The organism is Spirosoma pulveris (genome assembly GCF_054781875.1).
Genome location: NZ_BAAGTO010000010.1, coordinates 114,139 through 197,212 on the forward strand (window position 1 = coordinate 114,139; position 83,074 = coordinate 197,212).

Here is an 83,074-nt window from a genome sequence, read left to right on the forward strand (position 1 = left end):
AGACCAATAACGCCGAGTACACGTTTTCGCGTGGCACCCGACTTTGCGGAAATAACAGCCTCCAAGCCAGAAAAAAGCCTGCTGGAGCCCATTAAGAGAACCGGTGGCCGTAATAACGAAGGTCACCGCACTATGCGCTACATTGGAGGAGGTCATAAGCGGCAATACCGTATTATTGACTTCAAGCGCGATAAAGTCGGCCAGCCTGCCGAAGTTTTGACTGTAGAATACGATCCAAACCGTACAGCACGCATCGCTTTGGTGCAGTATGCTGACGGCGAAAAACGCTACATCATCGCACCACAGGGTATCACCGTAGGCCAGACTATCCGGTCGGGCGAAGGGTCAACTCCCGATGTTGGTAACGCTTTACCCTTGGCGCTGATGCCAATTGGTACCATCGTTCACAACATTGAATTGACACCGGGTAAAGGTGGTGCAATGGCCCGTTCGGCTGGCACATACGCTCAGTTGGTTGGTCGTGAAGACAAATACGCTATCCTGCGTCTGCCTTCCGGCGAAACACGTCGTGTATTGAGCGCCGGTATGGCTACGGTAGGTTCGGTATCGAACCCCGACCACATGAACGTTGTCGTAGGTAAAGCTGGTCGTAATCGCTGGTTAGGTCGTCGTCCCCGCGTTCGTGCGGTAGTTATGAACCCTGTCGATCACCCGATGGGTGGTGGTGAAGGTCGGGCATCGGGTGGTCACCCACGCTCACGCAATGGCCAGTTCGCCAAAGGTCAGAAGACCCGTAATAAGAACAAGGCATCTGAAAGCATGATTATTAGCCGACGCAAAAAGTAACAGATAAACATGGCACGTTCACTCAAAAAAGGCCCTTATATTGATTTCCGTCTGGACAATAAAGTTCAGACCCAGAATGACTCGGGCAAGAAATCGGTCATCAAAACCTGGTCGCGTCGTTCGATGATTTCGCCGGATTTCGTAGGCCACACCTTCGCTGTTCATAACGGCAACAAGTTTATCCCGGTTTATGTAACGGAGAACATGGTAGGCCACAAGCTCGGTGAATTTTCACCAACGCGCAATTTCCGGGGTCACACCGCCAAGAAAGACAAGGGCAAACGATAAACTAGCATAGGGCGTTGGGCATTGGACCAAGGGTATTAAGCCCTTCACCCGCTGCCCCGGACCCAAAGCCATACAAACATGGAAGCAGTAGCAAAACTTAAAGATGTGCCCACGTCGCCCCGTAAGATGCGGTTAATCGCCGACCTCATTCGTGGTCAGCGCGTTAGCCGGGCGTTGGGCCTGTTAAAATATCAGCCACAAGCTGGTGCCGACGTATTGCAGAAAGTGCTTTTGTCGGCCGTTGCCAACTGGCAGCAGAAGAACGAAGATCAGCGCATCGAAGATGCCGATCTTTATGTAAAGACGATTTTTGTTGATGGTGGTCCGATGCTGAAGCGTCTTCGGCCAGCTCCACAAGGCCGTGGTCACCGGATTCGGAAGCGGTCAAACCACATTACACTTGTGGTAGACAGCGCTGCTGATACGGTATTGAGCCAGGCTGAAGTTTCTACCCCTGAAAACGAACAATAAACAGAAATGGGACAAAAAATAAATCCAGTTGGCCTGCGACTTGGTATTGTTCGGGGCTGGGAGTCGAGCTGGTACGGCGGCAAAGAGTTTTCGGAGAAACTTGTTGAAGACGAGAAAATCCGGAAATACGTAGCAGCCCGTATCCCGAAAGGCGCCATTGCGCGGGTCGTTATCGAACGTACCCTGAAGCGCGTAACCTTAACGATCCACACGGCTCGTCCGGGTATCGTTATCGGTAAAGGTGGCGGTGAAGTCGACAAGATCAAAGAAGAGCTGAAAAAGATCACGGGCAAAGATGTCCAGATCAACATCTTCGAAATCAAACGCCCCGAAATTGATGCTAAACTGGTTGGCGAAGCAATTGCCCAGCAGTTACAGGCTCGTATTTCGTTCCGTCGTGCCATGAAGCAAGCTATCCAATCAGCGATTCGGGTAGGTGCTCAGGGCATTAAAGTGAAAGTATCGGGTCGTTTAGGTGGTGCAGAAATTGCCCGCTCGGAGCAATATAAAGAAGGACGTGTGCCCCTGCACACGCTTCGTGCTGACATTGATTATGCTATCTCTGAAGCCCAGACCGTATATGGTAAAATCGGCATCAAAGTGTGGATTTTCAAAGGTGAGGTTTACGGTAAGCGTGATCTGTCTCCGGCAGCAATGATGAGCCAGGCACAAGCCGGTGAGCGCACTGCTTCGGCAAACGATCGTGGCGACCGTCGTGGTCCACGTGGTGACCGTGATGGCAATGACCGGGGTGGTCGTGGCCGGGGCGGAGATCGCGGTGGTGACCGGGGTGGCAACACCCGTGGTGCTGGTGGTGGACAGGGCGGTAATCGCGGTGGCGGCCAAGGCGGCAACCGGGGTGGCGCTGGTGGCCAGGGTGGCAACCGCGGTGGTGGCGGACCAAGACGATAAATTCTGTCGTCAGTTGTCAGTTCACAGTCGTCAGTTCACGAACTACCAGCGATAAGCAACTAACCACTATCGACGCTAACTTTCAGAGCTATGTTACAGCCAAAAAGAACTAAATTCCGTAAACAACATAAAGGCAGGATTCCAGGAATCGCATCGCGCGGTCATGAAATCGCCTTCGGAACGTTCGGTATCAAATCACTGGAACCCGGTCGGATTACCGCTCGCCAGATTGAAGCCGCTCGTATTTCCGTAACGCGGGCAATGAAACGCGAAGGCCAGGTTTGGATTCGCATATTTCCCGATAAACCAATCACCAAGAAACCAGCCGAAGTTCGGATGGGTAAAGGTAAGGGTGCCCCTGAGTATTGGGTAGCCGTAGTGAAGCCCGGCACGATTATGTTCGAAACGACGGGCGTTGATCTGGCAACGGGTATGGAAGCCCTGCGCCTGGCGGCTCAGAAATTGCCAGTTCGGACCAAGTTTGTTGTCCGGCGTGATTATCAGGAGCAAGTCGAAGACTAGTACCCCTAAGCGACGAACAAAATGAAAAAAGAAGATTTGAAAGGGTTGTCGGCCGACGAGATCCGCACTGAGATTGGTGCAGAACAGGACCGACTGTTGAAACTCAAGTTCGCGCATGCGGTATCTCCAATCGAGAACCCAATGCGCATCCGCGAGAGCCGCAAACGGATTGCTCGCCTGAATACTGAACTGACGGTTAAATCGCGGCAAGCCTAATAAGACACGACGATGGAAGAGCAACAAGCACCAGCACCACAGGAGGAAGCAACCCCGGTGGCAGCAGCAACAGAACAGCCTGCCGCAGCCGCTCCAGCAACGGAAACGGCTTCGGAGCGCAACGCTCGGAAAGAGCGTATCGGACGGGTGACCAGCAATAAAATGCAGAAGACCATCACTGTAGCGATTGATCGCAAAGTGAAACACCCGATGTATGGCAAGTTCATGAACAAGACGAAAAAACTGACGGTTCATGACGAGAAAAATGAGTGTGGTATCGGTGACACAGTTCGTGTTATGGAAACCCGCCCACTGAGCAAGAACAAGCGTTGGCGTTTAGTCGAAATCATCGAAAAAGCGAAGTAAGCCATGGTACAGCAAGAATCAAGATTAGGAGTAGCCGATAACAGTGGCGCTAAAGAGGTGCTGGTTATCCGCGTCCTGGGCGGTACGGGTAAGCGGTATGCATCAGTCGGTGACAAGATTGTCGTGACGGTGAAGCAAGCCCTGTCATCCAGCAACATGAAGAAAGGTACGGTTTCGAAAGCCGTAGTTGTTCGGACCAAGAAGGAAGTGCGTCGGAAAGATGGATCGTATATCCGCTTTGAAGACAATGCCGCCGTGTTGCTCAACAACAACGACGAGCCACGTGGCACCCGTATTTTCGGACCTGTAGCCCGTGAATTGCGCGAGAAGCAGTTTATGAAAATTGTATCGTTAGCCCCGGAGGTATTGTAAGCAATGGAGAAGAAAATAACGCTACCGAAACACAAATTCCACATCAAGACGGGCGATACCGTCGTCGTGATTGGTGGTAACTCGAAAGGTCAGCGCGGTGTGGTGAAAGAAGTGATCGTAGAAAAAGATCGTGCTCGGGTTGAGGGCGTCGCTATGATTACCAAACACCTGAAGCCAACGGCTTCTAATCCGCAGGGAAGTCTGGAGAAAACGGAAGGTTCCATCCACATCAGTAATCTGAAACTGGTTGATCCTGCCACCGGCGAACCTACCCGCACGGGTCGTAAGTTGAATGATAAGGGTAAACTGCAGCGGTTCTCGAAGAAGACCGGCAATTTCATCCCCGACGTCCGTAATTAATAAAGGTCTAAGAGAATGGCAACGCCAAGACTTAAAGAAAAATACTTAAGCGAAGTCGTACCTCAGTTGAAGGACAAATTTCAGTACAAGTCGGTCATGCAAGTGCCCCGCCTGAGCAAAATTGTCATCAATAAAGGTATTGGAGCCGCTGTCGCCGATAAAAAATTGGTAGACGTGGGCGTCGAAGAGTTGACGACCATCACAGGCCAGAAAGCCGTTCCGACATTGTCGAAAAAGGCTGTATCGAACTTCAAACTGCGGGAGAAAATGCCCATTGGTGCGAAAGTTACGCTGCGTGGTGTGAAGATGTATGAGTTCATGGACCGGTTAACGACCGTATCGTTACCGCGTGTTCGTGACTTCAAAGGCATTAGCGATAAAGGGTTTGATGGCCGTGGCAACTATACCTTCGGGGTGCAGGAGCAGATTATCTTCCCTGAAATCAGCATTGACAAAGTAGCCCGCATTTCGGGAATGGACATCACATTCGTGACGACTGCCGACACCGATAATGAGAGTTACGAGTTGCTGAAAGCGATGGGTATGCCGTTTGCTAAAAGTGGTAAATAACAACCGATTTAAAGGTTAAGATAATGGCAAAAGAATCAATAAAAGCACGGGAACGGAAACGCGAAGCTATGGTAGCGAAATATGCTGCCAAGCGGGCCGCTTTAAAAGCCGCCGGTGATTACATCGGTCTGGATAAACTGCCTAAGAATTCGTCTCCTGTACGTTTGCACAACCGTTGCAAACTAACAGGTCGTCCTCGGGGCTACATGCGTAAGTTTGGTATTTCACGGGTAACATTCCGGGAAATGGCATCAGCAGGGAAGATTCCGGGTGTAACCAAAGCAAGCTGGTAATTCCAGATTCCATTTCTATTTGTAATTCAGTTTCCGTAATTTTGCGAACTTTCTAAAAAACAGGGGTTTGCAAGTAACGCAACGCAAAGAATGAATACAGACCCAATAGCAGACTTTCTCACCCGCGTTAGAAACGCCATCCGGGCTAAGCACCGGGTTGTGGAGATACCTGCTTCCAACATAAAAAAAGAAATTACCAAGGTTTTGTACGAGAAAGGGTACATCCAGAACTACAAGTTCGACGATAGTACTCCACAGGGCTCTATTAAGATAGCGCTTAAGTACAACCCCACTACGAAGCAGCCTGCTATCGTTGATCTGCAGCGTATCAGTCGCCCAGGTCTCCGCCAGTACCGGGGTGCCGATAATCTGCCGCGTATCCTGAATGGCTTGGGTGTCGCTATCATTTCTACCTCCAAAGGTGTAATGACGGATAAAGAAGCCAAGACGCTGAACGTCGGCGGAGAAGTATTGTGTTACGTATATTAATCCGAACGAACGATGTCACGTATAGGCAAGAAACCCATCGCCCTACCCAGCAACGTAACGTTGTCTGTTGACGACCAGAATGTTGTCACGGTAAAAGGGCCTAAAGGCACCTTAACTCAGTCGGTCGATCCGGATATTTCGGTAGCCATTGAAGAAGGTCAAATTCAAGTGTCACGCCCCACGGAGCAAAAGCGCCATAAAGCCCTGCACGGTCTATACCGTTCACTGGTAAGCAACATGGTAGTGGGCGTGAGCGAAGGTTTTAAACTGAACCTCGAAGTAATCGGGGTTGGTTATAAAGCATCTGTTACGAACAACATTCTCGAATTGCAACTTGGCTATTCACACAACGTGTACCTGGCCGTTCCAACCGAAATTAAAGTAACAGCCGTAACGGAGAAAGGTCAGAATCCAAAAGTATACCTGGAAGGTTCGGACAAGCAACTTCTTGGCGATGTAGCGGCTAAAATCCGTTCGCTCCGTAAAGTTGAACCGTACAAAGGCAAAGGTATCCGCTTTATTGGTGAGCAAGTTCGCCGGAAAGCTGGTAAATCTTCGTCTAAGAAATAATACGTTGGTCTATGGTTTTCGGTTTGAGGTTGGTTTACTCAGCCACGAACCGAAAACACATTACCAAATACATTTTAAACGCCTATTTGGTCGGAATCAAATAACATGGCAACGAATAAACAAGAAAGAAGACAGCGGATCAAGTTTGGTATCCGGGCGAAAGTATCGGGTACTGCAGAACGCCCCCGTCTGTCCGTTTTCCGCTCGAACAAAGCGATCTACGCCCAACTTATCGACGATGCTGCCGGCCGCACACTTGCTGCTGCATCCTCGATTGAATTGAAGAGCGAAGCCGAAGGTAATACCATCGAAACGGCGAAAAAAGTAGGCCAGCGGTTGGCTGAAAAAGCAGTTGCACAGAACATCAGCACGGCTGTGTTCGACCGTAACGGCTACTTATATCACGGTAAAGTAAAAGCATTGGCCGATGCAGCCCGCGAGGGAGGCCTTAAGTTCTAAGCGATGAACATCAATTCAGCAAGACCGACAAAATTTAACGAAGCCGACCTGAAAGAAAAGGTTGTAGCCATCAACCGCGTAGCGAAGGTGGTAAAAGGTGGCCGACGGTTCAGCTTCTCGGCTATTGTCGTGGTTGGCGACGGTAACGGTGTCGTTGGTTACGGATTAGGCAAGGCCAATGAAGTAACGGACGCCATCGCCAAAGGCGTAGAAGACGCGAAAAAGAATCTGGTTCAGATTCCTCTTTTGAAGCGTACCGTTCCTCACGAAATGGAAGGTAAATTCAGCGGTGGCTTTGTCCTGCTGAAACCAGCTGCTCCTGGTACAGGTGTGATTGCTGGTGGTGCTATGCGGGCTGTTCTTGAATCAGCCGGTATCCACGATATCTTGGCCAAATCGAAAGGTTCATCAAACCCACACAACGTGGTAAAAGCAACGCTCGATGCACTGCTGAAAATGCGTTTACCTCACCAGGTAGCGTTTCAGCGTCAGATCAGCCTGGCTAAAGTATTTAACGGTTAATAAACAGGAGCAATAGACATGGCACGAGTACGCATCACGCAGGTCAGAAGCACCATCAAACGACCGCTATCTCAGAAAAATGCTATCAAGTCGTTAGGCTTGGGCAAAATCAACCGCAGCGTTGAATTAGAATACAACGACGCGCTTAAAGGTGCTATCATTAAGGTGCAGCACTTGGTGAAGGTTGAAGAAATTTAAGTATCTTTGCGATTCTTTTGGTTTTCAGGCTGTCCTAGGTTCAATCAGGCGTGCTGAAAGGCCAAAAGAATCATCTTTTTACATCTAAATACGGACGCGGGAGGCAAATTAGAACAGAGGTTAATTCGTTTTACGGATCCTTTTATTCTTAATTAATCTTCTTTAATCCAGCAAATCACATGAATTTAAGCAACCTTAGACCGGCAAAAGGTTCCGTCAGAGAGCGCAAGCGAGTCGGACGCGGGCAGGGATCAGGCATGGGTGGAACATCCACGCGTGGTCACAAAGGAGCGCAGTCGCGCTCAGGATACAGTCGTAAAGTGCACTTCGAGGGTGGCCAGATGCCGCTTCAGCGTCGTGTTCCTAAATTCGGCTTTAAGAATATAAACCGCGTCGAATACAAGCCTCTTAATCTGGACTCTATCCAGGCATTGGTTGAAGAAACCAAAGCAACTGTAGTCGACATGGACTTCCTGCTCCAGCATGGTCTGGTAAGTAAGAAAGACCTTGTGAAAGTATTAAACCGGGGTGAACTGACCGCAGCTGTTGAAGTTCATGCCCATGCGTTCTCCAGCAGCGCAAAAGAAGCGATTGAAAAAGCGGGTGGCAAAGCAATTGTTCCCGTTAAGCAAGCGAAAGAGGAAGCAGCTAATTAAGTTGTGATCACTGTAACGTCCGACCTACTTCTATGAATCGACTCATCACCACGTTTAAAAATATTTTTGCAATTGACGAGTTGCGGGGTCGAATCCTGAACACGTTGTTGTTCATAACGGCGTTCCGTCTTGGCTCGGCTATTGTACTGCCTGGTGTTGATCCGAACAAGCTCAATCTGAATCCGCAGGGATTACTTGGTTTGTTGGATACCTTTTTAGGTGGTGCTTTCAGCAAAGCGTCAATTTTTGCATTGGGAATCATGCCGTATATCTCGGCTTCGATTGCCATTCAATTGTTAACGCTAGCGTTGCCTTACTTCCAGAAGATGCAGAAGGAAGGCGAATCAGGACGTAAGCGATTGAATCAGATCACGCGTGTGCTCACAATTGGTGTAACGGCTGTACAGGCAATTACTTATGTACGTACAACGATCCCAGCCGAAGCACTGTTGATTGACCGTGGCTTGTTTACCATTTCCTCGTTGTTCATCTTAACCGCTGGCACCATATTCTGTATGTGGCTAGGCGAGCGGATCACCGACAAAGGGATTGGTAATGGTATCTCGATGATCATTATGATCGGGATCGTTTCACGGCTGCCAGGCGCTATATACGGTGAAGCATTATCGCGTGGTACTGGCGGTTCCTTAATTTTTGTATTGGAATTAGTTGGTCTGTTCTTCGTTATTATGGGTGCGGTTGTGTTGACGCAAGCGGTTCGACGCATTCCCATTCAATACGCTAAACAGGTAATCGGCAATAAAGTTGTAGGTGGTCAGCGGCAGTATTTACCTCTAAAGTTAAATGCAGCTGGTGTTATGCCTATCATCTTTGCTCAGGCACTGATGTTTATTCCAACGTACGTTGCAGGTCTGTTTGCCGAGAAGAGTGATTTTGCGGCCAGTGTACAAAACGCGTTCCAAAGCTATACAACCTGGCAGTACAACCTGTTGTTCTCTCTGCTGATTATCATCTTTACGTTCTTCTATACAGCTATCTCGGTTAACCCCGTTCAGATTGCGGATGACATGAAGCGTAGTGGCGGATTCATTCCGGGCGTGAAGCCGGGTCTTCAGACGTCGGAGTACATAGGTACTGTATTAGATCGGATTACCTTGCCAGGTGCGGTTATGCTCGCCATTGTGGCCATTCTGCCAGCTATTGCCAATTTGTTAGGCATGACCAGCGGTTTTGCTCAGTTCTTTGGCGGAACATCACTGCTGATTATGGTAGGTGTAGTACTTGACACATTGCAGCAAGTAGAAAGCTATCTATTGATGCGCCGGTACGAAGGTCTGATGAAATCAGGTCGTGTACAGGGACGCGCCAATAGCGAGACAGTAGCCGCTTAACAAAATGAGTAGTTCCGAAAAGAAGGATAAAATGATTTTTCTTCGAAGCGATGAGGAAATCGCTTTGATTAAGATCAGTGCACAGGTGCTTGGCAAAGCCCATGCAGAAGTGGCAAAACTTATCCGACCCGGCATAGCCACAAAGGAACTTGATAAGGTTGCCGAAACGTTTATCAAAGATAATGGAGGATCTCCTTCGTTTTTGGGATATAACAAGTTTCCAGCTTCACTCTGTATTTCGGTCAATGACGTAGTGGTACATGGTTTTCCAAGCCGCTATGAACTAAAGGACGGTGATATCATCTCGATTGACTGCGGTGTAAAACTGAACGGCTATCACAGTGATAGTGCTTACACATATCCTGTGGGCGACGTAAATCCGGCTGTACGCCGATTGCTCACCCGCACTAAGGAATCCCTCTACATCGGTATTGAAAAAGCGATAGATGGAAACCGTGTTGGTGATATTGGGTACGGGATTCAGACATACGCTGAAAAATTCGGGTATTCAGTAGTTCGGGAATTGGTAGGACACGGTGTGGGTGAAAATCTGCACGAAGCTCCGGAAGTACCTAACTACGGTAAACGCGGACAAGGTCCAAAGCTAAAAGAAGGAATGATTTTAGCGATTGAACCAATGATCAACTTTGGTAAAAAAGGAGTTGTTCAGGAACGGGATGGCTGGACCATTCGGACGGTAGACCGCAAACCATCAGCTCACTTTGAACACACAGTAGCTGTACGGAAAGGGAAAGCCGAAATACTGACCACTTTTGAATACATAGAAGCAGTCACCGCGAACACAAGTCTGATGGTCGACACACAAGAAATGATGGCGGCTTAAAGCGAATATGGCAAAGCAGAATTCTATAGAACAGGACGGTGTGATTCTGGAGGCATTATCAAATGCAATGTTCCGGGTCGAATTGGCCAACAAGCATGAAGTAATTGCTCACATCTCCGGCAAAATGCGGATGAATTACATCAAGATTTTGCCCGGAGACCGCGTAAAATTAGAAATGTCGCCTTACGATTTAAGTAAGGCGCGAATTGTGTACCGATACAAGTAAGTGAAGTATGAAGAGGTAAAAGTCTTCAGATTTCACTTTTAACTCCAAACAGATGAAAGTTAAAGCGTCAATCAAGAAGCGCAGCGAAGACTGCATCGTGATCCGTCGGAAAGGAAAGCTGTACGTGATCAACAAAAAGAATCCCCGTTATAAACAAAGACAAGGCTAAGCATGGCACGTATTGCAGGTGTTGATATTCCAGACAAGAAGCGTGGCGAGATTGCGCTCACATACATTTTCGGTATCGGTCGTAGCCGGGCAAAGAAAATTCTGACCGATGCTGGTATCAGCGTCGATAAGAAAGCCAGCGAATGGACGGATGAAGAAGCGAGTGCCGTTCGTAACGCCATCTCGAACGAATACAAGGTTGAAGGTCAGCTGCGCTCCGAAGTGCAGTTGAGCATCAAACGGTTAATGGACATCGGTTGCTACCGGGGTCTGCGGCACCGTAAAGGTCTGCCAGTTCGTGGTCAGCATACCAAAAACAACTCCCGTACCCGGAAAGGTAAGCGGAAGACTGTTGCTAACAAGAAGAAAGTAACGAAATAATAAATCGGTCGCTCATCGTCATACGGACCATTTGTGGCTGGTTGGTTCGCTAATCAACCAGCAAGTAATGACACCGGTGACACATTGACGATTACCTACAAACAATGGCTCAAGCAAAACGCAAAGACAAAGCGAAAAAGCGGGTGGTAATTGTTGAACCCGTTGGTCAGGTACATATCCGGGCTACGTTCAACAACATCATCATTTCGATCACCAACATGAACGGTCAGGTTATTTCCTGGGCGTCGGCCGGTAAAATGGGCTTCCGTGGCTCAAAGAAAAATACGCCGTACGCTGCACAGACTGCCGCTTCTAACTGTGCTGCCGTTGCCCACGATCTGGGTATGCGGAAAGCTGAAGTTTTCGTGAAAGGTCCAGGATCAGGTCGTGAGTCGGCTATCCGTACCATTCAGAACTCAGGGATCGAAGTAACCACGATTCGTGATATTACCCCGCTGCCGCACAATGGGTGCCGGCCGCCAAAACGTCGTCGCGTATAATACGGATGGCATGAATAGGGACAGGTGACATTAAGTTGTGTCTGTCCAATGTTTCACAATTATTCATTCATTGAAGAATGGCACGTTACATTGGGCCAAAAGCCAAAATTTCGCGCAAGTTCGGTGAGCCAATCATGGGCCCGAGCAAAGCGCTTCAGAAAAAGAATTACGGACCGGGTATGCACGGTCGGGGCCGCAAGCGGAAACAATCCGAATATGCGCTCCAGTTGCTGGAAAAGCAGAAGGTAAAATATACATACGGTATCCTGGAGCGTCAGTTCCGTGCCTTGTTCCACCGGGCACAGGTGCGCGAGGGAATCACGGGTGAAAACCTGCTCAAACTATGTGAAGCCCGTCTGGACAACACCGTTTATCGGCTGGGCATCGCATCGTCTCGCCGGGCAGCTCGTCAATTAGTTTCTCACAAACACATCATCGTCGACGGTGAAGTCGTAAACATCCCTTCGTATTCATTGAAGCCAGGTCAGTTGATCGGCGTTCGTGAAAAATCGAAGTCGCTGGAAGCGGTATCGTCAAGCCTGTCGGCCCGGAATACCAAGCGGTACAACTGGGTTGAGTGGGATGGTCAGCAACTGGTTGGTAAATTTATCAGTTACCCTGAGCGCGATCAAATTCCTGAGAACTTCAACGAGCAAGCCATCGTCGAATTGTATTCGAAGTAATTCATTGGGTTGGCAGATGCTTCCGGCATCTGCCGCCTTTATATAGTTTACGGTTAAGGGTGATTGGTTTTCAGTTGAAGGCTAGTCATTAACCCAAGAGAGTATAGATAACCGAAGACCTGAAAACCGTAAACACAATTTCAGTCTTCACGCCAAGGCAGAGAACTGCTGTAAAATACGAAACGTATGTCAATTTTAGCGTTCCAAATGCCCGACAAAGTCGTAGTGGAGAAAGCTGACGACTTTCACGGGGTGTTTGAATTCAAACCCCTTGAAAAAGGATACGGTGTAACAATCGGTAATGCGCTTCGGCGTATTTTGCTGTCATCACTGGAAGGATACGCCATCACAAGCGTGAAATTTCCGGGTGTGTTGCATGAGTTTTCATCAATTGAGGGCGTCGTCGAAGATGTGACGGAGATCATTCTGAACCTGAAAATGGTTCGCTTTAAGAAGATCAACGACATGGTCGACAATAAGATCACCGTCAATATAAAGAAACAATCGGTTCTCAAGGCCGGTGATATATCCAAGTTTTCGCCTTCGTTCGAGGTGCTGAATCCAGAACTGGAAATCTGCCACATCGACGACACGCGTGACCTGGAAATGGAGATTTTCGTGGAAAAAGGTCGTGGATATGTTCCATCCGATGAGCCACGGGTTAATGAGTTGCCTTTCGGTCATATCCCAATCGATGCTATTTATACGCCTATTAAAAACGTAAAATATAGCGTTGAAAATACACGGGTTGAGCAGAAAACTGACTATGAGCGGTTGCTGCTGGACATCGAAACGGATGGATCTATTCACCCGGAAGAAGCGCTGAAAGGTGCTGCTTACATCCTGATTCAGCACTTCATGCTGTTCTCAGATCAGACGATGACGTTTGAAACGGCTAAGCCGGAAGAGGAAAATGTTGTGGACGAAGAAGTACTGCACATGCGGAAGCTTCTGAAAACGTCATTGGCAGATCTCGATCTGTCGGTACGGGCTTACAACTGTCTCAAATCAGCTGACGTTCGGACATTGGGTGATCTTGTTCGGTTAGAAATTTCCGACATGATGAAGTTCCGTAACTTCGGTAAGAAGTCGTTAACGGAGCTTGAGCAGCTTGTTGCTGAGAAAAACCTGACGTTCGGTATGGACGTCGCTAAGTACAGACTAGACGAAGACTAAGATTTGGGCATAGGGCTTGGGGCAAAGGGGCAAATATACTCCTAGCCTATGGCCCAAGCCTTAAGCCAAAAAGATAATGAGACACGGTAAAAAAGATAATCACCTAAGTCGCACACATTCGCACCGCGAAGCGATGTTGCAGAACATGGCGTCGTCGCTCATCCTGCATAAGCGAATCGAAACCACGGTCGCGAAAGCAAAAGAACTCCGCAAATTTGTGGAGCCCATTCTGACACGGGCCAAAGACGATACTTTCCAGAATCGTCGGATTGTGTTCCAGTCATTGAATGACAAGGAGACCATGAAGGAATTGTTCGGAACGGTAGCTGACAAAATCGCCAGCCGTCCCGGCGGATACACTCGCATCATCAAGCTGGGCAACCGCTTAGGTGATAACGCCGATACCTGCTTGATCGAACTAGTTGACTTCAACGAATTGTTGCTGGCCGCTGCTGCTGAGAAAACAGCTGCTACCGCTACGAAAACTCGTCGTAGCCGTCGTGGTTCAGGTGCCAAAGCAACGGATACTGCTGCACCCGTTGCTGCTGCCGAAGTAGTTGAAGCGCCCGTTGCCGAAGCTGAAGTGGTTGAAGAAGCACCAGCCGTAGAGGCATCGGCTGCTGAAGAAACACCAGCACAGGATGAACAAATCACTCCATCTGATTCGTCGGATGAACCCAAAGAAGCGTAAGGTCGTTAGCTTATAAAGCGAAAAATTGAGTGATTCATACACACATCATATAGAAAATGGGTTAGCCGGTAACGGTTAGCCCTTTTTTTTAGCCTATCAAGTCAAACCGAACAATGAAACATACACAGCAACCTGAAGCCCTGTTGGTTTTGCAAGACGGAACCATTTATCGAGGTCTGGCACTCGGTAAGATTGGTACAGCCGGAGGTGAAATATGCTTCAACACCGGCATGACCGGTTACCAGGAGATTTACACCGACCCCTCCTACTACGGTCAGGTGATCATCAACACCACCTCGCACATTGGTAACTACGGGGTTCTGAACAACGCCGAGCAGGAATCCGGGAGTGTGAAAATCCGGGGCATGGTCTGTAATTTCTTCTCGAACATTCATTCGCGCTACACGGCCGATGGTTCATTGCAGGATTATTTCGAACGCGCTAATATCGTTGGTATTCACGGTGTGGATACGCGGCAGCTGGTACGGTATATTCGGTCGAAAGGCGTAATGAACTGCATCATCTCCTCCGAGATTCTCGACCCGGCTGTTCTGCTGGCCGAGCTAAACAAAGTACCGGATATGGATGGTCTGGAGCTATCCTCGGAGGTTTGCACGAAAGAAGCCTATGAACAGGGTAATCCGGAAGCGGACTTACGCGTTGCCGTGCTTGATCTAGGCGTCAAAAGAAGCATTCTCAGCAACTTTAACGAGCGGGGCGTGTTCTGTAAGGTATTCCCGGCCCGGACGTCTCATGCCGAACTGGCGGCTTGGAAACCCAATGGCTATTTCATAGCCAATGGCCCCGGCGATCCGGCGGCTATGCCTTACGCCGTCGAAACCGTAAAGCAGGCGCTGGACACCGATAAGCCGCTGTTCGGCATTTGCCTTGGACACCAGATTCTTTCTCTCGCCAGCGGCATTTCGACGTATAAAATGCACAACGGCCACCGTGGCCTCAACCATCCCGTTAAAAATCTGACGACCGGGCTTTGTGAAATTACTTCCCAAAACCATGGATTCGCTGTGCGGGCTGAAGAAGTGATGGACCACGCAAACGTTGAGCTAACGCATATCAACCTGAACGATAATACCATTGAGGGTATCCGTCGGAAAGATAAGCCAGCGTTTTCGGTGCAGTACCACCCCGAATCGTCGCCGGGTCCTCACGACTCACATTATCTCTTCGACCAGTTCATTGGCATGATGAAGGAGTAAGAGAATCCGTACTATTTTTCCAAAGGAAGAGCCGTCTCGATTTACGTCAAGACGGCTCTTTGCATTGTAATAGTTAACCTATTTATCAACCAGTATACCCTGCACCAATCACAATACATCTACCCCTGGGGCTCATCCAGACTACTTAAAAGAAAAATTTCAAAATTTTTTGTGAGATACTATGAATCCGTGGCACTATCCGTTGAAGCGCTTTCTGACAGACTGGAAGCACTAACCACTTCTTCAACTAAAACTGTTCACCGATTTTATGAAACACTTAACCCTTTTTTCGCAACGGGTAGGGCTATTCTTCCTGACTCTGCTAACCATTAGTGCCTGCGACAGGGCCATTCAGCCACAGGAACCAGTCCAGAAATCAGGTGCCCGCATTCAATTCAATCAGACGATTACTCAAGTCGTTGTCAACTCTCCTAATTTCTCTCTATTAGAAGCCGCGGTGATAAAAGCAGGACTGGCGGATGCGCTGGCGGGTGGAAACCTGACTGTATTTGCACCAACGGATGCGGCTTTTCAGGCGGCCGGATTTGCTAACGCCGACGCCATCAACAATACCGATGTAAACGCATTACGTAACATTCTCCTCTATCACGTTATTGGTACTGAGCGTTTTTTCGAAGATCGTATCTCCGAAAACCTGACGGGCTTCACTACGCTACAGGGCCAGGAAGTATATGCCACCCGTCGGGGAGGTCTTTCTGTCAACGGGATTCCGGTATCACAAGCGGACCTAAATACCAATAACGGAGTTATCCATGTAATTGACAAAGTGCTGCTGCCCCCCGCCGGGAATACCGTTGAGGTGGCCGTTTCCAACCCTAATCTTACTTACCTCGTAGCGGCTCTTCAGCGTGCCAGTCAGGGAGAGATCAATGTTTTACAGATACTTTTGGGTGAACGGTTCACGGTCTTTGCGCCAACCAATGCCGCTTTTATGGCCGCTGGATTTCCAACGATAGAATCGATCAGAGCCGTCGATCCAAACGTGCTGGGCCGCATTCTCCGGTACCACATTGTTCGGAGTCGTTTCTTTTCCTCTCAGTTAAGCGAAGGAAGCTTAACGAGCATTCAGGGCAATGCATTGGCAACAACCAAAACGCCCGCAAGAGCAACGGTGCAGGGACTTGGTAACAGTTCGCCAGCGTCTGTCGTGTTGTCGGATATCGTAACAACAAGCGGGGTGGTTCATGTGATTGATCAGGTTTTACTACCCGATGGCGGCACCGTAACAACCTCCATCACGGATATTGTGGTTGCGAATCCAGCCTTCTCCCTGCTGGAAGCCGCCGTGATAAAAGCCGGACTTGCCAGTGCGCTGGCGGGTGGAAACCTGACTGTATTTGCACCAACGGATGCGGCTTTTCGGGCGGCTGGCTTTGCTAATGTCGACGCTATTAACAATGCCGACGTAAACGTACTGCGCAACATTCTCCTCTACCACGTTGTTGGCAACCGTTTCCCAACCCAAATACTGTCGACTAATGTTACGGGCTACAAAACACTTCAGGGCGATGACGTATTCGTTGCAAAAAGGCAAAATATCTCGGTAAACGGTGTATTCGTTGAGCAGGCTAACGTACAGGCAACCAACGGCGTTATTCATGTCATTAACAAAGTACTTATTCCCCCTACCGGAAATCTGGCCGAAGTAGCAGCAGCGAACCCCAATCTAACGTATCTGGTAGCGGCTCTGCAACGGGCCGGCCTGGTACAAACAGTTGCCTCGGCGGGTGCCCTAACCGTCTTTGCGCCAACCAACAGTGCGTTTCAGGCAGCTGGTTTCCCAACAATCGAGGCCGTTCGGGCAGCCGACCCGGATGCACTCGCCCTTATTCTAACGTATCATGTTGTGGCGGGGCGTGAACTTTCGTCCACTTTACGCAGCGGACAAGTAACGACCTTGCGGGGTCTGGATGTTCTGGTAGCCGCAGGACCTAATCAGGCCATAACGGTCAAAGGGAATAAAAATATGAGTCCCTCAACTGTAGTAGTCGGCGACGTAATAACCCGCAACGGCCTTGTACACGTGATCGATCATGTCTTATTACCTTAAATGGAAGCTCGGTGGGATATATAAGGGGCGGGTTTTACCTGCTCCTTATTTTTTTATAAGGTAACATAGACGGCATTATAAGCCGCGAAAACACCGTACCCGCCCACTATATTGGAAAACAACACCGTCGATGATGCAAATGAATTAGTGGGTGCATTGATCTGCTCCCGCAGCGTTTCGTGATAGCGGTAGTAGTTTAAGTCGGTAGTGAACAGCCCGATTCGTGACAGGCTCGTTCGAACCCGGGCATTCAACGGTACCACGAGTGTGTAGGAGCCGGTAAGCGAACGAACTGCAGGGCCGGGACTCATTTCCCGATCAACAAAAAACGAAGGCTGACTGACCCGCGTTTCCAGCAAAGCACCCTGCTGGCTAACAATTGATTGACGAACCTCACCATACCCCCGATAATAGTTAACACCCCCCGGCGCATTCCAGAAAATAGTTGTTTGATAAAGAATAGACTGACCCGTAGCCGTTGTCGTAATAGATGAATCCCGCTGGACGCGCTGGATAGGAACGGCCATCGGCACAGTAGCCTGAGCCGTTACCCGACGTCCCTCGCCAAGTTGAACGGTAAGTTGGTAGGTTTGGCCCGCTTTTATTGAAAAGGTGTTTCCTGGTTTCAACCGGTAGTACCCCAAGGCGTTGTCGTACGGTAAGAGAACGCTGGTCTGTTCATCAGCAATGGTAACGGTAGCCGTTTCAACCAGCAGCGACGGTTCGGCCGTGATGCTGACGGCCGGGTCTGACAGGGCCACTTTAGCCGCCAGCACGGTATCCTGCGGAGAAATAAAGCAGATAACGTACAACTTTGAATCCCGTTCCGGAGCCAGCAGGCCAATGTCAACCTGATCCGTTGTTTTGAGACAACCGGCCATAGTCAGACACAGTATGAAAGCAACCCAGACCCGCATTGGTTAGAATCGGAATGTATAATTGATGGACGGCAGAAAGGTGAACAGCGAAACCCGCCTGAGCATTGGCTGACTGGCGTTATCGACTTGCAGGTCATAATAGAAAGGATTCCGGCGGCCATAGACATTGACAACCGTTGCTTCCAGTACATGCCTGAACCGACGGGCCGTAAACGTCTTTTGCAGATTGAGATCGAGCCGGTGGAAGGGCTCTGCCCGGAAGCTGTTGTACGACCGGCGAACCTGTACCAGCGGACCTTCGGTGCCAAAAAGCTGATCGGCCGGGGTAGCCGGAGTATCGCCCTTGCCCAATCCCAAATGCCCGTAACTGGGTACGCCCGACACCGGAAGCGACTGCGGATTGCCCGAACTGTATGACCAGGACGCTGATAACTTCAGCGTAGGTGTAAATTCATAGGCTCCTATCCAGGACAACGTATGCCGACGATCGTGAGCGGGATAGAAGGGCTGGCCATTGTTCAGTTCATCGAAGACCCAGCGCGTTAGCGCCCAGGTGTAGCCTACCCAACCCGATAACCGCCCCGTTTTTCGCTGAAGCATGATTTCAACGCCATACGCATCGCCGTGACCACTGGTCACGTTTTTCTCCCACTGTATTCCCTCAGCCCGCTGGGCATTGGTAATTCCGATAAAGTCGGCATTTTGATGATAGCCTATAATGTGCCTCATCCATTTTTGATAGGCCTCTACAGTCAGTTGCCATTTTGGCGTCAAATCATGTACAACGCCCAGTACGGCCTGCTGTGATTGCTGCGGTTTTACCTGCGCCGTTGCCGGCACCCAGAGATCGGTAGGAAGTCCCTCACCAGTGTTGGACAGTTGGTGGATGAACTGGTTCATTACCGAGTATGACCCCCGTACAGCCGTGTTCCCACTAACTTTAGCCGACAGCGATAGCCGGGGCTCTACCCGTGCGTACAATTGATCCTGAATCTGGTAGATCGTAGCCCGGGCGCCAATGAGGGCTTTCAACCAGGAATTGACCTCCCAGTTATCTTCTGCGTAAGCCGACGTTTCGGCAGATCGGCTGGCTTCATGGTGCGTCCGGTGAATTTGTTCGGCAGAAGCGATCACGTCGTACCCGTTGAGCCGAAACGACCGCTGTGTGGTTGTAAAACCCGCATGTAGCTGGTGCCTGAGAGTCGGAAAATAGTCGAGGTCATATTTCAGGGTGTAATCCGTTACCCCGTCGAAATACCGCCAGGTATTCTGGCTAACCGTTGGGTCTGACGGATCGATGGGGATGTAGCTGGTGTGCGTTGTAAAATCGTAGTTGCTGTAAATAAGCGACAGATTGGAGAAAAGCCGTTCGCTGAACAGGTGATTCCAGCGCAGTGTGCCGGTTGCATTCCCCCAGCGCACGACGTTCTCCCACCGACGGTTGCGATCCAGACTATCGCCCCCGCCAAAAAAGTCGCGCCCGAAGTAGCCGCTCAGGTAAAGCTGGTTTCGGCGGTTCAGTTCAATGTTTACTTTGGCGTTCAGGTCATAAAAATTCGCCTTCCAGTTCGTGCCGGTGTAATTGCCTGCCAAACCGGCCACAAATCCCCCCAGCAGCGAACTAAAGTTGGTATGCCGGGCGGTGAGCAGAAACGATGCTTTATTACGAATGAGCGGCCCTTCGAGCATGAGCCGGGAGGTAATGAGGCCAGTGCCCACTTCACCGTGCAGGCTTTCCTTACTGCCCTCGCGCATGCTCATCTCCACCACCGATGATAATCGACCGCCGTGGCGGGGCGAAAAACCACCTTTCTGTAAGCGTACGTTCTTGAGCGCGTCGACGTTAAAAACCGACACAAATCCGAACAGGTGATTCGCGTTATAAACGGGTGCTTCGTCCAGGATAAGCAGGTTCTGATCGGTCCCTCCTCCCCGCACATGCAACCCAACCTGCCCGTCGAGCCCTTTCTGAATACCCGGAAGAAACTGAAGCGTTTTCAGCACATCTTTTTCGCCCGCAACCGCCGGAGCACTCTGCACCAACGGCATGGGGACGCTATGCTGGCTCGTTTGTGGATTTGCCCCGGCTCGTTCCGTGGCATCGGACGTCAGGACAACTTCGTCGAGGAGATCGTCGGGGGTTAGTTCGATGGTGAGAGATACCGGTTGGTCTAACCGAATCCGCCGATACGCCCGCTGATAGCCGACCAGTGAAACGATCAGTTCTACCTCATCGGTTTCGGGGAGCGACAAGGCATAAAAACCGTAGTTATTCGTAACCGTCCCCGATTTCCCGGCAACGAAAACCGTTGCCCCAACCAGTTGCTCACCACTATGCTGTTCTTTAACGAACCCACTGATGGTAAACTGCCGGGTAGCTTTGGGTCGAATGGGCAACGGGTTAATCTTTTCCGTTAGCGGCTCTATAATGTAGCAGTCACCAACTTTCCGGAAGGACAAATGTGTTCCGGCTAAAAGCTGGGTTAGCAACGGTTCGGTATCGGCTTTCCAGTCAGGCTGAGCCATTATAAGCTGGCCATCAATTAGTTTGGGGTCGTATAGAAAATAAGTACCTCGTTTGTGATTCAACTTTTTCAAACCGTCCCGCAGGGGCATAGGGGATTGCCCGAAGGCGACGGAGCCAACGGCCAGCAGATTACCCGTAAGCCAGGTAATAGCCAATACCCGCCCGATCAGAGCAGATAACATAGGGGGCTTCTGTAACGGCAATTAATTTTTGCTAAGGATAAACGTATTATTCGCCTTGCGCACCTTTAACTGAGTCAACGCGGCAACGGCTTCCAGCACCGTTTCGGGCTTGCTAATTGGCAAAATACCCGTTACGGTTTGCTCTTCAAGTTTGTCACCATCAATTTGCACGGTCACGCCAAACTGCTCTTCAATTTGGTGGATCACCTCCATCAGACTGGTATTGTCGAACAGGAACTGATGGCGAAGCCAGGCATTGTACTGATCGGCCCGTACAGCACGCTGCCGAAGCCGCCGGGTGCTGTCGTCTACCTCGACCAGTTGGCCGGGCTGCATTACCACCGCCGGACGATTGTCGTGGAAGCTAACCCGAATGCGACCGGAATTCAGCACAACACGGTGGAGAGTCGGTCGGTTAGCCAGGGTAAACTCCGTTCCCAGCACCTGCACATCGAAGGCATCGTTGGCCATGACCCGAAAAGGCGTGTGCGGCACCAAATGTCGAACGGAGAAATAACCTTCGCCGGTTAACTCAACGACCCGTTCGTCGCCCGAAAACCCATTTCGCCGATGACGCAGCACCGAATGGCTGTTGAGTACCACGCGCGACCCATCGGGCAAAGAAACCGTACGCTGCTGGTTATAGCCCGTTTCGTAGCTGATGTACTGATTACTCCAGTACTGGTATCCAAACCAGCTCAACCCTATAGCGAGTAAAACCGATGCCGCCACAACCCATTGCTGAAAGCCATGGGACACGGGCATTGGGATAACCGGCACCGGACGATCCCGGCTACGAATCAGATCGTCCAACTCACGCAGCGATTCGTTCAGCCTTGGTTTTTGCCCATTCAGAAGCCTGCATAATCTTTCGGCTTCCTGAAAAGCAGCGATATTGGGCGGTTTCCCCAATTGCCACGTCTCCCAAAACGACACGGCCGACGAATCACTTCCCTGACAGTACGCCAGAAACTGATCGTCCATCATAAAGTCGTCTACCGTGTAGTTTTCGTAAGCCATTTATTGAATAAACCGTAATCCGTAACTAAAATTTCTGTTGATGAAGTGTACTATCTCCTAGTGCGCCAATAGGACGGAATCTCACAGAGAATTCTGAAAAATTTTCAGCTGTTGACCAGCGACTCAGCCTGAAAGAGCAACGGAAACAGCAGTGGCCACACCGTCAGCAAATTATAATAGTCCTCCTGCCCTAACTGTTGCCGAAGCGTTTTCAGTGCCGACGAAATAGTGTTGTATACCGTGTTGATGTGCATACCCGTTTCCTGACTGATGGCCTCATTGGATAAATTCCGAAAGAACCGCATCTCGATCAGCTCTTTCTGACGGGGCGTTAGTTCGGCAAGGGCGGCCTGCAACCGCTTTTTGATACGCTCCTCCTGCTGAGCCTGCACGATAACCTCTTCGTACGAACGCTGGCTAAGGATTTCGCTATCCGTCAACTCAACCAACCGGTTGCTGTGTTCGTACTCGCGGAGGAGCTTCCGGCGCAGGTAAGTAATCAGGTATGAACGTACATTGTCAACAGCGGGCAAGCTGTTCCCGCGTTCCCAGATTTCAAGAAATAGCTGATTGACCGCATCTTTTGTGGCAACACTGTCATGACCGAAAAACAGCCCGAAGTTGAGCAGATCGGTATACATCTGCTGATAAAGATCCGTCAGGCTTTGGTAGTCCTGCTGACGGACACCTGCCCATAGAACCTGTAGCTTTTCTGGCAAATTGGTAGCCTGTATAGTTGGTGATACCATAGGCATTTGGGTTGAGAGCCGCTACAAGGTGAAGGAGTATGCAATATTAACTAAAACCCTGTTATTGAACGCATACTGTTATTTATTTCCAAACAGCTATGTATTTGTTCTCCAGAACTCCCGGCTCCAGACGCGCTGAAAGGGCCACTTTCGCCCCTGTAAAGCCATGGGCAGATAGGCATGGGACTGCTTAGTCGTTTGTTGGTAATACGCATCGTCATCAGTAAGGATGATGGCTTCATACGAATCGTCCGCTGCCTTCACCGTCAGGTCGGCAAAAGGCAGTTCGGGTTGCCAGTTGCTATGCTGAACGGCCAGTTTTTCCTTTAGTAATGTACCGGATGGCAGTGCTTGCTGTGACTTAGGCATCGGCCGAAATCGCTCTTGCGCCACATCCAGCGCGTAGGCCAGATACGCTTTGAGCAGACGCGGACCGTCGTTGGCCGTATCGGCTACGGTTAGTTGTTCTGGCCACAGGCTCGTTACGACATACACCCGCTCCCGCGCTCGGGTCACGGCGACATTCAGTCGGTTTTCACCCCCTTTGGCGTTCAGGCTACCGAACTGCATGGCCAAACGACCCTGCTTATCCGGTGCGTAGCCAACGGAAAAGATGATGATATCCCGTTCATCACCCTGTACGTTTTCTATGTTTTTGACAAAGAGCGAAGCCGGGTATGAGCGCTGCCTTTCCGGCAACTGCACCTGACCGGCGACACTACCTTCCAGCATGTCCTGTATCAACTGCTGCTGCGGATAGTTAAACGTAACAATGCCAATGGAACGGCCGGGAAGCTCAACAGCCAGCTGGTCGAGAAGGGCAAGAATAGCCTCCGCTTCGATCTGGTTGGTATTCTGCTGCCAGACGCCCTTTACGTTCATGTACCGAATAGCCGGTTCGCGCCGGTTGATGTTACTGAAATGCGGCAGTAATGACAGCTTATTCTGGTAAAAATGCTCGTTCGAGAAGGTAATCAGGTCGAGCGAATGACTCCGGTAGTGTTCCGTCAGCGACACTTGCGGCAAGTATTGGGCGGCCAGTTCAAGCAGCGACTCCACGTCAAGAGCCGCTGGCGTTTCTTCGTCGGGTTCATCATCCAGGCGGGTTCGGTATAGGTCGCTTGGGCGCAATTGCTGGTTGTCGCCGGTAATAACGACTTGTTTGCCCCGCGCCATGGCCGGGATGCCATTTTCAGCAAAACACTGCGAGGCTTCGTCGAAGATAACCAGATCGAAAAGCCCTTCCCGAAGCGGGAACATCGCCGATACCGACTCGGGCGATGCCAGCCAGCAGGGAACCAGTTTAAAGACTTCATCAGCGAAGGATTCCATGAGTTTCCGTACCGGCCACACACTGCGTTTTTTAGTGACCTGATGCTGAAGATCGCGGTACGTAACCACGTTGTTCAGGCGGTTGAACGTCAGGTTCCGGTACGTTTGCTCCCGAAGCTTGACCAATAGGTTTTCCCGGCTCAGGGCCTGTTTCCGCCGAATGCTCTCCTGTAACGTCTGTTCAAGCTGGGTCATTTTAAGCGACGATACGGCTCGAAGTTCGGGATACCGGTGCTCAATGTGATCGAGCCAGGCGGCCCGCAAACTAGCCATGAAAACATCAACCCAGCTTTGGGGTTCATAGGGGCTCAATTGAGCAATAACCCTTTTCTCAGCCTCCGAAAAACCCGCCTGCAAGCGATCTGCCTCGACAAGCAAATCAAAATCTGTGCGTAGTTTTTGACGAAGTTCGGCGGTATAGACATCGTCGTCCCAGGTTTTCACCAGCTGATCAGCCGTGAGGTACGTTGCCGATTCGACCTGTCTTTGCGCAACCGTCGCAGCCAGTTGTGTCATCGTTCGAACGCTTTCCGTAAAATTTGTGTGCGTCTGCCAGCGCATTTCGGGTAATGATCGCAGTACGGACAAGGTGGTTAATCGTTCGGTCAGATGCCGCGCTCGATGCAGCAGCCGCAAACTTTCCGGCACTTCAGGGAGCGCTAAACCGGCCAGCAATGAAGCTGCTTCGTGGCGGACCGCTTCCAGTAAAATTCGCTGATTAACTTTTGCGGCAAGCGTTTGTAGATCAGCCTCAGAAAGCGTCAGGCCGTTAGCCGAGACAACCGTTTGAAGCTGCGTTTTTCCTGAGTTGGTCAATTGCCACCAGTTCCAGCTCACCCATGAGGAGCGGGCGCTCAGGGCATCGGCCAGAAGGTCACGAAAAGCGCGAAGTTCAGTGGTAGACAAAGACGGTTCCGGGCCGGGGGTCAGTAAGGCCTCTTCCCAGCGTACGGCCAATTGGTCAAACCGTGTTTCGTCGATGGTTAGTGCCGGGTGAGTGGCATTGCCCAGTAAATATTGGGTGGTATCCCACAATTGGGTGGCATCTGGCGCATCAAGAAAACGCAGGAGGGCCGTTAAGTCCCAGTCATGCGCCTGCCAATCGATAAGCTCCGTAAGTGGAAGCGGCTGATCAAGCAAAGCCGTCATTTGAGCGACAGTTGTTTCTCTAACTTGCCTCCAACTCACAATCGTTTGGTCAGCTTTACTTAGATCGGCATTTGTGAACGACGAAAAACTAACCCGATTTGCCCAGCTATGGATAGAACCCAGCGCCTGTTGATAAGCTGCGTAATGAACCAGGCGTTGCCGAAAGTTATCCACACTATCCAGCCGAAACTGTGGATAACTATCATTTAAGTCGATCCTCTGTTGATAACTCCCGCCATAAGGTAACGTTAGGTACAACTCTTTGGCAGAAACGCCACTTTCGGTAGTATCGAACAACGCCGTTTTGAAAGCCTGCAACTCGACAATGGTCTCATCAATACGACGGCTCTCCACATCAAAATCTCGTTCCAGCAAGACGGCATTGAGCCCGTTATTCTGCTGACGATAGGTGTCAATCTGCTCGATCTGGCCCGCAATCTGGGCAAACAAGGCCCGTCGATCGTTTTGAAAATCGTGTACCAGCGCTAAAAAGGGAGCCATGCCTACCTCCTCAAGACGATGCTGTACAACATCCAGCGCGGCCCGCTTATGGCAAACCAGCAGGACGCGTTTCCCGGCCGCAGCAGCATCGGCCATCAGATTCGCGATCAACTGCGACTTACCCGTTCCCGGCGGTCCTTGCACCACTAGCGACTGCCCTTCTTTCACCGCCCGCACCGCCGTTTCCTGCGATGCATCGAGAGGCAGGGGGGTGTGGAGCTGGCGCTCCAGTAGTGAGGAGTTAGGAGCGAGAAGTGAGGAGCCATCCGGGAGCAAAAAAGAAAAAAGTGAGTTGGAAAGTTCTTCACCGCCAACCAGCTCATGGCCGCCGGATGGCTCCTCACTCCTCGCTCCTAATTCCTCACTCCTTAATGAATCCTCCTCACTCCTACTTAAAAGCACTTCATAATCCGGCACCAGGAATGAGCCTGCTTGTGGGAAGATGCCCAGGACGGCTTCGGGATAGAGTTTTAACTCGCCGGTGCGTTCGAGCTGGGCAAGGTCTTTGGCCGTTTGTTTGTTGAAAAACTGTAGTTTGTCAGTAAATAGCTCCTGATTAAAATTCAACTCCAACGGACTGGCTTTGAGCCATTCGTAGAGTTGAGTTCGAAAGACGATTGGGTCGCGGTCGAAATCATCGACGGCTTTTTCAATGACTTCGTCCGCCAGTTTCACCTGGTTGAATTGCCCGTAGGCCAGTAATAAGGTGGGGTTCAGGAACGCCAGTTCATCACCCCGACGCGTAAGTTTCCAGCATTTTCCCTGCTGCTCAATCTGCACCGGAAAAAACAGAAGCGGTGCGTGAACGACCGAGTCGTCCATAAATTTCCCCTTCACAAACGGCCATCCTACGTATAAGTCTTCGGTGCCCCGCTCCTCTTCAATAAAGCGGGCGGTCCGGTCAATGCGCCTTAGCTTTTTACTCACTTCGTTGCTGCGTTCCTGCCGTGGATCGAGCACATCGCATAACGCAATCGACCCTTTCCGACCAATAAGATCGGTAATGATGGAAAAGGCCGGTTTATTGAGCAGGAAATCCGTTTCCTGTAAGTCAAGAAACTGACCGGCGGGTAAGCTTGTCAGTAAAAGCGACCGATTACGGCTGCTGAGGTTGGTTAAGCGTCGACTGAATGTCTTTAGTACAGTCTGGACCGGTATTTCCACAAGATTTTTCTGATGCGCAGGATTATAACGCAAAATCCAGAAAAATCCGCTAAATCATCCGTATCCTGGCTCAGACTTTTTCCCTAGTACGCGTCATGAGGGGTTGTTTCACGTTCGGTGACTTCTTTTTCCGGCGTCCCCACCAGATGATCGTTCCGGTAACGGGCAGACTGGCGCAAATGAGGCTGGCACAGAAAGCCAGAATTTTACCGGGTAAACTCAGGATGGCGCCGGTGTGAATATCGTAGTTCATCCGGCGAAGCTTATCGCCAAAACCGGCTTTTGCGTAGGTACCGGCATACGGCCCTTCGGTAATTAACGGTTTCAGCGTGTTCTGATCAAACGAATAGTAATCCATTTTATAATAGGTGCCGGGCTTGTAGTTGACGTAGGCGAAAATGGACTCCGACGCTTTTTCGGGGAAGGAAATGTACAGACCAGCCGTATATGGCTTACTTTTTAACAATTCTTGCCAGACACGGTCCTCCGGCGCGGCAAACCGCCGAACGGCCGTTGTATCGGACAGGGGCAATTGATAGGCCGGCGCTGTTTTTCCGCCGGAGCTAACCCAATAGACGGAGTCGGCGAACCACTGAATGCCAAAAATCATCCCCGTCAGGGCTAGTACCAGACCAATAGACAATGCGTAAAAGCCGGGCACGTTGTGCAGATCGTAATTGACCCGGCGCCATTTGGCTTTCCACTTGATCCGGAAGCTTTTCTCCCGGTTGGACTTCTTCAGGTTTTTTGGCCACCACAACACCAGACCTGTTATCAACATGATCGCGAATACCAGCGTCCCGTAGGCCACGACCGGTTGGCCGATCGTTTCGGGTAGCCACAAATAATAGTGCCCGTGGAGGATGAAGTGAAAGAAATCCGTTTCCTCGTCATGTACGGACAGCACCTTGCCGGTATACGGATTTATATATACCTGGTAGTAGTAATCCGGAGCGACTCCATAAAAGGGCACGACGGCACTGTGTTCACCGTCTCCGTAAATGACCGCTTTAGCCGGTTTACCCGGCACCACTTTTTCGGCAATGGCCCGCAGTTGGGAAGGCGACAAAGGAACGCCATTGGCAACCGGTTCAATGAATTGATAAGGCCGCAAAATGGTTTTGATCTCCTGCTCAAACGCCAGAAAACAGCCTGTAATGGCCACCACAAACACCAACAGCCCGGACGAGAGTCCGAGCCAGAGGTGTACTTTACCAATCAGTTTTTTCGCTGTCATGGTCAGTTTGTCAACCTATTAAAATTTGTAGCCCATACTTAGCCGGAAGTTGCGCGGAGCTTCTGCCTGGTAGTAATAGTAGCCGCCGTAGGGGTAATAAGCACCTGAATACAGGTAGGCGTCGAAGAGGTTATTAATATTAAGCGCGACGTTGACACGACCGTTTTGCCACGAAATGGCCGCGTCGGTCCGGAACGTATTCGGTAACGTTGGCTCTTTGGAAGTGGCATCCGAAAACCAGGCATACCGGTCGAGCTGCCATTGGTAGCCGAGCGAAACGCCCAGCCCCTGCAAACTTCCTTCCCGTACCCGATAGGCAAGCCAGGCGTTGGTTATATGCTTACTGTAGCCCGGTACCGGCATTCCCACATTCTCCGATTTGGTGTCTCTTGTAATTTTCGAGTCAGTATAGGCGTAGTTGGCGACCAGGTTCAGACCCGGCAGCAGTTCGCCCCGCAAGTCAAATTCTACACCTTTGGTCGCTGTTTGACCTAACTGAATGGAATAATTTGGATTGGTCGGATCGGTGGTGAGCACGTTGTTTTTCGTGATCTGGTACAGCGATAGGGTCGAATTCCAGCGTCCGCCCGCCCAGTCTTTCTTAAGACCAACTTCCATGTTGTTGCCGGTAATTGGCTTAAAGGCATTTCCGGCCCGGTCGACACCTGCCTGAGGCACAAACGCCTGATCGTAGAGCGCATACAGAGACGTTTCTTTCGTCAGCGACCCACTAATACCGACGCGGGGAGTAAAGACAGTTTCATCCGTTCCCGAGCCGTATTGACTGTCTTTTGCCGAGGTTATCCGTCCCGCCAGTGTCAGGCGAAGCCGATCCTGCCAGAAGCGTACTTCATCCTGCAAATAAATTCCGCTGTAAGACTGGCTCAGCACATTGGCTCCGGCCCGATTGCGCAGGCTTTGCGTCCGGTCGAATTTGGGTAATAGAGTGGCAGGCAGGTAATAGTTAGGCCTATTGACGTTAAACGTGAAGTCGCTGCTGTAGAGGGGGAAGCTCTGTCCCCAGTCGGCCATGTATTTTTTGTTACCCAAATCAAGACCCGCCAGAATGCGGTGGGTGATGCCTCCGGTTTTCACGTCGCCATTTACGAAAATCTGGGCAAATTTTCCTTCGTTGGCCGCGTCCCAGATGCTGGTGTTTCGGTAAACGGTACCGTCGGCTTTGGCAGAATCGGCCCAGATGGAACTTCCTACCTGACTCATGTTAAAATAAGCTAGTTGGCCGGTCAGCTTCCAGTTTGGGTTGATCTGGTGTTCCAGAATCAGAAAAGCGCTGTGATCGTGAACGTTTGTGGGGTCGAGGTTGGCCGAGGCTGCCGTTGAGGCACGGGGCAGATTGCCCATGCCCGTAGCCGAGAAAACATAGGCCGATCCGATTGCCGACATCTGCGAGTACTGATACGTGTACTCCGCCGTTATGGACGTTTGCTCGCTCAATTTGTATTTGAGTACAGGTGCCACCGTGTAGCGATTGTTGTACTCAAAATCGCGGAACGAGCCTTTAGCCTGCCCCATTACGTTCAGCCGGTATAGTAGGCTGCCATCCTGCTTGAGTTTACCATCAAGGTCGAGAGTAGCCCGGTAGGTGTCGAAACTCCCCGTTGTCATCGTCACTTCACCTTTCGAAACGCCGGTTGGTTTCTTGGTTACGACGTTATAAAAACCACTGGGTTCGCCATTGGCCATCATGAAACCGGCGGGACCTTTCACAAATTCAATGCGCTCCACCATCGACATATCTTCGGCCAGCGGCCCCCAAGTCGACTGAACGTTCATCCCATTTCTAAATGGAGCTACCCGCGAACCCCGCATATTCAGGCGGGCATAATTGTCCCAGTGTTCCTGCTTGGTTACCCCACTTACGTTGCGAGACACGCCTTCCAGCATATCGAAAATCTGCTGATCGGCAATGAGCTGCCGGTTTATGACCTGAATGTTCTGCGGCAGTTCGATCAGGGGCGTTTTGACTCGCAAACTGTAGGACGGGATATCGGCCTTATACGAATTTTTGCCCTCTACGGTCACTTCCTGAAGCGACTCGCTGCTTTCCAGCAGGGTGATATCGGTGAGGGTCACGGTTTCTCCGGCAGCTACCGTCACCGATTGCCGGATGCGGCTGTGGCCCATCCGGCTGATCAGCAATGTGTGTGTACCGGCCGGAACCTGATTGAGTGTAAACTCACCCTGTTCATTCGTCAGTGCCCCAATCCGACCATTGGTCAACCGTACGGTTACCTGTGCCATTGGCCGCGCGTCGACGGTCAGAATCCGACCGGCAACAGTTCCGGTCGTTTGTCCAAAACTCAGCGAACTCAGCAAAATGCCCCAGAGGAACCCAAGGCTCGTTATGTAATATCGATATATATAGAAATGTGCCACCATCTTTTATTTAGACTAATTCTAAAACAAAGGTATAGATACGAGAATAAATCCTACAGAATTACTGGAAAGTTTATAGTACTTATTGATATAGGTAAAAAAGGCAATAAAAAAGCCAGCCGAAGAAGTCTCGGCTGGCTTTTGTCAGGGTAATACATTACGTCAGGCTTCTACCTCTTTCTTTTCGGGAATGAGCCAGGAAGCTAAAACACTTATGCCCAGAATAGCAATAATGATATACAGCGAATAAACAGGTTTAAATCCGTGATCGGCGAGCCAGTGTTCGGCCAGCATCTTCGCCCCGATAAAGGTCAGCAGTACCGCCAGACCTACCTTCAGGAAACGGAACTGGTCCATAATGCTGGATAGGAAGAAGAACATCGACCGCAAGCCCATAATAGCAAATACGTTCGAGAAGAAGACGATATAGGGATCTTTGGTAATTGAGAAAATTGCCGGAATGGAGTCAACGGCGAAGACCAGATCGGTAAACGCAACAACGATAACGATCAAAAACAGAGGAGTAACGAATAGCTTGTGATCTGATTTTCTGCGGATAAAAAAGTTATCGGTAACATTTCGATGGTAGACGTTCAGGTATTTACTGGCAAAACGGACCACCGGGTGTTTCGAGGGATCGATTTTTTCATCTTCCTCTTTCTGAAAAAACAACTGAATACCCGTATACACCAGAAAAGCGCCGAACAGGTACATGATCCATTCAAAGCGCTGGATGAGTGCTGAGCCCAGGAAGATAAAAACGAAACGGAGAATAATGGCGCCCAGAATACCCCACACCAGAATCTTCTTGTAATACCGCTCCCGCACACCGAACGAATTGAAAATCAAGATGAAGACGAAGATATTGTCGGCCGACAAAGAGTACTCCACCAGATAACCCGTAATGTATTCAAGCGACATGTTAGCCTGAAAGCGTGCTAAACTGGCCGAAAAATTGCTAGGGATTAATTCAACATGCTCAGCATATTTATTGCGCACTTCCTGAAGCCGCGCCATATCCGTAATTCCATGAACCAGATACCCGTAGTTTTGAAGGAAAAAATAAAAAGCGATTGATAAAGCAACCCAGATCGCGCTCCAGATAGCTGCTTCCTTGAACTGAACAACGTGGCTTTTACGCTTGGAAAAAACGCCCAGATCCAATGCCATTATAACTAGAACAAAGGCAGCAAAGGCAAGAAAAAAAACGGTTTCGCTAGATAACATAATGAAAAAATGAACAGATAATGAAGCCTTTGGCCCAATGGCGCTCCCGGTTAAACAACAAATCTACGGCCATTATGTCATACGAAATGGCTTTAATTATCAAATTTATTGGCTAGATAACACCCACCGCTTAATTTTGCTCTAATGTTTAATAATAAGAAGGTAATTGTCGTGATGCCCGCCTACCGGGCAGCTTTAACGCTGGAACGTACTTACCGAGAAATTCCGCTCGATTTAGTCGACGATGTTATTCTAGTTGACGATGCCAGCCCAGACAATACCGTTGAGGTAGCCAGAAAATTGGGCATTCGGCACATAATCCGGCATGATCGCAACAAAGGCTATGGCGGAAATCAGAAAACATGCTATGCCAAAGCCCTCGAACTCGGGGCCGACATTGTGGTTATGCTGCACCCCGATTATCAATATACACCCCTCCTGCTGCCCGCTATCATTTCCATTATCGGCAATGACTTATATCCCGTTGTGTTTGCATCGCGAATCTTGGGGAAAGGGGCACTGAAAGGCGGTATGCCCATGTATAAATACATTGCCAACCGCTTTCTGACCTTCTCCCAGAATGTACTGATGAACCAGAAGCTGTCCGAGTACCATACGGGCTACCGGGCTTTTTCGGGTGAAGTGCTCCGTAGCCTTGACTTCACGCACAACTCCGACGATTTCATTTTCGACAACGAGATGGTGGCTCAGATTTTCTATAAAGGTTACGAGATCGGCGAAGTCACTTGCCCTACCAAATACTTTGAGGAAGCGTCTTCCATTAACTTCCGGCGCAGTTCAATCTACGGTCTCGGTGTCTTGCGAACCTCACTCCTTTACTTTTTAACCAAAATCGGTTTGTTTAACTGGAAGGTTTTGAAGTAGTACCGATTGTCGGTCCGGCGATCATCCCGGTCAGTACTACACATAAAATGGCCGGATTGACATGTCAATCCGGCCATTTTATGTTACTGTTTAGGGCAACGCTTACAGGTGAATCGCTTCGCCGTAAGCCGCTTCGGTAGCATCTTTGATGGCTTCCGACATGGTTGGGTGCGGGTGAACCGCTTTCAGAATTTCTTCGCCGGTTGTTTCCAGTTTGCGGGCGGTTACCACCTCGGCAATCATTTCTGTTACGTTTGAGCCAATGAAGTGAGCCCCCAGAAACTCGCCGTATTTAGCGTCAAAGATAACTTTCACGAAACCTTCCGGTACGCCACCTGCTTTCGCTTTACCCGATGCCGAGAAGGGGAACTTACCCACTTTCAGCTCGTAACCCGCTTCACGTGCGGCTTTTTCGGTATAGCCAACAGAGGCAATTTCAGGTGTACAGTACGTACAGCCCGGAATGTTGTTGTAGTTGAGCGGCTCGACATGGGGTAAACCGGCAATTTTCTCGACGCAGATGATCGCTTCGGCCGAGGCTACGTGCGCTAGGGCTTGTCCCTTCGTTACGTCGCCGATGGCGTAGAAACCTTCCACGTTGGTACGGTAATAATCGTCCGTGACAATTTTGCCCCGATCGACAGAAATACCCAGTTCTTCGAGGCCTATGTTTTCGATATTGGCTACGATACCCGCTGCCGACAGTACAATATCGACATCGAAAGTTTTTTCACCATCGGGTGTTTTCACAAACACTTTGCAGCCGTTGCCACTGGTGTCTACTTTGGTTACTTCCGATTTCGTATAAATATCGACACCCAGTTTCTTGTACTGTTTAGCCAGTTCTTTCGAGATATCTTCATCTTCGATAGGAACTACATTGGGCAGGAATTCAACGATGGTCACCTTAGTACCCATGCTGGCGTAGACATAAGCAAACTCAACACCGATAGCACCCGAGCCGATCACTAAAAGGCTGTCAGGCCGCTTTTCGAGCGACATGGCCTTCCGGTATTCAATAACCTTGTTCCCATCAATGGGAACGTTGGGTAACTGACGGGCACGGCTTCCGGTAGCAATGATGATGTGTTTGGCATCGTAGGTAGTGACGGTACCATCGGCAGCCGTTACCTCTACTTTCTTCCCTGCTTTCACTTTACCAAAACCGCTGATGACGTCAATCTTGTTCTTTTTCATCAGAAACTGAACACCTTTGCTCATGCTTTCGGCAACGCCCCGGCTCCGCTTGATAACGGCACCGAAATCAGCTTTCGACTCGCCCGAAATGGTGATCCCATAATCTGCCGAGTGCTTGATATATTCAAAAACCTGCGCCGATTTCAGCAGGGCTTTGGTTGGGATACAGCCCCAGTTCAGACAAATACCGCCGAGGCTTTCGCGCTCGATGACGGCCGTTTTCAGACCCAACTGCGACGCCCGGATAGCAGCTACATAGCCGCCCGGCCCGCTACCCACAACGATTACATCGTACTGTGAAGCCATTAGTTAATGAATGAATAATGTAGAATGAAAAAATAAACTCGTCTTAAAAAGAGAACGCAAAGGTAGGCTGAAAAGTTGATACCCGACGTAAACCCTTACCCCAGCTTGTTTTGTTCTATCTTTGTGGTGTAGAGTTGTTACACAGAGATACACTGAGAAGCGCAGAGATACACTGAGGTTATTTATAGACTCGTCTGATTACCTCCGCGTGTTTTCTTCGCTGGCCTATGTGTACTACACATATTATTTAACCAACACGACAAGTTCATGACAACCGACCAGTTGACCGACTTGAGAGCCAGAGTAGAGGCCCTGAGGGGGTATCTTTGACTACGATAATAAAAAGGAACAACTAGCTGAACTCGAACAGCAGACTTTTCAGCCCGAATTCTGGACCGATGCGGCCCGGGCCGAAGGCGTTATGAAGCAGGTACGCGGCCTGAAAGGCTGGACTACCGGCTATGAAAAATTGAACGGCCAGTTCGGCGACCTCGAAACCCTGTTCGAGTTTTACGAAGCCGGCGATGTAACGGAAGAGGAAGTCGATGAGGAAGGCCGCAAGGTAACCATCACTCTCGAAGAACTCGAACTCAAAAAAATGCTCGGCAATGAAGAGGATCAGCTCAGCGCCGTTCTCGAAATAAACGCCGGGGCCGGTGGTACCGAAAGCCAGGACTGGGCCGATATGCTGTACCGTATGTACATGCGCTGGGCCGAAAAACACGGCTACGGGCTCAAGCAGGTCGATTATCAGGAAGGCGACACGGCGGGTATCAAATCCGCAACGATTGAAGTTGATGGGCCGCTGGCCTACGGTTTCCTCAAATCCGAAAACGGTGTTCACCGGCTGGTGCGTATCTCGCCGTTCGATTCCAACGCCCGGCGGCATACATCCTTTGCGTCCGTTTACGCCTATCCGTTAATTGATGACACAATCAATATTGAAGTCAATCCGGCAGATATTGACTGGGATACGTTCCGCTCCGGGGGCGCGGGTGGCCAGAACGTAAACAAAGTGGAAACGGCCGTTCGGCTGAAACACAAACCATCCGGCCTGATCATCGAGTGTCAGCAGGAACGGAGCCAGTTGCAGAATAAGGAAGTGGCTATCCGATTGCTGAAGTCCAAGCTGTACGAAATTGAAGTTCAGAAGCGTAATGCCGCCCGGGCCGAAGTCGAAGCCAGTAAACAAAAGATCGAGTGGGGCTCCCAAATTCGCTCGTATGTTCTCGACGACCGTCGGGTGAAGGACCACCGTACCGGCCATCAGACATCGAATACAGAAGCGGTGCTCGACGGCGACCTCGACCCGTTCATCAAGGCCTTTCTGCTGGAACAGGAATAGGCCTGACCGCCCTGATTTGCCTGGTAACGAGGCAAGTCCACTATAGAGCAATGCATCGCTGGTGCAGAAAGTCTGCCGCCCATTACCCTCGTTGGTAGTGGGCGGCAGTAGTTTTTACCGGACTTTCACATTTACCTAAACATGGGCGGCAAACGAACAGCGGTTAATCCAAGCCCGAAATGAAAGGGTTGTTACGCAGAGCCAGCTAAATCTGAGCGATGGCGTACTGACCTAACTCGACTTAATCTAACTCCGTCGCTTATGATTACTCGAACTCTACCCAGGAATACTCGGTGTCTTTTACTGCGTATAGCCTTGACAACCTTTATTATCACCTGTCTCCAGCTTACCCTTTCAACGGCGCAGGGAACGGAGAAAACAGGGCATCCGGCCAACATTAAACTAGCCCTGAACGCCTATTCGTTCAACGACATGCTCACGGGAAACCGTCAGAAGGATAACAAGCCAACCCTTACATTACCCGAACTGCTCGACTGGTGTGCCACGCAAAATATTGACGCCGTCGATCTAACGGGTTATTACTTTCCCGGCTATCCGGGTGTGCCTTCCGACGAATACATCTATGAACTAAAGCGGAAAGCGTTTAAGCTCGGGATCGACATTAGCGGGACGGGCATCAGAAACAATTTCGCTTCGCCCGACCCGGCGGTTCGGGCTGCCGATGTGAAACGGGCCAAAGAATGGATTGTGGTAGCATCCAAACTGGGCGCACCCGTTCTTCGTCTGTTTGCGGGCGAAATCCCCAAAGGCTACGAAAACAAATGGGACGAGGTGGCGGGCTGGATGATCGAGTGTTATAAAGAATGCGCGGCTTTTGGGGCGCAGCACGGCGTCATCGTCGGTATTCAGAATCACGGCGATATGCTGCAAACCGCTGATCAGTGTATCAAAGTGGTTAAGGCGGTCAATTCCAAATGGGCAGGCATTATCCTCGACACGGGCAATTTCAAAGTAAAAGACCCGTATATTGACATCGAAGCCGTCATTCCTTATACGGTAAACTGGCAGGTCAAAGAAAGCGTTTTTGGGATTGGCAGCGACATTTCTACCGATATTCCCCGCCTGATGAAGATTCTCAGGAGAAGTGGCTACCGGGGGTATATCCCGGTCGAAACCCTGTATGTTAAGAACAAACCATACGATCCCTATACCCTGGTACCTGCTCTGTTGAAGGATCTGAAGGTGGCTCAGGATGCAGAATTTAAGTAAAAGATCAGTCGAACCGTCTTCATTAACGTTGAGCAACGGGTAGATGACAACGACTAAACACCCATTGCATGCGTTAACTTTATGACATCTCAGCAAAAAATAACGGTCGGTCTGGTTGGGTTCGGTCTATCGGGCCGCTATTTCCACGCGCCGTTCCTATCGACGTACCCTGGTTTCGAACTCCGCAAGGTCGTGACCAGCCGCCCCGATGAAGTGGCCGCCTTTGACCCTAGCATACGTACGGTGACAACCGCCGACGACCTGTTTGCCGACGACTCCATTCAACTGGTCTTTATCTGCTCACCTAACGAAACTCATTTTCAGTATGCCAAGGCGGCTTTGGAACACAACAAGCATGTTGTCGTTGAGAAACCCTTTGCCACGAATGAGTCTGAAACCGATCAGCTACTCGAACTCGCTGAAAAAAGGGGGCTGCTGGCCACCGCCTATCAAAACCGGCGCTGGGATTCCGATTTTCTGACGATCAAGCAGTTAATCGATCAAAATCGGTTGGGCGATGTACTTGATTACGAGGCCCGCTACGATCGACTGATGCCGGTAGACAGCCGCAATCAATCCTGGAAAGAGCGGCCGGGCGAAGGACGGGGCAGTCTCTACAACCTCGGTCCTCACCTGATCGACCAGGCACTTCAGCTGTTTGGGAAGCCAGAATCCGTTTCGGCAGAGGTCAGGATGATACGGCCCAATAGCCAGATTGAGGATTTTTTCACCATCCGGCTCGGCTACCCAGGCAAGCAGGTGACGCTCAAGTCGAGCCTGATGCTGCACCAGAATCAACTTCGTTTCAGCGTTCACGGTACGGGGGGCTCATTCATTAAGGGCGGGCTGGATGTTCAGGAAGAAGAACTCCGGAAAAACAAACTCCCAAACGAACCAGCGTTTGGCATTGAACCAGCCGACCGCTGGGGAACGCTCACCGCCAACGGACTTTCGGAACAGATAGAAAGCCTGCCCGGCAATTACGGCACTTATTACGCGGGTATACATGCTTCTATTGCCAATGGAGCCGATCCGCTTGTGAAACCCCACGAAATACAACAAATTGCCCGGGTGATTGCTTTGGCCCGACAAAGCAACCTTGAAGGCCGTACACTGTCCTTCTAAACAAGCCTGGTTCTCCCCAGACCCTACACCCTTTAACGTCCCATTTTCGATGCCAAAATTCCCAACCAGTTACCGATGGCAGATGACCGCCTTGCTTTTTGTCGCCACCACCATCAACTACCTGGATCGGCAGGTGATCAGCCTGCTCAAACCAACTCTGGAAAAAGTCTTTGTCTGGACAGAAACGGACTATAGCCATGTCGTTATGGCGTTTCAGGCCGCTTATGCGCTCAGTTTTATTGGCTTTGGTTGGGCAATTGACCGGATTGGGGCAAAAATCGGGTATAGTCTATCCGTCTTTGTCTGGAGTATCGGCGCCATGCTTCACGCAGTAGCCAGCAGTACATTTGGTTTCGGTGTTTTCAGAGCCGTGCTGGGGTTAGGCGAAGGCGGAAACTTCCCGGCTTCTATTAAAACCGTTACCGAATGGTTTCCGCAGAAAGACCGGGCGTTTGCTACAGGTATTTTTAACTCAGGTACCAATATCGGTGCCGTTGTTGCTCCGCTCATGGTGCCCTGGATTCTGGGGCAGTACGGTTGGCAGGCGGCTTTTCTGGCTACGGGAGCCATCGGCTTTATCTGGCTGATTTTCTGGTGGATGTATTACGAAAAGCCAAGTCTTCACAAAAAAATATCGCCCGAAGAACTGAATTACATTAGTGAAGCTACCCCAACGAATGCCGCAGAGCCTCCACTGAAATGGCTCGACCTGTTAAACCGTCGGCAGACCTGGGCTTTTATCCTGGGGAAACTTTTAACCGATCCGGTCTGGTGGTTCTTCCTGTTCTGGCTGCCTTCCTTTTTGGCTTCTACCTTTCAGATCAATCTCACCAAACCCAGCTTACCCCTCATCCTGATCTATTCGTCTGCTACCCTTGGGAGCGTGGGGGGCGGTTATATCTCCGGCTATTTCCTGGGGAAAGGCTGGTCGGTCAACTGGGCACGCAAAGCGTCGATGCTAGTCTTTGCGCTGTGCATTGTGCCAATTATGGCTATTCAATTTGCGTCCGATCTCTGGCAGGTGATTGCGCTCCTGGGACTGGCCGTGGCAGCACATCAGGCCTGGAGCGCCAACCTGTTTACCCTTGTGTCGGACCTGTTTCCCCGAAAAGCGGTGAGTTCAGTTGTTGGGATAGGCGGTATGGCTGGCTCCATTGGGGGGTTACTATTTCCGTTGCTCGTTGGTTCTTTGCTGGATTCCTACAAGGCAGCCGGCAGTATCGCAACTGGCTACAATATTCTTTTTGTGCTGTGTGGAAGCGCTTACCTGATCGCTTTGCTAAGTATTCATCTACTGGTTCCAGCCATGAAACCAGCATCGCTTCATTCAGTCGATCCGGAACCTACTGCAAAAAAATAGGCGATTGCGAATCAGGCTGTAGCTCTCTCTCGTAAAAAATATGGTTGCCATCCCGATTTTGATTTTTCTCCTGATGACTAGTGTTCTGCCAGCCGCACCCGAGGCCAAATACACATTCTTATCCCTCGGCGATTCGTACACCATTGGCGAGAGCGTAGCCGAAGCAGACCGTTGGAGCGTTCAACTGGCGGGTATGCTGCGGAAAGAGGGTGTTGATGTGGGCAATCCGGACATCATTGCCAAAACAGGCTGGACCACGGCCGAATTGCAGGAGGCTATTAAAGCCAGCGGTAACCGGAATACATACAGTCTGGTTTCGTTACTGATTGGCGTCAATAATCAATACCGGGGGCAGCGTCCGGAGCGCTACCGAACCGAGTTTAGGGACTTGCTGCAAACGGCCGTACAGTATGCGGGCGGCAAATCGGCACGCGTCTTCGTGCTGTCGATACCGGATTGGGGTGTTTCTCCGTTTGCTGCTGATCGTGATAAAGCCAAAATTGCCCGCGAGATTGACCAGTTCAACACCCTTGCAAAAGAGGAGTGTCAGAAGGCCGGCATTGCGTATGTCGACATTACCCCCCTGACTCGCTCGGCTACCGGCGACGAAAGTCAGTTTGCTTCGGATGGGCTTCATTACTCAGGAAAGCAGATGAGTCAATGGGCCGAACGGGCGCTGCCAGTGGCAAAAAAGCTGCTGATCAACTAACGAGGTGTTTGGCCGGGACGTAGAGTTCGTTTACAAAACGAGTCCGCCAAGCTAACAGCGTCATGATTAAACGACGCATAACTAAGCAACAGTAGAGCGTTTAGAACCACTAAATTTCAGCTTGTAGTACCGAACGGTAAAACCAATAAGCATACCACCCACCAGCGAAGGCGCCATCCAGCCAGCTGTCGTCATCCACTCGGGGGCATGAGTGGGTAACAACCGGGGCAGGTTAGTGACCAGAGCCGCCGTAAAGGTGGCAATGTAGGAGCCGCCCATCCGGGTGAAGTGCTGAAAGAACCAATGCATCTTTTCGGCAGGGCGCGTCATAGCCTGAACATCCCGACCGGCGAACGTTATGGTCAGCAGCCCGAAGAAGGTAAATAAAATCGGGAAGAATGAGGGACCGTGTAGTGTCAGCAAATAAATACCAAACCCGATCATGGCTAAACTGACCAGCAGGGTTACGAACGTAAGCCCTTTATCGGCCCGCGTTGGACCTAACTTCTTCTGCTTCGTTGCCCGCCAGCCGGTCATACTCAGGTAAAAGCTAAAAACGGCAATACCGGTCAGAAACAACCGCATCATTTTAAACGGCTGCAAGGCACACAGCAGCAGTGCCGACACCGCTACCGTAATCATGCAGTAGACGTAGATGAGCCCGGCGCGATTGTGCAGGCGGCCACCTTTCTGAGCGATCATAGGAATAAGGCCAACCAGTAAGGCTGTGATGCCGGTAGCGATGTGGAGAATAAGCAGCGAGAGGATTATCGTTTTCATGGCCGTTGCCGGGTTTGTTTTCGGTGAGACAAACGTACAGCGGCCTTTGCGCTCCCTGCAAAAAATAGGGCTCTACAGCATGGTTTGGGACGTTTAACAAAGAGAAACGCCCATTGGGACGAATGGTGGGGTGTTTTACAACGCTTTCAACTCCGCAATCAGCGTTTCGTTGTATTGTCGGGCTACGGGAACCACAAACTGCCCGGACAGCAAATGCAGTTTATACCCCTGCGCATTTCCCGTTACACGCTCCACCCGGTCGAGGTTAACGATGTACGACCGGTGGCATCTCACAATGTAGGGTTGGGTAATCTGTTTCTCTAACCGACTGAGACTACTACGCAGCAGCGGTTTGGTTACCTGATTATTTCTGAGATAGGTAACGGTGCAGTAATTATCACTCGATTCAATGAAGAGGAGATCGGCGGCATCCGTGGTAACGGTATCTTTTTCATTATCTGCCAAGAGCGTAACAGTTGCATCGACGGGAGCCGGAGCCAGACTGGCGGGAGCATTGCGGGCGAGTGTCGTTACGTCGTTATGCACATGAACTGGCAGGCTGGCAGCGGCCTGGCTGTACTTTTTAAGCTGAGTAATGTAACTGACAAATACGAGCCCTGTCACGGGAAATACCCCAATGAGAAATGTAACCAGGATCATTCCCGACCAACTCATCCCGCTGCTTTCTTCCGCATTCAGCAGCCAGCCCAGATAAAGTCGGTTAGCCACCGCAATCAGTAAGATATTGACCATTAACGCCACAATTTCCCGGCCAACCGTCCACTGTTCTTCGACGTACAGCCGGGGAAACAGCCTGCGTAGAATGATAAAATTAAAGACGGTTATCGCAAACGTTACCGCACCGAAGCCCAGAATTTTGAGTGCTTTGCCGGGCGTTTCCCATAAGTTCAGCCCAAATGGCTGGAAGACGAGCAGAAACAGCCCTACAAATAGGCCAATTAACGTAGCCTTGCGGAGTTGAGAACGGGCCGAGTAATCGATTGGATAGGGTTGGCTAAGAAATCGAACCATGCGTTAATGACAACAAGTGAGTTGGCCAATGCATCACGACAGCGCGGTGTATGAAGCGGACTAAAATAAACGCCAGCCGGCAATCTGCTCAAAGAAGCTGGGAAGCACAGCGGGATACACAATGATCATAAACACAACCCCGAACAAGGCACCGTAAAAGTGTGCGTCGTGGTTAACATTGCCCGCGCCACGTTTGGCTTCATAGTAAGAATAAGCCAGGTATAAGGTTCCAAAAATGAATCCGGGAATGCCAATAGGGATAAAGTACAGGTAGATGGGTGTTAGCGGCCGGAACAGAATGGCCGCAAAAATAATGGCCGACACGCCCCCCGATGCGCCCAGTGAGTTATAACCGGGATCGTTGCGGTGTTTCAGAAAGCTAGGAATGTCCGATACGAGAATCGCTACCAGATAAAATCCGATCAGATAAGGTGCCCCATTCCCTTCGAACAACATAGTGAATACCTGCTCGATAAAACCACCAAAGAAATACAAACTGAGCATGTTGAAGAACAAATGCCCCCAATCGGCATGCAGGAACCCGGAGGTGATCAGGCGGTAATACTGCCCACGGCTCGCTACTTGGTACGGATTCATGATCCAGCGATTCATCAGGCTGTAGTTGTTCCACGCGGCTACACTAATAATAACCGTTACAACAATGATAATCAGGGTAATACTCATGGTTAAGTGTATGACTTTAGATGCATGATGTATGATATAGGATGTATGACTCTGGATGATCACACATCCTGTATCATACATCATACATCTCTCTATCTAGCTTTCCCGTTCCACTAGTTGGCGGGCAAATTGAATTAATAACGCTTTTCGCTCGGGCCGGGCATTAATCTGATCGAAGTTAGTAAATCCACGGGCGAAGTAGTCATCAATACGCGATTCTGTTAGCTCCCGGATTCCCAACTGGTCGTAAATAGTGGTGACGGCCTTCACTTTTTCGGCTTTATCGAATTTAGTACGGGTGAGCCAGTCGATGAGTTCATCCCGCAATGCACCTTTGGCCTGCGCCAGGGCTTCGATGAGTAAAAACGTTTTTTTATTGGCAATAATGTCTCCGCCTACCTGTTTGCCAAACTTGGCCGGGTCGCCGTACACGTCCAGTAAGTCATCTTTTAATTGAAAGCCAACGCCAATGTTCATCCCGCCTTCGTAGAGGTGTAAGTTGGTTTCTTCGTCTGCGCCACCAATCAAGCCGCCCAATTCCAGTGCGTAACCCAGCAAAACAGATGTTTTGAGCCGAATCATATCAATATATTCGGCTTCGGCAACGTCCCAGCGGGTTTCAAAATTCATATCCATCTGCTGTCCTTCGCAAACTTCAGCGGCTGTACGGCTAAACCGGGCCAAGGCAACGGCCAGTTTATCGGCCTCGATGTTCAGTAAAAGCTGATAGGCATTGACGAGCATAACATCGCCCGATAGAATGGCAATATTACCGTTCCACTTTTCATGCACGGTTGGTTGCCCCCGGCGCAGGGGAGCCTGATCCATAATATCGTCGTGCATGAGCGTGAAATTGTGAAAAACCTCAACGCCCAGCGCGGGGCGGATGGCCTTTCTCCAGTCATCCGTAAAGAGATAAGCGCCCATCAGCGTCAATAACGGACGCATCCGCTTACCTCCCAAACTCATTATGTAGCGAATTGGATTGTAGAGTTCGGGCGGATTTTGCCCGTATTGTAGAGACTGAAGTTCTTGTTGAAGTGCATCAATGAAAATAGCGGGACTCATTCGTCAGGGTTACGTTTCGGCCAAAATTACAGCAAAAGACCTCAAAACCCTAACGGGGAAATATGCGTCGATAATTTCGGTACGAAGGCGTATTGATCACAAAAACAAGTCTGGCCGACAGGATAAAATAACCATCACGGCACTGACTATTACCCCGTTGGGCGCCGGGAGCATTGGGTTTCAGGCCCAGCTCAAGTCGCCTGTCCGACAAGGCTGCGGCAAATGGGTCCATCTTGGTCAGGTCGGGGTATACCGTGCTTACATCATCTAAGTAATCGCTGAAAACGTGGGTATAGGTGGCCTCTAGATTCAGCCGGAACCGCTCCGTTGTCTGAATGGGGACCCCAAGACCATAACGCGCTATAAAAGGCAGCCGATTATACTTTACCCCTTCAGTCTGCAGCGGAGCCAAACTAACGAGCTGCTCACTGAAGACAGCCCTTGGCGTCATGTAGGTTAGCCCGGCACCAACCAGCGCGTAGGGGATAATGACATGATTGGGGTCGCTGGCGGGCCAGAAGTCCCACTGCACACCCACCCATACATCTGGGTTCAGGCTCAAGAATGAGAGATTATTGTATTCCAGGTGGGTGTTTTTCTGTGTACCACGGATATAATAGATCTGTCCCTCGGCCCGGAATGTCAGCTGGTTGGAATACCGATAAGCGACAGCTCCATTTATGGCAGCTCCTAGCCGAAGATACCCCAGGTTGCCTGCTTCGGTCAAATCGCCCAGATAATGTGTAACGCCCAGGCCACCGTTGAGGAGCCAGGTACCGGGGCGCTCCCGCCAGATTTCGGAGCGTTGCGCCAGCGAATTGGCCGAATAGCCGATGCAGCCAAGTAAACTAAACCAATACCACAAATAGCGCACAGGGGTAAATCAGTATGATAAACCCCTGTGACGGATGAAGAAAGAGAAGGTAACCACACGTTACTTACAGTTCGCCAATATCTTCATTCCAGAGTGTTGGTTTCTCGGTAATGAACTGGTTCATCATGTCGACGCACTCGGGTAGGTCGAGATCAATAACTTCAACGCCATGCTCCTCCATAAAAGCCCGCGCCCCCGGAAATGTGCGCGACTCGCCCACAATCACTTTAGGAATCTTAAACTGCACAATAGTTCCGGCGCACATGTAGCAGGGCATCAGTGTCGAGTAAATAACCGTATCCCGAAACGACCCTACCCGTCCGGCATTGTTCAGGCAATCCATTTCACCATGAAGAATGGGGTTATTCTCCTGCACCCGCTTGTTGTGTCCCGATGCTACCAGTTCACCTTTTTTTATCAGGGCCGACCCAATGGGAATTCCCCCTTCACTCAAACTCTTACGGGCCTGATTGATGGCCTCCTGCATAAATTCATCCATATCGTTTCGATTTATCTTACGCTACAACAACTTCATGGTTTCATAATCGCCGATGTGTTGCAGATACAGGAAATGCAGCAACAGGCCGTTCACATTAGTAATCAGTCGGTGGGCTTCGGGCAACGTCGCCACCACGCTCGTGATCCGCTCAAACTCCGACTGATTACCCATGTTTTGCAGGTGAAATTTCATAATTTCTTCACGGTTCATTTCTTTTTCCATGTAGAAAAAATGCATGCCTTCATCGCTGGTGCCGGTGCTGGGGTGCCACACTCTTGGATTTAGTTTTGTCAGCTCACTGGCCGAAACGGTCAGGCCAATTTCTTCGCCGAGTTCGCGGGCGGCTACTTCGTCGGGGGCGTCGCTGGCATCGACCATCCCGGCCGGGTGTTCGTAGGTTTGTGAGCCATCGGCTATTCGTCGCTGCTTGACCAGCACCACGAATTTCTGACGGGTTTCTTTGTCGATTAAACACACCAGCACCGAAACAGCGTGGCCTTTGAGGAAGAGCGCGGGCGGAATTTTATCGCCTTCGGGGGTATCGGCATCCACTTCGAGCATGGCGAACAACACTTCACCGTTATGTCGATAGCGGATATAGAAATCTTTTACGTTATTAATTTTCAAACCGTTGGCTTCGGCCTGGCTCTTCCAGTAACGGTACTTGGGTGCATCCTCAAGCGATTCTTTGTTATTTTTCATTATGCTAGTTATGTATAAAACGCCGAAGCCGTTTTAACTTTTTCAATAAAGTGAAGCATGAAGTGCCGCCTGTCGGTCAATGCATCGAACCGTTCCGGTCGGCACGACATAAAAAAACGTCTTTATCCTGACAGGCGTCAGGATAAAGACGTAACGATTGAATGGCGGTGTTGGTTATGCAGGTATTCTCACTTGAATTTCAACTTAACCAGCCCATTCTTGATAACGATCTGGTCTTGTTTGTCCTGTTTTTTGTAGCCGTTGCCCTCCGGGTCGATGTCCGAATCGTAGCCGGAGGCTTTGGTAATGGCTTTGTCTTCCATTTTGTTGATCAGCCGTCCCATACCGCCAAATACGGTTGCGGTACCTTTCTCTTTCCAGTAGCTTCCTACGAGGTTCGTCGAGAAGGTTGCTTCCAGAAACCCATCGGCACCCATTTTAACCTCAATCGTTTCGTCGCCGTTCTGCGACTTACCCACGTGGTATTCCATACGGGGTTCGCGGGTTTCCTCCACGTACTTGATGGCCGCAATACCCTTGTACTTTCCCAGATCCTCTACCTTTTTCTTATTCTCCCGGGTATCGGGTTTGTCGGCATCGACCACGAGGTAGGTACCGGTTTCGATGATATCACGCTTGTCGTAGCTGCCGAGCCAGATCCGCAGCGACTTGTCGGGTTTGACGGTGTTGGCCGTTATCCACCAGAAATTGCCAATCCTGACCCGGCGGGGTTGGGTAACAAATTCCTTTCCGTCGATCTGGGCTTTTAGGGTGTTATCGTTGGCAATTTGCCCAAATGCAGTGGCTACGGGTAGAAAAAAGGCTAATAGGATGTGATGCCTGTTCATCGGACTGGGTTGAGTTGTGAATTGGTTATGAACAAATTAACTCAATCCGATGATCAGCAAATCGTTTCTTTGAGTAACCGGTTTTTTTTTGAATTTACCGATCAACGTACTCTATTTCTGCGTAACTGCCTGCCCATCGGCTCCCACGTACCGCTCAAAGAACTCATATATCCGCAGCAGCCGGTCGATCCGCTGCCGAACGTTACCCGACCGGCTCAGCTCATGCGTAGCGCCCGGCATCCGGACGTACTCCACCGGGCGACCCAGTATTTTCAGGCTTTTGTACATCATCTCGCTCTGGATTGGCCCGGTACGCAGATCGTTCTCACCGTGTTTGATCAACAGGGGCGTTTTAATATTCTGCACGAAGGTATAGGGCGAGTTGGCATCCAGCACCTTGGCCTCCGCCGACCAGGGATAGGCAAAATAGCTGGGAATCAACCGCCAAGCGTTGCCTTCACCCAGGAATGTTGTCAGGTCATACACGCCCCGCTGGGCAAAAGCAGCTTTGAACCGATTGTCGTGACCCACGATCCAGGCTGTTAGATAACCCGCGTACGAACCGCCCGTAATCACCTGCCGACTGGTGTCGACCCAACTTTCTTTAGCGGCATCCGTCACAGCAGCCAGTACATCTTCGGCCGGGCCGGTGCCCCAATCTTTGATGTTGGCGCGCTGGAAATTAATACCATACCCACCCGATCCGCGCGGATTGGCATATACCACGCCATACCCCTGCGAACACATGTACTGAAACTCGTGCCACATAGACGGCTCGCCCGGCCCCCACATTGCGGTTGGGCCACCGTGCATGTTCAGCAGCAGCGGGTATTTTTTGTTGCCCTCAAAGAACGACGGCTTCATGATCCAGTAATCGACCGTTTGGCCGAGCGAATTCTTGTACGTGCGTTTTTCCGGCGTACTCAACTGCCGCTGCGCCACCCAGTCGTTATGGTTGCTGAGTTTGGTCTGTGTTTTAGCCGTTGCATCGGTCAGGTATAGTTCGGAAGGGTTTGCTACTTCGGTCTTTGCCAGTACCACGCGGTTGCCGCTCACATCGAAACTGGTGATGCCAGCCGTAAAGTCGGTTAGTTGCGTGACCTGCTTTGTGGCGGGGTCGAGCCGGTACAGGGGCGAACCACCGTTTGCCGACGCGTTAAAGTAAATGACATACCCGGCGGCTCCTTTTTTTCCTTTTACCGGGGCCGGTGCGGTTGTCCAGGCCATGCTGCTGGGTGCCCGGTCGAAGGTGACAAGTTCGATGCCCGACACAGCGGTACCGTTTAACGTTGCCAGGCCAAGCTGAGCAAAATTGACACCTTCCGAAGGCGTTACCATAAACACCAGTTGCTTTCCATCCGGCGATATACTGGGCGAGCGATAGCTTTTACCGGCTTCCGATAAGATGGTTTTTCGGGTGCCCGATCCATCGGCCGGAATATAAACGATCATGTTATCCTGCTCCCGGTCGGGGTGTTTCAGCGAATCGCGGTCGGTAACTACCAGAAGTCCCTGCCCGTTTGGCAGCCAGTTACCACCCTGGTAGGAATAAAAACCGCGCGTCAGAGCTTTGGGCGTAGCCCCTTCCTTTACGTCTACGACATACATATGTGTAAACGACATGTCGGGTTCCGTTGTCGCTTCGCCCTGAAAGTTGAGCCGGTTGAACACTTTCGCTTTTTTATCTTCAACATCTTTTTCCAGATAGGCCCGTACCTCGGCCAGCGATCCATCCGGATTAGGCTTTATTTTCTTATCACTCTTGATAAAATTGTTGTTCGCAAAGCCCGGCTTCTCCAGCGACCAGAGGGGCGTATTTTTGCCGGGATTCACCAGCGAATCGGTTAACATCTGGGCCATGGTAATACCCGATGTGAACGAAATACGGGTTCCATCCGGCGACCAGAGGGGTGTCGATGCGCCGTAGGTCGTATTCGTCAACTGCCAGGCTTCTCCCCCATCCAGCGGCATAATAAAGATCTGGCCTTTTCCTTTCACGGTCCGTACGAACGCTATCCGCTGCCCATCGGGCGACCAGACCGCCTGCCGGGCCGACTCAGGGCCACGCGTCAGGGCTTTACTATCGCCCGGCTTCAGGCCCGTCAGATACACATGGGTTTTGTATTCATACTCTTCTTTGTTGTCCGGGTTGGGTTCGATGGTGGCCAGGGCGTAAACGGCCCGCTGCCCATCGGGCGACAACGAGATACCGCCAACCTGCTTGATGCGGGTCAGGTCGGTAACCGTAACTTTTGATTTTTGCTGGGCACAAACGGTCTGCGCCACAAGGGTAACAAGCAGTAAAAACGTTGCTCTCATGAAGTGTTGATTGATAATTGGTGATAGGGAGATTAGCAGCTAATCACCATAAACTAGCCTATAAGGGGGAGATACCGTTCTTTGATGACATTAACGTGGTGCGTGGCGTGACCTACCAGTACGAAACCCAGCGCGATAACGGAGATGGGCTGATCTGAACAGGTTCCTGAACGCAGCAGCATATCGTGGTCGAAGCTCTTGAACATAGCTATGTTGGATTGCCTCACCAGCGCATATTCGGCGTATAAATCAGGAATGGTGCGGTTGACTCCATTGGCGTTTTCACCAAACATTACCTCATCGAAGCCGGGTAAGGGCGTTTTATCATTGCGGGCAATGCGCATTGCCCGATAGCTCATGATGCGTTCGGTATCGATGATGTGCTGCAGAATATCTTTCACCGTCCACTTTTCGGGCGCGTAGCGAAGATCTCCCAGTTTTTCGAGCGTTTCGGCCGGGATCAGGGTTTCAAAGGATGCGCCCTGACTGAGGGCGTCGAGAAGGAGCCAGTCATTATCGGCCAGATTGATATACCGGTCGAAGAATTTTGGCATCACCGGAATGTCGGACTTAGTCATTACTGTCGTATAAAGGCAAAACACAAACTCCCCGAAAGTACTGAACTTTCGGGGAGTTTGTGCGGCCTGAAACGCCAATAGGGGAATAATTCTCTATTTTTTTACAGGTTTGGGCTTTGCCGTCACCGATGCGCCCGTTAGTTCACTAACCAGCCGATCCGCTTTATAAATGTACCGCATGGCCGCAATGATGCCGCCGGTATGTACCGAAATGGTTCGGTTACGATCGGGCACGAAGATGAACTCACCGGGCAGGCTTTCCATATTTCCGTCGAAGGCCAGCCCAACGGCTTCCAGATTTTTATTGATCATCGGACTCCCCGAATTACCGCCAATGATGTCATTGGTCGAGATGAAGCACATAGGCTGCTTTAATAAATCCAGGGGCGGGCTCTTCCAGCGGGCGGGCAAATTCCAGGGCGCTTTATCGGCGAAGGAGTAATTGCGGTCATACAAACCCGCAAAGGTCGTTAGAATAGGTGCTTTCGTACCGTTGTAATCATAAGACTGCACCACTCCGTCGTTGATCCGCAGCGAGAACGTAGCATCCGGCGGTACGGCCGTACCGTATACATCGTACAGCATCCGACCCAGTTGCCCGCGAAGCACTTCCTGCTTCTGCGAAATCTGACGGGCCTGCCGGGCCGCTGCCAGATAGCGGGGAAACCCAATACGCGCCAGTGCCAGCATGGGATCGTTGGAGGCCGCTGCGGCATTGGGCCGGGTCGATAGCTCACTCACGAAGGCCGGGTCTGTCAGCTTTGTGTTTTTCACCAGATACGCAGCGGCTTCTTTGGGGGTCAGTCTCTGGCCGTTGGGCCCGGTCAATGCGGCTTTTACGTACGGGTCGTCATTACCTAAACCAAGCTGTGCCTCGGTCAGGTGAGCCGCCAGATACGCTTCATCCAGCGCCTTACTTTTCACGTCCGGCGCAACCATCAGCGAGCGGGCGCGTTCGGCATCCTGGGGGCGGGTGGCCAGCAACTCACTAAACTGAGTAACCACGTTGGCAAAGGTCAGCAGTTCGCCCATAGTGCGCTCACTGGGCCCGAGGTAGTTCGCGTCTTTGAAGAGGCTCCGCAACTGAGCGGTATTGGCGGCTAGTTCGTCCCAGGTTTTCAGTTGATCGGCGGGCAGGTTTTTGGCTTTGGCTGCGGCCTTAAACTGCTTTTCGAATACAGCCTTGCGGGCCAATAAGCTGGCATCACGCAGACCTTCGAGCTGACCACCGTAGGCTTTCAGGCTATTTTCGTAGCTGAAAATTTCGTTCAGCACACTATCATTCTTCGCTGTAGCATTGTAAACCTGCAAAGCCGCCGACCGATTACTGAGCATCTGAATGGTAGCGGGCGTCTGCAAATCCCGGTCAAACTCAAGTTCGGCAACGGTTTTGAGCCGCTCGGTATGGCCGGGGTTTCCGATCACAAAAATGGGTTCACCATCGCGGACGCCATTCGTATTGAACTTAAAAAAGTGAGTTGTCTGTAAGGGCTTTCCGCCGTCGTATACCCGAAAAAAAGAACAGTCGAGGGCATAGCGCGGATAGGTGAAATTGTCGTAATCGCCCCCGAAGAAGCCAAGCTGCAACTCGGGCATAAATACCAGCCGAACGTCGGTATAGCGTTTGAAGCCATAAAGGGCATAACGCCCCCCGTTGTAAAACGTGATGGTTTGCAGTTCGAGTCCTTTCCAGCCTTCTTTGCCGGCATACTCCTTTTTCACAGCTTCGAACGCCTGCTCACGGGCCTGTAACTGCGCCTGTTCGGAGGTTGCGCCACTCATGGCGTCCTGCACCTGTTTGGTGATATCCTGAAGCTTCACCAGCTGGTCAACGAACAGGCCATCCACTTTTCGCTCTTCGGCGGGTGTTTTGGCAAAGAATCCGGTCGCATTCAGGTCTTCGCCCTTACGGGTTACACCCGTACCCGACTCACGGGCGCAGTGGTGGTTAGTCATCACCAGCCCATTGGCCGACACGAACGACGCCGAGCAGTAATCGGCAAATCGCAGCGAAGCCAGCCGGGCTTCGTCGAACCACTTTTCGTCGGCGGTGAAGTTGTATGTTTTCTTAAAATAGGCTGAAGGCGGACTGTCGAACGTCCACATTTTACCGAGATCGAGCGGGCCGCCTTTGGTTGTATCGACCAGAGTCGAAGGTCCGGCCGCTAACGGCATAGACTGGGAAAAAGCAGAGCCACCCGTTAACAGGGCACAGCAGGTAATGCTCAGCAGGGTAGAATGAAGCTTGATACTGTACATTAGCAATAAGGATGGTACTGTTCGATACTAAAACGTGAATTTAGATTAAACCGTTTAGTATTGATCCGATGCCGCATTCTGTTTCAGCTGTGTTTTTGTAAAAGATATATTTTCACGGGCAGGGCTGGCACGGGTATTCAGTGGCTGGCGCGGGCAAACCGGAACGCCGAACCGACCCACGCCAGCCACAAATTAAACGTGCCTTAGTATTTAAACCATCTTATCTACTCACTCTGGGCCATGATCTCCTGCCCTACCTTGTCGTCTTTGCGAATGAATGGGCGGATGATGATCCGGGTGCCGCGTTCGTAGGTGAACAGACGGTATACCCAGTTGCTGAAGACGACCAGCTTACTACGGAAGCCAACCAGATACCAGATGTGGACGAACAGCCAGGCCATCCAGGCGACAAATCCACCAAGGTGAATATTTCCCGGCAGATCAGCTACAGCGCGACTACGGCCCACAATGGCCAGTGATCCTTTATCGAAATACTTGAACGGCTCGGTCGGTTCGTTCTTTAACAGGCGACGAATATTCTTGGCCAGATGCTCCCCTTGCTGAATGGCGGGTTGTGCTACGCCCGGATGCCCTTTGGGGTAGTCCTCCAGCTTCATCAGGGCAATATCACCAATGGCAAAAACATTGGTCAGTCCCTGTACCCGGTTGATAGGATCTACCAGAATTCGGCCGCGCTCAACCGATTCAGCCGGAATACCGTCGATCAGCGCACCGGTTACGCCAGCACCCCATACCAACGTCTGGGTTTTGATCTGCTCGCCCCCTTTAAACGTAACTGTTTCGCCGTCGTACCCCTCCACCAGCGTGTTCAGTTTGATAATCACGCCCAGGTCTTCGAGGTACCGTTGTGCCTTTTTCCCGGCCTCCTCCGACATTGGCGGCAGCACTTTACCCACGCCTTCAACGATGTAAATCTTCATCTGGCTAAAATCCAGACCCGGATAATCACTCGGAAGCACGTGTTTACGCATTTCAGCCAGCGAACCGGCCATTTCAACCCCCGTGGGACCCGCTCCGGCAATGACGAACGTCAGCAGACTTTCCCGTTCGGCGGGGTCGGTAGTAACGCTGGCCTGCTCGAAGCACTGTAAAAACTGACTCCGTACGTTGAGAGCTTCCGGGACGGTCTTCAACGGAAACGAATACTTTTGAATGTCCTTGTTGCCGAAAAAGTTAGACTTCGTTCCGCTAGCGATGACCAGGTAATCGTAATGTAAATCACCGATCAGCGTCGTTACCGTTTTTGTGGCCGGATTTATTTTGTTGACCCGCACCATGCGGTAATGGAAATCTTCGAACCCATCGAACATTTTCCGAAACGGCTCGGCAATGGCGTCCGGCTCCAGACCGGCGGTGGCTACCTGATACAGCAATGGCCAGAAACCATTGTAGTTCTGCTTATCCAGCAGCACCACCTGGACATCTGTATTGCGCAGACTTTTTGCCAGGTTCATACCACCAAATCCACCACCGATAATGACGACACGCGGTTTGGTCGTGTCCGGTATATTGAGCGAAAGTTTATCGAATTGAAGCATAGTCGTCAGGCGTTCAGCACAGGGTTCTTTTCCGGGTATAGTACCTTGTAATCAGGCCTTTTGTTTGAACCGGCGAGGGAAATTGAGCAATTGATCACTAGCTTCGTCGTTTCGTTATAAGTTACCTCAGAAAAGTGACTGCTGTGGTCACACCCTTTTAGTTTTCTACTTATAGAACAAAACCAATACGCCCTTTAGTTTGCCCGCACCCATGCGCATACGAGTACAGGCCTTTCTTTTTTTCTTTCTGTTTATCAGCCGCTTACAAGCCCAGACACCTCCCCAATTTACCATTAGTGGCTACGTCCGAGAAGCCGGAAGTCTGGAGGCTCTGATTGGAGTAAATGTCTATTTGCCGGGCACCACCACCGGCACCACCACCAACACCTACGGGTTTTACTCGCTCACGCTGCCCGCTCAGGATAGTGTACGTGTGGCCTATTCGTTTGTAGGCTACGAATCCATCGAACGACCGGTTGCTTTTCGCAAAAACCAGGCGGTCAACGTACTGCTGTCGCCCGGTCAGGCGTTAATGTCGGTTGAGGTGAAAGCCGGCCGTCTGACCGAGAAAGTGAGCGAAAGTGCGCAGATGAGTGCTATTGATGTACCCGTTGCGCAGATCAAGAAAATACCGGCCTTCCTGGGTGAGAAAGATGTACTAAAAGTGCTGCAACTGATGCCGGGTGTTCAGAAGGGGTCGGAAGGGCAGACCGGTATTTACGTGCGCGGGGGTGGCCCGGACCAGAACCTCATCATTCTGGATGATGCCGTCGTGTATAACGCCAATCACCTGTTCGGTTTCTTCTCGGTCTTCAACGGCGACGCCATAAAAAGTGTCGAGTTGATAAAAGGAGGCTTTCCGGCGCGGTACGGCGGTCGACTTTCGTCGGTAATCGACCTCAATATGAAAGACGGCAACCGTGAGAAGCTGCATGGCGAAGGCGGCATTGGCCTGATTGCGTCCCGACTCATGCTTGAAGGACCGCTGACAAAGAATAAGAAAGCTTCCTTTCTGGTTTCCGGCCGACGTACGTATTTGGATGTGCTGGCGGCTCCGCTGGTACGGCAGCAATCGGGTGGCACGCTTACGGCAGGGTACTATTTTTACGACCTCAACGCCAAGGCTAACTACGATTTCAGCCCCACCAATAAGCTTTACCTGAGCGGGTACTTCGGACGGGATAAGTTTTACGCTAACGATAACTCACTCAATACCAACACGGGTTTAAGCTGGGGGAATGCCACCGGCACCCTCCGCTGGAACCATCTGTTCAACCAGAAACTGTTCTCGAATCTATCCCTGATTTTCAGCGACTACAAATTTCAGATTTCATCGGTCGAGAAAGGGTCACTGGACGCCCAAACCTATTCCCTTTATTACAATTCAGGCATTCGGGATGTGTCCCTGAAGTACGACATGGATTATTATCCGTCGCCCCGGCACTCGGTAAAAATGGGAATTCAAAGCACATATCACCGCTTTACCCCCAGCGCCGTTGTACTGCAAAATGCCCTGATCAATCAGTCCATCAATACTATTGACAACATCAACGTACTGGAATCGGGCATCTACGCCGAGGACACCTGGCGCCCATCGAGCCGGTGGCGTGTGAACGGTGGGCTTCGGCTGAGTTATTTCCAGCAGAAAGACGCGAGTTATTTCCGGCCCGAACCCCGGCTGTCGGCGGCTTTTACCCTTAAACCGGATCTGTCAATAAAGGCGTCGTACGCCATGATGAATCAATATGTACACCTGCTGTCGAACACGGGCATCGGCCTCCCTACCGATCTGTGGGTACCCACCACAGACCGCGTTAAACCCCAGCAATCGCAGCAGGTGGCAGTTGGGATTGCCAAGGACTTTACCAGCGGGAGCGCGTTCATCAGAGGGCTTACGCTAACGGTTGAAGGGTACTACAAAGCCATGAGCAATATCATCAACTATAAGGAAGGGGCCAGCTTTCTGCTCATCAATGACCCAACATCGGCTAACAGTGTTCGGTGGGAAGATAACGTAACAGCCGGACGGGGCTGGTCTTACGGAGCCGAGTTTCTCCTGCAAAAAAAAGTGGGGCGTTTCTCCGGCTGGGCAGGCTATACCCTTTCATGGACACAGTGGCAGTTTGCCGAACTTAACGGTGGACAACCTTATTACCCACGCTACGACCGTCGGCACGATGTTTCGCTGGTAGGTATTTATGATCTCAGCAAGCGGGTCACGCTATCGGCGGTTTGGGTGTATGGTACCGGCAATGCCCTTACCATTCCGGTTGGCCGCTTCGATACCTACCGCCCCGGCAACACACTCGTCTATGGCGGCACGCCTGCCATTGTTCAGCCGTATTTCCAGAATGCCCGGACAAATGACGACTACGGAATGCAGAAGAATAGTTTCCGGGCCGAAGCCTACCATCGCTTTGATGTTGGCATCCAGTTTCACAAGAAGAAAAAGCACCACGAACGAACCTGGGAGTTTAGTGCCTACAACCTCTACAACCGGCGGAATCCCTTTTTCTACCGGCTCGAATCGGTTGCGGCAACCACCACAGAACCCGCCCGGACGGCTCTATTCCGTTATTCGGTATTTCCGATTGTACCGGCCGTTAGCTATAATTTCAAATTCTGATGCGTACGAACCTACCTCTTCCAATTGGCTATTCTACACTGATTGTACTCTTGGGAGCGATCGGGCTATTTACGGGGTGCAGCAGCCTGCGAAACGAAGTAAACCCCAGCCAACTGGGATTTTCCGCGCCAAAACTGGTCGTCACCGGCTATTTGTCGCCCCAGGACACTGCCCTGACCATAAAAGTGACGCGCTCGAAAACCGTTGTCAGTGATGATAGCCTCGATACGGGGGGTAGTGACGTGACCAATGCGACCGTCACCCTCGCCGAAGGCAATCGGTTGGTCACCCTGCGTTACAACAGACCTAACTCTACTATCGACTCCCTGAAGCAACCTTACTACAGCGCCAGTGCCCGGCTGTTGCCCATCGTTGCCGGCCGAACTTATACACTTACCGTTGTGACGCCCAATGGCGAACGGACAACAAGCACCTGTACCATACCGGCACCTGTGCGCCCAACAGCGGTAACCTTCGATTCGACTACCGAAAATCAGGGACGCTCGCTGCTACGGCGGTATTACGTACTGGTCCGCTGGCAGGACCCACCGGCACAGGCTAATTACTATCAGGTTACGGGATTCTTTCAGTACACGACTAAGTGTGACTCTTGCGGAGCTAAACAGGCCGGGGCTACCCAGCTATCTATTTCCGACGATAACCGGGGCCTGTTCTCAGATGCGGGTATCGATGGCACCCAAATGGTTTCCGGGAAGGCTTACGTCTCCTCGACGCCCTTTACCAGCAATCAGCCAACAAATTTTTACGGTCAATATCGAAATGCTACCGTTACTGTAAACCTGATGAGTGTTGACCAGCGCTACTACCAGTTTCAGGAAGCGGTCATCCGCCAACGGCGCGTACGCAACAACCCCTTTGCCGAACCCGTCCTGATTCCCAGCAATATTGAAGGCGGCCTGGGCTGTTTTGCGGGTTACAATAACGCAACGCTGATACTTCGGCTGAAGTGAAGTGAGGGCAATGAGAGTATATGTAGGAAGCAGCACTGACTAAACCATTTTACCCACCGCACTCACTTCCCTAAACACAAAAAATGGAGTAAGGATTGCTCCCTACTCCACCCAATTCACTAATTGCACCAAAACCCAACTAGGCGTTTTGTTCGGCACTGTGTATGATTTCGGTCTGCTTCCGAATCGACTCCATGTGGATGATCTTGTAGATCTCTTCCACCAGTTCGGGGTACAGATTCAGTTTTTTACCGAGTTCGGTACGTGTTTTCAGAATTTCTTTCCAACGCTCGGGCTGGAACAGCGTTACGTTATTGTCGCGCTTGTACTCGGCCAGCCGCTCAACCAGCGCCATCCGGGCACCCAGCATTTCAACAATCTGCCGGTCTACGTTATCGATATTCCGACGCGACTGCTCCACAAAGCTCTGGAATTCCAGATTCTGCGACTCAACCTGACGAATTTGCAGGTGGTCCAGCATTTCGCCGAAAGCCGCCGGGGTTAACTGCTGCGCTGCATCACTCCACGCTTTATCGGGATCGATGTGCGATTCAACGATCAAACCATCGTAGTTCAGATCCATGGCCATCTGAGCGAGTTCGTTCAGGTAGGCACGCTTACCCGCCATATGGCTGGGGTCGCCGATGATGGGCAACTGAGGGAAGATCGACTTCAGCTCAATGGCCATTTGCCACATCGGAATGTTACGGTACTTACTGGCTTCTCCCGTAGCAAAGCCACGGTGAATAGCACCCAGTTTCTTGATACCTGCTCCGGCCAGCCGCTCAAAAGCACCTACCCAAAGAGCCAGATCAGGGTTTACCGGGTTTTTCACCAGTACAGGCACATCAACGCCACGCAGGGCATCGGCAATCTCCTGTACGTTGAATGGGTTAACGGTCGTACGGGCACCTACCCACAAGATGTCAACACCATATTTAAGAGCCAGTTCGATGTGCTCGGGGGTAGCCACTTCCACCGCAAACGGGAGGCCCGTTTCAGCTTTGGCGCGTTGAATCCAGGGTAGAGCAGCTTCGCCCATCCCTTCAAAACTACCCGGCCGGGTGCGGGGCTTCCACACGCCCGCACGGATAACGTGAACCGCGTTCAGCGCCTTCAACTGGCGCGCGGTTTCCACTAACTGATCTTCGGTCTCAGCACTGCACGGACCGGCAATGATCAGAGGTTTGCCGTTGGTATCAATCCACGATCCAAGCGGCTCTACGGCTAATTCTACTTTCATACTAACGCTTAATCTAAGAGTAACACCTACTACTCTATGGGGAACTTTAAATTTAATTTTGTGGTATATTTGCAGAGGAATTGGCTGTTTTTCAAGCCGGTTCCTTCATTTGTCTAAAAGCTTTTTAGTTTGTCAAACCAAGCCGTGTTGGCGCATTAACTGTTTGACCGAAATTTCGTTATATATTTCGGTCGTGTTAGCTAACACGCACTTAAGCTATGCTAGTAGCACCGCCCAAACGGAGCACTGATATGTCGAACCGAAGTAATCTAATGCCGGAGACTGTCCAGGGCCTTAAAGACATTAAGCCGAACTCGGCCTCAACGTCGGACCTCCGCCCACTTTCATTTGAGGACACTTCGATTGCTTTTTCGTCCCAGTCGGATTTCAAACTCCGAAAGACCTACTGGTTATTTGCGTTGATGAATAAGGGATGGCTGGTAAATTTAGGGACTTTTTTTATAAAGATTGCCCTGCGCCTGCGTCTCCCGATCAAATTCCTCATTAAAAATACGATTTTCGAACAATTTTGTGGTGGTGAGAGTATCCAGGACTCGGAGAGAACCATCCGCAATCTGCACGATGTTCACGTAGGTACCATCCTCGACTATTCTATTGAAGGTGAGGAGACTGAAAAAAGTTTCGACGAAACAACGCTTGAAATTCTACGCACCATCGAACGCGCCAGTGAATCAAGCGACATTCCATTTTCTGTTTTCAAGGTAACCGGCGTTGCCTCCACCGAGCTTCTCGAAGCGATCCAGATCGGCGACTCTCTCAACAAGGAGCAAAAAGCCGAATTTGATCGTGTTATGAAGCGGGTTGATACCCTTTGCCGGCGAGCCCACGAGCGGAATGTGCGCATCTTTATCGATGCTGAAGAAAGCTGGATTCAGGATACGATCGACACGCTGGCCTACGAGATGATGGATCGCTACAATCACGAGCGGCCTATTGTCTACAATACATACCAGATGTACCGTTGGGAAAGCCTGACTCACCTCCGGCGCGACACCGCCGAAGCACGTGCCAAAGGCTATTATCTTGGCGTGAAGCTGGTTCGGGGAGCTTACCTTGAGAAAGAGCGGCTCCGGGCGCACGAAGAGGAATACCAGGACCCGATTCAGGCCACAAAGGAAGATACCGACATTGCGTTCAACGAAGCTATTGAGTTTTGCCTGCAAAATCGCGACACGATCTCGATCTGTCTGGGAACGCACAATGAGGAGAGCTGCCTGTACTGTGTTGAGTTAATGAAGCAATTGGGCATTGAGCCCGGCGACCCGCATATTTATTTTGCACAGTTGCTGGGTATGAGCGACAACATTTCGTACAACCTCGCCAATGCGGGTTATAACGTGGCAAAATACGTACCTTACGGGCCTGTAGAAGCCGTTATGCCTTACCTGTTCCGGCGAGCAGACGAAAATAAGTCGATTGCGGGCCAGAGCAGCCGGGAGTTCACGCTGGTCAGCAATGAGTTAAAACGCCGTAAAGGCTGTCGTCAATAATAGCGTACTTTCAGTCACAGCAAGGCTCCGGCCGATTGGTCGGACTCTTGCTGTCTTTTTTAATATGATCCAGAAAAGCCCCTATAAGTTTTTTCTGCTGACGCTGATACTGATTTTACTGGATCAGGGCGTGAAGCTGGCCGTACATTTTTATATGGCCCCCGGCTTTGCGGGTCAGATTAAACTCGCTGGCGATTGGCTCAAGCTCCATTATGTGCTAAACCCCGGCATGGCATTTGGTATGCAACTGGGCCATGAATACGGGAAGCTTCTGCTTAGTATTTTCCGGTTGTTTGCCATGGTGGGCATTGGCTATTATTTAGTCAATCTGGCGCATCGGGGGGCACCCAATGGCTTGCTCTGGGCGATGTCGATGATCCTGGCCGGCGCTGTTGGCAATGTGATCGACAGCACCTTTTACGGTGTATTTTTGAATAATTTCCCTTACGGCTCCCCTACCCCCTGGTTTCACGGGCAGGTGATCGACATGATTTTCATTGATGTTTGGGAAGGATTTATCCCTGAATGGGTGCCGGTATGGGGTGGTCAGTATTACTCGACGCCCATCTTTAACATCGCCGATTCCTGCATTTTTGTAGGCGTCTGCATCATTCTGTTTTTCCAGCGTCGTTTCTTTGGCGAGCCACCCATTGAAGATGGTCTGTTGCCTGTTACCGGCCCCGATGCTACCAATGCAGCCGTGTTGCCAGCTTCGGAGTTGCTTGATGAGGAACACCAGCAGTCCGAACAACAAGTGACCGAAGAGCCGACGGACCAGATAACGGAAACACCGGATGAGAAGATAGAGGATTTATCAACTCCGGCGTCTGTACTGCCCGAAGAAGCAGAAAAGCGCGCGGAGTAGCGAAAAAGAATTTAATTTTTAGAACCGGGCTGCCCTACATACTAGTGAGGCAGCCCGGTTCATTTATAAGGATATTGCTGCTTTTCTTCAATTTGTTGAGTAAGAAGCAAGAGCCGTTGGAGCCGGGTCTGTATTCTTCATGTACTGTCAATTTCTATCTGTGGTATCAGTTTATCAAAACTGACACGGTAGGTTGCTTAAAACTTACTGCACAAGCGATCACTAGAACGAGGTTTGTGGAACCTCATTGGTCCGTTTTAAGATACTGACCACATAGTATACCAGTCGGGTGGTTAGGCGGAATATCCTTACGGGTTACGTAAAAAAGCCCGCTCAGGAATTCCTGAGCGGGCTTTTTTAAACTCTTCGCATTTGTGCGAAAAGCCTTTATACCTTACTTGCTGCCACCAGCCTGACCGCTCGACAACAGATTGAAGAACTGATCAAGTTTTGGGGTGATAATGATTTCCGTACGACGGTTCTGCTGACGGCCAACCGCCGTTGTGTTGTCATCTTTCGGTGCAAACTCCGACCGGCCACCGGCTGTCAGACGCTCCGGAGCAACACTGAATTTAGACTGCAACGTACGAACAACCGAAGTTGCCCGCAGGGCACTCAAGTCCCAGTTGTCTTTGATAGCTGGCGTAGAAATGGGGACAGCATCCGTATGACCTTCTACCAGGATGTCCAGGTCTTTATGGTCGTTTACAACTTTGGCTACTTTACCCAGTACGACTTCTGCTCTTGGTGTGATGTCATAGCTACCCGACTTAAACAGCAGTTTGTCCGAGATCGATACATACACAACCCCTTTCTTCACCTCTACCTGTACGTCTTGGTCGTTGATATCGTCCAGCGAACGCTTCAGGCTCATCACCAGGGCCAGATTCAATGAATCTTTCCGCTGAATGGTCGAGTTGAGGTTATTCGTGTACTTCGTTTGCTCGTTCAGTGTTTCGAGCGATTTCCGAATGCTTTCAGCACCCGACTTACTCACGATCGACAAATCAGACATCCGGTCCAGGAGGTTGATGTTTGTCTTTTTGAGGTAGTCGATTTGCGCCTGTAGATCACCTACCTGCTTGTCTTTTCCCTGCAGGTCGGTATCCTTAGACGACAGTTGTGAACGCAAAGTCGCTGTACGCTGGTCGCAGTCATTCAATGACGCAATAGCCTTATCGCGGGCATCCTGTAGCGCTTTGATCTCAGCCAGACGCTTCTTACTGTTACAGGAAGCAAGCATAGCTACGGCCGCAAAAATTATCAATACTCGTTTCATAGTACTGGAGGTGTTAACGAAAAGTTAGGTTTAAACGATAAATGCGTGAAATGGATGGCTTTAATCGTTGTTGCAAAAGTAATGCATTACAGCCAATCGTTTTTAATACAATCTTTATCTAAAACACTTCTATCAATATTATTTCCTTATCTGACGCTTAAAATTTAAAAAAAATAGGAAATCCACTAATAACGTAGCTCAATTGGCATCGGTAGTTTACATTCTGTCGCTGCTTATTAAAAAGACTCATCCCTGATTTTATGAACAAATTACTCGCAGGTATCCTGGTTAGTGCGGGCCTTGCAGCACAGGCTCAATCGACAAAAGAGATTATGTATGTAGGAACCTACTCCGTTCGGGGGAGCGAGGGCATCTATGTGTTCGAGTTCGACCGAAAGGCCGGTACCATGCAGCCGATCCAATCGATCTCGAACGGAAAAAGCCCCTCCTTCCTGGCCATTCACCCATCCGGAAAGTACCTGTATTCGGTAAACGAAGGGGCCGATAAACTAGGGGGCGTCAGTGCGTATTCCATCGATAAGTCAACGGGTAAACTGACGTACATGAACGGGCAATCGACGCTCGGTGCCGGTCCCTGCCACGTCAGCGTCGACCAGACGGGTAAAACAGCCTTTGTCTCCAACTACGGTGGCGGCAGTCTGGCCGTACTCCCGATCAACGCCGACGGGTCGCTGGCAGCCCCCTCCGACAGCGTTCAGGATGCAGGCACCGGCCCCAACAAGGCACGGCAGGAAAAGGCGCATGTCCACTCGGCCACGCTGGCCCCCGACAACCGCTTTGTATATGTCGCTGACCTGACCACCGACAAAGTCAACATATTCGATGTCGATACGAAGTCGAGTACGGTTAAACCGGCCGCTACACCCTACGCCAGTGTGAAACCGGGCTCAGGACCGCGCCATTTTACGTTTCATCCCAACGGTAAATACGCTTACCTGGTCGAAGAGCTGACATCTACAGTGGCCGTTTTCTCCCGAAATCCTAAAACCGGGGCGTTGACTCTGCTCGACGACAACATCAAAACCTTACCTGATGACTTCTCGGGGCAGAATACCAGTGCCGATATTCACATCGATCCGTCGGGCAAGTTTCTGTACTTTTCCAACCGGGGAGCAAATACGCTGGCCATTTTCGCAATTGGCAATGACGGACGGCTTACCAAAGTGGGCGACCAGCCTACCGAAGGCAAAACACCCCGCAACTTCCTGATCGATCCCAAAGGCGATTTTGTCTTTGTCGGCCATCAGGACACGGATAACATCACCATCTTTAAGCGGGACAAAAAGACGGGGCTGCTGACCTTTACGGGACAATCAGTAAAAGTACCGGCCGCCGTGTGCATTCTGATGGCTACCCGATAATTTCAACACCACTCGTTCGCTATGCGACCTCTGCTGTTCATTCTGCTCGTGACCTACAGCCTGTCGGTACTGGCCGCACTAAGACCATTCCAACGCGCCATAGCATCGCCCAACGGCCGATTGACGCTGACGGTCACAGCCTCAGACAGTGTTCGCTTTGCGGTCAGTTTGGCGGGGCAGCCGCTGCTAAATCCCTCGGCTATTGCCCTGACGCTGGCCGATGGCCGGACCGTGGGCAACGGCATTCTCAAACAAAGCCGACTCCATACCGTGCGTGACTCTATTCTGCCACCCGTGGTGACCAAACGGCGGGTCGTTCGGGATTACTACTCCGAGCTGGTGCTGGAGTTTCCGAATAAATCGGCGCTGGAATTCCGGGTGTACGACGATGGCGTGGCCTACCGTTTTCGTACCGCCTTTGCCGATTCCATTACGGTTCGGAGTGAAACAGCCCGCTTTGCCTTTGCCGATAACCCGACCGTGTATTACCCGGCCGTTCAGTCCCGACCCGAAGTCGACCGGTTTCATACGTCTTTTGAAGAGCCGTACCAGATTCGGCCGTTGAACCAGATGCCGGATTCGGCCCTGTGCTTTTCGCCCGTACTGGTGGCTCCCGCCAGCGGCCCGCGCCTGGTGCTGACGGAGTCCGATCTGCTGGATTATCCCGGTATGTTTCTGGCCCGAAAAGGCAACGGCCTTACCGGCGTTTTTGCCCCCTACCCGCTGTCCGAAAAACTGGTAGCGGCTGAATACTCGCAGTTTGTCGTCAGTAAACGAGCCGATTATATTGCCCGTACAAACGGAAAACGCACCTTTCCCTGGCGGGTAATGGTCATTGGCACCGATCGCGATTTACCGGCTTCGGATATTATCTATCGGCTCGCCACGCCCAGTCGCATAGGCGATGCCTCGTGGGTGAAGCCGGGCAAATGCACCGACGAGTGGATCACGAACATCAATCTCTACAATGTACCGTTCCGGGCTGGGGTCAATACGGAGACGTACAAGTACTATGTGGACTTTGCCAAACGGTTCGGCTTCGACCGGATTTTGCTTGATGCGGGCTGGTCGGACAATAACGATCTGCTCAAGATTACGCCCGGCATGAACATCCCCGAGCTGGTCGCCTACGCCCATTCGCAGGGCGTGCGGCTGAGCATGTGGACACTGGCGGCTACACTGGATCGGCAACTGGAACCGGCTCTGAAGCAGTTTCAATCGTGGGGCGTGGATTTCATCATGACCGACTTCATGGACCGCGACGACCAGAAGATGGTCAACTTCTACACCCGCGTGGCCGAAGCCTGTGCCAAAGCGAAGATCATGATCATGTACCACGGAGCCTATAAACCGGCGGGTTTCGAGCGGACCTACCCCAACGCCATCACCCGTGAGAGCGTGCTGGGTTCGGAATACAACATCTGGAGCACCAAAGCCACGCCCGACCATGATGTGCTGCTGCCGTTTATCCGGATGGTTTCCGGCCCGATGGACTACGAGCCGGGTTTGCTGAACAACGCCACCAAAGAGCAGTTCAGGCCCATCAGCGGGCAGGTGATGTCGCAGGGAACGCGCTGCCATCAACTGGCGATGTTCGTGGTGTACGACAGCCCCATTTCCATTTTTTCGGGTAATCCGTCGCAGGCGCTGCTGGAGCCCCGCTTTATGGAGTTTCTGGGGAGCGTGCCGTCGGCTTTCGACGAAACGAAAGTGCTGGACGCCCAACTGGGGCAATACATCGTGACGGCCCGCCAGAAAGGCAACGACTGGTACATTGGCGGTTTGGGCAACTGGGCAGCCCACGATCTTACGCTACCGCTGGATTTTCTGGATGATGGGGCCTTCGAAGCGGTTAGCTGCGTAGACGGGCCCAACGCCGACCGAAATCCGGTCGATTATCAGTTCAGTACCAAAACCGTAACGCGAACGGAATCCCTACCGGTACATCTGGCACCGGGCGGTGGATTTTTGATCCGTTTGCGAAAGAAATAAGGTGACAAGCCGTATTTTAGCCGGAAATCTCAATTCTTTAAAAATTTTATTAACCCTTTAAAACCTGATACTCGATGAAACAATGCCTTGCAATTGGCCTGCTGTTTATGGCAATGGCCTTCACGGCTCCGACGAAAACCGTTAAGCTGTTTAACGGAAAAGACCTGTCGGGCTGGAAAATCTACGGAACCGAAAAATGGTACGTCCAGGACGGTGAACTCATCTGCGAGAGCGGCCCGGACAAACAGTATGGTTACCTGGCTACGGAGAAGCACTACAAAAACTTCGACCTGACGCTGGAATTTAAAGAAGAAGCGAACGGCAACAGCGGTGTGTTTTTCCGCTCGACGGTAGAAGGCACCAAAGTGAACGGCTGGCAGGTAGAGGTAGCGCCCCCCAACCACGATACGGGCGGCATCTATGAATCGTACGGCCGCGGCTGGCTGATCCAGATTCCCGACGAGAAAGAGAACATCTTGAAACCAACCGACTGGAACAAGCTCCGCATCCGGGTAGAGGGCGACCACGTACAAACCTTCCTGAACGGCACCCAGATGGTCGACCTGACCGACGAGAAAATTGGCAAAGGTGAAGGCTCGGTGGCCCTGCAAATCCACGACGGTGGCGGCATCAAAGTCCGCTGGCGGAACATGAAGCTGAAAGAGTTGTAGTCGTGTAGCGCGGTCCTTAAGCCCGCACCGCTAATTTTCCTTTCTTTATACAATCAATCCCCGTAGATCGATACTTACTCGTGAGAGTGGTTTGGTTTATGGGGATTTTCTTCCTATGTCAATTACCAAGCTGTGAATGTGACGAGCTGAAAAAGTCTATTACGTTTACAGAAATTAAAGGCTGTATAATAACACATCTTGCCGTTGATGAAATGAAAATAAATTTTAAATCTGCTATAAAAGTTTCTTACATTTAAGAGTTACAGTTAATAATAAGAAGACCAGATCTCAACAAAAACACAGACGATGACATTAAAAGAAGCCGTTTTAAAAAGTTTAGAAGACATAAATGACATCACAAATTACTTGGTGGTGCTCAATAATATATACGACAAAAACTATTATAACTTTGGTAGTGCTAAAACACCTGGTTCAACTATTTCGGCAATTTTAGGTGACTTTATTCGTAACGGTGACACAAGAGTAAAACGAATTAAACAAGATGGAGGAACATATTCCTATTATTTAACAAAACATGAGCAGAACATTGGAGTTGATATTTTGAGTGGTGACAATGAAGTTCTAATAGCAAAATCATCAAAAGCAAATAGATCAAAAACATATGAGGAAAGAGATTTACATAAACTTTTGAGTAGCTACTTAAAAAACACAGATACATACTCAAAGACAATTTTTCATGAACAATCAAATGGAAAAGACAATAACCAGATCTGGACGCATCCTGATATGATTGGTATTAAATTTCTAAACTTACAAACAAAAGCTAGTCAAAATTTTTTGAAATCTATTAATCGCGTTGACACATTTAAAATTAGTTCTTATGAACTAAAAAGAGAAATTAATAGCGATAGCGAATTGAAAAAAGCATTTTTCCAAGCCGTTTCAAATTCAAGCTGGGCAAATTATGGTTATTTAGTAGCTTTTGAATTTAGTGACAGTTTAAACGAAGAAATGGCAAGGCTTAATCAATCATTTGGGATTGGCATTATAGAGCTCAATGCAAATCCGTATCAAAGCAAAGTACTTTACCCTTCTATTTTCCGAGACTTAGATTTTAAGACAATCGACAAGCTTTGTACTATGAATAAAGAGTTTGAAAAGTTTATCGAACAGATTGAAAAATTAATGACAGCAAGTGAAAAATATATTTCGGGAGCTGAAAAAGAATTAGATGACTTCTGTGATAGGTACTTTGCAAACGATACAGAAGTTGAAAATTATTGTAAAGACAAATACATCCCTTCAAACGAAGTGTAAAACACTAGCTACAACAATATTTTTGTAATAGTGGGACTGAGACTCAAAAACTCAAAATTATAACAAAATATAGCTGAGCATAAAACCAATAACATTATCCCCCGCCCTAGCTGTGTATTAATAAAGGATACAAATTTAATCATCCTCCTAACTAACCCATCCACTTAGCATCTAACCTCCTTTCAACAGTACATAGAAGGCCGAATCTCTATCCGCTTCCCCAGCACCGCCCCTCCGCTACTGATTCACCGAATCAACATACAACATGCTATGCACATCATCGGCTTTGGTACTGACGAGCTTCTTTTTCAGGTTTGGTGTAGTCGGTGATGAAGCGTATATAGCGATAGGGTCGTTTCCCTATTTATCTTTATTTGCATGAGAAAACTCAGCTCATGATCGAAAACAAAGACAGCTGGATTAAGGTGGGGTACGAAATTTTTGCTTTGTCCGGCGAAAGTGGGCTGAAGGTGGAAACCCTCGCCCGAAAAGTAGGCATCAGTAAATCGTCATTCTACCATCACTTCGCCGATCTGGAGGTGTTTATCGAACTCCTCCTGGCCTTTCATTTGATACAGTCGCAGGTTATTGCCGACAAGGAGAAGAAAGCCGCCAACATAGACCCTGAACTCATCCAAATTCTGGTAGCCCATAAAACAGACTTGCTGTTTAACAGGCAGTTGCGCATTAACCAGCAGCACAAAGCGTATAAAGAAACGCTATTCCGGTCTAACCAGATTATCGGTTCCGAATTTGTATCTATTTGGGTGAAAGACCAGCAATTACCGTTGAGTCAGAGCCAGGCGGAGGGGTTGTTCGAATTGGCTCTGGAAAACTTCTTTCTGCAAATCAATGCCGAAACGCTCACGCATGAATGGCTATCCGATTACTTTAAAAATTTAAAACGAATTGCCCAAAACTTCGGGTAGCCCCGGTGCATTGTACGGGAGCGTCTAAAATACAGGCCTTCATGCCGGTAGCTTTGCCAAACGACAAAGAAGATGTTTAAACCTTCTTGAGTAACGTGAATACGGGTTTAAATCTGGCCCTTAGGGCCTTCACAGCGTAGCGTCGGTAGAAAAAACGGGTTCACCTTAAGGCATGTGCCGTTAGGTACATAACAGTTGTGTACCTGACGGCACACATATACTACACATAATGACTTTTTCTACCGACGCTACGCTGTAAAGGCCCTAAGGGCCAGATTTAAACCCGAACTCACGTTAAGTAGTTAGTAATAAGTGTTTTTGTCGTTCCTCGGGATGACAAAACGCCTGATTCACCGTATAAAATCAACGTTTAAATAGGTTTAAAATAAGTACGGCTATGACTCCATCGTTTTATAAATCGTATTTAAAATTTACCGCTTTTGTTGTCGGTTCATTTGGCCCCGTTTTCTTTTTAGGGAGCATGGTCTCCACGTCGGAACCGGCCCGATGGGCACTCGATTTTTTAAGCTTTCCGGTGGATGGCGCCCAGGATTATGCCGCAGCGACTACCCGGTTTCTCTCGGCGCTTACCGGCGGATTTTTGTTTGGCTGGGGCGTTTGCATCTGGTGCTTACAAAAATGGGTGTACGATGCCGCTCCGGAAGGGGTACGGAAATCGGTATTGACAGGCCTTGTAGCCTGGTGTGTGCTGGATAGCGCGGGCTCTCTGGCTTCAGGCAATACATCAAATGTTTTCTTCAACATCTTTTTCCTGTTGTTGGCAGCCGGGCCGCTTTGGAAACCGATCAACGTGAATTCCATCGCCCAATGAACAGACAGCCTCTACTCCGGTTTTTGCTCCTTGTCCAGACCATTGTGCTATTGGTCTATACCTACCTGGCTTTTCAGAACGAAGGCGCAAACCTCTTTCAAGTCTTCATCGCAAACATTACCTCACTAACCTGGAATGGCCAGTTCAATCTGGATTTCAGCTGTTACCTGACACTCTCGGGGTTATGGATTATGTGGCGGAATAAATTTGCTCCGGCGGCCATCGTACTGGGACTAGCGGCCATGATTATAGGCATACTGGCATTTGCACCTTACGCCCTGTATTTGCTGACAAAAGAGAACGGCGACTTAAAAAAGGTGCTGATTGGAGACAGATAATGCCCGGCACAAAAAGGCGTCCGGATAACAGAAGACCAAACTATATGACGGTGCTGGCAAAGCCAATTTCTACCAGCTTTGCCAGCACCGCCACCCGTTTACTGATTCGCCAGATCAACATACGACATCGTATGCACATCGTCAGCTTTGGTGTTGACGAACTTCTTTTCGGGCTTGTCGAAGTCCGTTATGTAAAGCCGGTTGCCTTTTAGCAGCACTTCGGCGGGCTGGTCGATGCGGCCGTCCTTACCGTCGGTGTCGCCGTTCTGCACCAGGGTACTCACTTTGCCATCGGGCGCTACCGTCTGTATCGAGTTCATGCGGGAGTTACAGAGGTAGATTTTGTCCGTTTTGCGATCCACGATCAGGCCGTCTACGCAGGCAATCGGTTCGCTTACTTTTACCACTTCCTTCGAGGCCAGCGAGCCATCGGGCTTGAGAGTCATTTTGTAGAGCGTCCCATCACCGAACGAGCCGGTGTAAAAATTCCCCTTGCTGTCGTAATCCAGCCCGTCGGCGCCGTTGTCTACGCCCGTTTCGTTCACCGTCGTGGTGAAGGTCGCCAGCACGTGCGGGTCCATTGTTTTTGGTTTCAGAGTCACTACGCCCTTGTTCAGTTCATCGAGCGTGAAGTGAAACACCGCACTGCCTTTATCATTGTCGGGCATGTCCCACTGGCTATCGGTCACGTAAATGGTGTTGCCCTTCCAGACCACCGCATTCGACAGCCCGAAACCCGTCACGACCGGCTCCACGCTTACCGCCTTGCCGCCACTCATCTTAACGCGCATGAGCCGCGATTTGTAGTTTTTATCGTTCTCGTACTGGTTGTCGGCATAGTACAGATTACCATCGGGGCCAAACGCCAGATCCATCGGGCAGGCGTGTTTGGTATCGGGGTGGACGGGCAGGCTGGTAAAGAACTTCACCGAGTCGGCGGCAAACGTGACCAGTACACCGGGGGAACTGTTGTCGGCCAGGTTGGGGACGGACAGATAGACGGTACCGTCGGGTGCCAGTGCCATGCCATCGGGCGTGTTGTATTTGGCGGGGAGCGTGTAGAGCAACTTGGGGTCGCCAATGGTCGAGACAGTCTCTTTGGCACTATCCAGATCGCCGGTATCGACGCCCTTCGCATTTTCTTTCTTCTGGCAGCCAGCGGCCAGGCCGAGTCCGAGTAGAACCGGAATGATAAACTGTTTCATGGTTTTATGTTGAGTACGTAAACACATCCCGACATAAACCGAGTGTTCTCTTAAAAGTTGTATTCCTTTAGTGAAAGAGCGAAGGAGTGAGTACCGGGATGACTTTGCGCCCTTTAAACGACATCGAACGATTGATTACTTTTATTTAAGTAGTTGAGCTGTTTAGAGTATCAACTTTACATAAGATGAAGCGTAAAAACCATGCATGTTTTTGTCATCCCGACGCAGGAGGGATCTTCGGTCGAGACTGAGTCTTCCAGCATACCAAAGATCCCTCCTGCGTCGGGATGACAAAAACACGCATGGAAATACTCTTATATAAATTAGCCTTACTGCTTATTACCCCTTCTGTTATGAAATTACGCTTACTAGCAGCCGGTATCGGCCTGCTCATCGCTTCGTCGGTCACGGCTCAATCATCGGCAAAGTGGCAGTCGCTCTTCAACGGCAAAAACCTGACTGGCTGGGAAACCTATCTGGATAAGCCTTATGCCAAAGATGGCGAGAACGACAAAACACCGCCCATTGGTCTGAACAACGACCCAAACCATGTGTTCTCGGTCGTGATGGTCGATGGAAAACCGGCGTTGCGCGTATCGGGCGAGACCTTCGGCGGCATCAACACCCTGGCCGACTACGGCAACTACCATCTTCGCATGGAATTCAAATGGGGTACGCAAAAGTGGCCACCCAAACTCGACCGCCCCCGCGACAGTGGCCTGTTGTACCATAGCGTCGGCCCGCACGGCACACCGATGTTATGGATGGAGTCCTTTGAGCTGCAAGTGCAGGAAGGCGATTGTGGCGATTACTGGGGCGTCATGAACGTGCTGGCCGACATTACCGCCCGGAAAAATGAAAAGGGCGCTTATGTCTACGAGCCAGGGGCTCCGCTGGTCACGTTTCAGGATAAAACGCCGGTCGGACGGTCGTGCCTCAAGAACCCCGATGCCGAAAAACCCTCCGGCCAGTGGAATGTGCTGGAATTGTATTGTTTTGGCGATACCAGCGTACACGTCATGAATGGCAAAGTCAATTTAGTCCTCACCAAAACCCGCCACCTCGTGAACGGGCAGGCCGAGCCGCTGACAAAGGGTAAAATTCAGATTCAATCGGAAGGCGCCGAGGTGTTCTACCGAAATATTCAGATTCAGCGTATTGGTCAGTTGCCAGCGGGGTTGGTGAAGTAGGAAGGGGGTAGATAACTTAAGAACTCACAAAAACTCAAATCTCCCCGAGCAGCCCTTCCAGATCCAGCGGGTGGGTGAACATCTCGATGGAGCCGTCCGGTTTGAGTGGCCACTCCTCGCGCGGGCGATCCCAGTAAAGTTCAACACCGTTGTGGTCGGGGTCGTTGAGGTAGATAGCTTCCGACACCCCATGATCCGATGCGCCCGTTATGGGGTATTTCGCATCAATGAGCCGCTTTAAGGCCACGGCCAGATCACGGCGCGTGGGGTACAGAATAGCCGTATGAAACAGCCCGGCCGCTCGGGTTGGTGCGGGGGGCGCATCTTTACTGTACCAGGTATTCAGGCCAATATGATGATGGTAGCCTCCCGCCGAAATAAACGCAGCCTCCTTACCGTACATGGTGACGAGTGAGAAACCCAGCAGGTCGCGGTAAAACGCCAGTGCCCGGTCGAGGTCGGCAACTTTCAAATGGATGTGCCCAATGCGCGTCTGGGCGGGAATGGTGTAATCAGCCATAGCGAATAACCCGGATTGTCAATTTAATGTATCAACATGAAATTTTGAATTTTCGTTTATCTGGCTACTCGTCTTACCCCCATTAAACAGCCGACTGGCGAATTCCGTCGCGGTAGGGTGTGGCCGGGAAGAACTGTTTCTCGAATTTGGTGCTGTCGAACAAGTAGTCCGAGTCGCTCTGGTAGAGCATTTCGCGCGTTTCGCCGACAACCGGGTTAACCAATCCGGCCAGCCAGACCATCCAGTTTGACAAGACCGAGTAGTTCGGTTTGACCCCATACGCAGCCGCTGCCTGCTCAATAAATTCATGGCCCGTTAGCGCCTGTCGGTCGGTGGGGAGGTGCCAGGTTTGTCCGTAAGCATTGGGTGTGTTACCGAGCACGGCGGTTCCTTTAGCCGCGTCATCAACCAGCGTCATGGAGTGCTTCACCTGCGCGTTGACCAGCCAATTCGCCGTTTTACCCGCTTTCAGCTTGCTAAATACCAGGGCTTCGGTAACGGAGTTTGGCACAGCAGGTCCGTAAAAGTCGGCCGAACGGGCGATGAGTGCCGTTACCCGACCGGCTTGCATGGCGTCGAGCAGCATCCGGGCAATCCGGGCACGAACCTCCCCTTTTTTGCTGACGGGGTTGAACGGCGTTTCTTCCGTCATCCAGCCATTTACGCGCCCATACATGTACACATTGTCGAAAAAGACCAGCTTAGCGCCGTGCCGCTCACAGGCATCGATGGTATTCTGCATGACCTTGGGCCATTTTTCCTGCCAGATGGACGTTTTGTAGGGTAGTCCGGCCACCAGGTAAACGATGTCGGAACCGGCTACGGCGGTATCGGTTTGCCGGGCGTCGGTCAGGTCAGCCTGTACCCGTTCATCGGTGGCATTGACCGCCTTTGGGTTACGACTGACCAGCCGAATGGTACTGGTATAAGCAGGAAGCTGGCGGGCCAGGCCATTGGCGATCACCCCGCCAGCGCCCAGAATGGTTTGTCTGTTCATAGTACTGAAATATAGTATATTTATTGAGAAACAGGACGTTTGACTAACGCATTAGCGGCTTGATTAACAGAGCGATGAAGCAGAAACCATACGCCCAGGAACAGTATCCAGAGCGACCAGCCGGTGTTGGCAGCAAAGTTAATGGCAGCGTATACATCGGCCGACGGCCCGCCCGCATGTTCAAGTACGCTGACCAGCAAACCAACGCCAATGGGTATACCTGATCCGGCAATCCAGCGATTCAGAAACCTAGCCCGCAGCAGTAACACGGCCAGAACAATCGTCCAGCTACCCATTGCCAGAAAGCCCAGATGCTCACCGATGGTCATCCCCGCATATCGGTTGAGCGTTTCGTAGAGCAGCGCAATCGTGGCTCGCCGGGCTGGCTGCTGTGCGTACTGTTCGGCCAGAAACGGAATCACAAACACCCATCGGCTGAAACCAATAGCCTGAAAAATAGCGGTAGCCAACCCTGTACCAATCAGCGCTTGCCGCCATACCGACGATGTCGTGGTTTTAAGAACCGCACTGAACGCGTACGACAAGGGAACAAACAACAAGCCCGACAGCATAAACACATAATAAGCCGGAACAATCTGCGCCTGATTTTGCCGAAAAAGTGTCAGTTCATAAGCTGCGGGCTGCCGAAGAACATCGGGAAAATCAAAATATTTACCCAGCACGATCACCGGAAGTAGCACCGCTCCTACTTCGGCCAGGGCGAGGAAACCCATCAGACGAGCGGTCATTTTTTGAGAGACTGTCGTTTCCATACACAACATTGGTGGTGGGTTAATACGACAGAATGAGGTTCACGCCAAGTTGTCCCGAGCGGAACCGAACATCGCCCACGCCATTGACCGTACCGTTACGACTGGCCGATTCCCACTCGCCTTCGAGGCTCAGAGCCGTACGTCGGAAAGGTACGGTATAGCCTGCTCCGAGCATGACGGAGGTGCCAATGGCGTATTGATGCGCAAAAGTGTTGCTGCTCTCGATGAGCCGCTTGGTCGTAAACTGCCCGAAACCGAAACTACCCCGCCCATAGAACCCCCGGTTGAACTGCCCCGATACATAATACTTGGCCGATAAAGCGAGGTTGTAATAATTGAAGATGTACTGATCGCCCGCATCGCCCCTAACCGATGCTCCGAACGTACCCCGGATACGCGAGCCGATACCCAGCCCGTGCCAGTTTTCGGGGGCTACATAAAAGCCCATCATTACATTGTTTCCGGTACCGGGGTCGAATCCATTGCCGCCCAGAGCCCTTTGTAAACCGGCCTTTGTTCCGCTCCCGAAAAGTGTCTGACCAAACCCTAAACCAACCTCCCCGTAAACGGGTACTTTCTGCGTTTGTGCGGCCATCGGGCGGCTAACGGTTAAGGTTAGCGCCAGCCCAATCAGATAATTTTTCATTGTCAACGTGTTTTATCGTCCGTCGTTGGACAGGACAAAGGTGGCGGGCGGCCCACGCCAAAAACGTTGACTTCGGTTAAGAAAACCTCACTCGTGCATGATCCGCTTGCGAATACGACTCAGCGATTCAGGTTTGATGCCGAGGTAGGATGCAATGTAATGCTGCGAAATCTGCGCCATCACCTTGGGCCGTTCGGCGAATAGTTTCAGGTACCGCTCGGTGGGCGTATCGTAAATAAACGAGAGCTGGCGTTTATGATTGAACGCGTACAGTCGCTCGAAAAAGACCATGAACAGCCGGTAAATAATGGGGTACTGTTCCGACAGCTCATCGATCTGCGACAGCCGGGCTTGCCATAACGTACACTCGTCAATCAGTTGAATATTGAGCCGGGTAGGCGTTTTCTCCCGAAGGGCCACCACATCGCCCGTGAGCGTAGGGCCGAAGTAGAAATTGGATGTGATCTCTTCTCCTTCTTTAAGATAATAGCCCCGCAAAACACCGGATTGCACAAAATAAACCCGCTCTACCCGGTCGCCTTCCTGCTGAAGGTGGTGCTTGCGAGCCACCGTCAACGGCTCGAACAAAGCAAACAGCGCATCCGCTTCGGCTTCGCTGAACGGGCAGAACCGTTGTAAAAACTGGTGGAAGATGATATTGGTCATGGAGAGGGGGCGATTTTGTATTGAATAGCGATCCTGTTTTAACCTCTTATTTTAATGGCGGTTTTGTCATTCCGACAAAGGAGGAATCTTCGGGTGAAACTAAAAACCTCCGGCGACCGAAGATTCCTCCTTTGTCGGAATGACAAAAAGGCACCTGTCTTGGGTCAATTTGTAACGTTTTAACAGCTTCAACATCACCAAATATCTAAAACGCCATCAATCCCATATTTAATTTGCCAACCCCAGCCAGCAGCCGTATTTTTAGGTGGCTATAAAGGATTGCACCTGTTTAAACTTTTATAGTCTAAGGCGAATTGAGCGTTTTTTGGCATCCCGGGGCACGACCGGGCCGCCGGGATGCCAAAAAACGCTCAATTTCCTGATTCATCAGCAACCTGCTACAGTTCCCGATGTACATCTCTACAAAAACCCTTCTTCGATTTGCCCTGCTGTTTGGCCTTGCCTCTCCGGCCATGGCCCAGTCGCAACCCGCCACACCAACGCCCAAATTCGCCTATGCCGAACCGAGTATCTCGCCCGATGGGGCTGAGATGGCGTTCGTCTCCGGGGGCGATATCTGGACGGTGCCCGTTGCGGGTGGTGAAGCCCGGCTACTGGTCTCGCACCCCGACAATGAATCCCGCCCGCTCTATTCGCCCGATGGCAAGTACATGGCGTTTGTTTCGTCCCGCACTGGCAACGGCGATGTGTATCTGTTGACGCTGGAAACGGGCGCGACCAAACGCCTGACCTACGACGATGGGGCCGAAGTGCTCAACGCCTGGTCGCGGGATGGCAAGATGATCTATTTCCAATCGACCAGCAAGGACATTGCCGGTATGAACGACATCTACCGGGTGTCGGTCAATGGGGGTACGCCCATGGCGATCACTGCCGACCGATACGCCAATGAATTTTATGGCGTTCCCTCACCCGATGGCAAAACGCTGGCCTTCTCGGCGCGGGGCATTGCCTCGAACCAGTGGTGGCGCAAAGGCCACAGCCACCTCGACGAATCCGAACTGTGGCTGTACCATACAGACGCCAAAAAGGCAGCCACGGCCTACGAACGCCTGACCGAAGGTGGAGCCAAAGAACTCTGGCCCATGTGGAGCGCCGACGGCAAAGCCCTCTTTTACGTATCGGACCGCACACAAGCGCAAAACCTGTGGACATTACCGCTCGGCGGCAAACCAACTATGCTGACCTCGTTCAGCAGCGGGCGGGTATTGTGGCCGTCCATTAGCTACGATGGCAAAAGCATTGTCTTCGAGCGGGATTTTCAGCTCTGGAAATACGACATCGCCAGCAAGCAGGCCGCTCCCCTATCCATCAAGTTACGGGGCGTAGCCGCCAGCCCGGCCGTTGACCGGCTGAAGCTGACGAACCAGTTCCGCGAACTGGCCCTATCGCCGGATGGCAAAAAAGTGGCGTTTGTAGCCCACGGCGAAGTATTTGCGGCATCAACTAAAGACGGGGGCGACGCTACCCGGATTAGCCACAGCGCGGCCAATGAGTCGCAGCCGGTATGGACGCCCAACAGCCGCAGTCTGGTTTATGTGTCCCAGCGCGATGGTGTATCGCATCTTTACCGTTACGACTTTGCTACCCGCGACGAAACCCGCCTGACGGATGGTTCGCTGGACGATAGCTCGCCCGTATTTTCGCCCGATGGTAAATCGCTGGCGTATGTTCGTAACGGGCAGGAACTACGGGTTTTGGACTTAGCCACCAAAAAAGATCGGCTGCTGAAGAAAGCCTATTTGGGTCGTCCGCCCTTTGGGTCGAACGGGGCCGTTGTGTGGTCGCCGGATGGGAAATGGATTGCGTTTGCGTCGTACGGAGCGAAGACGTTCCGCAATATCTCCGTCATTCCGGCGGCCGGGGGCGAAAGCAAGCCCGTTAGTTTTCTGGCCAATACGTTTGGCGGTAACGTAACCTGGAGCCCCGACGGAAAATACATTCTGTTCAGCACCACCCAGCGTACCGAAACGGCGCAGATTGCCCGTATTGATCTGGTACCCCGTTCGCCCAAGTTTCGGGAAGACCAATTCCGGGATCTGTTCAACGAAGAGGTACCTAAAACCCTGAAACCAGCGCCAACATCGCCCGCCGTTGCCAAAACTACCCCGCGCGACACCACCGCTCTGGCGCTGGGCGACACGGCGAAACTGGGCAAAAGTGGCTCGGCAACGAAGATCGTTTTTGACGACATTCGCCAGCGGCTGAGCCTGTTGCCCGTGGGTGTCGATGTGGATGCCCATTCGATCAGTAAGGACGGCAAAACGCTGCTGCTGATCGCTACCGTGGCGGGTCAGCAAAACTTGTACACCTATTCGCTCGATGAATTGGGCCGAGACCAGAGCGTAGCCCGGCAACTCACCTCGACCGCAGGCAACAAGAACGGGGCACAGTTCTCGCCCGATGGCAAAGAGATTTACTACCTCGAACAGGGCCGCATCCAGTCCATCTCACTCGACAAGCGCGAACCCAAACCGCTCGCGGTAACAGCCGAAATGGATGTTGACTTCGGCGAGGAAAAAGTGCAGGTTTTCCGGCAGGCGTGGGACATTCAGAACAAAGGGTTTTACGATTCAACCTTCCACGGTGTGGACTGGAAAGCCGTTAAAGCCGAATACGAACCACTGGCGGCCGGTGCCCGCACCCCCGACGAACTCCGCCGACTGATCAGCCTGATGCTGGGCGAACTGAATGCCTCGCACTCGGGCATTTCCGGTCCGGCGGGTTCCGTACAAACCACAACGGGTCGCCTGGGCCTGCGTTTCGACCGGACCGAGTATGAAACCAATGGCCGCTTAAAAATCACCGAGATTATTCCGCTGAGCCCGGCCGCGTTGTCGGGCACCATAAAAGTTGGAGATTATCTCTTGGGTGTGGACGATACCAAAATCAGCGCCACAACGAACCTCGACCAATTGCTGGAGAATCAGATCAACCGTCGGCTTTCGCTGATGGTCGCGTCTTCGCCCACGGCTAGCCCGCAGGAGGTTACCGTTCGTCCGGTCAGCCTGTCAACGGAGAAAGGACTGCTTTATAAGCAATGGGTGCAGCAGCAACGACAGTATGTCGACAAGGTAAGTGGTGGACGGCTGGGCTACGTACACATGTACGATATGTCGGCCGAATCGCTTGCGCAACTGAGCCTCGACCTCGATGCCGATAACCACGCTAAAGAGGGCGTTGTGGTTGACGTCCGGAACAACAATGGGGGCTTTGTCAATGCCTATGCACTGGATGTGTTTACCCGCAAAGGCTATTTAACAATGACATCGCGTGGCCTGCCAGCGGCTCCGGCCCGTACGCAGTTGGGTCAGCGGGCGCTGGAAACGCCCACGATTCTGGTCACGAACCAGCACTCGCTGTCCGATGCCGAAGATTTCACGGAAGGCTACCGCACGCTGAAGCTGGGTAAGGTCGTTGGCGAGCCGACGGCGGGCTGGATTATCTTCACTTCAGCCGCCCAACTCATCGACGGGTCGAACTTACGCCTGCCGTTCTCTAAAATAACCGACAACACCGGTAAGAACATGGAACTGGCCCCCCGCCCGGTCGACATCGCCGTGTCGCGGCCCATCGGCGAGAGCTATTCGGACAAAAACGTGCAGCTGGACACGGCGGTAGCTGAGCTGCTTAAAGAGTTGAACGAAGCCAAATCTTCGAAAGTGAGCAGCGGGAAGGAATAGGGTTGCTTGCGTTTTACAATAGAAAGGGGTGCCACGGTTTAGAACCTGGCACCCCTTTCTATTGTAAAGTCAGGCTCTTACTTCACCCGGTTAAACACAAACAGATCGGCGAACGCCCATTTCCCATCTTTCTGCTGGCCGCGCTGGATGGCAAGCTGGTCTTTGCCGCGCTTTTCATAGATGATGCGGATGGAGCCATCTTCTTTCTCGAACAGCGCCTTCTCTTTTCCCGCTTCGATAAACTTGTAGCGATCCGATTTATCTTTTTCTTCCTGACCGATCAAACCGGGTTTGAAGTGCTTGACCAGCACGATAGGACCCTGTTCGGTTTGTTCGAAGATCAGCATTTCGTACATCGACACCTTGTTGTCCTTCATCATCCGCATAAAGCCGGTGAGGTTATCGCCAACGGGTGCAATCCAGGCCGCTTCAATAGGGCCGCCGTTGAAAGTTCCTTTCCAGCGGCCTTCCATAAAGGCAACGTCGGAAAGGGAGCCGGTTTGGGCCTGTGTCAGGAGGGATGTCAGGAGGGAAAGGATAAAGATGAGCGACAGAAACGTTTTTTTCATCTGATTTAGGAATTTGGAAACGAATTGAAAAAATGATGACAACGATACCTGGATAGACAATAGCTTTTAGGTCTGATCCTGTACCGTTACTCCTACCAGAAAACAAAAGAGAAGCGTAATCTACCTACCGTTTCCCTGATCCATTTTCCTGCTGAAAAAACAACCTTCCCGCCCGAAAATGTGTTTATAGAGGTGATTAGTAGCTATCATTCACCTCTATATACCCGCCACTTATAAAAATGGAATTTATCGATTATTATAGCGTCCTGGGCGTTCCGAAAACGGCTTCGGACGAAGACATCAAGAAAGCGTATCGCAAACTGGCCCGGAAACACCATCCCGATTTAAACCCGAATGATGCGGAGGCCAGCAAGAAATTTCAGCAGATCAACGAAGCCAACGAGGTTCTGAGCGACCCCGACAAACGCAAGAAATACGACCAGTACGGCAAAGACTGGCAACATGCCGACCAGTTCGAAGAAGCCAAACGCCAGCAACAGTCCCGGCGTCAGTATGCCAGCAGCGATACCGGCGATTATGACTTCTCGGGCGGCTTTGGCGGGTCCGATTTCTCGGACTTCTTCTCGTCGATGTTCGGGCAGGACGCGGGGCCGCGCGGAGGTCGGCAGCGGGCGCAGTTCCGGGGGCAGGACTACCAGGCCGAGTTGAACCTGAACCTGCGCGAGGCTTATACGACCCACAAACAAACGCTGACCGTCGACGGCAAGAATATCCGCATTACGGTACCCGCTGGTATTGAGAACGGTCAGAAGATAAAGTTGGCTGGTTATGGCGCTCCCGGCGTCAACGGCGGCCCCAACGGCGATCTGTACATTACCTTCGTTATTGCCGACGACAGCCGTTACAAACGCAAAGGCAACGACTTGTACGTCGATGAAGAAATTGACCTGTACACCGCGTTGCTCGGTGGCGAAAAGATCATTGAAACGCTGGACGGCAAAGTGAAGCTCACGGTACCGCCCGAAACTCAGAACGGGGCGAAAGTTCGGCTGAAAGGCAAAGGTTTTCCGATTTATAAACAGGACGGCTCCTTTGGCGACCTGTACGTTCAATGGCAGATCAAACTTCCCACGAAGCTGACCGACGAGCAAAAAGACCTATTCCGACAATTAGCCGCTATGTAATATGCATCCTAACCACCTTATCCCCATCAGCGAATTCTGTATCCATCACCAGGTCGAAATCGCCTTTGTCAGCTTACTGGAACAACAGGGCCTTGTCGAAACGATCTGTGTGGAGCAGTCGGTTTATGTGCAGCCCGAACAACTGCCCCGGCTGGAAAAGCTCGTCCGCCTTCACCAGGACCTGGCTATTCATCCTGATGACCTCGATGTCGTGAGCGACTTGCTGGAGCGACTGGAAGGCTTGCAGGGAGAGATAAGCCAGCTACAAAACCAGTTGACGTTCTACCAACGTCGGGCTGGCTGATTAGCAACCTACATGGATAATGGGCAGTTTACCGATAAAACGAAGCGTAATCTTGACGCCCATTTATATTGATTATCAATAGTTTACATAAACGAGCATTTGAGGAGACTGCGTAACTAGTGGTGGCAACTACTCGGTTAATTAAACGACCGTCTAAAAGCTAGAGGGGATAACTGCGTTTTCGTTTTAAAGAGTTTACTAAACGATTGAGAATGCTCGAAACCCAGCTTATACGCCACTTCGCCCACCGATAAGCTGGTGGTTGATAAAATCTCTTTCGCTTTTTCCATCAGCTTACTATGAATGTATTGCTGGGCATTTTGACCGATTAATGACCGCAACATATCACTTAAATAACTGGGGGAAAGATTTACCTGCTCGGCCAGGTAATGAACCGTTGGTAAGCCTTGGGTCACCGATCGGCCATTGGCAAAGTAAGCCTCAACTACCTCGTCGAGCTTTTGTAATAGATCATTGTTGACGGCTGTGCGAGTAATAAACTGACGTTTATAATATCGATTCGCGTAGTTCAACAGCAACTCTATTTGGGCGATCAGCACAGCCTGGCTCGAGTCATCGATTCGGCTGGACAGTTCCTGGTCGATCATGGTAAAGATCGCCAGGATGGTCCCCTTTTCCTCTTCGGAAAGATGTAACGTTTCGTGGGTTGAATAGGAGAAGAAGCCATACTGCTTGACGGTTCTGGCCAGGGAATAGCCTAAAAAGAAATCGGGATGAATCAGCAAGGTATAAGCCGAACATACGCTGGCATCATTGTCACGATTGCCAATCAGTTGACCCGGCGAAGCGAATAACAAGCCCCCTTCGTCAAAGTCATAATAGTACTGGCCGTATTTTACTTTCCCGCTCAGTTTCGGTTTGTAGGATATCTTATAAAAGCCCAGCACATGGTTAGGAGGAAACCTGAGGCCGTCAACCTGAGCGTGAGGTCCATTGATCAGACTAATCAAGGGATGCCGAGGTGCCGGTAAACCAAAAACTCGATGCGCGTCGCTGAGCGATTCAATTTTATAGGGGCTGTTTTCTTCTTTTTTCATCATACAGTAGAAAACATGATAACCGATCGAAAATCGGTTATCATGGCTGCCTGGTTAGGCTATTGTCAAAGTTGATGGTTGCTTCGCTGGATTACCCTTGGGCCGAATTGGAAACCTCTTCCCAAGCCTCCCAGGTTGCCAGACGCTCCGCATAGGCCGAGCGTACCGAAGGCAAATTATGACTACCCAGAAAAAACCGTAACGGCGGATTTTCGGCATCAACCACTTGAAAAAGAGCAGCTGGGGTTGCGGCAGGGTTACCTCGTTCCAAGGCTCTTAAATTAGTGAAAAAATGGGTCTTAAACTCAGCGTAGACATCGAGACCTTGTGCAAACTTCAAGGATTCGGGACTGCCGAATTCGGTGGCATAGGCACCGGGTTCAATGATCGTTACGTGGATACCGAAGGGTTTAATCTCAGCAGCCAGACTTTCGTGAATCGCTTCGAATGCCCATTTGGTCGAACAGTAATAGCCGATTACCGGAAGCGTCACCTGGCCCAGGTTGCTCGAAGTCCCCAGGATATGACCGCTACCCTGCTTTCGGAGCAAGGGTAAGGCGGCCTGAATCACGGAAACGGGGCCGAAGACATTCGTTTCGTAGAGGGCACGCAGCTCCTCGGCGCTGGCTTCCTCAATGGTGCCAACCAGTGAATAACCGGCATTATTGAGCACGATATCGAGCCTGCCGAAATGAGCATGCGCCTGTTGGACGACCTTGCTGACCTGGTTTGGATTGGTTACATCCAGTTCCAGAGTTAGTACGTTTTCACCGAATTGATCATTCAGGTCCCTGATGCTCGTTAATGTGCGGGCTGTAGCCACCACTTTGTCGCCCCGTTCCAGAGCGGCCTGGGCCCAAACTCGCCCAAACCCCCGGGAAGCACCCGTAATAAACCAGACTTTAGCACCCGTTGTCGGAGCTGAGCCGACAGCTGAGGTTTCATTATGTTGTATCATGATGCATTGATTATTGATACAGCAAAGGTCATGAGGTACCCGCCGTTGTTTGTAGGCAAATTGAGGACTTTTGTAGTCGAAATGAGGGACTGTTCATTGTCTCTAAAAAAGCCCCATTTTAGACGCAGATCATGATACCTCGTCGTCTCTGATGAATGCTTATTCAAGAACGATTACTGGCCTTAAAGAGGAGCGTGGCTGTTGCACAACTCTGCCAGTGCCTAAAACTGCATGATAGATGGAGTTTTTGTACCTTCAGCTATCTATGCAAGGCAGAAAACACGACCGCGAAAAACTCATCACCTCTTTCCACCTTTCCA

Annotated in this window: 81 protein-coding genes (1 of these 81 cut by a window edge); 49 read left to right on the forward strand and 32 right to left on the reverse strand. The window is 50.9% G+C overall.

Annotated features, from left to right (window positions below; all coding sequences use genetic code 11):
- The 28 genes from rplB to ACYVJM_RS25755 form a co-directional block, all read left to right on the forward strand.
- Positions 1-807 carry the 3' portion of a 50S ribosomal protein L2 gene (gene rplB / locus ACYVJM_RS25620; RefSeq protein WP_012930239.1) on the forward strand. 18 nt of this gene lie to the left of the window's left edge, so only the last 807 of its 825 coding nucleotides appear in the window; its start codon lies off the left edge, out of view; its stop codon occupies positions 805-807.
- A 9-nt stretch (positions 808-816) separates the two neighbouring features.
- Complete coding sequence (rpsS, locus tag ACYVJM_RS25625; RefSeq protein ID WP_018618700.1) at positions 817-1,095, forward strand: 30S ribosomal protein S19; 279 nt, start codon at positions 817-819, stop codon at positions 1,093-1,095.
- 78 nt (positions 1,096-1,173) lie between these two features.
- The gene (gene rplV, locus ACYVJM_RS25630; RefSeq protein WP_012930237.1) at positions 1,174-1,566 is read left to right on the forward strand and encodes a 50S ribosomal protein L22; all 393 of its coding nucleotides are present in this window, start codon (positions 1,174-1,176) and stop codon (positions 1,564-1,566) included.
- 6 nt (positions 1,567-1,572) lie between these two features.
- Positions 1,573-2,478 (forward strand): 30S ribosomal protein S3, encoded by a 906-nt coding sequence (gene rpsC, locus ACYVJM_RS25635; protein ID WP_461151083.1) that lies wholly within the window; start codon positions 1,573-1,575, stop codon positions 2,476-2,478.
- Positions 2,479-2,568: 90 nt separating this feature from the next.
- Entirely contained in the window at positions 2,569-3,000 is a 432-nt protein-coding gene (gene rplP / locus ACYVJM_RS25640) for a 50S ribosomal protein L16 (protein ID WP_012930235.1), read from the forward strand.
- A gap of 21 nt (positions 3,001-3,021) precedes the next feature.
- Positions 3,022-3,216: a 50S ribosomal protein L29 gene (rpmC, locus tag ACYVJM_RS25645; protein ID WP_012930234.1), complete on the forward strand. Its 195-nt coding sequence runs from the start codon at positions 3,022-3,024 to the stop codon at positions 3,214-3,216.
- Between the two features lie 12 nt (positions 3,217-3,228).
- Entirely contained in the window at positions 3,229-3,582 is a 354-nt protein-coding gene (gene rpsQ, locus ACYVJM_RS25650) for a 30S ribosomal protein S17 (protein ID WP_461151084.1), read from the forward strand.
- A 3-nt stretch (positions 3,583-3,585) separates the two neighbouring features.
- Complete coding sequence (gene rplN, locus ACYVJM_RS25655) at positions 3,586-3,954, forward strand: 50S ribosomal protein L14 (protein ID WP_012930232.1); 369 nt, start codon at positions 3,586-3,588, stop codon at positions 3,952-3,954.
- A 3-nt stretch (positions 3,955-3,957) separates the two neighbouring features.
- Positions 3,958-4,314 (forward strand): 50S ribosomal protein L24, encoded by a 357-nt coding sequence (rplX, locus tag ACYVJM_RS25660; RefSeq protein ID WP_461151085.1) that lies wholly within the window; start codon positions 3,958-3,960, stop codon positions 4,312-4,314.
- 15 nt (positions 4,315-4,329) lie between these two features.
- Complete coding sequence (gene rplE / locus ACYVJM_RS25665) at positions 4,330-4,884, forward strand: 50S ribosomal protein L5 (protein WP_012930230.1); 555 nt, start codon at positions 4,330-4,332, stop codon at positions 4,882-4,884.
- A gap of 23 nt (positions 4,885-4,907) precedes the next feature.
- Positions 4,908-5,177 (forward strand): 30S ribosomal protein S14, encoded by a 270-nt coding sequence (gene rpsN, locus ACYVJM_RS25670; RefSeq protein WP_461151086.1) that lies wholly within the window; start codon positions 4,908-4,910, stop codon positions 5,175-5,177.
- A 90-nt stretch (positions 5,178-5,267) separates the two neighbouring features.
- A complete protein-coding gene (gene rpsH, locus ACYVJM_RS25675) occupies positions 5,268-5,666 on the forward strand; it encodes a 30S ribosomal protein S8 (RefSeq protein WP_046577835.1) in 399 nt (132 codons plus the stop codon).
- 12 nt (positions 5,667-5,678) lie between these two features.
- On the forward strand, positions 5,679-6,236 hold the full coding sequence (rplF, locus tag ACYVJM_RS25680) for a 50S ribosomal protein L6 (RefSeq protein ID WP_461151087.1): 558 nt from the start codon (positions 5,679-5,681) through the stop codon (positions 6,234-6,236).
- Positions 6,237-6,341: 105 nt separating this feature from the next.
- Complete coding sequence (gene rplR / locus ACYVJM_RS25685; RefSeq protein ID WP_461151088.1) at positions 6,342-6,695, forward strand: 50S ribosomal protein L18; 354 nt, start codon at positions 6,342-6,344, stop codon at positions 6,693-6,695.
- A 3-nt stretch (positions 6,696-6,698) separates the two neighbouring features.
- Positions 6,699-7,217 (forward strand): 30S ribosomal protein S5, encoded by a 519-nt coding sequence (gene rpsE, locus ACYVJM_RS25690; protein WP_012930225.1) that lies wholly within the window; start codon positions 6,699-6,701, stop codon positions 7,215-7,217.
- Between the two features lie 18 nt (positions 7,218-7,235).
- The gene (gene rpmD, locus ACYVJM_RS25695; RefSeq protein ID WP_461151089.1) at positions 7,236-7,415 is read left to right on the forward strand and encodes a 50S ribosomal protein L30; all 180 of its coding nucleotides are present in this window, start codon (positions 7,236-7,238) and stop codon (positions 7,413-7,415) included.
- A 179-nt stretch (positions 7,416-7,594) separates the two neighbouring features.
- The gene (rplO, locus tag ACYVJM_RS25700) at positions 7,595-8,071 is read left to right on the forward strand and encodes a 50S ribosomal protein L15 (RefSeq protein WP_097129750.1); all 477 of its coding nucleotides are present in this window, start codon (positions 7,595-7,597) and stop codon (positions 8,069-8,071) included.
- Positions 8,072-8,103: 32 nt separating this feature from the next.
- On the forward strand, positions 8,104-9,423 hold the full coding sequence (secY, locus tag ACYVJM_RS25705) for a preprotein translocase subunit SecY (protein ID WP_461151090.1): 1,320 nt from the start codon (positions 8,104-8,106) through the stop codon (positions 9,421-9,423).
- 4 nt (positions 9,424-9,427) lie between these two features.
- The gene (gene map / locus ACYVJM_RS25710; RefSeq protein ID WP_461151091.1) at positions 9,428-10,267 is read left to right on the forward strand and encodes a type I methionyl aminopeptidase; all 840 of its coding nucleotides are present in this window, start codon (positions 9,428-9,430) and stop codon (positions 10,265-10,267) included.
- Positions 10,268-10,274: 7 nt separating this feature from the next.
- Positions 10,275-10,493, forward strand: a complete 219-nt coding sequence (gene infA, locus ACYVJM_RS25715) for a translation initiation factor IF-1 (RefSeq protein WP_009284801.1) — start codon at positions 10,275-10,277, stop codon at positions 10,491-10,493.
- Positions 10,494-10,545: 52 nt separating this feature from the next.
- Positions 10,546-10,662, forward strand: a complete 117-nt coding sequence (gene ykgO, locus ACYVJM_RS25720; protein WP_009284800.1) for a type B 50S ribosomal protein L36 — start codon at positions 10,546-10,548, stop codon at positions 10,660-10,662.
- Positions 10,663-10,664: 2 nt separating this feature from the next.
- Positions 10,665-11,042 carry a 30S ribosomal protein S13 gene (rpsM, locus tag ACYVJM_RS25725; RefSeq protein ID WP_461151092.1) on the forward strand — a complete coding sequence of 126 codons (378 nt, stop codon included), beginning with the start codon at positions 10,665-10,667 and terminating at the stop codon, positions 11,040-11,042.
- Positions 11,043-11,146: 104 nt separating this feature from the next.
- Positions 11,147-11,542 carry a 30S ribosomal protein S11 gene (rpsK, locus tag ACYVJM_RS25730; RefSeq protein WP_012930219.1) on the forward strand — a complete coding sequence of 132 codons (396 nt, stop codon included), beginning with the start codon at positions 11,147-11,149 and terminating at the stop codon, positions 11,540-11,542.
- A gap of 77 nt (positions 11,543-11,619) precedes the next feature.
- Positions 11,620-12,225 (forward strand): 30S ribosomal protein S4, encoded by a 606-nt coding sequence (rpsD, locus tag ACYVJM_RS25735; RefSeq protein WP_461151093.1) that lies wholly within the window; start codon positions 11,620-11,622, stop codon positions 12,223-12,225.
- Between the two features lie 186 nt (positions 12,226-12,411).
- On the forward strand, positions 12,412-13,401 hold the full coding sequence (locus ACYVJM_RS25740) for a DNA-directed RNA polymerase subunit alpha (protein ID WP_012930217.1): 990 nt from the start codon (positions 12,412-12,414) through the stop codon (positions 13,399-13,401).
- Between the two features lie 76 nt (positions 13,402-13,477).
- Positions 13,478-14,092, forward strand: coding sequence for a 50S ribosomal protein L17 (gene rplQ, locus ACYVJM_RS25745; protein WP_461151094.1), 615 nt, complete (start codon positions 13,478-13,480; stop codon positions 14,090-14,092).
- 113 nt (positions 14,093-14,205) lie between these two features.
- Positions 14,206-15,309, forward strand: a complete 1,104-nt coding sequence (gene carA / locus ACYVJM_RS25750) for a glutamine-hydrolyzing carbamoyl-phosphate synthase small subunit (RefSeq protein WP_461151095.1) — start codon at positions 14,206-14,208, stop codon at positions 15,307-15,309.
- Positions 15,310-15,577: 268 nt separating this feature from the next.
- Entirely contained in the window at positions 15,578-17,380 is a 1,803-nt protein-coding gene (locus tag ACYVJM_RS25755; RefSeq protein ID WP_461151096.1) for a fasciclin domain-containing protein, read from the forward strand.
- A 53-nt stretch (positions 17,381-17,433) separates the two neighbouring features.
- On the opposite strand, the gene ACYVJM_RS25760 is transcribed toward ACYVJM_RS25755, so the two are convergent.
- The 8 genes from ACYVJM_RS25760 to ACYVJM_RS25795 form a co-directional block, all read right to left on the reverse strand.
- Complete coding sequence (locus tag ACYVJM_RS25760) at positions 17,434-18,261, reverse strand: DUF4249 domain-containing protein (RefSeq protein ID WP_461151097.1); 828 nt, start codon at positions 18,259-18,261, stop codon at positions 17,434-17,436.
- Between the two features lie 39 nt (positions 18,262-18,300).
- Positions 18,301-20,967 (reverse strand): TonB-dependent receptor, encoded by a 2,667-nt coding sequence (locus ACYVJM_RS25765; RefSeq protein WP_461151098.1) that lies wholly within the window; start codon positions 20,965-20,967, stop codon positions 18,301-18,303.
- A gap of 21 nt (positions 20,968-20,988) precedes the next feature.
- On the reverse strand, positions 20,989-21,987 hold the full coding sequence (locus ACYVJM_RS25770) for a FecR family protein (protein WP_461151099.1): 999 nt from the start codon (positions 21,985-21,987) through the stop codon (positions 20,989-20,991).
- A gap of 104 nt (positions 21,988-22,091) precedes the next feature.
- Positions 22,092-22,736, reverse strand: coding sequence for an RNA polymerase sigma factor (locus tag ACYVJM_RS25775; protein WP_461151100.1), 645 nt, complete (start codon positions 22,734-22,736; stop codon positions 22,092-22,094).
- Positions 22,737-22,832: 96 nt separating this feature from the next.
- On the reverse strand, positions 22,833-26,882 hold the full coding sequence (locus ACYVJM_RS25780; RefSeq protein WP_461151101.1) for an AAA domain-containing protein: 4,050 nt from the start codon (positions 26,880-26,882) through the stop codon (positions 22,833-22,835).
- Between the two features lie 70 nt (positions 26,883-26,952).
- Positions 26,953-28,119 (reverse strand): PepSY-associated TM helix domain-containing protein, encoded by a 1,167-nt coding sequence (locus ACYVJM_RS25785; protein WP_461151102.1) that lies wholly within the window; start codon positions 28,117-28,119, stop codon positions 26,953-26,955.
- An 18-nt stretch (positions 28,120-28,137) separates the two neighbouring features.
- A complete protein-coding gene (locus ACYVJM_RS25790; RefSeq protein ID WP_461151103.1) occupies positions 28,138-30,519 on the reverse strand; it encodes a TonB-dependent siderophore receptor in 2,382 nt (793 codons plus the stop codon).
- A gap of 159 nt (positions 30,520-30,678) precedes the next feature.
- Positions 30,679-31,743: a TerC/Alx family metal homeostasis membrane protein gene (locus ACYVJM_RS25795; protein ID WP_461151104.1), complete on the reverse strand. Its 1,065-nt coding sequence runs from the start codon at positions 31,741-31,743 to the stop codon at positions 30,679-30,681.
- A gap of 144 nt (positions 31,744-31,887) precedes the next feature.
- Here ACYVJM_RS25795 and ACYVJM_RS25800 point away from each other — a divergent pair, with 144 nt between their 5' ends.
- Complete coding sequence (locus ACYVJM_RS25800; protein ID WP_461151105.1) at positions 31,888-32,628, forward strand: glycosyltransferase family 2 protein; 741 nt, start codon at positions 31,888-31,890, stop codon at positions 32,626-32,628.
- 102 nt (positions 32,629-32,730) lie between these two features.
- Here ACYVJM_RS25800 and lpdA read toward each other — a convergent pair whose 3' ends face one another.
- The gene (lpdA, locus tag ACYVJM_RS25805) at positions 32,731-34,131 is read right to left on the reverse strand and encodes a dihydrolipoyl dehydrogenase (RefSeq protein ID WP_297368523.1); all 1,401 of its coding nucleotides are present in this window, start codon (positions 34,129-34,131) and stop codon (positions 32,731-32,733) included.
- A gap of 267 nt (positions 34,132-34,398) precedes the next feature.
- Here lpdA and prfB point away from each other — a divergent pair.
- The 5 genes from prfB to ACYVJM_RS25830 all read left to right on the forward strand — a co-directional run bounded on the left by prfB (position 34,399) and on the right by ACYVJM_RS25830 (position 39,900).
- Positions 34,399-35,476, forward strand: a protein-coding gene (prfB, locus tag ACYVJM_RS25810; protein WP_461151106.1) for a peptide chain release factor 2 whose coding sequence is annotated in 2 segments (ribosomal slippage) — positions 34,399-34,458 and positions 34,460-35,476 — 1,077 coding nt in all. Because the reading frame shifts where the segments join, the coding sequence is not laid out codon by codon here.
- A gap of 315 nt (positions 35,477-35,791) precedes the next feature.
- Positions 35,792-36,706: a sugar phosphate isomerase/epimerase family protein gene (locus ACYVJM_RS25815; RefSeq protein WP_461151107.1), complete on the forward strand. Its 915-nt coding sequence runs from the start codon at positions 35,792-35,794 to the stop codon at positions 36,704-36,706.
- A gap of 81 nt (positions 36,707-36,787) precedes the next feature.
- Entirely contained in the window at positions 36,788-37,831 is a 1,044-nt protein-coding gene (locus tag ACYVJM_RS25820) for a Gfo/Idh/MocA family oxidoreductase (protein WP_461151108.1), read from the forward strand.
- A 49-nt stretch (positions 37,832-37,880) separates the two neighbouring features.
- A complete protein-coding gene (locus ACYVJM_RS25825) occupies positions 37,881-39,191 on the forward strand; it encodes an MFS transporter (protein WP_461151109.1) in 1,311 nt (436 codons plus the stop codon).
- A 40-nt stretch (positions 39,192-39,231) separates the two neighbouring features.
- Positions 39,232-39,900 carry an SGNH/GDSL hydrolase family protein gene (locus ACYVJM_RS25830; protein ID WP_461151110.1) on the forward strand — a complete coding sequence of 223 codons (669 nt, stop codon included), beginning with the start codon at positions 39,232-39,234 and terminating at the stop codon, positions 39,898-39,900.
- Positions 39,901-39,981: 81 nt separating this feature from the next.
- Here the strand turns inward: ACYVJM_RS25830 and ACYVJM_RS25835 are convergent, their stop codons facing one another.
- From ACYVJM_RS25835 to ACYVJM_RS25890, 12 genes are all read right to left on the reverse strand, one after another.
- Positions 39,982-40,680, reverse strand: a complete 699-nt coding sequence (locus ACYVJM_RS25835; RefSeq protein WP_461151111.1) for a DUF2306 domain-containing protein — start codon at positions 40,678-40,680, stop codon at positions 39,982-39,984.
- Between the two features lie 135 nt (positions 40,681-40,815).
- Positions 40,816-41,712, reverse strand: a complete 897-nt coding sequence (locus ACYVJM_RS25840) for a LytTR family DNA-binding domain-containing protein (protein ID WP_461151112.1) — start codon at positions 41,710-41,712, stop codon at positions 40,816-40,818.
- A 60-nt stretch (positions 41,713-41,772) separates the two neighbouring features.
- Positions 41,773-42,396: a rhomboid family intramembrane serine protease gene (locus tag ACYVJM_RS25845; RefSeq protein ID WP_461151113.1), complete on the reverse strand. Its 624-nt coding sequence runs from the start codon at positions 42,394-42,396 to the stop codon at positions 41,773-41,775.
- 96 nt (positions 42,397-42,492) lie between these two features.
- Complete coding sequence (locus ACYVJM_RS25850) at positions 42,493-43,464, reverse strand: polyprenyl synthetase family protein (RefSeq protein WP_461151114.1); 972 nt, start codon at positions 43,462-43,464, stop codon at positions 42,493-42,495.
- Positions 43,465-43,513: 49 nt separating this feature from the next.
- Entirely contained in the window at positions 43,514-44,338 is an 825-nt protein-coding gene (locus ACYVJM_RS25855) for an outer membrane beta-barrel protein (protein ID WP_461151115.1), read from the reverse strand.
- A 64-nt stretch (positions 44,339-44,402) separates the two neighbouring features.
- Entirely contained in the window at positions 44,403-44,837 is a 435-nt protein-coding gene (locus ACYVJM_RS25860; protein ID WP_461151116.1) for a nucleoside deaminase, read from the reverse strand.
- Positions 44,838-44,858: 21 nt separating this feature from the next.
- Positions 44,859-45,539: an NUDIX hydrolase gene (locus ACYVJM_RS25865; protein WP_461151117.1), complete on the reverse strand. Its 681-nt coding sequence runs from the start codon at positions 45,537-45,539 to the stop codon at positions 44,859-44,861.
- A 188-nt stretch (positions 45,540-45,727) separates the two neighbouring features.
- Positions 45,728-46,387 carry a hypothetical protein gene (locus ACYVJM_RS25870; RefSeq protein WP_461151118.1) on the reverse strand — a complete coding sequence of 220 codons (660 nt, stop codon included), beginning with the start codon at positions 46,385-46,387 and terminating at the stop codon, positions 45,728-45,730.
- Positions 46,388-46,498: 111 nt separating this feature from the next.
- Complete coding sequence (locus tag ACYVJM_RS25875; RefSeq protein WP_461151119.1) at positions 46,499-48,706, reverse strand: S9 family peptidase; 2,208 nt, start codon at positions 48,704-48,706, stop codon at positions 46,499-46,501.
- A 53-nt stretch (positions 48,707-48,759) separates the two neighbouring features.
- Positions 48,760-49,284: a DinB family protein gene (locus ACYVJM_RS25880; protein ID WP_461151120.1), complete on the reverse strand. Its 525-nt coding sequence runs from the start codon at positions 49,282-49,284 to the stop codon at positions 48,760-48,762.
- Between the two features lie 93 nt (positions 49,285-49,377).
- Positions 49,378-51,543, reverse strand: coding sequence for a S46 family peptidase (locus ACYVJM_RS25885; protein WP_461151121.1), 2,166 nt, complete (start codon positions 51,541-51,543; stop codon positions 49,378-49,380).
- Positions 51,544-51,767: 224 nt separating this feature from the next.
- Positions 51,768-53,102, reverse strand: coding sequence for an NAD(P)/FAD-dependent oxidoreductase (locus ACYVJM_RS25890; RefSeq protein WP_461151122.1), 1,335 nt, complete (start codon positions 53,100-53,102; stop codon positions 51,768-51,770).
- Positions 53,103-53,313: 211 nt separating this feature from the next.
- Between ACYVJM_RS25890 and ACYVJM_RS25895 the strand changes: the two genes are divergently transcribed.
- The gene (locus ACYVJM_RS25895; protein ID WP_461151123.1) at positions 53,314-55,728 is read left to right on the forward strand and encodes a TonB-dependent receptor; all 2,415 of its coding nucleotides are present in this window, start codon (positions 53,314-53,316) and stop codon (positions 55,726-55,728) included.
- Positions 55,728-56,699 (forward strand): DUF4249 domain-containing protein, encoded by a 972-nt coding sequence (locus ACYVJM_RS25900; protein WP_461151124.1) that lies wholly within the window; start codon positions 55,728-55,730, stop codon positions 56,697-56,699. The genes ACYVJM_RS25895 and ACYVJM_RS25900 overlap by 1 nt, the downstream gene beginning before the upstream one ends.
- Before the next feature lie 139 nt (positions 56,700-56,838).
- Here the strand turns inward: ACYVJM_RS25900 and ACYVJM_RS25905 are convergent, their stop codons facing one another.
- Positions 56,839-57,942, reverse strand: a complete 1,104-nt coding sequence (locus tag ACYVJM_RS25905; RefSeq protein ID WP_461151125.1) for a chorismate mutase — start codon at positions 57,940-57,942, stop codon at positions 56,839-56,841.
- Between the two features lie 272 nt (positions 57,943-58,214).
- On the opposite strand from ACYVJM_RS25905, the gene ACYVJM_RS25910 reads away from it, so the two are divergent.
- Both ACYVJM_RS25910 and ACYVJM_RS25915 read left to right on the forward strand, forming a co-directional pair.
- Positions 58,215-59,453 carry a proline dehydrogenase family protein gene (locus tag ACYVJM_RS25910; protein WP_461151149.1) on the forward strand — a complete coding sequence of 413 codons (1,239 nt, stop codon included), beginning with the start codon at positions 58,215-58,217 and terminating at the stop codon, positions 59,451-59,453.
- A gap of 64 nt (positions 59,454-59,517) precedes the next feature.
- Complete coding sequence (locus ACYVJM_RS25915; RefSeq protein WP_461151126.1) at positions 59,518-60,318, forward strand: lipoprotein signal peptidase; 801 nt, start codon at positions 59,518-59,520, stop codon at positions 60,316-60,318.
- A 394-nt stretch (positions 60,319-60,712) separates the two neighbouring features.
- Here ACYVJM_RS25915 and ACYVJM_RS25920 read toward each other — a convergent pair whose 3' ends face one another.
- Positions 60,713-61,597 (reverse strand): OmpA/MotB family protein, encoded by an 885-nt coding sequence (locus tag ACYVJM_RS25920; RefSeq protein WP_461151127.1) that lies wholly within the window; start codon positions 61,595-61,597, stop codon positions 60,713-60,715.
- A 260-nt stretch (positions 61,598-61,857) separates the two neighbouring features.
- On the opposite strand from ACYVJM_RS25920, the gene ACYVJM_RS25925 reads away from it, so the two are divergent.
- The 7 genes from ACYVJM_RS25925 to ACYVJM_RS25955 all read left to right on the forward strand — a co-directional run bounded on the left by ACYVJM_RS25925 (position 61,858) and on the right by ACYVJM_RS25955 (position 69,019).
- Positions 61,858-62,979 (forward strand): lactonase family protein, encoded by a 1,122-nt coding sequence (locus ACYVJM_RS25925; protein WP_461151128.1) that lies wholly within the window; start codon positions 61,858-61,860, stop codon positions 62,977-62,979.
- A gap of 21 nt (positions 62,980-63,000) precedes the next feature.
- Entirely contained in the window at positions 63,001-64,971 is a 1,971-nt protein-coding gene (locus ACYVJM_RS25930) for a glycoside hydrolase family 97 protein (RefSeq protein ID WP_461151129.1), read from the forward strand.
- 74 nt (positions 64,972-65,045) lie between these two features.
- Entirely contained in the window at positions 65,046-65,642 is a 597-nt protein-coding gene (locus ACYVJM_RS25935) for a 3-keto-disaccharide hydrolase (protein ID WP_461151130.1), read from the forward strand.
- Positions 65,643-65,948: 306 nt separating this feature from the next.
- Positions 65,949-66,920, forward strand: a complete 972-nt coding sequence (locus tag ACYVJM_RS25940; protein WP_461151131.1) for a hypothetical protein — start codon at positions 65,949-65,951, stop codon at positions 66,918-66,920.
- Between the two features lie 395 nt (positions 66,921-67,315).
- Positions 67,316-67,849 (forward strand): TetR/AcrR family transcriptional regulator, encoded by a 534-nt coding sequence (locus ACYVJM_RS25945; protein WP_461151132.1) that lies wholly within the window; start codon positions 67,316-67,318, stop codon positions 67,847-67,849.
- A gap of 397 nt (positions 67,850-68,246) precedes the next feature.
- Positions 68,247-68,681: a hypothetical protein gene (locus tag ACYVJM_RS25950; RefSeq protein ID WP_461151133.1), complete on the forward strand. Its 435-nt coding sequence runs from the start codon at positions 68,247-68,249 to the stop codon at positions 68,679-68,681.
- The gene (locus ACYVJM_RS25955; protein ID WP_461151134.1) at positions 68,678-69,019 is read left to right on the forward strand and encodes a hypothetical protein; all 342 of its coding nucleotides are present in this window, start codon (positions 68,678-68,680) and stop codon (positions 69,017-69,019) included. The genes ACYVJM_RS25950 and ACYVJM_RS25955 overlap by 4 nt, the downstream gene beginning before the upstream one ends.
- 98 nt (positions 69,020-69,117) lie before the next feature.
- Here the strand turns inward: ACYVJM_RS25955 and ACYVJM_RS25960 are convergent, their stop codons facing one another.
- Positions 69,118-70,224 (reverse strand): SMP-30/gluconolactonase/LRE family protein, encoded by a 1,107-nt coding sequence (locus ACYVJM_RS25960; RefSeq protein WP_461151135.1) that lies wholly within the window; start codon positions 70,222-70,224, stop codon positions 69,118-69,120.
- Positions 70,225-70,577: 353 nt separating this feature from the next.
- Between ACYVJM_RS25960 and ACYVJM_RS25965 the strand changes: the two genes are divergently transcribed.
- Entirely contained in the window at positions 70,578-71,414 is an 837-nt protein-coding gene (locus ACYVJM_RS25965; protein WP_461151136.1) for a 3-keto-disaccharide hydrolase, read from the forward strand.
- A gap of 34 nt (positions 71,415-71,448) precedes the next feature.
- Here ACYVJM_RS25965 and ACYVJM_RS25970 read toward each other — a convergent pair whose 3' ends face one another.
- From ACYVJM_RS25970 to ACYVJM_RS25990, 5 genes are all read right to left on the reverse strand, one after another.
- Complete coding sequence (locus ACYVJM_RS25970; protein WP_461151137.1) at positions 71,449-71,934, reverse strand: VOC family protein; 486 nt, start codon at positions 71,932-71,934, stop codon at positions 71,449-71,451.
- 82 nt (positions 71,935-72,016) lie between these two features.
- On the reverse strand, positions 72,017-72,931 hold the full coding sequence (locus ACYVJM_RS25975) for an NAD-dependent epimerase/dehydratase family protein (protein ID WP_461151138.1): 915 nt from the start codon (positions 72,929-72,931) through the stop codon (positions 72,017-72,019).
- A gap of 20 nt (positions 72,932-72,951) precedes the next feature.
- A complete protein-coding gene (locus ACYVJM_RS25980) occupies positions 72,952-73,704 on the reverse strand; it encodes a DUF4386 domain-containing protein (protein ID WP_461151139.1) in 753 nt (250 codons plus the stop codon).
- Between the two features lie 19 nt (positions 73,705-73,723).
- Positions 73,724-74,350: a hypothetical protein gene (locus ACYVJM_RS25985; RefSeq protein ID WP_461151140.1), complete on the reverse strand. Its 627-nt coding sequence runs from the start codon at positions 74,348-74,350 to the stop codon at positions 73,724-73,726.
- 87 nt (positions 74,351-74,437) lie between these two features.
- Positions 74,438-75,016, reverse strand: a complete 579-nt coding sequence (locus tag ACYVJM_RS25990) for a Crp/Fnr family transcriptional regulator (protein ID WP_461151141.1) — start codon at positions 75,014-75,016, stop codon at positions 74,438-74,440.
- 410 nt (positions 75,017-75,426) lie between these two features.
- Here ACYVJM_RS25990 and ACYVJM_RS25995 point away from each other — a divergent pair, with 410 nt between their 5' ends.
- Positions 75,427-78,720: a S41 family peptidase gene (locus tag ACYVJM_RS25995; RefSeq protein ID WP_461151142.1), complete on the forward strand. Its 3,294-nt coding sequence runs from the start codon at positions 75,427-75,429 to the stop codon at positions 78,718-78,720.
- Between the two features lie 77 nt (positions 78,721-78,797).
- On the opposite strand, the gene ACYVJM_RS26000 is transcribed toward ACYVJM_RS25995, so the two are convergent.
- Positions 78,798-79,289, reverse strand: a complete 492-nt coding sequence (locus ACYVJM_RS26000) for a DUF6265 family protein (protein ID WP_461151143.1) — start codon at positions 79,287-79,289, stop codon at positions 78,798-78,800.
- Between the two features lie 239 nt (positions 79,290-79,528).
- On the opposite strand from ACYVJM_RS26000, the gene ACYVJM_RS26005 reads away from it, so the two are divergent.
- Positions 79,529-80,434: a DnaJ C-terminal domain-containing protein gene (locus tag ACYVJM_RS26005; RefSeq protein WP_461151144.1), complete on the forward strand. Its 906-nt coding sequence runs from the start codon at positions 79,529-79,531 to the stop codon at positions 80,432-80,434.
- A 1-nt stretch (position 80,435) separates the two neighbouring features.
- Positions 80,436-80,738, forward strand: a complete 303-nt coding sequence (locus ACYVJM_RS26010; protein WP_461151145.1) for a chaperone modulator CbpM — start codon at positions 80,436-80,438, stop codon at positions 80,736-80,738.
- A gap of 137 nt (positions 80,739-80,875) precedes the next feature.
- Here ACYVJM_RS26010 and ACYVJM_RS26015 read toward each other — a convergent pair whose 3' ends face one another.
- Together ACYVJM_RS26015 and ACYVJM_RS26020 are read right to left on the reverse strand one after the other, a co-directional pair.
- On the reverse strand, positions 80,876-81,799 hold the full coding sequence (locus tag ACYVJM_RS26015) for a helix-turn-helix domain-containing protein (RefSeq protein ID WP_461151146.1): 924 nt from the start codon (positions 81,797-81,799) through the stop codon (positions 80,876-80,878).
- Between the two features lie 88 nt (positions 81,800-81,887).
- On the reverse strand, positions 81,888-82,754 hold the full coding sequence (locus ACYVJM_RS26020; protein WP_461151147.1) for an SDR family NAD(P)-dependent oxidoreductase: 867 nt from the start codon (positions 82,752-82,754) through the stop codon (positions 81,888-81,890).
- Positions 82,755-83,074 lie beyond the last annotated feature (320 nt).

Coding starts and splice junctions, on each gene's coding strand:
- ACYVJM_RS25995 (WP_461151142.1), top strand. CDS start 75,427: ATGTACATCTCTACAAAAACCCTTCTTCGATTTGCCCTGCTGTTTGGC.
- ACYVJM_RS25740 (WP_012930217.1), top strand. CDS start 12,412: ATGTCAATTTTAGCGTTCCAAATGCCCGACAAAGTCGTAGTGGAGAAA.
- ACYVJM_RS25775 (WP_461151100.1), bottom strand. CDS start 22,736: ATGGTATCACCAACTATACAGGCTACCAATTTGCCAGAAAAGCTACAG.
- rpsS (WP_018618700.1), top strand. CDS start 817: ATGGCACGTTCACTCAAAAAAGGCCCTTATATTGATTTCCGTCTGGAC.
- ACYVJM_RS25985 (WP_461151140.1), bottom strand. CDS start 74,350: ATGAAAAATTATCTGATTGGGCTGGCGCTAACCTTAACCGTTAGCCGC.
- rpsM (WP_461151092.1), top strand. CDS start 10,665: ATGGCACGTATTGCAGGTGTTGATATTCCAGACAAGAAGCGTGGCGAG.
- rplO (WP_097129750.1), top strand. CDS start 7,595: ATGAATTTAAGCAACCTTAGACCGGCAAAAGGTTCCGTCAGAGAGCGC.
- ACYVJM_RS25955 (WP_461151134.1), top strand. CDS start 68,678: ATGAACAGACAGCCTCTACTCCGGTTTTTGCTCCTTGTCCAGACCATT.
- ACYVJM_RS25885 (WP_461151121.1), bottom strand. CDS start 51,543: ATGTACAGTATCAAGCTTCATTCTACCCTGCTGAGCATTACCTGCTGT.
- ACYVJM_RS26010 (WP_461151145.1), top strand. CDS start 80,436: ATGCATCCTAACCACCTTATCCCCATCAGCGAATTCTGTATCCATCAC.
- rpsK (WP_012930219.1), top strand. CDS start 11,147: ATGGCTCAAGCAAAACGCAAAGACAAAGCGAAAAAGCGGGTGGTAATT.
- ACYVJM_RS25760 (WP_461151097.1), bottom strand. CDS start 18,261: ATGGCCGGTTGTCTCAAAACAACGGATCAGGTTGACATTGGCCTGCTG.
- ACYVJM_RS25905 (WP_461151125.1), bottom strand. CDS start 57,942: ATGAAAGTAGAATTAGCCGTAGAGCCGCTTGGATCGTGGATTGATACC.
- ACYVJM_RS25915 (WP_461151126.1), top strand. CDS start 59,518: ATGATCCAGAAAAGCCCCTATAAGTTTTTTCTGCTGACGCTGATACTG.
- ACYVJM_RS25930 (WP_461151129.1), top strand. CDS start 63,001: ATGCGACCTCTGCTGTTCATTCTGCTCGTGACCTACAGCCTGTCGGTA.
- ACYVJM_RS26015 (WP_461151146.1), bottom strand. CDS start 81,799: ATGATGAAAAAAGAAGAAAACAGCCCCTATAAAATTGAATCGCTCAGC.
- ACYVJM_RS25835 (WP_461151111.1), bottom strand. CDS start 40,680: ATGAAAACGATAATCCTCTCGCTGCTTATTCTCCACATCGCTACCGGC.
- ACYVJM_RS26005 (WP_461151144.1), top strand. CDS start 79,529: ATGGAATTTATCGATTATTATAGCGTCCTGGGCGTTCCGAAAACGGCT.
- ACYVJM_RS25970 (WP_461151137.1), bottom strand. CDS start 71,934: ATGGCTGATTACACCATTCCCGCCCAGACGCGCATTGGGCACATCCAT.
- ACYVJM_RS25820 (WP_461151108.1), top strand. CDS start 36,788: ATGACATCTCAGCAAAAAATAACGGTCGGTCTGGTTGGGTTCGGTCTA.
- rpsN (WP_461151086.1), top strand. CDS start 4,908: ATGGCAAAAGAATCAATAAAAGCACGGGAACGGAAACGCGAAGCTATG.
- map (WP_461151091.1), top strand. CDS start 9,428: ATGAGTAGTTCCGAAAAGAAGGATAAAATGATTTTTCTTCGAAGCGAT.
- rplQ (WP_461151094.1), top strand. CDS start 13,478: ATGAGACACGGTAAAAAAGATAATCACCTAAGTCGCACACATTCGCAC.
- lpdA (WP_297368523.1), bottom strand. CDS start 34,131: ATGGCTTCACAGTACGATGTAATCGTTGTGGGTAGCGGGCCGGGCGGC.
- ACYVJM_RS25935 (WP_461151130.1), top strand. CDS start 65,046: ATGAAACAATGCCTTGCAATTGGCCTGCTGTTTATGGCAATGGCCTTC.
- ACYVJM_RS25890 (WP_461151122.1), bottom strand. CDS start 53,102: ATGCTTCAATTCGATAAACTTTCGCTCAATATACCGGACACGACCAAA.
- ACYVJM_RS25980 (WP_461151139.1), bottom strand. CDS start 73,704: ATGGAAACGACAGTCTCTCAAAAAATGACCGCTCGTCTGATGGGTTTC.
- rpsH (WP_046577835.1), top strand. CDS start 5,268: ATGAATACAGACCCAATAGCAGACTTTCTCACCCGCGTTAGAAACGCC.
- rplR (WP_461151088.1), top strand. CDS start 6,342: ATGGCAACGAATAAACAAGAAAGAAGACAGCGGATCAAGTTTGGTATC.
- ACYVJM_RS25990 (WP_461151141.1), bottom strand. CDS start 75,016: ATGACCAATATCATCTTCCACCAGTTTTTACAACGGTTCTGCCCGTTC.
- ACYVJM_RS25920 (WP_461151127.1), bottom strand. CDS start 61,597: ATGAAACGAGTATTGATAATTTTTGCGGCCGTAGCTATGCTTGCTTCC.
- infA (WP_009284801.1), top strand. CDS start 10,275: ATGGCAAAGCAGAATTCTATAGAACAGGACGGTGTGATTCTGGAGGCA.
- ACYVJM_RS25940 (WP_461151131.1), top strand. CDS start 65,949: ATGACATTAAAAGAAGCCGTTTTAAAAAGTTTAGAAGACATAAATGAC.
- ACYVJM_RS25950 (WP_461151133.1), top strand. CDS start 68,247: ATGACTCCATCGTTTTATAAATCGTATTTAAAATTTACCGCTTTTGTT.
- ACYVJM_RS25870 (WP_461151118.1), bottom strand. CDS start 46,387: ATGAACAGGCATCACATCCTATTAGCCTTTTTTCTACCCGTAGCCACT.
- ACYVJM_RS25925 (WP_461151128.1), top strand. CDS start 61,858: ATGAACAAATTACTCGCAGGTATCCTGGTTAGTGCGGGCCTTGCAGCA.
- ACYVJM_RS25790 (WP_461151103.1), bottom strand. CDS start 30,519: ATGGTGGCACATTTCTATATATATCGATATTACATAACGAGCCTTGGG.
- ACYVJM_RS25965 (WP_461151136.1), top strand. CDS start 70,578: ATGAAATTACGCTTACTAGCAGCCGGTATCGGCCTGCTCATCGCTTCG.
- ACYVJM_RS26020 (WP_461151147.1), bottom strand. CDS start 82,754: ATGATACAACATAATGAAACCTCAGCTGTCGGCTCAGCTCCGACAACG.
- rpsQ (WP_461151084.1), top strand. CDS start 3,229: ATGGAAGAGCAACAAGCACCAGCACCACAGGAGGAAGCAACCCCGGTG.
- rpsD (WP_461151093.1), top strand. CDS start 11,620: ATGGCACGTTACATTGGGCCAAAAGCCAAAATTTCGCGCAAGTTCGGT.
- ykgO (WP_009284800.1), top strand. CDS start 10,546: ATGAAAGTTAAAGCGTCAATCAAGAAGCGCAGCGAAGACTGCATCGTG.
- ACYVJM_RS25945 (WP_461151132.1), top strand. CDS start 67,316: ATGATCGAAAACAAAGACAGCTGGATTAAGGTGGGGTACGAAATTTTT.
- ACYVJM_RS25765 (WP_461151098.1), bottom strand. CDS start 20,967: ATGTTATCTGCTCTGATCGGGCGGGTATTGGCTATTACCTGGCTTACG.
- ACYVJM_RS25840 (WP_461151112.1), bottom strand. CDS start 41,712: ATGGTTCGATTTCTTAGCCAACCCTATCCAATCGATTACTCGGCCCGT.
- ACYVJM_RS25865 (WP_461151117.1), bottom strand. CDS start 45,539: ATGAAAAATAACAAAGAATCGCTTGAGGATGCACCCAAGTACCGTTAC.
- ACYVJM_RS25880 (WP_461151120.1), bottom strand. CDS start 49,284: ATGACTAAGTCCGACATTCCGGTGATGCCAAAATTCTTCGACCGGTAT.
- ACYVJM_RS25850 (WP_461151114.1), bottom strand. CDS start 43,464: ATGAGTCCCGCTATTTTCATTGATGCACTTCAACAAGAACTTCAGTCT.
- ACYVJM_RS26000 (WP_461151143.1), bottom strand. CDS start 79,289: ATGAAAAAAACGTTTCTGTCGCTCATCTTTATCCTTTCCCTCCTGACA.
- ACYVJM_RS25960 (WP_461151135.1), bottom strand. CDS start 70,224: ATGAAACAGTTTATCATTCCGGTTCTACTCGGACTCGGCCTGGCCGCT.
- rpsE (WP_012930225.1), top strand. CDS start 6,699: ATGAACATCAATTCAGCAAGACCGACAAAATTTAACGAAGCCGACCTG.
- rplF (WP_461151087.1), top strand. CDS start 5,679: ATGTCACGTATAGGCAAGAAACCCATCGCCCTACCCAGCAACGTAACG.
- secY (WP_461151090.1), top strand. CDS start 8,104: ATGAATCGACTCATCACCACGTTTAAAAATATTTTTGCAATTGACGAG.
- ACYVJM_RS25875 (WP_461151119.1), bottom strand. CDS start 48,706: ATGAGAGCAACGTTTTTACTGCTTGTTACCCTTGTGGCGCAGACCGTT.
- ACYVJM_RS25845 (WP_461151113.1), bottom strand. CDS start 42,396: ATGAGTATTACCCTGATTATCATTGTTGTAACGGTTATTATTAGTGTA.
- rplX (WP_461151085.1), top strand. CDS start 3,958: ATGGAGAAGAAAATAACGCTACCGAAACACAAATTCCACATCAAGACG.
- ACYVJM_RS25755 (WP_461151096.1), top strand. CDS start 15,578: ATGAAACACTTAACCCTTTTTTCGCAACGGGTAGGGCTATTCTTCCTG.
- rplE (WP_012930230.1), top strand. CDS start 4,330: ATGGCAACGCCAAGACTTAAAGAAAAATACTTAAGCGAAGTCGTACCT.
- ACYVJM_RS25895 (WP_461151123.1), top strand. CDS start 53,314: ATGCGCATACGAGTACAGGCCTTTCTTTTTTTCTTTCTGTTTATCAGC.
- rpmD (WP_461151089.1), top strand. CDS start 7,236: ATGGCACGAGTACGCATCACGCAGGTCAGAAGCACCATCAAACGACCG.
- carA (WP_461151095.1), top strand. CDS start 14,206: ATGAAACATACACAGCAACCTGAAGCCCTGTTGGTTTTGCAAGACGGA.
- ACYVJM_RS25860 (WP_461151116.1), bottom strand. CDS start 44,837: ATGGATGAATTTATGCAGGAGGCCATCAATCAGGCCCGTAAGAGTTTG.
- ACYVJM_RS25900 (WP_461151124.1), top strand. CDS start 55,728: ATGCGTACGAACCTACCTCTTCCAATTGGCTATTCTACACTGATTGTA.
- ACYVJM_RS25795 (WP_461151104.1), bottom strand. CDS start 31,743: ATGTTATCTAGCGAAACCGTTTTTTTTCTTGCCTTTGCTGCCTTTGTT.
- ACYVJM_RS25825 (WP_461151109.1), top strand. CDS start 37,881: ATGCCAAAATTCCCAACCAGTTACCGATGGCAGATGACCGCCTTGCTT.
- rplV (WP_012930237.1), top strand. CDS start 1,174: ATGGAAGCAGTAGCAAAACTTAAAGATGTGCCCACGTCGCCCCGTAAG.
- rplN (WP_012930232.1), top strand. CDS start 3,586: ATGGTACAGCAAGAATCAAGATTAGGAGTAGCCGATAACAGTGGCGCT.
- rplP (WP_012930235.1), top strand. CDS start 2,569: ATGTTACAGCCAAAAAGAACTAAATTCCGTAAACAACATAAAGGCAGG.
- rpmC (WP_012930234.1), top strand. CDS start 3,022: ATGAAAAAAGAAGATTTGAAAGGGTTGTCGGCCGACGAGATCCGCACT.
- ACYVJM_RS25800 (WP_461151105.1), top strand. CDS start 31,888: ATGTTTAATAATAAGAAGGTAATTGTCGTGATGCCCGCCTACCGGGCA.
- rpsC (WP_461151083.1), top strand. CDS start 1,573: ATGGGACAAAAAATAAATCCAGTTGGCCTGCGACTTGGTATTGTTCGG.
- ACYVJM_RS25975 (WP_461151138.1), bottom strand. CDS start 72,931: ATGAACAGACAAACCATTCTGGGCGCTGGCGGGGTGATCGCCAATGGC.
- ACYVJM_RS25785 (WP_461151102.1), bottom strand. CDS start 28,119: ATGACAGCGAAAAAACTGATTGGTAAAGTACACCTCTGGCTCGGACTC.
- ACYVJM_RS25830 (WP_461151110.1), top strand. CDS start 39,232: ATGGTTGCCATCCCGATTTTGATTTTTCTCCTGATGACTAGTGTTCTG.
- ACYVJM_RS25770 (WP_461151099.1), bottom strand. CDS start 21,987: ATGGCTTACGAAAACTACACGGTAGACGACTTTATGATGGACGATCAG.
- ACYVJM_RS25910 (WP_461151149.1), top strand. CDS start 58,215: ATGCCGGAGACTGTCCAGGGCCTTAAAGACATTAAGCCGAACTCGGCC.